General features: G+C 57.4%; 97 protein-coding genes and 2 pseudogenes. 63 read left to right on the top strand and 36 right to left on the bottom strand.

The window, feature by feature from the left end; all coding sequences use genetic code 11:
• The 6 genes from K0M74_RS01780 to K0M74_RS01755 form a co-directional block, all read left to right on the top strand.
• On the top strand, positions 1–938 hold a 938-nt coding region (locus K0M74_RS01780), incomplete at its 5' end, for a TonB-dependent receptor (protein ID WP_293967282.1).
• Entirely contained in the window at positions 938–2,401 is a 1,464-nt protein-coding gene (locus K0M74_RS01775) for a metallophosphoesterase family protein (RefSeq protein ID WP_293967280.1), read from the top strand. The genes K0M74_RS01780 and K0M74_RS01775, both read left to right, overlap by 1 nt.
• Before the next feature lie 16 nt (positions 2,402–2,417).
• Entirely contained in the window at positions 2,418–3,434 is a 1,017-nt protein-coding gene (locus K0M74_RS01770; protein ID WP_366932623.1) for a phytase, read from the top strand.
• A 252-nt stretch (positions 3,435–3,686) separates the two neighbouring features.
• Positions 3,687–5,279: a bifunctional phosphoribosylaminoimidazolecarboxamide formyltransferase/IMP cyclohydrolase gene (gene purH, locus K0M74_RS01765; RefSeq protein WP_293967276.1), complete on the top strand. Its 1,593-nt coding sequence runs from the start codon at positions 3,687–3,689 to the stop codon at positions 5,277–5,279.
• A 55-nt stretch (positions 5,280–5,334) separates the two neighbouring features.
• Positions 5,335–5,979, top strand: a complete 645-nt coding sequence (locus K0M74_RS01760; protein ID WP_293967294.1) for a YqaA family protein — start codon at positions 5,335–5,337, stop codon at positions 5,977–5,979.
• A gap of 75 nt (positions 5,980–6,054) precedes the next feature.
• Entirely contained in the window at positions 6,055–7,308 is a 1,254-nt protein-coding gene (locus K0M74_RS01755) for an FAD-binding oxidoreductase (protein WP_293967274.1), read from the top strand.
• Between the two features lie 6 nt (positions 7,309–7,314).
• Here the strand turns inward: K0M74_RS01755 and K0M74_RS01750 are convergent, their stop codons facing one another.
• From K0M74_RS01750 to K0M74_RS01740, 3 genes are all read right to left on the bottom strand, one after another.
• Complete coding sequence (locus K0M74_RS01750; protein ID WP_293967272.1) at positions 7,315–7,860, bottom strand: VOC family protein; 546 nt, start codon at positions 7,858–7,860, stop codon at positions 7,315–7,317.
• The gene (gene hppD, locus K0M74_RS01745; RefSeq protein ID WP_293967270.1) at positions 7,857–8,945 is read right to left on the bottom strand and encodes a 4-hydroxyphenylpyruvate dioxygenase; all 1,089 of its coding nucleotides are present in this window, start codon (positions 8,943–8,945) and stop codon (positions 7,857–7,859) included. Before hppD ends, K0M74_RS01750 begins: the two co-directional genes overlap by 4 nt.
• Before the next feature lie 183 nt (positions 8,946–9,128).
• On the bottom strand, positions 9,129–11,003 hold the full coding sequence (locus tag K0M74_RS01740) for an ABC-F family ATP-binding cassette domain-containing protein (protein ID WP_293967268.1): 1,875 nt from the start codon (positions 11,001–11,003) through the stop codon (positions 9,129–9,131).
• Positions 11,004–11,083: 80 nt separating this feature from the next.
• Between K0M74_RS01740 and K0M74_RS01735 the strand changes: the two genes are divergently transcribed.
• From K0M74_RS01735 to K0M74_RS01725, 3 genes are all read left to right on the top strand, one after another.
• Positions 11,084–11,506 (top strand): VOC family protein, encoded by a 423-nt coding sequence (locus K0M74_RS01735; RefSeq protein ID WP_293967266.1) that lies wholly within the window; start codon positions 11,084–11,086, stop codon positions 11,504–11,506.
• A gap of 406 nt (positions 11,507–11,912) precedes the next feature.
• Positions 11,913–12,686, top strand: a complete 774-nt coding sequence (locus K0M74_RS01730; protein ID WP_293967264.1) for a DUF6088 family protein — start codon at positions 11,913–11,915, stop codon at positions 12,684–12,686.
• The gene (locus tag K0M74_RS01725) at positions 12,683–13,741 is read left to right on the top strand and encodes a nucleotidyl transferase AbiEii/AbiGii toxin family protein (RefSeq protein ID WP_293967262.1); all 1,059 of its coding nucleotides are present in this window, start codon (positions 12,683–12,685) and stop codon (positions 13,739–13,741) included. Before K0M74_RS01730 ends, K0M74_RS01725 begins: the two co-directional genes overlap by 4 nt.
• A gap of 38 nt (positions 13,742–13,779) precedes the next feature.
• On the opposite strand, the gene K0M74_RS01720 is transcribed toward K0M74_RS01725, so the two are convergent.
• Positions 13,780–14,241, bottom strand: coding sequence for an Lrp/AsnC family transcriptional regulator (locus K0M74_RS01720; RefSeq protein ID WP_293967261.1), 462 nt, complete (start codon positions 14,239–14,241; stop codon positions 13,780–13,782).
• 353 nt (positions 14,242–14,594) lie between these two features.
• On the opposite strand from K0M74_RS01720, the gene K0M74_RS01715 reads away from it, so the two are divergent.
• The 5 genes from K0M74_RS01715 to K0M74_RS01695 all read left to right on the top strand — a co-directional run bounded on the left by K0M74_RS01715 (position 14,595) and on the right by K0M74_RS01695 (position 19,106).
• On the top strand, positions 14,595–15,272 hold the full coding sequence (locus tag K0M74_RS01715) for a lytic transglycosylase domain-containing protein (RefSeq protein ID WP_293967259.1): 678 nt from the start codon (positions 14,595–14,597) through the stop codon (positions 15,270–15,272).
• Positions 15,273–15,382: 110 nt separating this feature from the next.
• Entirely contained in the window at positions 15,383–15,634 is a 252-nt protein-coding gene (locus tag K0M74_RS01710; protein ID WP_293967257.1) for a TrbC/VirB2 family protein, read from the top strand.
• A gap of 4 nt (positions 15,635–15,638) precedes the next feature.
• A complete protein-coding gene (locus K0M74_RS01705) occupies positions 15,639–15,983 on the top strand; it encodes a type IV secretion system protein VirB3 (RefSeq protein ID WP_293967255.1) in 345 nt (114 codons plus the stop codon).
• Positions 15,976–18,381 (top strand): VirB4 family type IV secretion/conjugal transfer ATPase, encoded by a 2,406-nt coding sequence (locus K0M74_RS01700; RefSeq protein WP_293967253.1) that lies wholly within the window; start codon positions 15,976–15,978, stop codon positions 18,379–18,381. The genes K0M74_RS01705 and K0M74_RS01700 overlap by 8 nt, the downstream gene beginning before the upstream one ends.
• 20 nt (positions 18,382–18,401) lie before the next feature.
• Positions 18,402–19,106: a type IV secretion system protein gene (locus K0M74_RS01695; protein ID WP_293967251.1), complete on the top strand. Its 705-nt coding sequence runs from the start codon at positions 18,402–18,404 to the stop codon at positions 19,104–19,106.
• Between the two features lie 94 nt (positions 19,107–19,200).
• On the opposite strand, the gene K0M74_RS01690 is transcribed toward K0M74_RS01695, so the two are convergent.
• The gene (locus K0M74_RS01690; protein ID WP_293967249.1) at positions 19,201–19,329 is read right to left on the bottom strand and encodes a hypothetical protein; all 129 of its coding nucleotides are present in this window, start codon (positions 19,327–19,329) and stop codon (positions 19,201–19,203) included.
• Between the two features lie 54 nt (positions 19,330–19,383).
• Between K0M74_RS01690 and K0M74_RS01685 the strand changes: the two genes are divergently transcribed.
• From K0M74_RS01685 to K0M74_RS01620, 14 genes are all read left to right on the top strand, one after another.
• Positions 19,384–20,379 carry a type IV secretion system protein gene (locus K0M74_RS01685; protein WP_293967247.1) on the top strand — a complete coding sequence of 332 codons (996 nt, stop codon included), beginning with the start codon at positions 19,384–19,386 and terminating at the stop codon, positions 20,377–20,379.
• Between the two features lie 12 nt (positions 20,380–20,391).
• Positions 20,392–20,721, top strand: coding sequence for a hypothetical protein (locus K0M74_RS01680; protein WP_293967245.1), 330 nt, complete (start codon positions 20,392–20,394; stop codon positions 20,719–20,721).
• 5 nt (positions 20,722–20,726) lie between these two features.
• Positions 20,727–21,413, top strand: coding sequence for a VirB8/TrbF family protein (locus tag K0M74_RS01675; protein WP_293967243.1), 687 nt, complete (start codon positions 20,727–20,729; stop codon positions 21,411–21,413).
• On the top strand, positions 21,410–22,279 hold the full coding sequence (virB9, locus tag K0M74_RS01670) for a P-type conjugative transfer protein VirB9 (protein ID WP_293967241.1): 870 nt from the start codon (positions 21,410–21,412) through the stop codon (positions 22,277–22,279). The genes K0M74_RS01675 and virB9 overlap by 4 nt, the downstream gene beginning before the upstream one ends.
• A complete protein-coding gene (gene virB10, locus K0M74_RS01665) occupies positions 22,279–23,457 on the top strand; it encodes a type IV secretion system protein VirB10 (protein WP_293967240.1) in 1,179 nt (392 codons plus the stop codon). The genes virB9 and virB10 overlap by 1 nt, the downstream gene beginning before the upstream one ends.
• A complete protein-coding gene (virB11, locus tag K0M74_RS01660) occupies positions 23,457–24,467 on the top strand; it encodes a P-type DNA transfer ATPase VirB11 (protein WP_293967238.1) in 1,011 nt (336 codons plus the stop codon). Before virB10 ends, virB11 begins: the two co-directional genes overlap by 1 nt.
• A gap of 67 nt (positions 24,468–24,534) precedes the next feature.
• Positions 24,535–26,274 carry a type IV secretory system conjugative DNA transfer family protein gene (locus K0M74_RS01655; protein ID WP_293967292.1) on the top strand — a complete coding sequence of 580 codons (1,740 nt, stop codon included), beginning with the start codon at positions 24,535–24,537 and terminating at the stop codon, positions 26,272–26,274.
• On the top strand, positions 26,267–27,067 hold the full coding sequence (locus K0M74_RS01650; protein WP_293967236.1) for an LPD7 domain-containing protein: 801 nt from the start codon (positions 26,267–26,269) through the stop codon (positions 27,065–27,067). The genes K0M74_RS01655 and K0M74_RS01650 overlap by 8 nt, the downstream gene beginning before the upstream one ends.
• A gap of 46 nt (positions 27,068–27,113) precedes the next feature.
• Positions 27,114–27,569 (top strand): GSU2403 family nucleotidyltransferase fold protein, encoded by a 456-nt coding sequence (locus K0M74_RS01645; RefSeq protein WP_293967290.1) that lies wholly within the window; start codon positions 27,114–27,116, stop codon positions 27,567–27,569.
• 27 nt (positions 27,570–27,596) lie between these two features.
• Positions 27,597–28,193 (top strand): TetR/AcrR family transcriptional regulator, encoded by a 597-nt coding sequence (locus tag K0M74_RS01640; protein ID WP_293967234.1) that lies wholly within the window; start codon positions 27,597–27,599, stop codon positions 28,191–28,193.
• Positions 28,190–29,371, top strand: a complete 1,182-nt coding sequence (locus K0M74_RS01635; RefSeq protein WP_293967233.1) for an efflux RND transporter periplasmic adaptor subunit — start codon at positions 28,190–28,192, stop codon at positions 29,369–29,371. The genes K0M74_RS01640 and K0M74_RS01635 overlap by 4 nt, the downstream gene beginning before the upstream one ends.
• A complete protein-coding gene (locus K0M74_RS01630; RefSeq protein ID WP_293967232.1) occupies positions 29,368–30,570 on the top strand; it encodes an ABC transporter permease in 1,203 nt (400 codons plus the stop codon). Before K0M74_RS01635 ends, K0M74_RS01630 begins: the two co-directional genes overlap by 4 nt.
• Positions 30,563–31,306 (top strand): ABC transporter ATP-binding protein, encoded by a 744-nt coding sequence (locus K0M74_RS01625; protein WP_366932622.1) that lies wholly within the window; start codon positions 30,563–30,565, stop codon positions 31,304–31,306. Before K0M74_RS01630 ends, K0M74_RS01625 begins: the two co-directional genes overlap by 8 nt.
• 53 nt (positions 31,307–31,359) lie before the next feature.
• The gene (locus K0M74_RS01620) at positions 31,360–31,755 is read left to right on the top strand and encodes a cupin domain-containing protein (protein ID WP_293967228.1); all 396 of its coding nucleotides are present in this window, start codon (positions 31,360–31,362) and stop codon (positions 31,753–31,755) included.
• 226 nt (positions 31,756–31,981) lie between these two features.
• Here the strand turns inward: K0M74_RS01620 and K0M74_RS01615 are convergent, their stop codons facing one another.
• The 6 genes from K0M74_RS01615 to K0M74_RS01590 all read right to left on the bottom strand — a co-directional run bounded on the left by K0M74_RS01615 (position 31,982) and on the right by K0M74_RS01590 (position 39,208).
• Positions 31,982–32,617: an SCO family protein gene (locus K0M74_RS01615; protein ID WP_293967226.1), complete on the bottom strand. Its 636-nt coding sequence runs from the start codon at positions 32,615–32,617 to the stop codon at positions 31,982–31,984.
• Positions 32,604–33,101: a copper chaperone PCu(A)C gene (locus tag K0M74_RS01610; protein WP_293967224.1), complete on the bottom strand. Its 498-nt coding sequence runs from the start codon at positions 33,099–33,101 to the stop codon at positions 32,604–32,606. Before K0M74_RS01610 ends, K0M74_RS01615 begins: the two co-directional genes overlap by 14 nt.
• A gap of 203 nt (positions 33,102–33,304) precedes the next feature.
• The gene (locus K0M74_RS01605) at positions 33,305–33,655 is read right to left on the bottom strand and encodes a hypothetical protein (protein ID WP_293967222.1); all 351 of its coding nucleotides are present in this window, start codon (positions 33,653–33,655) and stop codon (positions 33,305–33,307) included.
• Positions 33,656–33,764: 109 nt separating this feature from the next.
• The gene (locus tag K0M74_RS01600; protein WP_293967220.1) at positions 33,765–34,991 is read right to left on the bottom strand and encodes a TolC family protein; all 1,227 of its coding nucleotides are present in this window, start codon (positions 34,989–34,991) and stop codon (positions 33,765–33,767) included.
• Positions 34,988–38,098 (bottom strand): CusA/CzcA family heavy metal efflux RND transporter, encoded by a 3,111-nt coding sequence (locus tag K0M74_RS01595; RefSeq protein WP_293967219.1) that lies wholly within the window; start codon positions 38,096–38,098, stop codon positions 34,988–34,990. The genes K0M74_RS01600 and K0M74_RS01595 overlap by 4 nt, the downstream gene beginning before the upstream one ends.
• A 3-nt stretch (positions 38,099–38,101) precedes the next feature.
• Complete coding sequence (locus tag K0M74_RS01590) at positions 38,102–39,208, bottom strand: efflux RND transporter periplasmic adaptor subunit (RefSeq protein WP_293967217.1); 1,107 nt, start codon at positions 39,206–39,208, stop codon at positions 38,102–38,104.
• 100 nt (positions 39,209–39,308) lie between these two features.
• On the opposite strand from K0M74_RS01590, the gene K0M74_RS01585 reads away from it, so the two are divergent.
• Together K0M74_RS01585 and K0M74_RS01580 are read left to right on the top strand one after the other, a co-directional pair.
• The gene (locus tag K0M74_RS01585) at positions 39,309–39,965 is read left to right on the top strand and encodes a response regulator transcription factor (protein WP_293967215.1); all 657 of its coding nucleotides are present in this window, start codon (positions 39,309–39,311) and stop codon (positions 39,963–39,965) included.
• Between the two features lie 8 nt (positions 39,966–39,973).
• Complete coding sequence (locus K0M74_RS01580; RefSeq protein WP_293967213.1) at positions 39,974–41,320, top strand: HAMP domain-containing sensor histidine kinase; 1,347 nt, start codon at positions 39,974–39,976, stop codon at positions 41,318–41,320.
• Between the two features lie 76 nt (positions 41,321–41,396).
• On the opposite strand, the gene K0M74_RS01575 is transcribed toward K0M74_RS01580, so the two are convergent.
• Positions 41,397–41,861: an Rrf2 family transcriptional regulator gene (locus K0M74_RS01575; RefSeq protein WP_293967288.1), complete on the bottom strand. Its 465-nt coding sequence runs from the start codon at positions 41,859–41,861 to the stop codon at positions 41,397–41,399.
• 26 nt (positions 41,862–41,887) lie between these two features.
• Between K0M74_RS01575 and K0M74_RS01570 the strand changes: the two genes are divergently transcribed.
• The 8 genes from K0M74_RS01570 (at position 41,888) to K0M74_RS01535 (ending at position 49,504) form a co-directional block, all read left to right on the top strand.
• Positions 41,888–42,178, top strand: a complete 291-nt coding sequence (locus K0M74_RS01570) for a hypothetical protein (protein WP_293967211.1) — start codon at positions 41,888–41,890, stop codon at positions 42,176–42,178.
• A gap of 34 nt (positions 42,179–42,212) precedes the next feature.
• Positions 42,213–42,803 carry a DUF2202 domain-containing protein gene (locus tag K0M74_RS01565; protein ID WP_293967209.1) on the top strand — a complete coding sequence of 197 codons (591 nt, stop codon included), beginning with the start codon at positions 42,213–42,215 and terminating at the stop codon, positions 42,801–42,803.
• Positions 42,804–42,940: 137 nt separating this feature from the next.
• Positions 42,941–43,321, top strand: a complete 381-nt coding sequence (locus tag K0M74_RS01560; RefSeq protein ID WP_293967208.1) for a DsrE family protein — start codon at positions 42,941–42,943, stop codon at positions 43,319–43,321.
• Positions 43,322–43,349: 28 nt separating this feature from the next.
• A complete protein-coding gene (locus K0M74_RS01555) occupies positions 43,350–43,838 on the top strand; it encodes a hypothetical protein (protein ID WP_293967206.1) in 489 nt (162 codons plus the stop codon).
• A 205-nt stretch (positions 43,839–44,043) separates the two neighbouring features.
• The gene (locus K0M74_RS01550) at positions 44,044–44,673 is read left to right on the top strand and encodes a peroxiredoxin (RefSeq protein WP_293967205.1); all 630 of its coding nucleotides are present in this window, start codon (positions 44,044–44,046) and stop codon (positions 44,671–44,673) included.
• Between the two features lie 380 nt (positions 44,674–45,053).
• Positions 45,054–47,270, top strand: coding sequence for a catalase/peroxidase HPI (gene katG / locus K0M74_RS01545; protein ID WP_293967204.1), 2,217 nt, complete (start codon positions 45,054–45,056; stop codon positions 47,268–47,270).
• 173 nt (positions 47,271–47,443) lie between these two features.
• Positions 47,444–48,658, top strand: a complete 1,215-nt coding sequence (gene hemA / locus K0M74_RS01540) for a 5-aminolevulinate synthase (RefSeq protein WP_293967202.1) — start codon at positions 47,444–47,446, stop codon at positions 48,656–48,658.
• An 84-nt stretch (positions 48,659–48,742) separates the two neighbouring features.
• Complete coding sequence (locus K0M74_RS01535; RefSeq protein WP_293967201.1) at positions 48,743–49,504, top strand: carbonic anhydrase; 762 nt, start codon at positions 48,743–48,745, stop codon at positions 49,502–49,504.
• Between the two features lie 218 nt (positions 49,505–49,722).
• Here K0M74_RS01535 and K0M74_RS01530 read toward each other — a convergent pair whose 3' ends face one another.
• From K0M74_RS01530 to K0M74_RS01520, 3 genes are all read right to left on the bottom strand, one after another.
• On the bottom strand, positions 49,723–51,027 hold the full coding sequence (locus K0M74_RS01530) for an acetyl-CoA hydrolase/transferase C-terminal domain-containing protein (RefSeq protein WP_293967200.1): 1,305 nt from the start codon (positions 51,025–51,027) through the stop codon (positions 49,723–49,725).
• 167 nt (positions 51,028–51,194) lie between these two features.
• A complete protein-coding gene (locus K0M74_RS01525; RefSeq protein WP_293967199.1) occupies positions 51,195–51,599 on the bottom strand; it encodes a DUF302 domain-containing protein in 405 nt (134 codons plus the stop codon).
• A 104-nt stretch (positions 51,600–51,703) separates the two neighbouring features.
• Positions 51,704–52,456 (bottom strand): cytochrome b/b6 domain-containing protein, encoded by a 753-nt coding sequence (locus K0M74_RS01520; RefSeq protein WP_293967197.1) that lies wholly within the window; start codon positions 52,454–52,456, stop codon positions 51,704–51,706.
• A gap of 293 nt (positions 52,457–52,749) precedes the next feature.
• On the opposite strand from K0M74_RS01520, the gene K0M74_RS19785 reads away from it, so the two are divergent.
• From K0M74_RS19785 to trxC, 4 genes are all read left to right on the top strand, one after another.
• Positions 52,750–53,334, top strand: a complete 585-nt coding sequence (locus K0M74_RS19785) for a hypothetical protein (RefSeq protein ID WP_366932621.1) — start codon at positions 52,750–52,752, stop codon at positions 53,332–53,334.
• A 42-nt stretch (positions 53,335–53,376) separates the two neighbouring features.
• Positions 53,377–53,898 carry an RcnB family protein gene (locus tag K0M74_RS01510; protein ID WP_293967193.1) on the top strand — a complete coding sequence of 174 codons (522 nt, stop codon included), beginning with the start codon at positions 53,377–53,379 and terminating at the stop codon, positions 53,896–53,898.
• Positions 53,899–54,106: 208 nt separating this feature from the next.
• Complete coding sequence (locus tag K0M74_RS01505; protein WP_366932620.1) at positions 54,107–55,150, top strand: FAD-dependent oxidoreductase; 1,044 nt, start codon at positions 54,107–54,109, stop codon at positions 55,148–55,150.
• A gap of 396 nt (positions 55,151–55,546) precedes the next feature.
• Positions 55,547–55,993 carry a thioredoxin TrxC gene (gene trxC, locus K0M74_RS01500; protein ID WP_293967191.1) on the top strand — a complete coding sequence of 149 codons (447 nt, stop codon included), beginning with the start codon at positions 55,547–55,549 and terminating at the stop codon, positions 55,991–55,993.
• A 161-nt stretch (positions 55,994–56,154) separates the two neighbouring features.
• Here the strand turns inward: trxC and fixJ are convergent, their stop codons facing one another.
• The 6 genes and pseudogenes from fixJ to K0M74_RS01470 all read right to left on the bottom strand — a co-directional run bounded on the left by fixJ (position 56,155) and on the right by K0M74_RS01470 (position 61,676).
• On the bottom strand, positions 56,155–56,805 hold the full coding sequence (gene fixJ / locus K0M74_RS01495; RefSeq protein ID WP_293967189.1) for a response regulator FixJ: 651 nt from the start codon (positions 56,803–56,805) through the stop codon (positions 56,155–56,157).
• Positions 56,795–58,309 (bottom strand): PAS domain S-box protein, encoded by a 1,515-nt coding sequence (locus K0M74_RS01490; RefSeq protein WP_293967188.1) that lies wholly within the window; start codon positions 58,307–58,309, stop codon positions 56,795–56,797. The genes fixJ and K0M74_RS01490 overlap by 11 nt, the downstream gene beginning before the upstream one ends.
• A gap of 208 nt (positions 58,310–58,517) precedes the next feature.
• Positions 58,518–58,991, bottom strand: a complete 474-nt coding sequence (locus K0M74_RS19780; protein WP_366932625.1) for a BON domain-containing protein — start codon at positions 58,989–58,991, stop codon at positions 58,518–58,520.
• Positions 58,971–59,063, bottom strand: a pseudogene (locus K0M74_RS19775) (ornithine aminotransferase); the annotation flags it as partial. The pseudogene K0M74_RS19775 and the gene K0M74_RS19780, both read right to left, overlap by 21 nt.
• 211 nt (positions 59,064–59,274) lie before the next feature.
• Positions 59,275–60,891 carry an MBL fold metallo-hydrolase gene (locus K0M74_RS01475; RefSeq protein ID WP_293967186.1) on the bottom strand — a complete coding sequence of 539 codons (1,617 nt, stop codon included), beginning with the start codon at positions 60,889–60,891 and terminating at the stop codon, positions 59,275–59,277.
• A complete protein-coding gene (locus tag K0M74_RS01470) occupies positions 60,861–61,676 on the bottom strand; it encodes a universal stress protein (protein WP_293967184.1) in 816 nt (271 codons plus the stop codon). Before K0M74_RS01470 ends, K0M74_RS01475 begins: the two co-directional genes overlap by 31 nt.
• Before the next feature lie 91 nt (positions 61,677–61,767).
• Here K0M74_RS01470 and K0M74_RS01465 point away from each other — a divergent pair, with 91 nt between their 5' ends.
• The 5 genes from K0M74_RS01465 (at position 61,768) to K0M74_RS01445 (ending at position 63,911) form a co-directional block, all read left to right on the top strand.
• Complete coding sequence (locus K0M74_RS01465) at positions 61,768–61,929, top strand: DUF2892 domain-containing protein (RefSeq protein ID WP_366932624.1); 162 nt, start codon at positions 61,768–61,770, stop codon at positions 61,927–61,929.
• 6 nt (positions 61,930–61,935) lie between these two features.
• Positions 61,936–62,256, top strand: coding sequence for a hypothetical protein (locus K0M74_RS01460; RefSeq protein WP_293967182.1), 321 nt, complete (start codon positions 61,936–61,938; stop codon positions 62,254–62,256).
• Between the two features lie 428 nt (positions 62,257–62,684).
• Positions 62,685–62,978 (top strand): hypothetical protein, encoded by a 294-nt coding sequence (locus K0M74_RS01455; RefSeq protein WP_293967180.1) that lies wholly within the window; start codon positions 62,685–62,687, stop codon positions 62,976–62,978.
• 48 nt (positions 62,979–63,026) lie between these two features.
• Positions 63,027–63,317 (top strand): hypothetical protein, encoded by a 291-nt coding sequence (locus tag K0M74_RS01450; protein WP_293967178.1) that lies wholly within the window; start codon positions 63,027–63,029, stop codon positions 63,315–63,317.
• A 150-nt stretch (positions 63,318–63,467) separates the two neighbouring features.
• Positions 63,468–63,911, top strand: a complete 444-nt coding sequence (locus K0M74_RS01445) for a hypothetical protein (RefSeq protein ID WP_293967176.1) — start codon at positions 63,468–63,470, stop codon at positions 63,909–63,911.
• A 26-nt stretch (positions 63,912–63,937) separates the two neighbouring features.
• Here the strand turns inward: K0M74_RS01445 and K0M74_RS01440 are convergent, their stop codons facing one another.
• The gene (locus tag K0M74_RS01440; RefSeq protein WP_293967175.1) at positions 63,938–64,486 is read right to left on the bottom strand and encodes a DsrE family protein; all 549 of its coding nucleotides are present in this window, start codon (positions 64,484–64,486) and stop codon (positions 63,938–63,940) included.
• A gap of 133 nt (positions 64,487–64,619) precedes the next feature.
• Here K0M74_RS01440 and K0M74_RS01435 point away from each other — a divergent pair, with 133 nt between their 5' ends.
• Complete coding sequence (locus K0M74_RS01435; RefSeq protein ID WP_293967173.1) at positions 64,620–65,486, top strand: class I SAM-dependent methyltransferase; 867 nt, start codon at positions 64,620–64,622, stop codon at positions 65,484–65,486.
• On the opposite strand, the gene K0M74_RS01430 is transcribed toward K0M74_RS01435, so the two are convergent.
• On the bottom strand, positions 65,483–66,730 hold the full coding sequence (locus K0M74_RS01430; protein ID WP_293967172.1) for an MFS transporter: 1,248 nt from the start codon (positions 66,728–66,730) through the stop codon (positions 65,483–65,485). The two genes, K0M74_RS01435 and K0M74_RS01430, sit on opposite strands and share 4 nt — an antisense overlap.
• Positions 66,731–67,014: 284 nt before the next feature.
• Between K0M74_RS01430 and K0M74_RS01425 the strand changes: the two genes are divergently transcribed.
• Complete coding sequence (locus tag K0M74_RS01425) at positions 67,015–67,362, top strand: rhodanese-like domain-containing protein (RefSeq protein ID WP_293967170.1); 348 nt, start codon at positions 67,015–67,017, stop codon at positions 67,360–67,362.
• 65 nt (positions 67,363–67,427) lie between these two features.
• Here the strand turns inward: K0M74_RS01425 and K0M74_RS01420 are convergent, their stop codons facing one another.
• The 5 genes from K0M74_RS01420 to K0M74_RS01400 are packed head-to-tail and all read right to left on the bottom strand — an operon-like array spanning position 67,428 to position 71,210.
• Positions 67,428–68,123, bottom strand: a complete 696-nt coding sequence (locus K0M74_RS01420) for a DUF202 domain-containing protein (RefSeq protein ID WP_293967168.1) — start codon at positions 68,121–68,123, stop codon at positions 67,428–67,430.
• On the bottom strand, positions 68,120–69,376 hold the full coding sequence (locus K0M74_RS01415; protein WP_293967167.1) for a DUF3422 domain-containing protein: 1,257 nt from the start codon (positions 69,374–69,376) through the stop codon (positions 68,120–68,122). The genes K0M74_RS01420 and K0M74_RS01415 overlap by 4 nt, the downstream gene beginning before the upstream one ends.
• 55 nt (positions 69,377–69,431) lie before the next feature.
• Entirely contained in the window at positions 69,432–70,169 is a 738-nt protein-coding gene (locus K0M74_RS01410; RefSeq protein WP_293967165.1) for a DUF2490 domain-containing protein, read from the bottom strand.
• A gap of 13 nt (positions 70,170–70,182) precedes the next feature.
• Positions 70,183–70,581 (bottom strand): metalloregulator ArsR/SmtB family transcription factor, encoded by a 399-nt coding sequence (locus tag K0M74_RS01405; RefSeq protein WP_293967163.1) that lies wholly within the window; start codon positions 70,579–70,581, stop codon positions 70,183–70,185.
• Complete coding sequence (locus K0M74_RS01400) at positions 70,578–71,210, bottom strand: peroxiredoxin (RefSeq protein ID WP_293967161.1); 633 nt, start codon at positions 71,208–71,210, stop codon at positions 70,578–70,580. Before K0M74_RS01400 ends, K0M74_RS01405 begins: the two co-directional genes overlap by 4 nt.
• A 105-nt stretch (positions 71,211–71,315) precedes the next feature.
• Here K0M74_RS01400 and K0M74_RS01395 point away from each other — a divergent pair, with 105 nt between their 5' ends.
• The 12 genes from K0M74_RS01395 to K0M74_RS01340 are packed head-to-tail and all read left to right on the top strand — an operon-like array spanning position 71,316 to position 80,746.
• Positions 71,316–72,233, top strand: coding sequence for an MBL fold metallo-hydrolase (locus K0M74_RS01395; protein ID WP_293967159.1), 918 nt, complete (start codon positions 71,316–71,318; stop codon positions 72,231–72,233).
• Positions 72,233–72,673, top strand: coding sequence for a YeeE/YedE thiosulfate transporter family protein (locus tag K0M74_RS01390; protein WP_293967157.1), 441 nt, complete (start codon positions 72,233–72,235; stop codon positions 72,671–72,673). The genes K0M74_RS01395 and K0M74_RS01390 overlap by 1 nt, the downstream gene beginning before the upstream one ends.
• A 42-nt stretch (positions 72,674–72,715) precedes the next feature.
• Positions 72,716–72,916, top strand: coding sequence for a DUF2892 domain-containing protein (locus K0M74_RS01385; protein WP_293967155.1), 201 nt, complete (start codon positions 72,716–72,718; stop codon positions 72,914–72,916).
• Position 72,917: 1 nt separating this feature from the next.
• Positions 72,918–73,328: a DUF6691 family protein gene (locus K0M74_RS01380; RefSeq protein ID WP_293967154.1), complete on the top strand. Its 411-nt coding sequence runs from the start codon at positions 72,918–72,920 to the stop codon at positions 73,326–73,328.
• Positions 73,329–73,350: 22 nt separating this feature from the next.
• Complete coding sequence (locus K0M74_RS01375; RefSeq protein ID WP_293967152.1) at positions 73,351–74,931, top strand: bifunctional protein tyrosine phosphatase family protein/NAD(P)/FAD-dependent oxidoreductase; 1,581 nt, start codon at positions 73,351–73,353, stop codon at positions 74,929–74,931.
• 6 nt (positions 74,932–74,937) lie between these two features.
• The gene (gene sulP / locus K0M74_RS01370) at positions 74,938–76,704 is read left to right on the top strand and encodes a SulP family inorganic anion transporter (RefSeq protein WP_293967150.1); all 1,767 of its coding nucleotides are present in this window, start codon (positions 74,938–74,940) and stop codon (positions 76,702–76,704) included.
• Positions 76,701–77,144 carry a DoxX family protein gene (locus tag K0M74_RS01365; protein ID WP_293967148.1) on the top strand — a complete coding sequence of 148 codons (444 nt, stop codon included), beginning with the start codon at positions 76,701–76,703 and terminating at the stop codon, positions 77,142–77,144. The genes sulP and K0M74_RS01365 overlap by 4 nt, the downstream gene beginning before the upstream one ends.
• Positions 77,145–77,153: 9 nt before the next feature.
• Positions 77,154–78,560 carry a cytochrome ubiquinol oxidase subunit I gene (locus tag K0M74_RS01360; RefSeq protein WP_293967147.1) on the top strand — a complete coding sequence of 469 codons (1,407 nt, stop codon included), beginning with the start codon at positions 77,154–77,156 and terminating at the stop codon, positions 78,558–78,560.
• Entirely contained in the window at positions 78,557–79,561 is a 1,005-nt protein-coding gene (gene cydB, locus K0M74_RS01355; RefSeq protein WP_293967145.1) for a cytochrome d ubiquinol oxidase subunit II, read from the top strand. Before K0M74_RS01360 ends, cydB begins: the two co-directional genes overlap by 4 nt.
• The gene (locus K0M74_RS01350; RefSeq protein ID WP_293967144.1) at positions 79,561–79,665 is read left to right on the top strand and encodes a DUF2474 family protein; all 105 of its coding nucleotides are present in this window, start codon (positions 79,561–79,563) and stop codon (positions 79,663–79,665) included. The genes cydB and K0M74_RS01350 overlap by 1 nt, the downstream gene beginning before the upstream one ends.
• 23 nt (positions 79,666–79,688) lie before the next feature.
• The gene (locus K0M74_RS01345) at positions 79,689–80,453 is read left to right on the top strand and encodes a hypothetical protein (RefSeq protein WP_293967142.1); all 765 of its coding nucleotides are present in this window, start codon (positions 79,689–79,691) and stop codon (positions 80,451–80,453) included.
• A gap of 50 nt (positions 80,454–80,503) precedes the next feature.
• Positions 80,504–80,746 (top strand): hypothetical protein, encoded by a 243-nt coding sequence (locus K0M74_RS01340; protein ID WP_293967140.1) that lies wholly within the window; start codon positions 80,504–80,506, stop codon positions 80,744–80,746.
• Here the strand turns inward: K0M74_RS01340 and K0M74_RS01335 are convergent.
• Positions 80,743–81,075, bottom strand: coding sequence for an EthD family reductase (locus tag K0M74_RS01335; protein WP_293967139.1), 333 nt, complete (start codon positions 81,073–81,075; stop codon positions 80,743–80,745). The two genes, K0M74_RS01340 and K0M74_RS01335, sit on opposite strands and share 4 nt — an antisense overlap.
• A 254-nt stretch (positions 81,076–81,329) precedes the next feature.
• Here K0M74_RS01335 and K0M74_RS01330 point away from each other — a divergent pair.
• A pseudogene (locus K0M74_RS01330) lies at positions 81,330–81,515 on the top strand (glutaredoxin); the annotation flags it as partial.
• 26 nt (positions 81,516–81,541) lie between these two features.
• On the opposite strand, the gene K0M74_RS01325 reads toward K0M74_RS01330, so the two are convergent.
• The 5 genes from K0M74_RS01325 to K0M74_RS01305 form a co-directional block, all read right to left on the bottom strand.
• Positions 81,542–82,594, bottom strand: a complete 1,053-nt coding sequence (locus K0M74_RS01325; protein ID WP_293967138.1) for a relaxase/mobilization nuclease domain-containing protein — start codon at positions 82,592–82,594, stop codon at positions 81,542–81,544.
• Positions 82,594–83,148 (bottom strand): hypothetical protein, encoded by a 555-nt coding sequence (locus K0M74_RS01320; RefSeq protein ID WP_293967136.1) that lies wholly within the window; start codon positions 83,146–83,148, stop codon positions 82,594–82,596. Before K0M74_RS01320 ends, K0M74_RS01325 begins: the two co-directional genes overlap by 1 nt.
• 227 nt (positions 83,149–83,375) lie before the next feature.
• Positions 83,376–83,510 carry a DUF1289 domain-containing protein gene (locus K0M74_RS01315; protein ID WP_293967135.1) on the bottom strand — a complete coding sequence of 45 codons (135 nt, stop codon included), beginning with the start codon at positions 83,508–83,510 and terminating at the stop codon, positions 83,376–83,378.
• Positions 83,511–83,516: 6 nt separating this feature from the next.
• The gene (locus K0M74_RS01310) at positions 83,517–83,861 is read right to left on the bottom strand and encodes an antibiotic biosynthesis monooxygenase (protein WP_293967133.1); all 345 of its coding nucleotides are present in this window, start codon (positions 83,859–83,861) and stop codon (positions 83,517–83,519) included.
• Positions 83,858–84,187: an NIPSNAP family protein gene (locus K0M74_RS01305; RefSeq protein WP_293967131.1), complete on the bottom strand. Its 330-nt coding sequence runs from the start codon at positions 84,185–84,187 to the stop codon at positions 83,858–83,860. Before K0M74_RS01305 ends, K0M74_RS01310 begins: the two co-directional genes overlap by 4 nt.
• Positions 84,188–84,261: 74 nt before the next feature.
• On the opposite strand from K0M74_RS01305, the gene K0M74_RS01300 reads away from it, so the two are divergent.
• Entirely contained in the window at positions 84,262–84,945 is a 684-nt protein-coding gene (locus K0M74_RS01300) for a helix-turn-helix transcriptional regulator (protein WP_293967129.1), read from the top strand.
• Between the two features lie 95 nt (positions 84,946–85,040).
• Here K0M74_RS01300 and K0M74_RS01295 read toward each other — a convergent pair whose 3' ends face one another.
• Positions 85,041–85,367 (bottom strand): DUF736 domain-containing protein, encoded by a 327-nt coding sequence (locus K0M74_RS01295; protein ID WP_293967127.1) that lies wholly within the window; start codon positions 85,365–85,367, stop codon positions 85,041–85,043.
• 668 nt (positions 85,368–86,035) lie between these two features.
• Positions 86,036–87,865: a ParB/RepB/Spo0J family partition protein gene (locus K0M74_RS01290; RefSeq protein WP_293967125.1), complete on the bottom strand. Its 1,830-nt coding sequence runs from the start codon at positions 87,863–87,865 to the stop codon at positions 86,036–86,038.
• Positions 87,866–88,001 lie beyond the last annotated feature (136 nt).

The raw sequence follows: 88,001 nt of genomic DNA, 5'->3' as shown, positions 1-88,001 counted from the left end.
GGGGGGGGGGGCGGCGCCCCCCCCCCCGCAACGACATTCGCGCCTTTGTCACCCAGACCGACGGCGACGATGTGTTCGTCACCCCCAACCGCGTCACGCGCAGCTACACCGACTGGCTGCCCAGCCTGACGCTGCGTTACGAACCGGCGCAAAATACCGTGCTGCGTCTGGCGGGTTATAAGAGCCTGGTGCGTCCCAAACTGTCCAACCTGGCGCCGCGCGTGCTGGTCAACGAAGATGACGAAGCCGAATTCGGCAACCCCAACCTGCGCCCCTACAGCGCGTGGAACATCGATGCCTCGGCCGAATGGTATTTCGGCAATAATTCGGCGCTGACCGCCGGGGTGTTCTGGAAGTCGATCAAGGATTTCATCGTCACGTTGAACGACCCCGATCCGGGCAGCGTGTTCGGTGTCGATTATGAAGAAGCGACCACCTTCGTGAACGGCGAAACCGCGAAGGTGAAGGGCCTAGAGCTGTCCTTCTCGCACAGGTTTGCGTCGCTGCCGTCACCCTTCGACGGCCTGCTGATCAACGCCAACTATACCTATACCGATGCCAAGGGGACGGTGTTCGACGGCGACAACCTAACCGATCCGCGCCGCATTACGCTGCCCTCGGCATCGAAGCACACGTTCAATGCGGTGCTGGGCTATGAAAAGGGGCCGCTGTCGCTGCGCGCCGCAGGCACGTACCGCGATAAATATCTCGACGAGCTGGGCGGCAGCGCCGAAGAGGATCGCATCGTCGATCAGCATTTCCAGCTCGACCTGTCTGCCAAGGTGCGCGTGACCAAGGGCGTCCGCCTGTTTGCCGAATGGGTCAATGTCACCGACGCGCCCTATTTCGCCTATCAGGACTTCGCTGGTGCCAAGCGCATCCTGCAATATGAAAAATACAGCTGGACGGCGAAGTTCGGCGTCACTGCCAGCTTCTGATGATGATTATCGACTTTCCGGGTCGAGCATCGGCCGCGATGCTGTCGCTGGCGGCTTCCCTGTTGGTAGCGGTACCAGCGGCGGCAGCGCCGCCAACAACGGGGTTCGCCATCGTCACGCAGACGGAGGATGGTCAGCCCATCCCCCGCTCCGCCGGTCTTCCCTACGCGCCCAAAAATCTTCCCGACCGCATCGTCCTGACGCCGGGTGCCGACCCGGCGCGGGACATGGCGGTCGCCTATCGCACCGACACCGCGCAGGCCGAGTCCCAGGCCCAGATCGCGGTGTCGGTCGACGGGCCAACACTGGAAGAAAAGGCGGTATTGATCACCGGCACATCGATGCCGGTGGACAGCAGCTATGGTCCAGCGCTGTACCATCAGGTCCGGTTCACCGGCCTCACCCCCGACACCGTCTATGCCTATCGCCTCAAGGGCGCCGCGGGCTGGAGCGAATGGCATCAATTCCGCACCGCCGCCGCGGAGGCAAAGCCCTTTCGCTTCCTCTATCTGGGCGACATCCAGAACGGGATATTGACCTACGCCAGCCGGGTGATCCGGCAGGCCTTTCACGCCAATGGCGACATCCGCCTTGTGGTCCATGCGGGGGATCTGGTCGGCCAGCGCGATGACCTGGACCATGACGACGAATGGGGCGAATGGAATGAAGCAGGCGGTTATAACTACGCGATCGTCCCGCAGGTGCCGGCGACCGGCAACCATGAATATGCCGACCATATCCTGCCCGATGGAACCGAGAGCCGCCGGCTTGGCCCCTATTGGCCCGCACAGTTCGCGCTGCCCGCCAATGGCGTCGATCCGGTGAAGGCGACGACCTATTATGTTGATTATCAGGGGGTGCGCTTCATTATCCTCGACGGTACCGCGGCGATCGACCTGGGTTCGATGAAACAGCAGACCGACTGGCTCGACGCGACGCTGGCATCGAGCAAGGCGAACTGGAATGTCGTCCTGTTCCATCAGCCGGTCTTCACCTGCGCACGGCCCAATGACACCGCCGAAATCAAGGCGGCGTGGAAGCCGGTGCTCGACAAGCGCAAGGTCGATCTGGTGCTCCAGGGCCATGATCATTGCTACAGCCGCCTGACGTCCGAAGCCGGGCGCGAGGCAGGTGCCAGGGCGCGTGCCGACGGCAGCGTGCAGGGGCCGGTCTATCTGGTGTCGGTAACGGGGTCGAAAATGTACCGGCTCAACGACCGTGCGGGCAGCCAGCCCGACAAGATTGCCGAGGCGACCGAGCTCTACCAGATCGTCGATGTCGAACCGCGACGGCTGAAATTTCGCACCTTTACCGCGACGGGCAGCTTATACGATGGCTTCGCCCTTGAGCGCACCGCTGCGGGCAATCGGTTGAGCGAGATCAGCGAGCCGACGATCGCAGCCCGCACTTGTCAGGACGAGGTCGGCCCCGACGGCGGCCGCTGCGTCGCGACGGGCAAATAGAATAAGGGAAATGGCGATGATCCGGATGTCGAAATGGCTGGGAACCTGCGTCGCCGCCGCGGCGCTCGCCGGGTGCGCCGCGAGCGAACCGATGATCACTGGCCTGCCGCCGGTGCAGGTGGCGGCAAACGGCGAAACTCAGCCGGTCGGCACCAACCGCGCCGACGCCGCCGACGATCCGGCAATTTGGGTCGATCCCGCCAATCCGGGCCGCGCACTGATCGTCGCGACCGACAAGAAAGCCGGGCTGCACGTCTATGACCTGAAAGGCAAGGATCTGGCGTTTCTGAAGAGCGGGCTGGTTAACAATGTCGACATCTTTGGCGATATCGTCGTCGCGAGCGACCGTAACGATGAGCTGAACGCGCATCTGGCCGTCTATCGCCTCGACGGCGCCAAACCCGCGCTCACCGCGCTCGGCCGCGCGGCGGCGGGCAGCGGCGAGGCCTATGGCCTGTGCCTGAAAAAGAACGCCCCGGGGGCGCCGATCACCGCGGCGCTGATCGTCAAGGACGGCACGGTGCGCGTCGGCACGCTGGCGATCGATGGAACTCCTAGCTTCACCGTCCAATGGGAGCATAAGATTGCGACCCAGTCCGAAGGCTGCGTCTTCGACGGCGACACGCTGTATGTTGGCGAAGAAATCGGCGGGCTCTGGGAATTGAAGCAGAACGGCAAGGGCGCCGCGGTGCGGCTGGTCGCGCCGATCGACAACCAGCGGCTTGTCGCCGACCTCGAAGGGCTGGCGACGATCGATCACAAGGGTCAACGGTACCTGATCGCATCGAGCCAGGGTGACAATGCCTACGCCGTGTTCCGGTTGCCGTCGGTCGAATATGTCGGACGCTTTGCGGTGACCGCGGGCGCGTTCGGCGCGACGAGTGAAACCGACGGGATCGAAGCCGTCGCGGGAAATTTCGGTCCGGCCTATCCCGATGGCATGTTTCTGGCGCAGGATGGCGACAACGCGCCCAAGGCGCAGAATTTCAAGCTGGTGCGCTGGGATATGATCGCGGCGGCGCTGGGGCTTTAGTCTTCGGCGATGTAAAAACCGCGTACTTCCGCGACGGCGAGAGCCGTTCTCCGGTCGGCACCGTATTGAACGGGCGGATGTTGGATCAATATCGGGTTGAACATGCCCGCATGTTCAAGGATTGTCTGGGAGACAATCCGCCCCGATGCTCCTTCGCGGGGACACGGCATTTTTATGGCGCAACGCTTGCGATAACTGGCCTACCCGCCTAGGGGGACCGCGTCTTTCCTGTCTTCAAAGGCCGCCCTCCCCATGACCGATCTTGTCCCCGTCCGCCGCGCGCTTTTGTCCGTCAGCGACAAGGCGGGGCTCGCCGATCTCGCGGCCGCGCTTGTCCGCCATGGTGTCGAACTCGTATCGACTGGCGGGACCGCGAAGGCGCTGCGCGATGCGGGACACACGGTGCTCGACGTCGCCGACCTGACCGGCTTTCCCGAGATGATGGACGGGCGCGTCAAGACTTTGCACCCCACCGTCCATGGCGGCATCCTGGCAGTGCGCGACGACGCGGCGCATGTCGCTTCGATGGACGAACATGGTATCGGGGTGATCGACCTGGTCGTGGTCAACCTTTACCCCTTTTTGCAGACGATGCTGTCGGGCGCCGATCGCGATACGATCATCGAAAATATCGACATCGGCGGCCCGGCGATGGTGCGCTCGGCGGCGAAGAACCATGCCTTTGTGAACATTGTCACCGAGCCCGAGGATTATGCGGCGGTGATGGCCGAAATGGACGCGAACGGCGGCGCGACGACATTGGCGCTGCGCAAGCGCCTTGCCGCGACGGCCTTTGCCCACACCGCGACCTATGACGGGATGATCGCAAGCTGGTTCGCCTTTGCCGATCAAGGCAAGCTGTTCCCCGACACGTTGCCGCTGACCGCAAAGCTGGCGAACGAACTGCGCTATGGCGAGAATCCGCACCAGCAAGCAGCACTGTACTTGCCCGCCGGTCCGGCCTCGCGCGGCATCGCGCAGGCCGAACAGGTGCAGGGCAAGGAGCTGAGCTACAACAATATCAACGACGCCGACGCCGCGCTCGAACTCGTCGCCGAATTTCGCGAGGCCGATCCGACCTGCGTCATCGTCAAGCACGCCAATCCGTGCGGCGTCGCCACCGCGGCGACGATCGCCGAGGCCTATGACGCGGCGCTCAAGTGCGACGATGTTTCGGCATTTGGCGGCATCATCGCGGTCAACCGGCCGCTCGATGGCGCCACCGCCGAGGCGATCAGCGGCATCTTTACCGAGGTCGTCTGCGCCCCCGACGCCGACGCCGATGCGCGCGCGGTGTTTGCGAAGAAGAAGAATTTGCGCCTGCTGCTGACCGGCGAACTGCCCGATCCGACGCGGGGCGGACTGATGATGAAGACGATCGCCGGGGGCTGGCTCGCGCAGAGCCGCGACAATGGCCGCATCACGCGCGCCGACCTGAAGATCGTGACCGACCGCGCGCCGACCGAGGAGGAGCTGGCCGACGCGCTATTCGCGTGGACGATCGCCAAGCATGTGAAGTCGAACGCGATCGTTTATGCCAAGGGCGGCTCCACCGCGGGCATCGGCGCGGGGCAGATGAACCGCCGCGACAGCGCACGTATCGCCGCGGTGAAGGCGAGCGAAGCGGCCGAATCGCATGGCTGGGCGCAGCCGCGCACGGTCGGCAGTGCGGTGGCGAGCGACGCTTTCTTCCCCTTCGCCGACGGGCTGCTGGCGGCGGTCGAGGCGGGCGCGACGTGCGTCATCCAGCCGGGCGGATCGATCCGCGACGATGAAGTGATCGCGGCCGCGAACGATGCGGGACTGGCGATGGTGTTCACCGGCATGCGCCACTTCCGTCACTGATCGGCAGCACATGGCCATCCATATCGATCCGACCGCGCGCCCGACGGCAAAAAGCCTGCTCGCGCGCCTGTATAACTGGACGATCGCCAAGGCGGCGCATCGCCATGCGCAGTGGTGGCTATTTGCGATCGCCTTTGTCGAATCGAGCTTTTTCCCGATTCCCCCGCACCCGGTGCTGGGGCTGATGTGCCTCGCCGAACCGAAGCGTGCGGTGCGCTTTGCTGCCATTTGCACCCTTGGGTCGGTGCTCGGCGGGCTGTTCGGCTATGCGATCGGCTATTTCCTGTACGAGAGCATCGGCCTCTGGCTGCTCGGCGCGCTGGGGCTGGTCGAAAAATTCCCGGTCGCGGTATGTTACCTCAACCAATATGACGCCGAGGCGATCATCATTGCCGGAGCGACCCCGATCCCCTTCAAGCTGATGACGCTGACCGCGGGCTTCACCGGCATGGATCTGGCGACCTTCGTCGGCGCGAGCATCATTGGCCGCGGGATGATCTTCATGGCGGTCGGCGTGCTGTTCCGCCTGTTCGGCGCGCCAATCAAGGCGTTTATCGAGAAATATCTCGGGATGGTGACGACCGCCTTTGTCGCGCTGGTCATCGGCGGATTCCTCGTCCTGGGCCTGCTGTCGGGTGACGGCGAAAAGACTGCCGATGCCTGCAGCTCCGCGACGATGGAGAGCATTCAGCGCCGCTAAAGCGAGGCGCCGTGCAACCTGACAGCAGGTGGGGAATTAGGAGCGTGTCGCGTCGGCTGCGGCACGGAGCACCCCATGACGAAGCCCCCCCCGCGCGCGAACCAGGCGTCGCTCACCCACCACCGCGATCTGCGTGGTGGCCAGTCGATCTGGTCGGCGCGGCGGCGCCCGACCGTTCCGACCCAGCCCCTGACCCGTAATATCAGCTGCGATGTCGCCATCATCGGCGCCGGGATCTCGGGGGGGCTCATCGCCGAAACGTTGTCGGAGGCGGGCTTGCAGGTCGTCGTCGTCGATCGCCGCGGCCCGCTCGACGGATCGACCGCGGCCTCGACCGCGATGCTGCAATATGAAATCGACACCCCCCTCTCGCTGCTGTCCGAGCAGATCGGCCGCGACCGCGCCGAGCGCTTGTGGCGACGGTCGCGCCAGTCGGTCGACGCGCTGCGCGAGCGGACCGAACGTCTGGGGCTGAAGGTCGACGCTGCGACGCGCGGGTCGATCTATCTCCACGGCAATGTGCTGGATGCCGAGGGTCTGGCGCGCGAGGCCGATGCACGGCGGCGCGCAGGGTTCGAGATCGAGCTGTTGAAACCCGCGGCGGTGCTCGATCGCTATGGCATCAAGGGGCGGCACGCGATCATCGGATTCGGCAATTATTCGGCCGATCCGCGCCAGCTCGCCGCGGGCTATCTGAATGTCGCGATCGGGCGCGGGGCGCGGGTCTATAGCCCGGTCGATATTTGCGAGGTGGCGCCCGGCGAGAGCGGCGTGACGCTCCAGAGCGTCGACGGCCGCGAAATCAAGGCGCGGTATCTGGTCGTCGCGACGGGCTATGAGATGATGAAGGGGGTGCCGCGCATGGGGAACAGGATCATTTCCAGCTGGTCGATCGCGACCAAGCCGCAGCCGCGCGCGATCTGGCCGACGGCGGCGATGATCTGGGAGGCTGCCGATCCCTATCTGTACATCCGCACCACCCCGGCGGGCGAAGTGATCTGCGGCGGCGAGGATGAGGAGATCAGCGATGCGGACGAGCGCGACGCCAAGATCGCCGCCAAGACCGCGACCCTTTCGCGCAAGCTTGGCGCGCTGCTGCCGATGATCGACGCGACGCCGGTGCATGCGTGGGCGGGCAGCTTTGGCGACAGCAAAACGGGTACGCCGACGATCGGGCGGATCCCGCGCATGCCCAACTGCTATGCCGCGATGGGCTTTGGCGGCAACGGCATCACCTTTTCGATGATGGCGGCGCAGATGCTGCGCGGACTGATCTGCGGCGACGGCGATCCCGACGCCGATCTGGTCAGCTTTTCGCGGAAGTTCTGACCCGGCTTATTCGTTCGCGGCGGTGTGTAGCCAATCGGCGTGACGCGGCGCCTTTTTGGTCTGGCTCCATTCTTCGAGCATCAGCGGCGCGACGCGCTTGAGTTCGGCATATTGCTCAGCGGTGCCGATGTCGCACGCCAGTTCGACGCGGTGGCCGTTGGGGTCGAAGAAATAGATCGATTTGAAGATGCCGTGGTGCGTCGGGCCGAGCACGTCGACGCCTTCGCTTTCCAGATGTGCCTTTGCCGCGACCAGCTCGTCAGTGCTACCGACCTTGAACGCGAGATGCTGGACCCACGCCGGGGTATTCTCGTCGCGCCCCATGACGGGCTGTTTCGGCAGCTCGAAGAACGCCAGGATGTTACCGTTCCCCGCGTCGAGGAAGACGTGCATGTACGGGTCGTACTCGCCAGTCGACGGCACATGATCCTCTGCAAAGGCGGTGGTGTAGGTCATGCCGAGCATGCGCTCGTACCAGTCGACCGTCTGCTTCGCGTCCTTGCAGCGATAGGCGGCATGATGGACGCCGCCGAGCTTGATCGGGCTGGTCATTCGGCGGGTTCCGTGACGCTGAGCGCACCGCGGCGGATCTGGTCCATCTCCATCGATTTGAACAGCGCGGTGAAATTGCCCTCGCCGAACCCTTCATCCTTTTTGCGCTGGATGAATTCGAAGAAGACCGGACCGATCACCGTCTGGCCAAAGATCTGGAGCAGCAGGCGCGGGTCGCCATCTTCGGTCGAGCCGTCGAGCAGGATGCCGCGCGATTGCAGCGCCTCGACCGGCTCGCCATGGCCGGGCAGGCGATCGGCGAGCATTTCGTAATAGGTCGCGGGCGGTGCGGGGGCGAAGGGGTTGCCGAGCGCTTTGAGCTTGTCCCATGCAGCGTAAAGGTCGTCGCAGCTGAACGCGATATGCTGGATCCCCTCGCCATTATAGGCGCGCAGATATTCCTCGATCTGGCCGCCGCCGCCGGCGCCTTCTTCGTTGAGCGGAATACGGATTTTGCCGTCGGGGGCGGTCATCGCCTTCGACGTCAGGCCAGTATATTCGCCCTTGATGTCGAAATAGCGGATCTCGCGGAAGCCAGCGATGCGTTCGTAAAACGCCGCCCAATGCGCCATCCGGCCGCCATAGACATTGTGGGTGAGGTGATCGATCAGCTGCATCCCGGCGCCCACCGGGTGGCGATCGACGCCATCTTCATAGACGAAATCGATGTCGTAGATCGACAGGTCGTCGCCATAACGGTCAATCAGATAGATGATTGAGCCCCCAATGCCGCGGATCGCGGGCAAGCGCAGTTCCATGGGGCCGGGAGTCGTCTCGACCGGCTCGGCGCCGCGTTCGATCGCCTCTGCATAAGCCTTTGCCGCGTCGCGGACGCGCCAGCCCATGCCGCACGCCGACGGGCCATGCTCGGCGGCGAAATAGGCGGCAGGCGATTTGGGTTCGTAGTTGGCGATCAAGTTGATCCCGCCCTGGCGCCACAGCTGGACGTCTTTCGAGCGATGATGCGCGATCTGGGTGAAGCCCATCGCCTCGAAAACCGGTTCGAGAATACCCTTTTCGGGTGCGGAGAATTCGACGAATTCAAAACCGTCGAGGCCCAGCGGATTGTCGAACAGGTCGGCCATGATCAATTCCCATCTAGTTTCAATTGAAACTATTATGATGGATTGGGGTGGGTGAGTCAATGCAGGAGTCCGGTCGCCCCCGCGAAGGTGCGGGCCGTCGTCAACCTTTTCTGGCGTGGCTGCGTGAACTTCTAGCAGCCCCCGCCTTCGCGGGGGCGGCGGATGTTCGTACTCGGATCCTTGCTATGCCGCGGCCTCCTCGAACGCCTCCAGAGCCTCGCCCGCCGCCACCCAACGTGCTTCGGCGGCTTCCTGCGCGGCGACGATCTTGCCGCGGCGTTGCGACAGTTCGCTCATCGTCAGGCCTTTATATTCATTCGCGGCGCCCTGCGGGTCGAACATCGCGCGATCGATCGCCGACAGGATGACCTGATATTTGGCGAGGTCGGCCTCGGCGTCGGACACCTCCTTGCGAACCTTCGCCGCGGCCTCGCGCGCCGCCGCGGCGGCCTTGCGATCCTCTTTCTTGTCGGCTTTCGACACCCGGTCCTTTTGTGGGCCTTTGCCCAGGATCATGTCGACATAATCGTCCATGCTGCCATCATATTCGCGCGCGGTACCGTCATCGACGAGCACCAGCCGGTCGGCGGTGAGTTCGAGCATGTGGCGGTCGTGGCTGACCAGAACCACAGCGCCGTCGAACCCGTTGAGAGCCTGCACCAGTGCCTCACGCGCATCGACGTCGAGGTGGTTGGTCGGTTCGTCGAGGATCAGCAGGTGCGGCGCGTCGCGGGTGATCAGCGCGAGTGCCAGCCGCGCCTTTTCGCCGCCCGACAGCTTCGCAACCTCGGTCATCGCCTTGTTGCCCGAAAAGCCGAAGCGGCCGAGCTGGGCGCGGACCGCGCCCTGCGTCTTGCCCTCCATCACCCGCATCATATGCGCGAGCGGGGTGTCGCTGCCGTCGAGTTCCTCGACCTGATATTGGGTAAAATAGCCGACGCGCATCTTGCCCGATGCCGCCATCGCGCCGGCCATGGGGCTCAGCTGCGCGGCGAGCAGGCGTGCAAGCGTCGTCTTGCCGTTGCCGTTGCGGCCGAGCAGCGCGATGCGGTCGTCGGGATCGATCCGCAGGTTGAGCCGCTGGAGCACCGGCTTGTCGGCATAACCGACGCTCGCCAGATCTAGCGTGATCAGCGGCGGTTTCAGCTCATCGGGGCTCGGAAAATCGAACGCGAGCGTCTGATCCTCGGCGAGCGCCGCGATCGGCTGCATCCGCGCAAGCATCTTGGCGCGCGACTGCGCCTGCTTCGCCGTCGAGGCGCGCGCGCTGTTGCGCGCGACATAGTCCTGGAGCTTGGCGCGCTGGGCGTCCTGCGACGCCTTGGCCGCCGCAAGCTGCGCCGCGCGTTCGGCGCGCTGGCGCTCGAACGCGTCATAGCCGCCCGCGTAGAGCATCACCTTGCCGCCCTCGAGGTGGAGGATGTTGTCGACCACATTGTTGAGCAGATCGCGCTCGTGGCTGATCACCACCAGCTGTCCGGGATAGGCGCGGAGGAAATATTCGAGCCACAGGCTCGCTTGGAGGGGAATGTGGTTCGAGGCTTCGTCGAGCAGCAGCAGATCGGGCTCGGAGAAGAGAAGCGCCGCGAGCGCGACGCGCATCTTCCACCCGCCCGAGAAGCTGTCGAGCGGCTGGGCCTGCATATCCTCGTCGAAGCCGAGCCCGATCAGGATGCGCGCGGCGCGCGCGGGCGCGGTGTAGGCGTCGATCGCGATCAAGCGTTCGTGGATGTCGCCGAGCTTGTCGGGATCCTGCTCGGTTTCGGACGCCGCGAGCAGTTCGGCCCGCTCGGTATCGGCGGCGAGTACGGTGTCGAACGGCGTCGCGGTGCCGCTCGGCGCTTCCTGCGCGATATAGCCGACGCGCGTCTTGCGGGGCATATCGATGCTACCTTCGTCGGCCTCAAGCTGGCCGATCATCACTTTCATCAGCGTCGATTTTCCGGCGCCATTGCGCCCGATCAGCCCGACGCGGCTTTTGGCCGGCAGGCTCGCGGTGGCGCGTTCGAGGATGGCGCGCCCGCCAAGGCGTACAGTGATTCCGTTGATCGTCAGCATGGTCGCGCGCCTAGCATGTTGCGGCGCACAACCCAAGTCCCGGACTGGTATTCCGCGCGCGCCTGCGGCAAACAGTCGTCATGACCGACCTTGCCCCTTTTCACATCGCCTTTCCCGTCGACGACCTGGACGCCGCGCGCCATTTCTATGGTAGCGTGCTCGGCTGCCCCGAGGGGCGCAGCGATGCCGACTGGATCGATTTCAACCTCTATGGCCATCAGATCGTCGCGCACCGCGTCGATCGTCACGAGGCGGTGGCGGGGCATAATCCGGTCGATGGCCATGCGGTGCCGGTGCCGCATTTCGGCGTCGTCCTGCCCCCTTCCGAGTGGCAGGCGCTCGCCGACCGGCTGGTGGCGCACGGCGTCGCGTTCGTGATCGAACCGCAGACGCGCTTTGCCGGGCAGCCGGGCGAACAATCGACGATGTTCTTTCTCGACCCCGCGGGCAATGCGCTCGAGTTCAAGGCGTTCGTGGATATGGGGCAATTGTTCGCCAGATGAATACAGCTTGGCATCGTCCCTCTGATTGTACGCACCTTATCCGAAACGCGGACGGACATTCCGTCGATCGACTTACACGCAAAGCCCGTAACAAACAAAAAGCCCGCCATCCCATAGGGAAGGCGGGCTTTTGTTGGTTGCGGGAGTAGGATTTGAACCTACGACCTTCAGGTTATGAGACGGAACGCTGTATATATAAACACTTGATTTTGCATAATAATTTGTTACTTTTTTGTGCTATGTGTTAAATACTGTGTTGGCGTTTTGGCTATTTCGCTCTAAATCGCATTTTTTTGTGTTAGCTGGCTAGCACACATCGAGGTCAAGGCCAGAAAACACCTGATAATCGAGAGTTTCAGCATTAGCGACTGGACGCGATGGAATTGGATAACGAAGGCCGCTCGATATGACGGTCCGCTTTTTCATCGTTCGGGACTTGCGATTTTGTCAGAATTATGTATACACGTTCCTGACAAAAGGAAACGACATGCGCGGGCCAGGAATCGACCTGAAGGATAGTATAACAGTCCGAATGGCGACATGCTCGCCTTTTGGTGTGTGGGTGCCCGCCGACTTCGCCGATCTTGGACCGCGCGATGCGGTGGATCAAGTGCTTCACAGATTGGTGCGCGCGGGCAGGATACGCAGGATTACACGCGGCCTCTATGACAAGCCCAACCTCAACGCGCTGACCGGCAAATCAACTCATCCTGATCCTCGGTCGGTCATTGATGCACTGGCTCGCCGCGATTCTGCGAGAATGATTGTCGATGGCATTACGGCCGCCAATGACATTGGTTTGTCCGACGCGGTTCCGGCGCACATCGTTGTCCATACCGATGCGCGGCTCAAATCACTCGCGCTGGGCAACCTGACCATCCATTTCAAAAAGACCGCACCAAGCAAATTGTTCTGGGCAGGCCGGCCAGCGATGCGCATCGTGCAGGCGCTACACTGGCTTCGTGATACGCTCGACAGCGACGCACCCCGTGTCAGAAAACGGCTACAATCGATTTTCGCTGATCCGGTGCATGGTTCTGCCATAACCGCTGACTTGCGAGATGGACTGTCCACCTTGCCGATATGGATGCAATTCTTCCTGCGCGATCTAATTGCAGCGCCCGACGGTCTCCCCAATATGGATGCGGCCATATCAGCACCTCGAAGTGCTATCCGATGAGCGCGGGTTTCGATGGATTCCTCGCGGCATCTTCCAATGACAGACGCGATGCGTTCGTAGGCGCTAGCCAAAGGCTAGGAACCGCTGCGCAGAATATCGAGAAAGATTTCTGGGTCTGCTGGACACTCGACGCCCTCTTCAACCACCTTCCAACAGGCGGCCCGCGCCTACTGTTCAAAGGCGGCACCTCGCTTTCTAAAGCCTTTGGCCTAATTTCACGCTTCTCCGAGGACATAGATATTACCGTGTTCCGTGAGGATATTGGCGAAACGGCAAGCGTGGAAGCCTTGGAGGCATTGAGCGGCAAGAAGCGACAAGCCAAGCTTGATGCAATCAAGGATGCCTGTCAGACCTATATCGGCGGAGCGTTCATGGAACAGCTCGCCACTTATTTCCGGGACACCCTAGAACGCACACAAATCGACCAGCCGCCAAAGGTGGAACTCGATCTCGACGATGCAAGTCGGCAAAGTCTATTGCTTTGGTATCCGAGCGTACTTGCGAAAACCGATGGGTATATTCGTCCGGCGATCAAGATTGAGTCCGGGGCAAAGTCAGCGCTCGACCCGAACAGCAGCCAAGCCATTCGCCCTTATGTCGCGGATGATGTGTCTGCGCTTGACCTAACCGTTCCCAATATCGTGACTGTGGATGCCGAACGGACATTCTGGGATAAAATCATCATCCTACACGGCCTGCGGAATTGGTTCGACCGGCGCGGCGCATTGCGCGGTGGCGGTCAGCGGGTTTCCCGCCATTATTATGACGTGTATCAGTTACTGAAATCAGGCACAGGGAAGGTCGCGCTGGCCAATCCCGAACTCGGACGCGATTGCGTCCGCCATGCCCGGATGTTTTTCAACAGCCCCGACCTTGGCTTGAGTACGGCCGACCCCGGCACGTTTGCTCTGACGCCTACGGAACCCATGATCGCTGATTTGCGTCGCGACTATACGGCGATGTCCGGCATGATATTCGGGGAGGTTCCATCCTTTGATGCAGTATTGGAAAGCATCAAGGAAGTTGAAATACAACTCAACGAGGGGAGTGATTGATCGCCTAGATTCAATACCCAAAGCCGAAACACAATGCCTTATAACTTGGGAAGGCGTCGAGCGACAATGTTGGATAGGATGATGGCCGTGTCAACGGACGCATATGGCTCGAAGCGAGCAGCTACCGCGTGAAGTTCCTCTGCGTTCCTGACCACGACCTTCACCTGAAAGCAATCTTTGCCAGTGACTTGGTCTGCTTCAACGATTTCGGGCGTGTCTCGTAGCAACTGCACCACCTTTTTCACTTCGCCGGGCATAGCATGAATACGCACATTTGCTGCAACGTTGAAGCCGAACGCCTTGGGATCGACCAAAGCTGTGTATCCTCTGATCGCTCCCGCATCTTTAAGCTTGTCAATGCGAGCTTTGATGCTGGGGCTCGACATACCAATCAAGTCCGCAACCTGCTTGATGGTCCTGCGGCCATCTTCGCAAAATGCGGCGATTATTGATCGATCGATATGATCAAGGCGCCGATTCAAATAACCGCTTCGGTTCATGGTCTACCCCTAGCTGGGTGACGCCAGCGGGGCCTTGTGATTGCGAAGGCAAATGTTCGATTTTGCCTTATTTGTGTGAACTCTCCGCAAAAATCTGTTGATCGCGAACCCACCCAGCAATGCGACGAGCATAGTCCGCAGGGTCAAGATTGAAGGTCAAAGGTCATTTCCGGTTTCGGTTAGAGAGTCGGAAAGCCCGAAACGCCTTCTTGAAACCATAGCTGACTGGCTGCTCCCACAGCTATCGTTAGTTCAATAGTCAAATGGAGCATTCTTGAACGAAATCAGCAAGTCGGGAGCAGTGCAATGATCTTCCAAGTGCAACCAAGATCAAATACGGGACAAGGGCTATAATGGCCTATTCTGCGACTGCCTTGCTCGCCTTGGCGTCGCAATGCGCTCCAAGTGTCGCACCCGAGACGGTGCTAGCCATTATCCAAACCGAAAGCAGCGGCGAGCAATTTGCCCTCAATGTCAATGGCGGGCGACAGCCCGCACGTCAAAGGAACGCCGTCGATGCTGCCACGACGGCCCGGCGATATGTCGCGGCAGGATATTCAGTCGATCTGGGGCTTGGCCAAATAAATTCGCGCAACATGCGCTGGCTTGGCCTGACCTGGGAAACTGTGTTCGACCCCTGCACCAATGTCGCAGCCTTGGCCCGCGTCCTCACCACGAATTACAATTCGGTGAAAGCCGGGCGTGATCCGCAAACCGCCCTTCGGGTCGCACTCTCGATGTATAACACAGGAAGCCAGACGCGCGGATTTCGGAACGGCTATGTTGCCAAGGTCGTTGGTAACGCGGGCATCGCTGACGCGGGCGTGATATATGCCATGAACCTTCCAGCCGTTGCATTTTCTGCGCCGGAAAGTGGCGACTTACGCGAACGCCTGACCTCTGAAAACGAGGCACCCCCGAAACCGATATTGCAAGCCCGCCCCGCGCCGCCAAAATGGAATGTCTTCGAGCGCGCCGCTTACGAACGGGACACGCAAATCCTCGCTGATAACGAAAGGGGCAGCATATGAACGTCATCCTAAAGGTTGGGCGCGGTGTCGGAGCGTGGCGCGCAAACATTGCTGCCAGATTCAACGCCATGCCTAAATCACGGCAAAGCGCCATTTTATGGGGCGCAGCATTGACTGCGGCGACCATGATTTCGTTGGCAATCCCCGATCCTGCCTACGCGCAAAATCTGGAGAGCTTTGCGAGTAAGGTGCGCGGTCTGCTCTCTTCGACGCTGCTCCGCACGCTCGCGGTGATCGCGGTGATCGTGACGGGCTTGCTCTGGTTCACCGGGCGCGCATCAACCGCCGTATTGGTCACGGTGATTATCGGGATCGCCATTGTCTTCTCTGCTGATTCCATCGTCGGCATCATCGCGGGATAATGCGATGTCGGACGAAACCGAAATCCTGACCAAGAATGAGCTGTTTCTTGCGGTGACGCGCCCGGCGTTGTGGGCGGGCATACCGATCGAGGCGGCGGTACTGCTGCTGATCTCCAGCGCGTCAGTGCTGATATGGAGCAACAGCCCGGTCTATGCCGCGGTGGTCGTCGCCTTCGGTTACTCAATTTCACGTCTGATCGTTCGCCACGATGTCAACGCCTTCCGCCTGTTGTTCCTTTGGGGCCGCACCAAAGCCGGCAACCGCAACCGTGCGTTCTGGGGCGGAAGCAGCTATTCGCCTCTTCCACTGGCCGGCCTTCGCCGCAAAGGTTTTGGCCGTCATGACTAGGCTGCTCGCCTCAAGCCTAAACGCTTCTGGGCAAGTGCCACTCAAGGTGGCGCAGCGCGAGACAGACCCCGCCAAATTCCTGCCCTATGCGCGGCATTTGAACGAAGACATGGTGGCGCTCGATTCCGGCGACATCATGCTGACATTCGAGTTGCAAGGCCGAGCGTTCGAGACCGCCGATGTGCGCGACCTCAACGACTGGCATACCAAGCTCAACGGCCTTCTCCGCAACTTGCACGATGAGCGGCTGTCGATCTGGACCCATCTGATCAGAATGCGGGTCGATCAATATCCCGGAGGCACGTTCAAATCAGGTTTCGCGTCCGATCTCGACCGCGCCTATTTCGGACGGATCAACCGCGAGCGGATGTTCATCAACCGCTTCTTTGTAACGCTGGTAATCCGCCCTGGTGCCACCGGCAGCGACAAGATCATCCAGTTGTTCAAGCGCCGCGTGTCCAAAGGCGTGCCGCAAGGTCCTCCGATCGACGAGGCGCTTGTCGAACTGCTTGATGACAAGGCCCGCGATTTCGAGAAACTGATGGCGCGTTGCGAGCCACGCCGCTGCGCCATCTACGAGCATCGCGGTCTGATGTTTTCGGAAACGATGGAAGTGGCCGACATGGTGATGACGGGCCGCCATCGCCGCGTCCCCGTCGTGCGCGGTCATCTCGGCGGCGCACTCTATCGCTCGCGCACTATCTTTGGAGCGGAAACCATCGAAGTGCGCGACGCCGATGCTTCGGCGTTCGGCGGGATCTTCGGTATCCGGGAATATCCCGCGCAAACCACGCCGCGCCAGTTCGAGGCTTTGCTGTCGGTCGATTTCGGGTTTGTGTTGACGCAGAGCTTTACTTTCCTCGGGCGTGCTGCTGCCACCGAGAAGTTCCGGCTGCGCATGACGCAGATGGAGAATGCGGGCGATCGAGCCGTAAGCCAGGCCGACGCGTTGATCGACGCTGGCGATGATTTGATGTCGAACCGCTTCGTGCTGGGCGATCATCATTTCACGCTCGCGGTCTATGCCGACAGCATGAAGGGTTTGCGCGATCATATGTCGGTCGCACGCGCCGCACTTGCCGATACCGGCATGGTGGCCGCGCGCGAAGGCGCGGCGCTTGAAGCGGCGTATTGGTCGCAGCTCGTCGGCAATTTTGCATGGCGCGCCCGTCCCGCACCAATCACCTCGCTCAACTTCGCGGCCTTCTCGCCGTTCCACACTTTCCCGGCAGGAAGTGCGAGAGGCAATCATTGGGGCGATGCAATCGCCTTGCTGAAAACTAACGCCCGCAGCCCCTATTTTTTCAATTTTCACAAAGGCGATCTCGGCCATACCCTCATCATCGGGCCGTCGGGCGGCGGCAAGACAGTGCTGCTTAATTTTCTGATGGCACAGACCGAGAAGACCGGCGCACGGCAAATATTCATCGACAAGGATCGCGGCGCACAAATCTTTGTGCAAGCAAGCGGTGGCACATATCTCGCGCTCCATAACGGCGTCCCAACCGGCTTCTCCCCTCTCAAGGCGCTGGCCAATCGCGCAGAAGACAAAAGTTTCTTGTCGCTGTTCATCCGCCAACTCGTCCGCGCTGACGGCAAGCCAATATCAGTTCAGGAAGAACGGCTGATCGAAGAGGGTTTGGGCGCCGTGATGAAACTCGACGTTGAAGACCGCTCACTGAGCGCGCTCCGCTCGATGCTTGGCATGAAGGATTCCAGCGGCGTCGGCGCACGATTGGAGAAATGGACGTCCGAAGGATCGCTTGGCTGGGTGTTCGATAATCCAGCAGACAGCATGACGCTCGACGCACGGTTCATCGGCTTCGACATGACCGATTTTCTCGACAATGCCGACATTCGCACACCGGTTATGTTGTATCTGTTCCACCGCATTGACTTGGCTTTAACCGGCGAGCGGATGGTGATCTGTATCGACGAATTCTGGAAGGCACTTGGCGACGAAGCGTTCCGTCACTTCGCCCAGGATGGCCTCAAAACCTACCGTAAACGAAACGCTGTGCTAGTGTTCGCCACCCAGTCGCCTGCCGACGCGCTCAAGAGCGACATCAGCCATTCGATCCTCGAACAAGTCGCCACCAAGATCCTGCTGCCCAATCCGTTCGGGGCGCGGCGCGATTATGTCGAAGGGTTAGCACTGTCCGAAGCCGAATTCAAACTGGTGCGCGAAGAGCTTGCGCCGGAGAGCCACAAGTTTCTGGTCAAGCAAGGCCATGACAGCGTGGTGGTGGAACTCGATCTTGCCGGTCTCGATGACGAACTGGCGGTCCTATCGGGCCGCGCGGAAACCACTGCCGTTGCCGACGAAGTAATTGCCGAGGTGGGGAACGATCCCGCCATCTGGCTCCCCCTCTTCCACCGTCGGAGGCGTCCTAGCTGAACTGAAAGAAAGGTAAGTCCATGAAGAATTTGACCAAAGCACTTAGCGCAACATTGCTGTTCGCAGCCCCGATGCCAGCATTCGCACAAGGAATGCCTGTCCATGACAGTGCCAGCCTGATCCAGCAAATCAACGCCGTCAGGCAAGCTCTTCAGGTCGTTGCCCAAGGCAAGCAGCAAATTGCCGAGGCGCAGAAACTCTATCAGGATTTGAACAAGCTCACCGACATTTCGGGGCTGGCACAGCAGCTCAAATCCGATGCCTTGCGCGAACTCGACATATCGGGCGGCTCGCTTGAAGGCTTTGGTAACGGCAATTTGGATGTTGTCGGCGCGGGCCGCGCCAAGGCCGACGCGGTGTATCGCGATCTCCTTGGGCAGTTGGGCCTTGCAGGTTCCGAACAATCCCGTGCGGCCTATGATCTCAATGCCCGCAACATCGGTATCAATGCCGCTCTCGCCGAGAATATGGGCGCTGCCGTCACGTCGCGGGCGCAAGGTCTCGACCAATTGCGCAGCCGGTTGGCAACCGCAGGAACGGCGAAGGAAGTGGCTGACTTGACGGCGCGGCTGCAACTTGAATCTGCTGCGATGCAGAACGATCAACTCCGTTTGCAGGCTATCGCCTTGCAGCAAGACGCGCAGGAACGCCAGCGCGCAGCTGAGGGCCAAGCCGCGCTCGCCCAAAAGCTCGATGCCGCAAGTCGCTATTATCGCGGGCAATGACGATGCGGTCAGCGATCATCTGCATAGGGCTTCTGCTGGCGGGGTGTGGCAAGTCCACACCCCAGGCCGACACTCAGCCAAGGGATTGGCGATATTATGTCGCCAATTCAGGCGAGATCGAACCGATGCAGAAGATTTGCCGCGAATGGACGGGTTCGACTGCGCCTGCGGACACCGAACCCGCCGTCGTCACGACCAACTGCCGCGCGGCAGCTTTCGCCAAGTCGCAACTTCAAATCAGCAATTGACCCAACTGCAAAAGGAATGAGTGCCGGATATGGATTTCAGCGATCATGTTTTTACGACAATGTTCGAGGCGCTCAGCAACGCGCTTGCGGCCATCGTCGGTAAATATGCGGCCGTGATCGGTATCGTTTCTCCGGCGCTGCGCATCGGGATCGTGATCTATATTTCGCTGCTCGGCTACGCGATCATGCGCGGCGCGGTGCAATATCCATTCCGTGAATATGCCTATCGCGGTTGTCAGCTCGCATTTCTCTATTTTGCCGTCACTTCGCTCTACGGAACCCAAATCGGCATGTTTGCGCTAGGCGGACTGCCGAGTCAGTTCGCCGGCGCGCTAGGCGGCTCCGACGTCGGCGGTTTGGGCGGCTTCTACGACAAGCTGGCGGGAACCGGCTTTGAAACCGCCAATACCATGCGCAAAATCGCCGCCGATTATCAGCAAACCCAAGGCACTCTGCCCGACATAGGTTATGCGGTCTTTTCCGGCTTTCTCGTGGTAATGGTGATTGTTGCCACTTTGCTCTGCGCGGCGATCGGTTTCGTTATCAGCGCCTTCGGACTGTTTGCGCTTGCGCTGTTGTCGGTGGTCGGGCCGCTGTTTGTCGCGGCCCTCCTGTTTGAATCCACACGCGGCTATTTCTTTTCCTGGCTGGGTGCCTGCATCAATTATCTAATGCTGATCGTGTTCGCGCTCGTTTTGACATTGTTCCTGACCCAGACCGGCGATGCGATCATCGCCACCATCTCCGAAAATGACGAAATCGGCATGGCCGCGATCAAGGCGCTAGCCTTCTACGCGCTCGGCTTCTTTTTCTTCCTGCAAATCCCAATGCTCGCCGCCTCGCTTGGTGGCGGGGGGCCTGCTTTGGCCAACCAGTTTGCATCGGCCATTGCAGCGGCAGGCGGCTTTGTCGCCGGACGCGGCGCGACGGCTACGCAGGCGACCAGCCGCGCCATCGAACGCGGTTTTGCGCGCGGCATCGCGCGGATGCGGACATCTGGCTCGGTCAGCCGTGGAACAACATAAAAGGACAGGCTCATGGGTATGCGTATCATAGGCATCTTGGCGGCACTGGCGCTGATCGTTCCGGTCAATCCTGGCATTGCCGCATCGAAATCGCCGAAACTGGCCAAGTGCGATGGCAAGCAGCGCCGCCCGGCCAATCCCTATGGTTCGATCCTACCAAGCGTCGATCCTTTGGGCGGAACTTCGACACCGGCAGTCCAGCCGCCAGAACGCAAGGGCGTTGAGGTGTTCCCCGGCAACGCCCCCGAGGCACCAAAGTCCGCAAAACCGGATGGCAGGCCGGAGCGCCAAGTGCCTCCGATCAGTAGCCTGTCCCCATCAACCTCCAACCAGAGCTGCTAAGCGTCATGGCGGGCGGCGTTACCGATCACGATGATCTCAAAGCCTATTTTGCGGAAGCCGCAAGCTGGGATCACGACCGGCTGATCGCGGCCAATCGCTCGAAGAGGCTGGCGTGGCTGACTGCGGGGGTCGCAAGCGGCCTTGCCATCACCGGGGTTGCTGCTGTGGCGATGCTCACGCCGCTCAAGACTGTCGCGCCCTATGTCATCACTGTCGATAAGGCGACCGGCGCGAGCGAAATTACCTCTCCGATGTCAGGCGATAAACAAATCACCTACAACGAAGCCGTCGCCAAATATTTCCTCGCCGATTATGTCCGCAACCGCGAAGGCTGGGTTCCGCAGGCACGCCAAGAATTCTTCGAGGGCGTGCTGGCGATGTCGTCACGCGACGAGCAAGCGCGGTGGACAGCGTTCTACAGCAAGGACAATCCTAAATCCCCGCAATCGGTTTTCACCGATCTCGATACGGTGTTCATCGCGGTCAAGTCCGTCACCTTCGTTTCTGCGAAGGTTGCGCAGATACGCTTCACCAAAACCCTTCAGCGCGGCTCCGTCGTGACTGACACCCCCGCCATTGCGACCGTGACTTACGACACCACTGATACGCCGACGACTGAGCAGCAGCGATTCAAAAACCCCTTGGGACTGGAGGTGCAGACCTACCGCGCCGATCTGGAGGTAACACAATGAAACCACTAAGCTGTCTCACGGCGATAGCGTTCCTGTCGACCAGCGCACCGGCGCTACCGAGCGAAACCCCGCACCCGACGGCGCAGGACAATCGCATCCGCGAAGTGATCTACAGCGACACCCAAGTTTTTCGCATCGTTGGCGTGTTCCGCTCCGCAACCCAGATCGTGTTTTCGCCCGGAGAGCGCGTCGAGCATGTCGCACTTGGCGACACCGTATCATGGGAAGTCGCCCCGGCAGAAAACTCGCTGTTCATCAAACCACGCGAGTTGGCAGGGGCTACCAACCTGATCGTGATCACCCGGTCCAACACGGGCAACCGCACCTATACATTCGAGCTATCAGCGCGGCGCGGCGCCATCGGTGCGCGCTCGGCTGACACCTTCTTCAAGGTCGTGTTCCGCTATCCGCGCGAAGAAGCCGCCGCCGCACAAGCGGCAGCGACGCAGGCCGCCTACACCCGGGCCGTTGCGCTGCAATCAGGCGCGATCCGCTCGGCGCTCGATCTCGCCGTTCTCGAAGGCAAGCGGAACTTGAGCTACTCGGTGCAAGGGTCGCCCGCGATCCAGCCTTCCGAAATTACCGACAATGGCCAGTTTACCGCGCTACGCTTCCCCAACCAGCGCGAGCTTCCGGCATTCTTCGCGGTCAACCCGGATGGCAGCGAAAGCATCGTGCCTTTCGATGTCCGCGACGAATTTGTCGTGATCCACGGCGTGTTCGCGCAGCTTCGCTTGCGGCGCGGCAAAGAGGTGCTGTGCATTTTCAACGAAGCGCGTGATTTTTACGGACGCGACCCAAAGACCGGCACCGCATCAAGCATCGTCGAACGAACGCCAAATCAAGGTAATGGGGAGACGAAATGATGACCGAGAAAGCCAGCGGCGAACGCGCAACGGTCGATCAAACCCCCGACCCGCAGGACATTGACCGCGCTCCGGCCACCGAGCGTGCCAGCAAAATGCCGTCGATCCCCGGCACAGCAATGGACCCGAAAAAGATGATCGGATTTGCGGCTGCTGCCGGAGCCATCATGTTCACGGTGCTGGCGCTTGGGACCGGCCTGACGGGCAACTCCACGCTTCCTCCGGTCAAGCCCAAACCGGCGCTCGAACCCGCGCAATATGATCCGGCAAGCGTCATCGCACCGACCCTAGCGGGTGCAGCGACTGATCCCAATGCACCAATTGCCTTGGGAGAACCAATAGTCCCCGCAATTGGTGCCGGACCTGGGCCGTCGCAGATTCCTCCGCCTGCCGCACAGCAAGCCCGCCAGCCATCGCAAGCTGAAGCGCTACGCGAAGCGGCGCGGCGATCATCGCTGATTGCATATGGCGGCGAACGTGAAAGTGGCAATGCGGGCGTTCGATACAGCGATAATGGCGGTGCGGCGAATACAGGACGTCAACCTTCGCAGCCTTCAACCAATCTTGATGCGCTTCGTCAGGCATCGGCAATTGGGCAGGCGCAGGCCCGCCCGCTCCCCGATCGCAATTTCCTGATAACGGCGGGCAGCTTCATCCCCTGCGTCCTGCAATCCGCGATGGACTCAAGCCAGCCCGGCTATGTGAGCTGCATCGTCCCGCGCAATATCTACTCCGACAATGGCCGGGTCGTGCTGATGGAAAAAGGCACGAAGATCGTTGGCGAATATCAGGGTGGTCTTAATCGCGGCCAATACCGGCTGTTCGTGCTGTGGACCCGCGCCGTTACCCCGCGCGGTATCGCGATTGATGTCGCTTCACCTGCTACCGACGCGCTTGGGCGCGGCGGCATGGACGGGCGCGTCTACAATTTCTTCTGGCAGCGTTTCGGCACAGCCCTGCTGTTCAGTCTCGTGGAAGATGCGGCAACCGTGGGATCAGAAGCCGTTGGCAACAGCGCCTCCAACACTACGCGCGTTCCGTCCGATGCGGCTTCAACGATCCTGCAACAAAATTCGCAGATCAAACCCGTGCTGCGCAAAAACCAGGGTGAAGATGTCGGCATCACCGTGGCGCAGGATTTCGACTTCTCGACCGTTTACGGTCTTGCGCTGAAATAATGGCCGCGCCGGGCAAAAATACCGCTGTCCTCGACAGCGTGACTGCGCCTTTGCGCAAATATCTCGGTGACGAGCGAGTAACAGAACTCGTTATCAACCGCCCCGGCGAAGTCGGGATTGAACGGCGCGGCGGATGGACATGGGAAAGTGAACCCAGTCTTGATTTCAAGAATTTGATGGCGCTGGCAACGGCGGCCGCAGCCTTCACCAGTCAAGATATTACCCGTGAAAACCCCATCGTCTCGACGATCTTTCCGACCGGTGAAAGGGTGCAAATCATCGTGCCGCCGGTCGTCCCCGATGAAACGGTGTCGATCACCGTGCGCAAACCTTCAACCGTCACGATGACGCTGGAGGATTTTGAAGCGGCGGGCTTGTTCAAGGACACGCGCATTGCCGAAAAGCAGGTGTCGGCTCAGGAACTGGGCTTACTCGCTTTGCTCAAAGCAGGCCGCCATGTTGAATTCTTCGACGGCGCAGTGAAGGCGCGGCTCAACATCCTCATCTCGGGTGCAACCGCATCGGGAAAGACCACGCTGTCCAAGGGCTTGATCCAGCTCATCCCGCCAGAGGAACGGTTACTGACGATTGAGGATACGCGCGAACTGATCGTCCCGCACAAGAATGTCGTTCACATGCTTTATGCCAAGGACGGTCAAGGCACCGCGAATGTCACGGCAAAGCATTTGCTCGAAAGCGCTCTCCGAATGCGACCTGACCGTATTTTGCTTCAGGAGCTGCGCGACGGGACGGCATTCTTCTACCTGCGCAATGTGAACTCGGGCCATCCCGGCTCGATCACGACCATCCATGCAGACTCGGCGGAACTTGCGTTCGAGCAACTGACCTTGCTGGTCAAGGAAAGCGACGGCGGTTCCGATCTGGCGCGCGGCGATATTCGCGCGCTGCTCAAAATGCTCGTCGATGTCGTTGTCCAGACCAAGAAAACCGACGGCGAATTTCGCGTAACGGAGATCTATTATGACCCAGAGAGCAGGCACCTCGCCTGACGGCGGGGCAGCACGATATTTAATCGCCATCCCGCTCGGCAGCCTAATCGCGCTTGTGATTGCCAGCATGATCGGATGGCTGATCCTCGGCCTGCCCGTCGCCGCCTATGACCCACTCAAAATACCGCAATTTTTCTGGTATTATCGTGGCGACCCGCATGTAGTACAGGCGATGGCCGGTGGTTTGGCAGGCGGTCTCACGCTGCTTGTCGGGCTGGTTTATGCCCTTTGGGCGCGTGGCGCACCACTCCACGGGGCGGCACGTTTTGCCAATGAACGCGAACTCAAACGGCATGGTTTCCGTTCGGCTTCGGGCATACTCGTTGGACGCAAGGGTAGGCGCTTCCTGAATTTTGGTGGAAGCGAGCATGTCCTTGTCGAAGCGCCGACCCGTTCGGGCAAAGGCGTTGGCATCGTCATTCCCAATTTGCTGACATGGGCTGGCTCCGTCGTCGTTCTCGACGTCAAACGCGAGAATTTCGATGCGAGCGCCGGATTCCGCGCGCACTACGGCCAGCAAGTTTTTCTGTTCAACCCGACTGACCGGCAGGGGCGCACCGCGCGCTATAATCCTCTCGCCTATATTGACCGCAGCGACCCCGATGATGTGATAATTGAGCTGCAAAAGATCGCCACAATGCTGTTCATCGCGCCCGAACGCGGCGAAGCCTTTTGGGCAAATGGCGCGCGCACCGGCTTTGCCGGTGTCGGCGCGTGGCTCGCTGAAACCAGCGACGAACCGCTAACGATGGGTGCAATCTATCGCTATTTGACCGAAGGCGATGCGCGCAGCTTCTTCAAAAAGGAGCTGCTCAATCCCAAACTCAGCCTGTCCACAGGATGCCGAACGGCACTGTCCGATTTTGCCGGTGGTTCCGACAACAGCTTTGCTGACATCAAGAAGACCATCACCAACGTCCTTGGTCTATGGCTCAACCCTCTCGTGGACGCTGCAACGTCCGCGAGCGATTTTGATCTGCGCGATCTGCGCAAGCGTCACATTTCAATCTATCTCGGTGTTTCACCTGACGAACTCGACCGCATAGCCCCGCTCTACAATCTGCTTTTCCAGCAGCTCATTGACCTGAATGTGCGGGAATTGCCGAGCGATGCGACGCCAGTTCCCGTGCTGGTCATCCTCGACGAATTTGCCCGGCTTGGCCGCGCATCGGTGCTCGCCAGCGCCTTTTCGTATGTCGCGGGCTACGGCATCCGCTTGTTACCCGTGATCCAGTCGCGGTCGCAATTGCGCGGTGTTTACGGCGAGCATGTAGCCGATGAAATCGTCGCCAATTGCGGGGTCGAAGTGGCCTTCACACCCAAGGAACTGCGGGTCGCCAACGAGCTGTCGGATCGCATCGGCTATGTTGGGCAGGAGAGCGTCACCCGATCCCTCACGATAAACGGCCTGCTTGCCAACCGCTCGAAATCCATTTCGGAACAGCGCCGCGCGCTGATGCTTCCGCAGGAGCTGATGCAATTCCCGTCGACCAAGCTGATTTTGCTGCGCGGCGGCATCCCGCCGATTGTCGGCAGCAAGATTTTCTATTTCAAAAACCGCTTCTTCAAGAATCGAGCGTTTCCGGCACCCATCGTTCAGCCCATCGAAAAACAGGCCGTCGTAACAATTGCGCCCCCGCCATTCCGCGACATGACCCCTGAAGAACTCGAAGGAAACCCGGCGCATCCGATAAGGCCGGAAGACATCCGCACCGAAGATTATCCAAGCTTCAATCCCGATCTAGTGACTCTGGATCGCAACGGTAATGCAAGTTTAATCGTAGAGGAAGGTGATGAAAATGGCTGATGAACTTGAAGGAAGCGCGCCTTCGGGGCGCAGCCGAGCAATGCCTACAAAACAGGTGAAGCCCAAGCCGATCACTCCCAAGGCTGCGCCAGAAAAGCCCAAGCGCAAATCCGAGCCCCCCACCATCACCGATGATCTCACGGGCAAATTTTTGCGCGTCGGCAATAAACTCTATCGCACCTCGGACGATAAAACCCCGATTGTGCGGATTGCGGGCGACCGGCTCAAAACCAGCAATATCGACGCCCTGCCCGACATCGTTCGGATTGCCAAGGCGAATGGCTGGGCGTCGATCAAGGTGGGTGGCGGCGACAAGTTCAAAAAAGCTGCATATCTCGCCGCCACGGCGCAGGGGCTGGCCGTCGAGAACTATACCCCATCCAAGTTAGTTCAAGCGGAAGCTGACCGTCTCCGCGAAAGGCTCGCCGAACGCGAGAAGCGCCGCGAGGGGAAGAAAGCTGGGATAAAGGCACCGCAGACCGAAGAGGGCCTGAGCAAGCTCAAAGCCCTCTCCGATCGGTTCTTGAGCCAGTCCCACGCGGAGAATGCGCGTGACCCTGACCTGCGCCGCGCGCAAAGTCTGGTTGCCCAGACCATTTCGATCGCCCGCGTGAAATACCCTGATGATCCGGTTAAGGCGTCAAAGGAGGTTGAGGCCAGACGACAGGAGGTTGCTATTCGTATCGCAAAGGGTGAGAACATCGCGGTCGTTCAAGTGCGGAACAGCCAAACCCAGCGGGTGCGCGACATCACGCGGGAACAGGTGTTGCAGCGCGATGGGCGATCGCGGTAGCCTGAGCTTCCCACTATGCTCAAAGCCGTCGAGCTGACCTTATGCCATCAACACAGAGCGCGATTTTCACGCGCGCAGTGCCAAAGCCTATGAGGTTGAGTTGTTGGTCGCGCCGTCACGCTCCGGCACGCTCAACGTCCAGGACCAGCCGCGTCCCCTCGTTTTGCCTGAACAGGGATGGCTCCTCCTTGGCCAAACCGTTGATCATGTCGTCGGTTGCCGTGACGGATCCCCTGCCCGCATCATCGCAGCCGATCCCCGCTGGTTTGCCCTGCACAAACTCTGGATGTCGGATAAGCCCAAGCAGAACCCGCTCAAACACACCAAAGACCGCAAACAGGGCATCGCATTGCTCAGTGTCGTCGCGGAGGCGATGCTACGCATTACTCTAGACGCGGCATTTCAAGCCCAGCTTCCGACAGAGCTTGGCCTCTATTTTGAAGACGGGAAGCCTCAAGGCCGCTTTGTGGGTCTCATCCCTTACAAGAAAGCTAGTGACTAATTACTATCTTTCTTGTAAGGGATCCCCATGCCTCGCAAACATCTCTCTGCGGACGAACGGCGCGCGGCCACAGTGCAGGCAGTCATAGCGCTAGCGGCTGATCAAAACCCTGCTGATATCACGACTGCGCAGATCGCTGCTCATATGGGCGTTACACAAGGCGCGCTTTTTCGGCACTTTGCTGACAAGGATGCAATTTGGTCAGCCGTGATGGGGTGGACATCGCAAGAACGACTTCGCCGCTTTGAAGGTCAAGGCAGCGACAATCCTATTCAAACTTTGCGGATCATCTTCGACGCGCATATCGCCTTTGTCGTTGCCTATCCTGGGGTTCCCCGGATCGTTTTTGGTGAATTGCAGCGCAGGAACGATTCTCCTGCCAAGACGCAGGTTAAAACGCTCATGGCCTGTTACCGGGACAAGATTGCTGAACAGATTGAAATTGCACGCAAATTAGGCTTGATTTCGGAGCATATCGACCTTGCGGCAGCGGCAACATTGTTGTTGGGGATGATCCAGGGAATGGTAATGCAGGCCATGGCGGCCGATGATTTTTCTTCAATGTCGGCGATGTCCCAGCGACTATTTCCGCTGTATCTGACCAGTCTCGGAGTCCGGATATGAAACTACCGTTTGCGATCAGCGGTCGTGCATTGTCCGTGCTTGTGGTCATCATTCCGTTGTTGCTGGTGTTTGTCTGGGTGGCGCTACGTTCCGGACCGCTGGCACCGATCAACGTCACTGTCGTGAAGGTTGAGGAGCGCAGCATTGCGCCTGCACTTTTTGGCATCGGCACGGTCGAAGCGCGTTACACACATAGAATCGGTCCAACGACCTCCGGCAGGGTAACGATGCTCGCGGTTGACGTCGGAGACATGGTCAAAGCGGGCCAATTGCTGGCACAAATTGACCCAATCGATCTTGATGAGCGAATTGCGGGAGCCGAAAGCGGTGTGGCTCGGTCAGCGGCGCTGGAGCAGGCAGCCACAGCACAAATCGCCGACGCTGCGGCGCGCGTAACGCTGGCGCGCGCGCAGGCATCACGGACCGAGCAACTTAAGTTAGGCGGCTGGGTCACCGACGCCCAGGTCGACCAGCGGCGACAAGAGCTTGCGGCCGCACAAGCAGCGTTGGCCGCAGCCCAGTCGAACCGCTCGGCGGCGACCCAGGATCGCGGCCGTTTGGGTTCTGAGAGGGCAGCGCTCATCGAGCAAAAGGCAAATCTACGCCTCATCGCCCCCCGTGGGGGATTGGTCGTGCGGCGCGCGGCAGAACCTGGAACGACGGTTGTGGCAGGCCAGCCCGTAGTTGAAATTGTCGATCCCGCGGAACTATGGATCAATGCGCGTTTCGACCAGACCCAATCCGGTGGTATCGCAGCCGGATTGTCGGCCTTGACTATATTGCGCTCTCGTCCCGATCAGCCAAGTGCTGGACGCATCGAACGGGTCGAGCCGCTCGCAGACGCGGTGACCGAAGAAGTGCTCGCCAAGGTGAGTCTGGGCGGCGCTCTTCCCCTGCCCTCGATCGGTGAACTTGCTGAAGTCACCGTCACCTTACCTCGCCGCGCAAAAACTCTCGCTGTCCCCAATGCAGCCGTCCACCGTGTCGATGGCCGGAACGGAGTATGGGCAATCCATAACGGCAACCTGCAATTTGTCCCGGTCAGACTGGGTGTCCAGAGCCTCGATGGCTGGGTACAGGTGCTGGACGGATTGGCAAAGGGCGACGAAATCATCATGCACAGCGCAATTGCCTTGTCTGCCAACAGCCGGTTCACCGTCGTTGACAAGTTGCCATGATCAACCTTGCCAGCCGCGATGTCCTGCACGGATGGGGTAAGTTCATTTTTACAGGCGTCGGATTGGGACTGTTGATCGGCGTTACATTGACGATGGCCGGTGTTTATCGCGGTATGGTCGACGACGCACAGGCTTTGCTAGACAACAGCCGCGCCGATCTCTGGGTCGTCCAGCGCGATACACTGGGTCCCTATGCCGAGCCCTCTAGTCTGCCCGAAGACAGCGAACGCCCGATCCGCGCGATGCGCGGCGTGGCTCAAGCCGCAGGCATCACTTATTTGACGATGCAGATCTCGCATCGCAACAAAGATGTCAGGGTGATGGTGGTTGGTATGGAAATGGCGACTCCGGGGGAACCCGGGCAGCCGACCCATCTCGTCGCTGGGCGACACATTGTCCGCGGCCATTATGAAGCCGTCGCCGACAAGAAGACTGGGTTTGCGATCGGCGATCAAGTCCAGGTCAGACGCAACAGATACCGAATTGTTGGGATCACGAGCCGGATGGTTTCATCGGGTGGTGACCCGATGTTATTCCTGTCTCTGAAAGATGCGCAGCAAGCACAATATCAGCGCGATAGCGATGCAATCGTGCGCCAACGTGCGCGAACGGCAGCAAGCCCAGTGTTGAACCCGCCCGGCAATCCTGCGGTTGCAGAGGCCGTCAACAACGCGCAGTCGACCAACAATAATGTCAACGCCGTTCTCGTCACAGTAAACGCGGACGCAGATCCCGACACGGTCGCAGCCGCGATCCGTCGGTGGCAGCGTTTGACGGTTTATACCCGTGCCGAGATGGAGGAGATTCTCGTCCAGAAACTAATCGCCAATTCGGCGAGGCAGATCGGTATGTTTTTGGTTATATTGGCCATTGTAAGCGCGGCAATTGTCGCCTTCATAATCTACACAATGACGATCGGCAAGATCCGCGAAATTGCCGTACTCAAGCTGATCGGGACGCGTAATAGCACAATTTCAGGCATGATCTTGCAGCAGGCATTGGGTCTTGGGGTGATCGGTTTCGTGGTCGGTAAAGTGGCAGCGACGTTCTGGGCGCCTTTTTTCCCGAAATATGTCCTTTTGCTCTCATCGGATGCCCTTCAGGGATTTGCCGCAGTCATGCTAGTGTGCACGCTCGCCAGCATTCTTGCCATCTATGCCGCGCTGAAGATTGATCCTGCGGAGGCAATCGGTGGCTAACGGCATATTGATCGAAAATGTTGTCAAAACATATGGCGAGGGTAACACAGCTGTATATGCGCTGCGGGGTGCCAACATGGAGGTGGCCCAAGGCGAGGTGATCGGACTGATTGGACCATCGGGCTCTGGTAAGAGCACGTTGCTCAAATGTCTGGGAGCCGTGATCGAACCAACGTCTGGCCGGATGACAATCGGCGATCGGCTGATTTACGATGATGGCTGGAAAGTGAAGGATTTGCGGGCGTTACGACGCGACCTGATCGGTTTCATCTTTCAGGCCCCCTATTTGATCCCCTTCCTTGATGTGACGGACAATGTTGCCCTGCTGCCCATGTTGGCGGGCAAGTCGAATGCGGTTGCGCGCAAGGAAGCACGTGATTTGCTCGATGCGCTTGATGTTGGTCACCGCGCAAAGGCGATGCCGTCACAGCTGTCCGGGGGCGAGCAGCAGCGTGTTTCGATCGCCCGGGCGCTCGTCAACCAACCACCGGTCATTCTCGCCGATGAACCAACCGCTCCGCTTGACGGCGAACGGGCGCTTGCGGTCATCAAATTACTCAATGCGATGGCCCAGCAATTTCAAACTGCGATCATCGTCGTGACCCATGATGAAAAAATTATCCCGACCTTTAAGCGGCTCTATAATATTCGGGATGGGGTAACGATCGAAGAGCTGGCAGCGCCCCGGGCGGCGGCATCACATAAGCAGGCTGGCACGGCTGCCATAAAAGCCTAGGCTTATACACTTCGGGGCAAGATTGCCCGATAGAGCGCGAAAGGAACAATATTATGAAGGGCCTAGTCGACAATATCGAGCGTCTGACCGAAGAGAATGATGACTTTAGACGGGTGCTCTATACGGGACACAATCTCCAGCTTGTCGTGATGGCGATTCTGCCCGGCGACGAGATCGGCGATGAAATCCATGATAATCGCGATCAGTTCTTTCGCATCGAAGGCGGTGAGGGTGAAATCTGGATTGATGGCGTCTGTAACCGTGTAAAGGCTGAAGACGGGATAATCGTGCCTCAGGGCGCTCGACATAATGTCGTGAGCACCGGCAAGGAACCGCTACGGCTCTATACGATTTATGGCCCGCCCGAGCATCTTGATGGCACTGTCCACAAGACCTGCGCCGACGCCAATGCAGATCATGAACATTTTGATGGCAAGACGACAGAGTAAGGGTTTGTGGCGCTAAACGGGAGACTGCGCCAAATGCTGAGTCTACGCGCAAATGCCCATAGTTGGAAAATGCGCGGCGATCGGCATGCCCGCCGTCGATGGTCCCCATCAAATATTGCGGGACCTGCGTGCAGCAATGTGTTTGCATAGTCTGCCCGACCAGCGTCTGATACCGTCGACGTCAGACCCCACTTGGCTCATTCGACGACAGTATCAGGCAGGGATTCTACGCGATCAGCCGCCGCAATTTGTCGAGGGCGACGCTGTCAGCTTCATGATAATCGATCGTGGAGACAAACTCGCCCTTGGCACCGATTAAGTAAATCGCCGCAGTATGGTCGATGGTGTAGTCGCCTTGCGGTTGCGCCGGATTGATTGGCACCTGCTTTGCATATACACCATAGCCCTTCTTGATCTGGGCGAGTTGGGTATCATCACCCGTCAAGCCGATGATTGGCGTCCCGAACAGTTCCACATAGCTGCCGATGTCGCTTGGCTTGTCTTGCTCAGGATCCACCGACACGAAGACGATGTTGAATTTCATGCCTTCGTCGCCAAGCTGCTGCCTGAGCCTTGCCATGCGTGCGAGGCTCGTGGGGCAGACATCGGGACAGCGGGTAAAGCCGAAAAATATGGCATAAGGCTTTCCCGCCAGAGTTTTATCCGTAACCTTGGATCCGTCTGCGGCGGTCAGCTCGAACGGACCACCAAAGGCCGATGCATAGTCGCTTGCCGGGATGTTTTTTTGCGCGCTTCCAGCATAGAGAAGCAAGCCAATAACCGCCGCCAGACCGGCTACAATCCAAAGAAGCACGCGCAGATTTTTGAGGCTGGTGGTCGCTGCAGGATCAATCTCCGTCATGATGCGTACCTTTCGCCCCAGTCGCTCCAGTTGCGCCGACCGGCTTCACGGCGAGCCGGACGATCCGAGAACCTGCGCGTTCAAACTGCAACGTGATCGGTACGGTCATGCCGCGCTGTAAGGGTCGTTTTAGTCCCATCAACATGATGTGAAAGCTACCTGGCTTGAGCGTGACTGCGCCATTGGCTGGAATGGTAAGTCCATCCCTAAGTTGGCGCATTCGCATCACACCGCCATCCATCGAGACCGTGTGGATTTGAACTTCTGCGGCCGCAGTTGAGCTCCCAGTCATCAGCCGGTCTGCGCGTGCGGATTGATTGGTGATTACCATGAAACCGCCACCGGCGGTCTGCCCCTGTGCCGTTTCGCGGGTCCATCCATCTTTGATAACAAGGGTATTTGCGCGATTGGTTTCAGCAGGCGCAGCGCCTGCCAGAATGACCGCAGCAGCAGCGGCCAATGTGATTGAACTCAATATCTTCATGAAATAGTATCCTGTGTAGAGCAACACCCGATACGAAAATTCGCTCCGCTGTGGGTGTTAGGAATTAATGTTGCCGAATGCACCGCGATGTTGCCCGTCCGAAAGCTGGCATATCGAGCGTCCGCGCCGGGAGATCATTCGTGATTGCGTCCTTGCACAGCGCCGCGCGGTATCAGCGGATTCCGAAAAATCTGCTTGAATATTCAAATGGCCGACGGGGGTCCGCGCAAAGGTGGGCGGAGATAAGCTATGCGCCTGAATATGGATGCAAAGCCGGGGGCAAATCCTAACGCAAGGACAAAAGCGAGTTCCAGCGCCAGTAAGGTTGCGTAAGCGCCAAACAGCGATGCCATCGAGAGAGCGGAATAGGCGCAAGGACTATCGGCTTTGCCAGTTTTTCCATGTTCATTCTGCGGTAAGTTATTGAGCGGAACCTCGATGGTCGTGGTCATGGCTTTGCCTGACCCATCAGCGCAAATCTGCAGCGTCAGCAATTTGGACGCGCCTGTAACCATGAAGCCCGGTGGCACGAGCGCCTTGATGCAAAGAGCCATTGCCACCAACAAGAGGGCAAGCATCCGATATTTAAAAATTAGTGAGCGCAACGATAACATCTGATCGGCTACCTAGTCGCACCGATCGTCGTTGTCAGCACAAGTTCTCTCATTCGTCGCCAATCCAAAGGTTGTGACTGTCAATTCTGAGGCGCGTTATGGCACGCATGGCTTCGGTTCGCGTGATCGCCTCTGAACGAAAGGCATCATGCGTCTGGCGTTCAGCGAGCAATAGATCCGCCAGATCGATCGCGCCAAGCTGATAGCCGCGCCGCATTTTGAGCACAGCCGCCACTTGCGCGTCGAGACCTTCACGGCTCCGGCGCCATGCTGACAGCCCCGCTTCGGCTCGTGAGAGATCGCCATCAGCCATTTCCTGGACGTCGAAACGGACAGCAGCCAGCTCGGCAAGCGCTGCACTTGCTTCTGCCGAGCTCTTGTCCGCTTGCGCACGGCGTTGACCGCCGCCGATCGGCATCGACAAGACCAGCCCTGCCCCGCGTTCAGCGCCGTTGCGCTCACTAAACACCCTGAGGCCAACGCTTGGGTCGGCGATCCGGTCCCGGCGAACACGCTCAGAAACAACGCCGAGGCGCGCCGCCTCGGCTTCTGCAGCGCCAATTTCATGGCTGCGGGCGATGACTTGATCGCGAAGCAGCGCAAATCCGCCTGGTGGCTGTTGGGGCAAAGACAGCTCAACTGCTAAATCGGGCAGCGCCAAGCTGGGAAATTGTGCAATCAAACGCGTGCGTGCGAAGTCGGCCCGGCCTTTTGACTGTGCAGCGGCGAGCCTGGCTGTGCCCAATGCTGCTTCTGCCTGGTCCGCTTCCAAGGGTGCTGCATCGCGCAGGGTGACACGCCGCTTCACGCCGTCCAAAGACTGCTGCAAATTTGATACACTTTGCAGATCGACAGCGGTTTCAGCCGATGCACCGAGCCAGTCCCACCACAGTTCGTTAAGCAATAGTGCTGTTTGGTGTCGGGCGTCTTCAAAGCGGTTTTCCGAAGCGGCAACGCCAAATGCACCTGCCTTGCGATCGAGCCGTGCCTTACCCGGCAGGCGGACAGCGCGGCTGAGCGTCGCATCATATTCGTCATACTCGCCTTCACGATCGACCGAACGACGGATATAACTGCCCGATACGGTAACTTCGTGCGGGCCCGCTTTCAGAGCGCGCTCTTCTGCTTTCGCAACACCAATCCGCGCCTTGGCGGCTTCGACGCTGGGGTGCGCATCAAGAGCCTCCCGCACCGCCGGTTCGGGCAGCAAGCCGGGTTCGGCAAGTACCGGGGCAGAAGCTACTAACAACATAGCGATAAGGTGATGCATCTTCATTCTTCTGCTCCTGCTGGATGCGCGAGATCGCCGGCCTCGCGTTCAGCCAAGCTCTCGCCGAAGCGTTCATACAATATAGGCAGCAGGATGAGCGTGAGCAGCGTGGCGGTAACCAATCCGCCAATCACTACAATGGCAAGCGGCCGCTGGATTTCAGAGCCTGGACCGCTTGCAAACAGGAGGGGTACCAGTCCGAAAGCTGCAATACTTGCGGTCATTAGGACAGGCCGCAAGCGCCGCGCCGCGCCGATCCTGACCGCTTGCGCCAGGGCCATGCCTTCCTGGCGGAGTTGCCGAAAATAGGAGACCATCACCAGTCCGTTGAGAACCGCGATACCCAATAGGGCGATGAACCCAACCGATGCCGGTACCGAGAGATATTCCCCCGACACGGCCAACGCAACCATCCCGCCAACCATGGCAAAGGGGATGTTGACAAGGATGAGCAGCGAGGCACGAACCGATCCAAGCGTTGCATAGAGGACGATGAAAATCAGGATGAGCGCCAGTGGCAAGACCACCATCAACCGAGCCGATGCGCGTTGTTGATTTTCAAACTGCCCACCCCAAACAATCCGGTAGCCAGGTGGCAGTTTTACGTTGACGCCAATGTCAGCCTTGGCTTCTTCGACATAGCCGACAAGGTCACGGCCTGAAACAAATGCCTGCACCATCGCAAAGCGCGAGCCGTTTTCATGTTCGAGTTTCACCGGACCGGCAACCTGTGCGACGGTGGCGACGTCGCTTGCGCGCACCAGCTGGCCGGTTGGCGAACGATACATTTGATCGACAAAGGTCGTGGGATCCACTCCCTCGCCGCCAGCACCCCGGATCAGTATCGGCACGCGGCGATTGCCATCTGCAACAACACCAGCTCGCACGCCTTCGACATCGGCCCGCATCATGTCCTGCAACATGTCGATTGGCATGCCCGCGCGGCCAGCAGCCATACGGTCAATGTCGATCTGCAGATAATCAACAGTATCATTGGCGACCGTCATTGCTTCGGTTGTTCCATCGATTTTTTGTAAGCGCGTTTGGATTTGGCCCGCGAGCCGTGACAGTTCGTTCAGATCGGGGCCGAATAATTTGATCGCTAAGTCGCCGCGCGCGCCCGTCAACATCTCAGAGATGCGCATTTCGATGGGCTGGGTGAAACTCGGCTCGATGCCCGGCAGTTCATCCATGACCTTGCGGATTTCTTCGTTCAGCCAGTCCTTATCGGCCACGCGCCATTCTTCACGTGGCTTCAATTTCATGAAACTGTCGGTCTCGTTGGGACTCATGGGATCAAGTCCCAGCTCGTCGCTGCCGACGCGGGCGATAATATCCGTAACCTCGGGCACTTTGGCCAATATTGCCTGTTGTACCTTTAAATCACCTGCAGCACTGTGCTCGATGCTGACGCTCGGGAGCTTCGTCAACTGAACCAGTGTGGAGCCTTCATCCATTGTGGGGAGAAACGTCTTGCCGGTCACCGAATAGGCAAAGCCGGCCACCAGAAGCGATCCAGCCGCGATGCTTGCGACCAGTTTACGGTTGCCGAAAGCCTTGTTCAAAACGCTTTCATAGCGCGGAGAAATTTGGCGCATCAGCCAAGGCTCATGATGCCCTTTGGTCGGCTTCAAACCAAAATAGGCGAGCACGGGGATAAGCGTGAGTGACAGCGCGAGCGCGGACATCAAGGCGAGGACAATGGTGAGTGCAACCGGCGCGAACAGCTTTCCTTCGAGACCTTCCAGCGTGAGCAGCGGAAGAAAAACCAAAGCAATGATGGCCATGCCCGAGGCCACAGGCGTCGCAACTTCAGCTGCTGCGATAAACACATTATGGAGCTTGCCCTGGGCATGGTGCTTGGGGTCGGACAGCCGCTCGACCACATTCTCCACGATTACCACCGCGCCGTCGACAAGGATGCCGACGGCAATAGCGAGCCCGCCAAGGCTCATCAGATTAGCAGTGAGGCCAATCGAGCGCATGAAGATGAAGGTGAGTAACGCCGCCATGGGCAATGCGACGGCAACGATGATCGATGCGCGCACGTCGCCGAGGAACAGCAAGAGCAAAATAACGACCAACACCGTGGCTTCAAGCAGCGCCCGTTCGACCGTACCCACGGCGCGCCCGATCAAGTCGGACCGGTCGTAAAAAACGTCGACCTTCATATTTTTCGGCATAGCGGACTTGATCTCGTCAAGCCGGGTTTTGACCCCTGCGACGACTTTGCTTGCATCGGCACCGCGCAAACCGATTACAAGGCCTTGGACCGCTTCACCTTTGCCGTTTTTCGTGACAACCCCGTAGCGCGTCAGGCTGCCGGTGCGGACCGCGGCGACGTCTCCTACCCGCACGACTGCGCCGGCGGTTGTGCGGACGATGACGCTCGACAGATCCTCAAGCGAACGCACCGCGCCAACGGCTCGGACGATGAGCGATTCCTCTCCGACCTTCAAACGGCCCGCGCCGTCATTGCGGTTGCTGCTCTCGATTGCATCGCGCAGATCCTCGATCGTTAAGCCGGCGGCAGCGAGCGCGGCATTATCGGGCCGCACTTCAAAGGTCTCGACAAAACCACCCAGCGCGTTGACGTCAGCGACGCCTGGTACCGTGCGCAGCGCAGGCCTTATAACCCAGTCGAGCACCCGCCTCTTTTCGGCGAGCGTCTGCGGTCCCTCCAAAGTGAACATGAACATGTCGGAGAGCGGCGTTGAGATCGGAGCAAGGCCGCCTTCAACCGTGACCGGAAGATCGCCCGACACGTTGGATAGACGTTCTGCGACCTGGCTGCGCGCCCAGTAGATATCCGTGCCGTCTTTGAAATCTATCGTGATGTCGGCAATCGCGTATTTTGCAACCGAGCGCAAAGTTGCTTGATCGGGAATACCAAGCATTTCCATCTCGATCGGCGTGATAACCCGGCTTTCTACCTCTTCGGGCGTCATGCCAGGGGCCTTGAGAATGATTTTGACTTGGGTGGAACTGATGTCTGGAAAGGCATCAATCGGCAAATTGATGAAAGACCAAGCGCCCCAGGCGGCCAATGCCAATGCAATGCCGATTACAGCCAGTCGAAAGGCCAGAGCTTGCTCAACCAGACGCCGCAGCATGGGTTAACCCTCACTCAGAATGACTTTGAGTTCCGAAATTCCAGAGGTCGCCACATGCTCGCCAGGCTTGATACCGCCGGAAATCAAAACCTGCTCACCGATTCGGCCCGACACCGTGACGACGCGCTTTACGAAGCCTGTCCTGGTTTTTACGAAAACCATATCCTTGTCACCAATCCGTGTGACTGCGGCCGCCGGAACGGTCGTGCCGGGGATCTGGCTCTTACCCTTGAGGACCGCCATCACGCTCTTTCCGCTGACCAGCATCGGCGCAGCGCCGATCCGGGCTTTGGCGAGGACTGACCGGGTTGCAGGATCGATCGAACTTCCCACCGAAACCACGCTGCCGATGATTGGTGCGCCCCCGGGTACCGGAACCTCAACCTGCATACCCGGGAAGACACTGTTGGCCATCCGTTCGGGCAGTTGTAGATCAAGCATGAACGACGCATCGTTTTCGACAACGAAGGGTGCTGTCATTCCGTCGACGGGGCCACCGGTTTGAACATTGATCAGTGCCAATCGGCCCGTAATGGGCGCGCGCAACACAATCTCGCCATTGGCGCCAGCGCCCGATTGAGCAAGAACGCGGTTGTTTTCGCTAACGTCTACCTGCGCCTGGCGGAGCGATGCCTGTGCTTCATCTGCTCTTGCCCCGGCTACAATGCCTTCCCGGGCGAGTTGCCCCGTGCGTGCTGCACTTGCCTGTGCAAGCCCTAAACGGGCCTGTGCACGAGCAAGCTCGGCACCGTATTGCAGTGGTTCGCGGCTGCGCAATACGGCAAGCGGTTGTCCGCGCCTGACCGCTTGTCCAACCACAACGTAAAGCCTGATGACCGAGCCTGTGAACGGGGCTGTTACCGCGACCCGCGCCTCCGGCGGGAGGGTGACGATTGCGGGAACTGAGCCCAAAGATGTGGCATCGGTCTCGATCGCGACCGCAGTCTTAATACCGAGACGACTGATCTGGCTGGCTGTCAATACGCCTGGAGCCACCTTGGTTTGCGCTGAGGTCGCCGCGTTGTCTTCGCCGCGATCACGTGCCCACCAGCCCCATGCGCCTGCAATAACGAGGAGGGCGAGGACGATAAGGTAGCGTTTTGAGTTCATGAAGATGCCCTTCGCAGGTCAAACTGACAAAAGACTGACAAATGTCAGTGTGCCGTCAGCTTATCGTGTAAGTTAATGCTGCCTTTAGAGTGAGAATGATATGCGGGTACTGCTGGTTGAGGATGGCGCGGAATTGCGCCGGCGCCTGTCGGAACGGCTGACGACAGCTGGATTTGCCGTTGATACCGTCGGAACGGCGCAAGATGCCAGGTCTTGGCCCGATATTTTACAGATCAGCGCTATCATTCTCGATCTCGGATTACCCGATGGCGATGGCCTCGAGCTCTTGCGTTTTTGGCGTGCGAGGGGAGACAGGGTTCCAATCCTCATTTTAACCGCTCGCGGAAACTGGCGTGACAAGGTCGAAGGTCTCAACGCCGGGGCAGATGATTTCATGGTCAAACCGGTGCGTTTTGAAGAATTACTGGCGCGCCTTCATGCGCTGTGGCGGCGCGGCGATGGGCGCAGTCCGATGATTCTCGACATTGCCGGGATTGCTCTCGATCCGGTCGCCCGCAGCGTGTCGATCAATGGCACGATGATCGAACTCAGCCGGAAGGAATTTGGTTTGCTGCATCTGTTCATGCGCCGCGCTGGCCATATTCTCTCGCAAACCGACATATTGGAGGACCTCTACGCCTTGGAGGCGGAACGCGACCATAATGCGATTGAGGCGCATATCAGCCGACTGCGCCGAAAGATTGGCAAGGACCGGATTAGAACATTGCGCGGCCTTGGTTATAGGTTCGAGAAATGAGAATTTCGTTGACCAGCCTGCGCGGGCGTTTCCTGCTGTCTATCCTGCTTTGGGTCACAATTGGAATAGGCGCTATTTGGTATTCTGCGATCAGTCTTTTCACAGCACATGTGGAGGATTTATATCATGAAGAGCTTGAAGTTCACGTCCGCGAGCTTGCCGGACTAACGCAACTGGACGTACGCGGAAATCCCCGCCTTTCCCGGCCATTGTCCGACCCTCGCTACGCTGTGCCATTGTCTGGCTTTTATTGGCAGGTGACGCGAGAGGGCTATGTTACCCTGAAATCAGGGTCGATGACGCGCGGATCGCTCGATGATGGTATTGCGCGGTCACCGGAAATTCTGCATCGAATCGAGGCTGGTCCCTCCGGCCCGACAATTGCTTATGGCGCGATCAAGAAAACCGCTGGTGCCGCCCCGCTCCAGTTTATCATTGCGACAGATCAACGCCATTTGCAGCGGATCATATCGAACTTTACCCAGGAACTATCCATCTGGCTGATGCTGCTGGCTTGCGCCCTTATCGGCAGCGGTTTGGCGATAATCACTTTTGGACTGAAACCCTTTGCCCGCTTGGCGCGCGCCATTACTGATCTTCATAGCGGGAAGACCGGACAGCTCGAAGGAGTGTTTCCTGATGAAATCCAACTCGTGGTGGCCAATTTGAATGCCTATGCCAACGGCAACGCCGCTATCGTTGAACGCGGCCGCGTCCAGGCAGGGAATTTGGCGCACTCGCTACGGACGCCACTTGCGGTGACAACCGATGAAGCAGAACGGATGCTCGAGAATGATGCTGCGTCAAAATCCGCGAGGGTATTTCTGGCCGAAAGCGAGAGGATGCAGCGTCAGATCGACTATCATCTTGCGCGCACGCGGTCGGGCGGTTCGCGCCACGGCGTCGGCTTATCGGCAAAACTGATGGACGCTGTGCCCCCGCTGATCGCGGCAATGAAGCGGCTCCATCCGTCCGTTGATTTTCACGTCAAAGGCAATGCGTCGCATGCTCCGCAGATTGCCTGCGATCCAGAAGATCTCAGCGAGATACTCTCTAACCTGCTCGACAATGCTGGAAAATGGGCCAACGCGGTGGTCGAGATCGGGTACGAACTCCACGGTGATGCCGTGGATCTGACGGTGACCGATGATGGCCCGGGCATCGCGCCCAGCCAATATGAGTCGGTATTTGCTATTGGTGCGACGCTGGACGACCCCCGGTGCGGGTCGGGCCTGGGTCTCGCCATTGCTCGCGATATTGCCCGCGATTACGGCGGTGATTTAACCTTGGCGGCAGCGCGTGATGGCGGGCTGCTAGCAAGAGTCACTATTCCTACACCTGTAGGGCGGACGTAGCAAGTTTCGCTGCTGGCTGATTAAAATCCGCGCGGTGCGATGAGAAACCGCAAGCGCGCCGCGCGACGGCGAATGCTCAAATGTCCGGCAGCCGATATTTGGCGGACTCTCGCGAACCGCCGGACAGTCTGGCTCGCAAAGCGGGCGCGGGTCCGATGAGATCGGACAATTTCACTTGGTCAAGTTCATACAAAAATGCGCGTAAGCCGCGCTGGAACACACCTGTCAGCATACAAACTCCGATAAGTGGGCATTGATTTGTGGCTGGTGCAAAGCATTCAACCAGAGCCAAATCACCCTCGGTGTGCCGAACGACTTCACCGATGATAATCTTGTCTGGCGTCATGCCGAGACGAACACCGCCGGTGCGCCCGCGAATATTCTCGAGATAGCCAAGTTGCCCCAATTGCCGCGTTGCCTTCATCAAATGGGCTTTGGAGATGCGGTAGGCGGCTGACACGTCTTCAATGCGGACCACCTGGTCCGGGTGTAACGCACAGTACATGAGGATACGCAGGGCATAGTTTGTGTACGAGGTCAGGCGAATGATCAGAACTCCGATGGCAGATGAAAAGTGATAAAATATATATTGCTTTTAGAACGGCAGCCTGTAAAGAGATATTTGAAATAGCACTTTTAGGCGCCGCCAAGCCCGCGAGCGAGGAAAGGCAATATTCGAAGGACATGCCTGCGATGTCAGAGACAAGGAAACCAGGCCTGCTGCAAAAACTGGCTATGCTTAAAGACCATAAGAAAGAGCTTTTCTGGGTCTGGGTTGCCTATCAGACGGTCAAGGGCATGATGACCACGTCGCTGATTTGGATTCCGCTTCTCTACGCGCTGAAGAATTTTGGTTGATCGCTGATCAACGTCACATTTTCGAGAATATGACATGAACGCGGAACTCGCAAAACAGAAAGGCTGTAAGATGATTTTCAGATCAATCATTGGCGGATTTTTAATGGCTACCGCTGCCTGCACTTCAGCAGCGACAGGAGACAAGAACATGAAACTTCCTGACAAGGTAATCACAGCGATGGGCCGGGCGATGGCGGATGAACAAGCTGCATTCGCCACTTATACCGCAATTTTAGATCGGTTTGGAGCGGTACGTCCCTTTTCAAATATTGTGAACGCGGAAAAGCGCCACATGGAAATGCTCACTGGCCTTTATACCAAATATGGCGTGCCAGTCCCCGTAAATACGGCACTTGCGCCACCGGATGTTGCAAAACTTGATCTGCAGGCGCTGTGCCAGGTCGGGGTCGAGGCCGAAGTTGAAAATGTTCGGCTCTATGATGAAGAGTTGCTGCCTATCGTCGCTGACTTCCCGGAAATTCGCATCGTGCTGCAAAACCTGCGGGATGCTTCTGCAGAACGGCATCTACCGGCCTTCCAGCGTTGCGTTGCGCGCGGTGGAGAAATCGGCAGTGGCTCCGGCAGGGGTCAAGGCAAAGGACGCAATCGAGGAGAATCAATGTGATTGGAGTCATGTGTCAACCCACGTCTACAGGACGGAACGTTTCACTCTCGCGTTGGGCATTCACCGCCTTCGCATTCAGCCTGATCACTTTCGGGACATCGGCACATGCCAACACTGCGGCGACCAAGGAGCCCATCATGCACGAAAGCCCCTCTCAGCCACTTTTGACGATTGTGACAAGCAAAGACCCGCAGACGCAATTGATGGCACTCATTCTGACCAATGCGGCGATGCAGAAAGGCGCGAAGCCTCGTATCTTATTGTGCAGCGCTGCCGGAGACCTTGCCCTCAAGGCGCCGCCAGCAAGTGCCACCGCACCGCTCGCGCCCAAAGGAATGAGTCCGCAGAAGTTGCTGCAAAATCTGATGGCAAACGGTGTCGCGGTTGAAGTCTGCGCTATCTATCTGCCCAATCGCAGCCTCGACAAGGCGGCATTGCTCGACGGGATCGGCGTCGCCATGCCCGATGCCGTTGCGGAATATATCTTGCTCGAGAATCAGAAGTTCCTGAACTTTTGATGACGATTAACGATTGAGGAGTAGTAATTTGGCAAGAAACGGTTTTTGGTATGCACTTCCGCTCGGTGTAGCCGCCGGCATTCTCGGCATGATCCAATTTGGAGAAAATCGAGTAATAGAAAACGCGCCTGCTTCAGAGCAAATTGCTGACGATGGACGGACGGCTGTTGAATTTACGGGTGCCGAACGGCAGCATATCCGTGGCGAAATGCTTGGATTTCTAAACGGCAGCCAGTCCATTCTGGACGCCAGCCTCACAGCCGACCGACAAACGATAAAGACAGTGGCGAGCGGCCTTGCAAAGGGAAAGGCCAGTCCGCTTGGGCAGGCCGTGAAGCAAAAATCCCCGCCTGAATTCACACAGCTGTCTCAAGGATTGCGCCAATCCTTTGGCGCCATTGCGCTGACAGCTGACACTGCGTCGATGGCTGAAATTCAAGGCAAACTAAACAGTGGGATGCAGAAATGTGCGGCTTGTCATAGCGGCTTCAAGGCCATTGAAAGGAATCCGAAGTGATCTGTCCATCGCCTGTATCGTTTAGTATTGGCGTAGCGAGTGGCAAAAACGATTACAGATAATCAGAAATCCCGCTTGATAAGTGTTAAATAAAATGACACTTATCCGGTGCGAGGAACGGCCCCCCCCCCTTTCCCTCAGTTCCGTTCCTCGCACCATTTGGTCCCTGCTCAGCCACAAATGAGCCCTTCAAAAGGATTTCAGAATGACGATTCATATAGGTGACACCGCGCCGAATTTTTCGGCTGACACGACAAAAGGCCCGATCGACTTGCACGAATGGGCCAAGGGCAGCTGGGTATTTTTCTTCAGCCATCCAGCCGATTTTACCCCAGTGTGCACTACCGAAATGGGTAGAACCGCACAACTTGCAGAACAGTTTGCTGCGCGCAATACCAAGCCACTCGGCCTGTCTACTGATACCGCTGAAGAGCATCTGAAATGGATAGCGGACGTCAACGACACGCAGAACACCGACCTGCAGTTTCCTATTGTCGCCGATCCCGATTTGGCGATCGCGACGCTTTATGACATGATTCATCCTCAGCAGAGCGACACTCAGGCGGTGCGATCTGTGTTCATCATCGATCCAGCCTTGAAGATCCGGCTGACGATGACCTATCCAATGAGTGTGGGCCGCAACTTTGACGAAATTCTGCGCGTCATCGATGCATTGCAAACAGGCGATGCCAACCGCATTGCGACTCCAGCGGATTGGAACAAGGGCGATAAGGTCATTATCCCTCCCTCTATTTCGAACGACGAAGCCAAAAGCCTGTTCCCGAACGGATGGGAAGAGCTTCGTCCCTATCTGCGTATGACAAACGTCAACTAATGGTCAATGGGCGGCTCGCAGAGGTTGAGCCGCCCTTTTCCATGCGTGATATGCAAGGCCCGTCGAACCAGCACGTGCTCTCAGCGGTGAACGATGGAGTAAATGCGAGTTTATCGAACGTTTTTAGGCGCGGTTCAAAATATAGATCTCGGCGACCAAATAAGTAATTCGTGCCGCTCAACATCGTTGAGTCAGATTATCCACGGAAAACTGGATCGAGAATTGCCGCGCAAATGACCGACTGCAACCTAGGGCTAATACGTATCGCAGTCCGGCTTTGTTTGCGCAATAGCGCGTGCTGTGGTGTATTCCCGGTTGCGCATAAGCAAAGGCTATCACCTGCGTTTGGCAACAAGGCTCATCCATAGGAAACAATCCCAATGCTTAAGAACAGTATATCGCTCATCGCACTTTTGGCCGCAGTTATGTCGCCGATCGCGATGTCTCGCCCGGCCCTTGCTCAAGACAAGCCAATGACGAACCAAGATTGGTGGCCGGACAAGCTCGACCTCAGGCCTCTTCGCCAGCACGCAGCAGAGTCCAACCCTATGGGGGACGATTATAACTATGCTGAAGAGTTCAAGACGCTTGATCTTGATGCCGTCAAGAAGGACATCAGCGCGGTGATGACCCAGTCTCAGCCTTGGTGGCCTGCGGATTATGGTCACTATGGGCCATTTTTCATTCGTATGGCTTGGCATGCCGCTGGAACATACCGAGTGTCTGACGGACGCGGCGGCGCCGGTGGCGCGCAACAACGCTTCGAGCCTCTCAACAGCTGGCCAGACAATGTAAGCCTCGACAAAGCGCGCCGCCTGCTTTGGCCGATCAAACAGAAATATGGCAGGAAGATTTCATGGGCTGACCTGATGGCCCTTACGGGAACCGTCGCTATGGAATCGATGGGCTTCAAGACCTTCGGATTTGCCGGTGGACGCACAGACGACTGGGAAGCCGACATGGTCTATTGGGGTCCTGAGAGCAAATGGCTCGACGACAAACGGTACAGCGGTGATCGCAAGCTGGAGAACCCGCTTGCTGCCGTGCAAATGGGTCTCATTTACGTAAATCCCGAAGGTCCGAACGGCAACCCGGACCCGGTCGCGGCAGCCCGCGACGTCCGTGAAACATTCGGTCGCATGGCCATGAACGATGAGGAAACCGTGGCCCTCATCGCAGGCGGGCATACCTTCGGCAAGGCGCACGGTGCGCACAAGCCAAATGATTGTCTGGGAAAGGACCCCGCCAGCGCAGGGCTTGAACAACAAGGTCTTGGCTGGGAAAACAAATGTGGCACCGGTGCCGGAGCTGATACCATTACCAGCGGCTTGGAAGGTGCATGGTCGACCAACCCAATCGCCTTCACAACGCAGTTTCTAGACAATTTATTCGCCTTTGATTGGGTGCAGACGAAGAGTCCTGCCGGGGCGATCCAGTGGGTCCCGAGCGACAAGAAAGCAGCCGGTTTGGTAATGGATGCGCACGATCCGTCGAAGCGACATGCGCCGATCATGTTCACCACCGATCTCGCGCTAAAAATGGATCCAGCCTATCGCAAGATTGCCGAGCGCTTCCACAAGAACCCGGATGCGTTCGCTGACGCCTTTTCGCGTGCATGGTTCAAACTGACGCACCGCGACATGGGTCCGCGCTCGCGCTATCTTGGTACGGCAGTGCCAGCGGAACAGTTGATTTGGCAAGATCCGGTCCCGGGTACCGATCATGCGTTGATTGATGCAGGGGATGTTGTGCAGTTGAAGTCGCGGATTCTCGCCACCGGGTTGACGGTTCCTGAACTGGTTAGAGCGGCCTGGGCGTCCGCCGCGAGCTTCCGTGGCACTGACTTGCGTGGCGGGACTAATGGGGCACGTCTTCGACTCGATCCGCAGCGCGGTTGGGCGGTGAACAATCCGGCTGAACTCGCGAAAGTGCTGACACGCCTGGAGGGCGTTCAGAAGGACTTCAACCGCACCCAAAAGGGCGGAAAGCAGGTTTCGCTCGCCGATCTGATTGTTCTGGGCGGCGCGGCTGCGATAGAGCAGGGCGCCAAGCAGGCCGGTCAAGACGTCCAGGTGCCGTTCACGCCGGGTCGCGAGGACGCGTCGCAAACACAAACCGATGTGAGTTCCTTTGCCGTACTTGAACCGACCGCAGACGGTTTCCGCAACTATTACGCGAATGGAAACCGCATGTCGCCGGCGGAAGGACTCATCGAACGCGCGAACCTTTTAACGTTGACGGTGCCGGAAATGACAGTGCTGGTCGGCGGCATGCGCGCGCTGAATGCCAATGCCGGACAAGTACCGCACGGCGTGTTTACCGACCGTCCGGGCACACTCAGCAACGACTTCTTCGTCAACCTGCTCGACATGTCCACCAAATGGTCGAAATCTTCGCAGTCTGCGGGGCTGTACGAAGGGCGCGACCGTGAGACAGACAAGCTCAAATGGACGGCTACGCCTGTCGATCTGGTGATCGGGTCGAATTCTGAATTGCGCGCTGTTGCAGAAGTTTATGCCGCAGACGATGCGCGCGACAAGTTTGCGCAAGACTTTGTCAAAGCATGGACGAAGGTCATGAACCTCGACCGCCGGTGATCCTCGCCGGTTTGCATCCAAAACGACGAAGACTAGTGAGCCGCCCAAATTCGATCTCAATCAATTGGTCGCGCCCGTCACTGGTCGAAAACTGATCTCGACCGAAAATGGGGTTAAGAAGCCGCAGCAAAGTTTGAGTGCTGCAGCCGACATAACCTTAAAGGAATGACGATGTGAATTACGATAAGATATTCTCGCAAGCGATTGATAAGCTTCACGGAGAAGGGCGCTACCGCGTTTTTATCGACATTTTGCGCAACAAGGGCAGCTATCCCAATGCACGCTGTTTTGCCGGGCATAACGGGCCAAAACCAATTACCGTCTGGTGCTCGAACGACTATCTTGCGATGGGCCAGCACCCCAAGGTGATTGCGGCGATGGAAGCAGCGCTGCATGATGTTGGCGCAGGCTCGGGCGGTACGCGCAACATTGGCGGAAATACGCACTACCATATCGATCTTGAAGCTGAACTCGCCGATCTTCACTGCAAGAACGGCGCGTTGCTCTTCACTTCGGGCTATATTTCAAACGAGGCGACGCTCGCGACGCTCGGCAAAATCTTGCCTGGATGCATCATTTATTCAGACGAACTCAACCATGCGAGTATGATCGCGGGCATTCGCAATTCTGGCTGTGAGAAGCGCGTGTGGCGGCACAATGATCTGGCGCATCTCGAAGAGCTGCTGTGCGCAGACGATCCCGACTCGCCGAAATTGATCGCGTTTGAAAGCGTCTATTCGATGGACGGAGACGTCGCGCCAATTGCCGAGATATGCGACCTTGCCGACACCTATAATGCGCTGACCTATTGCGACGAAGTCCATGCCGTCGGCATGTACGGTGAACGCGGCGGCGGGATTACCGAGCGTGATGGCGTTGCCGACCGCGTGACAATTATTGAAGGTACGCTGGGCAAAGCGTTCGGCGTCATGGGCGGCTATATCGCCGCCGATAAAGTGATCGTCGATGTGATCCGCAGCTACGCGCCTGGGTTCATTTTCACGACCAGCTTGTCGCCGGTGCTAGTCGCAGGCGTATTGGCGAGTGTCCGGCATCTCAAGGCTTCGAGCGAGGAACGCGAGGCACAACAGGCGGCCGCAGCCTATCTCAAGCAATGCTTCGCCGATGCGGGCCTTCCCGTCATGAACTCTTCAACACATATCGTGCCGCTGATGGTCGGCGATCCCGTCGAGGCCAAACGGATCAGCGACATATTGCTCGCCGAATACGGCGTCTACGTCCAGCCGATCAACTACCCTACCGTCCCGCGGGGCACCGAACGCCTCCGCTTCACCCCGGGCCCAGCGCATAGCAAAGCGATGATGCGGGCGTTGACGGATGCGTTGGTTGAGATTTGGAGCCGATGCGAGCTGCGTATGGTTGCGTAATGAATGGCGCCCTGAGCATGTGTTCGCATTCCCTCCAGGGCAGAATTTAGCGACCGACTATCACTGTAATTTAGGAGACATGCCATGGAAATGACGCGACGGAATATGGTATCGGCCGCTTCATTTGCTGCCGTCGGCAGCGCATTTGCGCTCGGAACAAGCCCTGCCTCAGCGACCGGATCAAACCCGCGCGCTTTGCTGCCGCCAATGGCGTCAGTCCCTCAGGCAGATGGAAAGACCCTGCTGACCCCCAATCAGGCACTTGAACGGTTGCAAGAAGGAAATCGCCGATTCGCGGCAGACCAACCAACCCAACCGGACATTTCCGTCAAACGACGCGCTGCGATTGCGGCTTCTCAGGCACCCTTCGCCGTGATTTTATGTTGTTCAGATTCGCGAGTTGGCCCCGAACAATTGTTCGGAGCAGGATTAGGCGAATTGTTCGTTGTGCGTACAGCCGGAAATTATCTGGATACAGCGGGAATAGGCTCGGTGGAATTCGGTGTATCGGTGTTAGGCGCACCATTGGTTGTTGTACTCGGTCATGAGCGGTGTGGGGCTGTGAAGGCTGCAGCAGCCGTCCTCAAGGACAATGTCGCCCTGCCGGGTTCACTTGGTCCCTTGGTAGAACCAATCATACCCTCCGTGATTGACGCAAAGGCGAACCTCAAGCCAGGCGATGATCTGATTGAAACGGCGGCTAGAATTCATGCAAAACGCGTCGCGAAGAGATTGAAAAACACGCCGGACCCTGCATTCGCGGCCCCTAGCAGCGCGGGCAAGCTGAATGTCGTAGCGGCCTATTATGATCTTGATACCGGCCTTGTGGAAATTCTTGATGTCTAAGGGCCGGACCTAAAACCGAATGACAGACCGGTTGACGCCGGTAGGTTCAGGCGATGGGGGTGAAGCATTATTTGCGTATGCCGGTCGTGACAATTGCGGTTGATCAAGCCCATCTTGGCGCAGGCCTGCCACTTCGAGCGTGTTTGCGATCGCCGGATTCAGCGTCTTTAGCTGTGCCAGCAACAAGCACTCCGGCGCGTCTTGTGGACATATGAACGCTATCGCACGCTGTTGGCTAACCCATCGCGGAACCCGGGATGAGCCAAACTAATCAGCGCATCGGCACGTTGGCTCATCGATTTGCCTTTAAGGTCGGCCCAACCATATTCGGTGACGATGATATGCGTATCGTTGCGTGGCGTGGTGACCGGTCCGTCGAGAATCGGGATGATGCGCGATACGGTGCCGCCTAGCGCGGTCGACTGGCAGGCGATGATCGACTTCCCGCCTTTCGATGCAGTTGCACCCCTGACGAAATCGAGCTGCCCTCCCGAGCCGCTGTACTGCCGTCCCAAAAGATGTTCCGAATTGCAGGCACCGCCTAGGTCGATCTGAAGTGTGCCGTTCACCGAAACGACGTTGTCGTTCTTCGAGATATGCCTCGGATCATTGACGATGTTCACCGGCAGGGAATAAACTGCGGGATTGTCGTGAATGAAGTCGTAGAAGGATGCATCGCCCATCGCGAACGTGAATACGCTCCGGCCCCTGTAGGTGGCCTTTGCCTTGTTGCTAACCGCGCCGCACTGGATCAGTTTTGCCAATGCTGGCGTCAGCAGTTCGGTATGGATGCCTAGATTCTTACGGCCTTCCAATAGGGTGCAGACCGCTGCGGGAAGCGTGCCAATTCCCATTTGCAGGCAGGCTCCGTCATCGATCATGCCTGCGATGATTTTGGCGATCGACAACTCTGCTTTGCTTGGTGTGCCGTTTGTAATCTCCGGGAGCGGGGTATTGTTTTCGACGATTGCATCAACTTCGGAAACGTGGAGAAGCGAGTCCCCGAATACTCGGGGCATGGCTGGGTTAACCTCTACAACGAGCCTCCGTGCACTGCGCGCGGCTGTGGACGTATAGTCGTTGCTGGTCCCGAACGTGAACCACCCGTGGCGGTCCATCGGCGAGACGGTGGTGATGCAGGCGTCAATGTCCACGCGCTCGGACAGGAGTTGTGGCGACGCACTAAACGCCACCGGCACAAATTCGACCGGTCCATAAGAGCCAAGCAACGGATCATCCTTGATCAGCGCCCTCTCAATTCTGCTAAGAAACATGCAGTGCGGGCGCAGCCGATCGAGAAGCTCTCGCCGCAATACTGTATTGCCAGCGGCATCCAGAGAGTGGAAGTACCATAATTTGAGATCGCCGATCCCTGCATCCTCGATCCGGCGTGCCAAGGCTTCAAGTAGTGCAGGCGGCTCCGCGACGGCCATTCCCATTGCTAGGTTCATGCCGGAGCTGACGCACTCCATTGCCTCATCAGCCGTGGTTAGCTTTGCGCGATAAAAATTCTGTGGCGTCATTGGACTTCCTTTGGGCTGCAGAAGTCCAAATCGCTCAAGCGATCAAGAGTTGCGGCGTGCCTGGTCATCAGCGTCGAGGTGATCAAGCTGTATCGCAAATTAAAAAAAGCAAAGAACGCGAGCCGCAGCTCGTGGTTTGAAAGGATGTAGAACAATGCCGTAAACTCTTATTGCTCGGCAAAAGCTGTTGTCTGATCGGTCGCTAATCTGTCGATTACGCGTGCCAACTTTGCGCGAACCTCAGCAGCAGCCTTAGTCAATTCCGGGTTCTCAATGGCTTGCATTGCGGCGACCGGGTCAATCGCGGCGACTTCGATCTCGCCGTCCTTCACTTGCTGTACGATCACATTGCAGGGGAGCATCAACCCTACTTTGCTTTCCAGCTGCAGCGCTTCATGCGCCAATGCAGGATTGCAGGCACCGAGAATGACATAAGGTCTAAAATCAACACTGATCTTTGCCTTGAGCGTTTGTTGGATATCAATGCGGCTTATCACGCCGAACCCTTCAGCCTTGAGTGCGGCCTCAGTGAGATTGATGGCCTCATCAAACTCTTTATGCAGCGTTGTCATTATATAATAACACATATGTATTCCTCTCAAACCTCGCCGCTTTAGAACCGAACTGGTCATGATTTCTCGTCAAAATGATGAAAAGACACAATTTATCTTGATCCTTACTTGTCTACTTCCTCAACAGACGATTCTTCTCTGAGCATTTCTACTTCATCAGTCTCACCACTTTCAATCTCAGCCATTTCCGTTGTGCGCGGCATGAATGCCTGTGGATCAATTGTGATGACACCCCAAATTGCACTCGCAATCGCTGCCAGCCCGGCCATATAGGCGAAAAGTGATGGTGCGCGTGCGCTTTTAAATGCACTATGGCGCGCGCCTGACTTTGAACCGACAATCATCGCGCGTACCAGATTATCGCGCGTCAGAACTGACATCAAAGCAACCGCTGCGACATGGAGCGCGACGAGAGCCAGCAGGCTCCATCCGACAAGTTCGTGGAGATCTTCACTGGCCATCGCTCCGCCTGTCACAAGCTGAGCCCCCGTTGCGATTGTAATCCCGCTTACGACGATCAGAAGGAATGACGCAATCCAGCCCACCGGGTTGTGACCAAGCGTTGCCTCCGGCTTTAAGCGGAACATCTCCTTGATATGGACGGCAAGCCCGCCACCTTTGAACGCGCCTGAAAAACGGGCGTGCTCGCCTCCAACAAAGCCCCATACAAGGCGAAAAGCAATCAAAACGGCAGCGACCCATCCAGACGCGATGTGCCACTGATTAAGCACGCTACCCTCTTCCGCTGAGAGAAATGCCACAGCAATGGCTGCCACAAGAAACCAATGAAAGAGCCGCAGTGGCAAATCCCAAACAAGAATGCGTCCGGCCTGAGGGATGTGGTCGCTGTGGGACATTAGAAACTCCAATCGCGCTGGATGGCAAAGAATATCACTCCAGATGCCACATAATTCGTGGGCCAAAACTACGTATGTAACCTTATATATTATGATTTGGGCTCAGCTAAAAGCGGCGGTGTCTTGCTGGGGCGGTTGTTTACCTCCCCCCCCCTCGAACTCTGCTCCAGTGAGACGAAGTTTAGGAATTCGATCAAGCGCAGCAATGGCTCAGATCGATTAAGTCCGAAATTACAAATTCCGGCTCCTTCGCGCGGTCTGCAGTTTGTGATGCCCTTAAATGGAGAAAACAGATGATTTCAGTTCGTAAAAAAAGAGCTGTTGTGAGCTTTGCCGCTGTAATGGGATTTGCGCTGACTGCCCCGGCATGGAGCCAAGGCGGCGGTCGGTCTGCGCCTTCTCGCCCGACCCCTCCGGCAGGGCAAGTCGACCGTGTGCAGGATCGCATGCAGACGCCTGATCAAGATCGCCTGCGGGACCTGGACAATGTTTATCTTGGAACACAGGATCGCGTCCGTGTCTTTGATCGTGATCGTGATGGCAGCCTCAGCCGGCCAGAGTTTCAACAATGGCATGACTCCTCGTTCAAAGCGCTTGATTCGAATGGCGATGGCGAATTCAGGCTTGAAGAATTTCAGGCGGTTCGACTCGGCCCGGGTCCCAGAAGCAGTGGGCAGAGTCCCCAACGGCAGCGCGCCGAAGAGCGAGCCCAATCCCGCAAAGCTGAGAGATTCAGGCTGATGGACGGTGATGGCAATGGCGCTGTATCGCGCACCGAATATATGAACTTCGGCGAAATGAACTATCTCGACGCCGACGGAAATGATGACGGCCAGATAACCGTGCGAGAATTGCAGCAGTTCCATCGGGGCTGGTAAATTCGAACCCAATCTCATTCCACAACGCACTAAGGAAAAGCTATGAAACCTGTTACAACTTCACTTGCTGTTCTGGCAATTGCTGCTCTATTGTCGGCGCAAGCCCAAGCGCAACCGTCAGGACAGCAAAAGTCGCGTGGCAACGCGCCAGCGTTGCCGCGCAGTAGCGCCCCGCCAGCTCATGCCCAGCGTCATCGCGATACTCCGCCGGTGACGCGTGACCGAACGCCACCCACATACCGGACAGGGGTGCGCCCCCCCAATCTTGAACAGCGCCGACGCGAAGCTGATCCAAAGACGTATCGCCACAACTACCAGTCGGCCCAACGCTATCGTTGGAACACCTATGTCCGGCCGCAGGGCTGGTACTCTCACCGCTGGATTTACGGCGACATCCTTCCGACGCTTTTTTGGACCCGGACCTATTGGATAAGCGACTTCTGGCTCTTCAATTTGCGTATCCCGCCGCTGGGTTATGTTTGGGTGCGCTATGGCGATGACGCCCTGCTCGTCAATACGACCACCGGCGAGATTCTTCAGGTCGTCTATAGTGTCTACTATTAGAGACAGATGCAAGAATTGCGGGCCGTAACGCCTCCTCCGAGTCCGCACATTCCTAGAAAAGGGGCTGTCATTGTACTTGTTTCCTGCGCTAGGGTTCGACAGCTAGCTGCCATTAGGGGTGCGGACATCCGGTGGCCTACAGGGGGCACGCCGTTGGCGCAGGCCAGACAATCATCGCCACTGCGGCGAACAATCAAGGCAATGAACGATGTCAAACCAATCTGCACTGCCGCGTATTGTCATCTTGGGCGCAGGCCTTGGCGGCACGATTGCGGCCTTTGAAATAATGGAAGCGGTTCAAGGCAAGGCGCATGTGTCGGTGATCTCCGATAGTGAACGCTTCTCCTTCCTGCTTTCCAATCCCTGGGTTGCGATCGGCTGGCGCACGTCCGACGCCGTGCAAGTCAAACTCTCCCCTGTCTTCGAGAAACAAAAGATCGCGTTTACAACCCCTAGCGGAAAACGACTGCATTCAGCGGAGAACCGCGTTAAACTCAACGATGGTCAATCAGTCGCCTATGACTATCTCGTGATTGCGACTGGTTCTGACCTTGCCTTTGACGAAATTACCGGCCTTGGCCTGGATGGCGGCTACACGGTATCTGTTTGCAAGACGGCGCATGCCGAAGACACAGCAAAGGCGTTTGAGAGCTTCTGCAAGGATCCCGGCCCGATCATCGTTGGCGCGGCACCGGGCGCATCCTGTTTTGGTCCGGTCTATGAATTTGTGATGATCCTCGACACTGAGCTGCGCCGCCGCGAAATCCGCGACCGCGTGCCGATCACCTTGGTGACGCCCGAACCCTATGTCGGGCGTCTCGGGTTGGACGGTGTCGGTGATACCAAATCCGTGCTCGAAAGCGAACTCCGTGAACGCCACATAAAGTGGACAACCAATGCGAAAACTACGTCGGTCGAACCCAACATGCTGCATGCCGATGAGATCGGACCCGATGGCGCGGTTTGTAAGACCCATGACGTGCCTTTCAAATATGCCATGATGCTCCCCGCCTTTCGCGGCATCCCGGCAATATTCGGCATTGAAGGCCTGACCAGCCCTCGCGGCTTTGTGCTGGTTGACGAGTATCAGCGCAGCAAGACCTTCCCCAACATCTTCGCGCTTGGCGTCTGTGTTGCAATACCGCCAACGGGACCAACACCCGTTCCAGTCGGCGTCCCCAAGACCTGCTTCATGATCGAAAGCATGGCGACTGCCATAGCCCATAATCTGGAGTCGCTGGTCAACGGGTAAGAGCCAAGTGCACAGGCGACTTGGAACGCATTGTGCCTGGCCGATTTTGGCGACAATGGGGTCGCTTTTATCGCTGAGCCCCAGATACCGCCCCCACAATCGAAACTGGTCAGGTCACGGCCGATGGGTGCATCTTGGAAAGATTGGGTTCGAGAAGTATTTTCTGCGCAAGATTCGAAAGGGTGAAAGCGAGCCCTTTTATGAGAGTTTGGCGCTCAAACTGATCGGGCTTGAAAAGTTGAAAACCGACGAGAGCAGCTCAATGTTGGCGCGTTGAACTGTCGACGCGCTACTCCACTTCAGAAACGAGGCATTGTTGACAATGGTATCCCGCTTTCATTTTGTGATTTTAACTTGGCTTCCTGCGTGCCCGGTTGACATATAAGAGTTGTATCCATGACACAAACCAACGCGACAAATATTGCCTGCCCAGCGTGCGGAACGCTCAACCGGGTTCCACGCGAGAAGCTCAATGCAGGGGGTAAATGTGGCCGCTGTGGATCGATGCTTTTTGGCAAGCAGCCTGTTGTCTTGGCGCCCACAAACTTCGATGCCCATGCCTCCAAGAGCGACATACCACTTCTCGTCGATTTCTGGGCAGGCTGGTGCGGCCCCTGTCGGCACATGGCGCCCGCTTTCGCTGAGGCTGCAGCGCAGCTTGAGCCCTTTATGCGTCTGGGCAAGCTCGACACAGAGGCCGAACAAACAATCGCTGCTCGTTTTGCCATTCGCTCTCTTCCCACACTGATCCTGTTCTCCAAGGGCAAGGAAATTGTACGCCAGTCCGGTGTGATGTCGACCGCATCAATTGTGAGCTGGGCAAGACAAAATAGCGCGCGATAGCTTGTGTCAAGAAACAGGTATTTCGGTTCCGTGAAGTGGATTGCGAAAGCCGAATAGCCGATTCAATCGGTTGAACAGTGATTGGCGCAACAGCGCGATTTATTCACATCGTTGTGTGCCATTGCGTCGCTACTGCGTTTCCATCCCAAGCCTGCGCTAAACTAGGTCGCAGAGACGCTTGGGATATGCAGAACCGGTTCCGAACCATCTTCAGCGGCAAAAGCAATACGGAGCGCTTCGGACAGACTGCGCGCGCGGAGCTTCTCCATCATATTTGCTCGGTAGATCTCGACCGTACGTGGTGAAATCCCGAGATCAAAGGCGATGGTTTTGTTCGGATATCCTGCGACTAGCCCGTCGAGCACATCATGTTCACGCCCGGTAAGGCTTGCCAGACGCACCCTGGCTTCACCAGCCTTCAAATCCTTGTCATGATTTCGGTCAAGCCGACTAATGGCCTCCTCAATCGCATAGAGCAAAGTTTCCTTTTCATAGGGCTTCTCGATAAAGTTGACCGCCCCGGCACGCATCGCTTTGACCGCGACGTCGACATCGCCGTGACCGGTGAGGATCACGATTGGCATATCGATCCCGATCGTGTTCATTTCCTGCAAAACTTCCAGTCCGTCCATTTCCGGCATGCGAACGTCAAGCAGTACGCAGCCGCGCTCGGCATGCTTTGCGTCCTTCAGGAATGCGACGCCCGAAATGTAGGATGCCACGCGGTAGCCGGCGTGCTTCAGCATAAACGCTGCTGACCGGCGGACAGCATGATCATCATCGACAATGTGTATTAGTTTTTCAGTCGTCATTTTGGCTCTCCCTTGAAACGCGCGTTAGCGTAAAACGGAATATGGTGCCGCCGTCGGGATTGGGCGCGACCGACAGTTTCCCGCCATGCGCTTCTACGATAGTGCGGCAGATCGACAGGCCCAGGCCCATGCCCTGTGCCTTAGAACTGACAAAGGGTTGGAACAATTGCCCTGCCATTTCATCAGAGAGGCCATGCCCGGTATCCGATACCGAAATATCAACCTGATTTTGTTTATGTCCGCGCGCTCTCACGGTCAGATGTTTGGTCGTAGATTTGTGCATGGCCTCGATCGCATTGCGCATCAAATTGACCATCACTTGTTGTATTTGCACGCGGTCAGCCAGAACATTGTCGATGTCGGGATCAATGTCGATCCACCATTCGACTCCTTGTTCACGTGCACCGACCAGACCTAGCGTGGTCGCGTCGTTGATCAGCTTGCCGAGCGACAAATTTTGCATATCGAGTTCCCCTTTGGACACAAAATCGCGCAGGCGGCGCACAATCTGCCCCGCACGGATTGCCTCCTTCGCCGCCTCATCCAAGGCCTCGCGTAGCGTTTCTTGAGTTTCAGGCTTGTCCCCGCCGACCATATCGCGCCCAGCGGAAACATAATTGGCGACGGCTGTGAGCGGCTGGTTAAGCTCATGGGCGAGGGCCGAGGCGAGCGTGCCGACCGCGCTGAGGCGTGACGCGTGGATCAGTTCGGATTGAACCTTGTTCAGCTGCGCCTCGGTCGCATGGCGCTCGGTCAGATCACGGATGAAACCAGTAAAAGCACGGTGCTCACCCGTGCGCGCTTCGCCAACGGATAGCTCCATCGGGAAAACCGTCCCGTCGCGGCGTTGCCCTTCGACCGTGCGCCCGATGCCAATGATCCGTTTTTCGCTGGTTTGAAGATAGCGCTGGATATAGCCATCATGTATGGTCTTGTGTGGCTCAGGCATCAGCATGTTGACATTGAGCCCCAGAACCTCGGCTTCGGCGAAACCAAACAGCTTTTCTGCGGCGGCGCTAAAGGAAGTAATCAGGCAATGCTCGTCAATCACGACCATCGCATCGGGAACCGTTGCGAGTATGGCTTGTAATAGTGCAGCGCCATCGGCCGCCGCTTTCAGCGCCTCCTCTCGGCGGCTCACGTCGCGGGCTGTTGCGATAACCGCGATGATGTCACCTTCAGAGCTTTTGAGGGGAGCCATGCGGCATTCAATCTGCTTGGTACCGCCGTTGAGCGTGTTCAGTTCCATTAAAAGCGGTGCGCCAATGCCCGATGTGTCATTGCCGAGAATTGCCAGAAAATGATTGCGAAATTTGGGAAGGCTACGAATAGCGATGATCGACAGTGGCGAGCGATTAGGGATATCGTCAACTGAGGTGGCGCCAAGCATCGCGAGGCAGGCCGGGTTCACATCGACAATTTGGTGATCAGGGCTGACCACAACCATCGCCTCGGGCAGCGTGGCGACCATCGCGCTTAGATAGTCCGCGTGGCTAAATCCCATTTCGCTTCCAACCAATAGACTCGACCTCCTGCTTTGACGCTACACGGCTATCGTGCTGATATCTACGGCTGTGATCCCAATATGGGCGAAAGCCGCAATCCCGCTCTCGATCGCCCCACCGGAACCCCCATAGATATATATGGGCCCGCACGCGTTGATGAGTGCGGCCCGCCCCTTCCCCTCGTATCGAATGAAGAAAAATCGGAAGTTAGATAACGGTGATGTTGTCTTCAATGCGATTAACGCCTGGAGCAGCCCAAGCCGCACGCTCTGCAATCTGGCGCTCGTACCAAGCGTGGACTTGGCCACCGAGCCTGACGGTACTGCCATCGGTCATAACGGTGATCGTGCTCGCGTCCAGATCGGCATTGCGCTTGAACGCGGCCACAATCCGATCCTTCACATCGCTCGGCGACGGACGCGTCTTGACTTCGACAAGGTTGGTCACGCCTTTGACGCCGGTGATGCGTGACGCAAGATCTTTGGCTGACTGGCGGTGGAAGTGATAATCTACCGTGCCGCTCAGTGTAACCCAACGATGCTCAACCTTCACCGCGATCATGTCCCGATGGATTGTTACACTCCAGTCGAACATGTCAGCAATGCGTTTGGCAATTTCTGGGTCAGATGCCTTGGGGTCACTCGGTAAGCGAACCTCGATTTCTTCAGTAAGGCCGCGCACACCCTTGACGCGACGCGCGGCCTTTTCGGCGGCAATTTTGGAGGTATATCTGGCGACAAAGCCGGACAGCGTTACAACGCCATCCTAGGCGGCAACACCGATATTGGCGTGGTCGACGCGCGGTTCCCATTGCAGTTCATCCACCACGTCCTGTTGCAATTGACTGTCGGTCTTCATGACTATTCTCCTTGATCTTGAGGGCGATCTGGTTTCAACCTAATCGTGCGTGTCTGACCAAGTTTCTGGCCCTGCAAAATCGGGAACCATCCCTATGTGAAACCCTTTATTGTCCCTCAACGCGTTCGAGCGCGCGCTGGATCGACGCGACAGCGCGTTCGCGAGCAGCATCGGAGGGCAAAGCACGCAGCCTGTCTCCAAGGCCGGATTCAATGTCGGCGAGACCAGAAACCCAATCCTGCGGGGCGATTAGAGCTTTGGCATCAGCGCGTGGTGCTCCGACATTTTGAGCGACCCGCCCAGGCCTTAGTTCCCAAGCGCTGCCAAGCTCAGGGATGATCACCGCACCAAAACCAGTCGTCGCCCTGACATCATTTGCCAAGGTTGAGAGTGACTCATTTTCGCCGTGGACAAGAAAAATAGAACCGGAAACTGGCGCGCGTGCTATCAGCCACTCAAGCAGTGCCGAACGATCTGCATGTGTCGAATAGGACTCAAGTGCCTTGACCTCGGCACGAACCGGAACGTCATTTCCAGAAATCCGAACATGATGGGCGCCATCTCGCAAGACAGCACCAAGCGTCCCATGAGCGAGAAAGCCAACAAACAACACCCGTGCCTTGGGATGAGGCAAATTGTGAAGCAAATGGTGCCGGATGCGCCCGCCTTGGCACATTCCCGACCCGGCTATGATCACTGCGCCGGTTATGCTGTTCAACTTCTTCGATTCTGCGGTATCATGCACGAACCTGATATTGGGATGATCGATCAGATCAAAACCACCGTGTCGATGCCGCAACGTTGCACGTGTGATACGCTCGGCAAGCGGGGAGTCGACGAAGACACTAATCGAGCCCAGTCGCTTCGCTTCAAACAGCGAAGCAAGGTCCTCCAGAATAACCTGTGTCCGTTCAACCGCGAAGGCCGGGATCAAAAGATTACCCCCGCGCTTCAGCACGTCCTCGACATGTACAGCAAGCTGTTCGCGGCGGTCGCTAATCAAAACGGGCGCGCGGTGGCGGTTGCCATAAGTGGATTCACAAATGATATGGTCATAACCACCCAGTTCGACCGATGGACACGGTATAGCAGACCCACCGCCAATATCGCCCGAGAACAATATCCGCACGCCGGACAGTCTAAGTTCAACCGATGCCGATCCAACAATGTGTCGGGCATCCCAAAGCCGGAAGCCATCACCATCGCCAAGGTCGTTCCAAGTACGATACATGGCTTCACGAGTCTGACCGAGACATGTGGCTACATCGTCAGCAGTGTAAAGCGGCACAAAGGGAGCAAACCCCAACCGATCCGGTCTCTGGTTGCGACGCTCTGCATCGGCCACTTGGAGTTTTGCTGAGTCCAGCAACAGGGGCTCAATGATGTCGGCGGTTGGTTCAGTGGTCCAGATAGGGGCCCTACATCCGCTTGCGACCAGATAGGGCAATCGTCCGCTATGGTCGAGATGGGCATGGGTCAGGATAACTGCAGTGACTGCCGACACGTCAAAGGGTAGCTTCTCATGGTTGAGCGCCTCCAGCGTGCGCGTGCCCTGAAACATCCCGCAGTCGATAATGATGACTTTGCTTTCACTTCGAATTTCAAAACACGAGCCGGTGACGGTTCCTGCTGCCCCGTGAAAGAGGACTTCCAATGGTTTCATGCCGATGGCCTCTGAACTGATTGTTTGCTCTAGCGCGACAGGATAAGCGGAACCGGACATTCAACAAGCGTGCTTCGCGTTACACCCCCGAACCAGTATTCGCGTGCGCGGCTATGACCGTAAGCCCCCATGACCAGATAGCTGGCATCGAGTGTCTGAGCCGTCGCGACAAGTTTCTCGGCAACCGTATACGAACCCTTGCTGTCACTAATCACTTCCGACGAAATATTGTGACGAGAAAGATATTCAGACGCATCGAGCGACGGAAAATCGAGATCTTTTGCTTCGTCGATTGCGACAATATGTACAGCGGACGCCTGCTGCAAAAGCGGTAGTGCAGCGCGCAGAGCGTTACCGGCTTCGAAACTGCCGTTCCACGCGACAACCGCCGTGCCAACCGGGTCCAAGCCTTTGTTTCCTTCAGGTTGCACCAAGATGGGTGTGCGTGACGCCTTCAATAAGTCACCAAACATGGCCAAGGCGGGATAGGCTGCGATTTGGCTGTGGCGCGACCTTCCGACGATGATGATATCAGCGAGTGCTCCGTGACTGACCAGCGCGTGGGTAGCGTCCGAAGTTGTCTGATCATAGGACCAAGCAACGTCCTCATGGGTCAGATGCGCTTCAATCTTGGACCTCATTCTGGCTTCTTGCTCTTCAAGCGCCTTCATGATGTCATTCATCACGAACGTACCGCCGAAATTATCAAAAGCGACATAGGCGTTGATCGGGGTAACATGCAGACATGAAAGATGCCCGTTTGAAGATCGGACAATTGACAATGCTGTTTGTAAACGCGATTCCATGCCATCATCGTCTTGAACGTGAAGAAGTACCGATTTCAATTTCTGTCTCCTAGCAAGCCGACCTTGGAGAGGTGGCTGTTGAATAGGATTGAAGTCTAGTCGGACCAAAGAGTGAGCTACATCAGGGACAATACGGATACAGGATGCGCTGTTCCACTCGTCGATTGCGCTGGTCTTCATTGGCCCGCAGACCCAGCTTGGCTGGATCGGACTCATTCCCCTGGTGACCGGCTTGGTCGGGCGATGTCCGGCTTACTCCATTTTCGGAATGAACAGTTGCGCGAAACCATAGCGCTGGATGTTTGATCAGCTGGCCCTTGCAACGGTGATGGTGGTGCTCACCGTACTGATGCATGGCGCTGGCATTGCCATGCTTGCCAGAGTTTTGCGGTTCGATCCGAGCAAAACCGAAGCACATCACCATTTCTCGCTTCGACATGCTGTTCTCATTCTCGCAATCGTATTGGCGCTGTTCACGCTTCACGGCATCGAGAATTGGCTTTACGGCGCTGTCTATCTGCTGCTCGGGGCGGTCGCTGATCTTGAGGCTGCGGCGTATTACTCAACGATCACCTATGCCGGGATCGGTTTCGACGATGCCGACATGGTTAAACGTTGACGCGTTGTCGGGGCGATTGAAGGAGTCAACGGCGTTCTGCTACTCGGCTGGTCAGCGGCCTTCTTTGTCACTGTGGTCGCCCGGCTACGGCGCTGAGCCAATGGACGTGATGCGGGCAACCCAGAACAAGGCATGTTGAAGCATGCATGGCTCGACGCTAGCAAATACGTGCCAATACGGATTGTGGGCGAACGACCTCGCTATCAGGAATGGTTGGGTTGGCTGCAAAAGGCCAAGGCGAAAGGTAGCAAAACCGCAATTCTTCGAACGACTAGCCAATGAAAACTACGCCGCCTGCTCAGGAACCTAGACTAGCATTCGAAATCTCTGTTCCAGACCGCAATCGCGTAAGGCATATCGCGTTGATCGGCAACCATCTCCCGCGGCGGTGTGGCATCGCGACTTATACCACTGATGTCTCCCAAGCGATGGCACTGCGCTATCCCGACATTAAGGTCGATATCTGGGCGCTGAACGATCCGGGCAAACATTATGCTTACCCAGATCGCATCAGTGGGTTGATAAACCAAGATGAGTTGGCGTCCTATGCACGCGCCGCCCGCGGCATTACGGCGAGCGGCGCTGATATGATCTGGATTCAGCACGAGTTCGGCATATTTGGCGGCAGAGCAGGTGATTATATCCTGTCCCTGATAGGCCGGATGAAGGTGCCAGTAGCAGTCGCGCTTCATACCGTTCTGGCCGAGCCTGATCCTGACTAGAGGCGTGTAACGCTGGCGCTGATGGACGGTTGCGAGACGATCATCGTCATGGCTGATGCCGCGCGGATGATTCTACTCGAACCCTATGGAGCAGACCCGGATCAAGTCGTGGTCGTTCCTCACGGGATACCGGACAGGCCATTCACATCTACTACATCGATGAAGGTGAAGCTGGGCCTTGAAACTTGCGATGTGATCCTGACCTTCGCCTTGCTTTCGCTCGGGAAAGGAATCGAGACGATGATCGCTGCGATGCCGGATATTATCGCGCGAAATCCCGGCGCACTTTATCTTGTCCTTGGTACGTCGCATCCGCATTGCATCGCGCAAAATGGCTAGTCCTATCGAGAGTCCCTGATTGCGCTCGCCGAAGACCTGAGCATGACAAACTATGTTCGCTTCATCGATGCCTTTTTCAATACCGAAGACGTGCTCGATTATTTTGCCGCCGCCGATGTTTACGTGACGCCGTAACTCAACTGGGCGCAGGTGACATCAGGCACGCTCGCTTATGCGGTGGGATTGGGCAAGCCAATAGTCTCGACGCCCTATGTTCAAGCCCGCAAATTGCTTGCTAGCGGGCTGGGACGCCTGGTCGGTTTCGGAGATAGTGCAGGGTTCAGCTCCGCCATCAACAGTCTGTTTGCCGACCCCAATTCCTTGCTGGCATGGTGCAGACGCACTTATACGCTTGGCCGGACGATGATTTGGTCGCGCCTTGCTGAAGCCTCGCTTGCGCGTTTTGAGGATGTAGTAGGAACGACAATATCCCTACCCTTGCCAATCGGTCCGCCGCTGTTTCCCAAACGACCTGGCACCAGCGCTCTTCAACGGATGGAGACGGTGCTGACAATAGGAATGGGCGATACCAATAAAATTCAGGTCTCGGCCAAGCGAGGAAGTGATGGAATTTATAACTGCCCGGTCGGCTAGCCTTTGACCAGATGCACCATATTCGCTCAAAACGGGTTTAGCGTATATCCTTGCTGCTGTAACACAGCATGCGCCGTCATTGCTGACAACGAAATTTCCACACCGGGTAGGAGATCGGACTTTGCAATACCATGTGCGGCTGCACTCTGACCGCAAAGGTAGAGCTTGACCCCGTGTGCTTGGAGCTGGCGTATCGCTTCGATATTTCCGTTTTGAGCACCGTCCTTTTTCGCGGAATAAAAATTAGCCGTCGTCAAGTCGAGCGCGGCACCGCCATGCACTACAATGGCCAGATCGATATTTTTTTCGTCGATGCCGGCCGCTACATGCATATTGATAAAGCGTGCAGCGCTTTCAATTGTCCGATTGAGCTTCCCAGCGTCTGCTGGTGCGGCGACATCAAACGCCACTTTGAACGCAGTTGTGGATGGAACGGTCAATGCGCCTTCCACGGGTGCGACGGGTCCGAATTCGGTGAATACTGGTCCCTTTTTAAAGCTACCCTCAGATGCAGTGAGCGGTGCGGCCGAAACCGCAGCAATGGAGGCAAGGATAAGAAAAGCTCGCGATTTCATTTTGAAGGCTCCTTAATGTTACATTTTGGATTGATCGTAGGCGTTCCCTCGATTGTCTCAATGCAAATTACCTTGCTAACTCACTTTTTATAGCAGATTCGTAACATAGGTTTAACTTTGAGGTTCCATTCAAATGCAACAATCCGATCTACATGCGCCTGATGAACTAAAGGCTGAAGATTGGGCCGGTGAAATGGGGGTCAAATGGCTTGCCAATCTGGACCGGTTCGAGAGCATGATTGCACCGATTGGAACAGCGCTTCTTGATCATGCGGCATTCAAGCCCGGCGAACACGTCCTTGACGTCGGGTGCGGAGGAGGCGGAACGACAATTGCGATCGCGCAAGAAGTCGGATCAAGTGGATTCGTAACAGGCCTCGATATCTCGCCGGTCCTGATTCAAGCATCGCGCACGCGCGCGGAAAAGGTCCACGCCAACAACACGAGCTTTATCTGCGCGGATGCAGCGACAGCAAAACTCGAGCAAGCACCATTTGACCGCCTGTTCTCGCGGTTTGGAAGCATGTTTTTTGGCGAACCAAAGGCTGCCTTTTTCAATCTTCATGAGATGGTCAAGCTGGGCGGCAAAATCGATCTCGCCGTCTGGGCGCTCCCCAAGGAAAACGCCTGGATGATGGAGATGATAGGCGTGGTGCGATCGCATATTGATCTTCCCCCAACCGAGCCACGTGCCCCAGGTCCATTTGCCTATGGAGAGCGTGATTATTTGAGGGAGATATTGCTTTCCGGTGGATTCGAAGATGCTGAGATCATCGAATGGATTGGGCTACTTCCCATCGGTGGCGCAAACGCCTCCCCCGACGATGCTGTTCGGTTTGTTATGTCATCGATGGCATTTGCAAGCCACCTTGCTGAGGAGGATGTTGGGTTGCGCTTGCGGATCGAGAAGGAACTGCTGGCGCTGTTTGCTCAATACTACAAGCCAACTTCGGGTGTCATGATGCCCGCCAAGGCCTTGCTGGTGCCGGCCAAAGCCTAATGCGCTGGCGTGCGCAGCGTCTCGCTCATCCGGATTGCCACAATGCAACCAGACAGGAAGGTAAGACTGGCAACGACGATGGCAGCCATCGATAGCCCGAAATAGTCGGCAACAACGCCTGCAATCACCGCACCGAAGGCGTAACCAAGGTCGCGCCATAGCCGGTATACGCCAACCGCAGACCCGCGCCACGACGGGTGGGCGATATCGCCGATGCTGGCAAGCAAAGTCGGATAGACCATCGCAGTCCCGAGACCCAAGAGTACTGCACCAACAGCAAATAGCCCAAAACCAGCCGATAGCGCCGTGACCAAGATGCCACCAGCCTGGACCCACATGCCTGCAGCAATAAGCCATTTGCGGCCAATACGATCAGATAGGCTTCCAGTAATCAATTGAGCGACGCCCCAAACCCCCGGATAGATTGAAGCGAGGATGCCAATTTGCGACAGATTCAGCCCAGCTGCCACAAAAATGAGCGGGAACAGACCCCAAGCCATGCCATCGTTCAGATTGTTGACTAACCCCGCTTGCGTAGCCGAGGAGAGATTTCGGTCACGCCAAGTCGTCTGTTTGAATATCTCGGCTTCGCTATATTGGCCATCCGTATCCGCAACATGCGACGCAACTTCGACTGCGATATGCGACCGGGTCTCGCGAACCGCGAGGATCGACAGTAGCAGGCCTGCGGCGACGAAGCCGACGCCGAGATAAAAGGGTTCGGGCCGCAGGCCATATCGAACGGCGATATAGCCCGTAGCCCAAGCCGAGGCAGCGACTGCGAAATATCCCGCAAATTCATTGAGTCCCATTGCAAGGCCGCGATTTTTTGGGCCCGCAAGATCGATCTTCATGATGACTGCGGTGGACCAAGTAAGACCTTGACTGACGCCCAAGAAAACATTTGCTACAATAATCCAGGTCCAGGTGGGACCCCACATCAGCAGAAACGGCACAGGTGCAGCAATGATCCAGCCAGCGATCAGAACTGGCTTGCGGCCCCATCTGTCCCCTAGCCGCCCGGCGACGTAATTGGAGAAGGCCTTGGTGACGCCAAATACTGCGATGAACGACAAGATCGCGGTTCGCTCGGCTAAGCCAAACTCGACTTCGGCGAGCGTTGGTAGGATTGATCGTTCGATACCGATCATCCCCCCGACAAATGCGTTTATAACGACGAGCAAAGCAAATTGAGGAAGATTCTCTACTATCCCGAGTTTGATCGTTGCCTGTTGAAGAGCCATTGCGTGTGCCTTTTAACTATTTTCATATCCTTTATGCCATGCGGCGGATAAAACGAGGCAATATTGATCAGCAAAGGCAAACCAAAGTCGTCTGATAATCCCCGGCCTAAAGGATGAAAGGTGTGACTGAGGGGCGCAACATTCGTGCTTCAATTGCAGTATTTGGCTAATTCGGCCACACTCGCATATATCGATCCCTAATCCGCGTTGTGCAGTTGACGTTGGGAGTTCGGTTCAGTCTAATAGCGCGCACTTTCCACGACACGAACGAAGACGGAGCAATAATGGCCTACACTCAAAAATTTCAGGATCTCGCTGATGCAGCGCAGGCTCGTGTGTCGGGCGTTGCAGCCGAGGATGTCAGCGATCTTGTCGCTCACGGAGCTGTGCTCGTCGATATCAGAGACAGCGAGGAGCACCAAGCTGATCATATCGCAGGTTCAGTCAACGTGAGCCGGGGTAAACTTGAAATGAACATTGAAGGCGTAGTGCCCGATCTTGATACGACCATCCTGTGCTACTGCAATGCCAACAATCGCGGCGCGCTGTCCGCTGACACCCTGCGAGCAATGGGATATAAAAATGCGAAATATATAGCTGGTGGCCTCAAGGCCTATCGCGCACAAAGTTAATCGGTTTATTCCATGTGGCACCAGACCTACAGAACGCCACGAGATAGGGCGCCACCCTCTATCGATTATAAATAGACTGTTGTGAGTACAAGATAGCCAATGATGGCGACCGATAGCAGGACGATCCCGGCTGACGTCCCAATGACCATTTGCCGGTTGGATTTAAAGTCGCCGCGCTCGATTGCCCTCTCGATCAAAAAGAAATGGCACGCAGCCAATATGGCAATTAGACTACCAAAAACCATCATGCTGACCCCGATGGGTAGTGATGCTCCTGTTCCCGACGTTTTAAGGTCTGGGTCAAATCGGCTCGCAAGCTCATGCAGCCACAAGCCGAATTTGGCTACTACAAAGCCAAGGCTGATGATCGCTACCGATGTCCTTATCCATGCGAGAAAAGTGCGCTCGGCGGCGAGATGTTCCGTTATCTTCTGGTGAACCGGCAGCATTGGGGCGGGTTCTTCAGCCACATGTTCGGGTTTGAAATCACCCACAGCTGTTACTCCCCAAACACCGAGGCGCGGAGACGTTTTGGTGACATGGGCGGTGGCAAAGCGTTTTGGATCATTCAAACAGCTGGTTTGGTGGAGACACGCAAAAGCTGAAGCTGGGCTGCGTTCCGTATTTTCTAAAAATGCGGTATCGCGACCTGTTTTTTTACCAATGACGGAAAAATCCCGGCGTGGGGCTTGGATGCTTCGGTACTGATCGCTGAAAACGTCTAAATGGTGTCCCGTTACCGCCGCTTTTCTAACCATCATCGCGTCCTGTTCATGCGGCGACGCAGATAGAACCACGCAACCATAATAACTGCGGGCGTCGCGTATGCTACGATATGGTTGGAATCAATACCCACTAACACTGGGTCAACAGCTTTGACCATATAGGCGATGAGCCCCACCACATAATAGCTTACACCAACCACCGACAGGCCTTCCACCAGATGCTGAAGTTTCAACTGGCGCGCAGAGCTCTCGTTCATCGACGCAAGCATCTCGCTATTTTGATTTTGAATGCGCATTTCTATTCGCGTTCTGAGCTGCGCAGTTGCTCGTTCAATACGCTGTGCCAATGATTCAAGCCTGATCCCAAACGAGCGGCATGTCTTTACAGCGGGGAGCAGCCGCCTTTCGGTAAAGCCCGCCAGCGTTTGATAACCCGCTATGGGTTCGGCCTGCAGTGCGTGCAATCGGTGCAGCGCGACTTCGCTATATGCCTCTGTGGCACTCATCCTGTACGCTGTTTGCGCATTCAGAGCAGTCGTGCGCGCGGCAAGATCGATGAGTGCGTCAAGGAGCAGGTCGTCGTGGTCGGCGACCACGATCTTTTCGCTAATCTCAAGCAACTTAGCCTCACGGACGGCTAGTTCAGGGCTGTTCGTCTGCGTTACTTTTAACCCCAGCAGAGCCAGGTTGCGATAATTCCCCAATTCCTGAAAGCGTTGCACAGCCCTGCCCAGATCGAAGGCTGACATACCGTTGGCGGCGACCAGCAAACGGCCGAATCCATCTTGGCCGAGTTTGAAGTCCGACCAGAAGCGCGCTCCGCCAGGTACGCGGCAACTCACCAGATTGTCCCGCTCGAAAATGTCTTCGTTTATTATGGCGTCCGCTATTAGGTCATCTTCGACAATCTCGATACGAATGGCGCGAAGCACTTCACCGGGCGCTTCATATAGCCAGTTCATCGCAGCATTTTCATGCTCTGCTACAACAAATGGGTGTATGCCGGCACCCGGAAGAATGATTGTTGCTGTGCTTGCTTCGCTTTGCTGCTCCCAAAGAAATTCGATACCCTCGTTGCTGCAACCATCAACATGGCGGTCACTTTGTCTGATATGTGTTTGCGCGATCGGCATGGCCGCGACATGCAAGGCCTCAACCGCCCGATCATCAGATGCTACAACCCGCAATATCTGAATCATCCGCAACGGCGCTGCCAACGCAGGCATTCGGCGCAGATGCAGTTCGGAAACAACCCCTTCCCGGTCTTTGTGGTTGGTGAATGGCATCATCACTCTCCTTTCCAGGGCCGCCTTGCTATGCCCATCACGTTCTTCGCAATGGCCATCAAAAGCGATACGAAAGAGTGACGGGGAAAATGTGGTCGACCCGGTTCGGCGCGTTGCGGCGTTTGATGTACCGATTGAGATATCCAGCTTCGAGCGCTACGCTTTTCGTCACGGGGACATTGACGCCGATGAAATTTCTCCATTGCTCTAACCCGCTATTGCTGCCTGAGATATTTGTACGGAGCGTAAAATATGGCTCTGTCGATATGATGAAGCTAGCCCGGTCAGACTGAAGAGGCATCGCCAGCCTGAGTTGCTGCCGGATACGCCAAGCAGTGCCATGAACCTTCTCATAAGACCGTTGCTCGATCCGCGTTCTCGCAGAAAAATGAGCATTGCCAATTTTCCCCAAGTTCAAACTCACCTGTTGGGACAACCGATTTTCCGCAATCTGCGAACCGTTGTCAGGATGCTGCTCAACTCTGGTATAGCCTATCCACACACTTGCATTCTTATGCAATTGATAGCCAATCATTGGCCGGAGAACGGTCGTGGGTTGCCGCATCTGCGCATCATCAGAACGGACCGATATTTCTGCCGAGCCAAGCCAGTGACCGCCTATCGAACCCGAAGCGGACACACCCGCCCAATATTCGGTATCAGGTTCAGAAGCGGACGCATGTGCTGGAAATGCGCTGATCAGCAAAGGGGCCAAAAGCTTCCTGCGCCACCCTCCATTGGGCACGTGTTGCACGTGAATGCAGCGCTTGCTCATTTGCGGCATCAACAGCTTCAAGCCGAGCGCTCGATCAGAGAATTTTGACAAAACTGGCTGCTCCAGCCGGACGTTTGATGTCCTTTTTCAAAGGAGGGGAAGTGATTACCTCACCCAATGCGACTTCGAGATCGTGGTTATCGCCCAGTATGACTTCCATGCTGCGCACGCAGAGACGCACTTTGTCATCAGCAAGATCATACCAAATCTGTTTCGACACCCGACGCGTTCTAACAAGTTCGTTTCGGCGCAGTTCGGCCAGTTGCTGACTAAGCGCGGGTTGACCTATGCCCGTTACAGCATCAATCTCACTCACCGTATGCTCGCCGCGCAGAAGGCAGGATAGGATCATTAGCCTTTGCGGCTGTGCATAGACTTTAAGTTTGTCTGCAGCGACCACGGCATGGGCACGGCTCTCAAAGAGCGCCTTCATTTGGTTTCGACTTTCTGACAAAACCAGCCCTGCCCAGGGAGCATCTCTGAGAGCGTAGCTGCCGGAAGAGCAAGCAATGGGTCACCGTTTTGCCAACCTTCAGGTGTAAGCCCCTTGCCGTCGGAAACGGCTTGCAATGCGCAGAGCAGTCGCAGCATTTCAGCAACCGAGCGGCCAACATTGTGCGGATAGCATGTTGATGCCCGCACAACGCCTTCGGGGTCGATAAAATAGCTTGAGCGGATCGCTGTACTATCAACGGCTGTCTCATCGATCATGCCATAGGCGCGGCCCACTGCCATGCTCGGGTCTTCAACTATGGGAAACGGTATTTTTATCCCATGCTGATCTTCAATCGCGCGGACCCAAGCCAGATGGGAATAGAGGCTGTCCACAGAGAGGCCGAGTAGTGCACATCCCGCCGCTTCAAACCGATCCACGGCCCTTGCCAAAGCCAGAAACTCAGTAGTGCAGACCGGAGTGAAATCGGCTGGGTGCGAAAAAAAAATGAGCCACTGCCCACGAAAATCAGCGAGCGATTTCTCTCCCATCGTCGTTCGCGCCCGAAAATCGGGAGCTTTATCCCCCATCCTTATCGGCGAAATCGACTGCACAATTGCCTCGGTCATAATGTCATCCTGCTTTTTCGATTTGCTGTCATCGCGATCCTATTGACGCAGCGTAGATAGTATATTACATAGTTTATGTAAACATGAATTAATCAGGAGATACTGGTGACCGACTCGGTAATTCAGCAAGCATCAGCGCAGATTGCGGCAACGCCGTCGGATAGCGTCGTTATCAAATCATTTTTCGACGAGCCGACCAATACGGTCAGCTATGTCGTCCACGATCCCGAGAGCAAGCGGGCTGCTATCATCGATAGCGTGCTCGACTATGACGCCGCTTCGGGTCGCACGTCCTTCTCTTCGGCAGACGCAATCATTGCCTATGCTGGGGAGAAGGACCTTGCGGTTGATTGGCTTCTCGAAACGCACGCGCACGCCGATCACCTGTCCGCTGCCCCCTATTTAAAGAACAAGCTCGGCGGCAAAATCGCCATCGGTCGTGAGATTATCCACGTTCAAAGTGTGTTCGGAAAAATTTTCAACGAGGGCACAGAGTTCGCACGAGACGGCTCTGAATTTGACCATCTTTTTGAAGACGGAGACCAGTTTCATATTGGTGAGATCAAAGCGACCGTTCTTCACCTTCCCGGCCATACTCCCGCCGACCTTGCTTATGTCGTTGGCGACGCAGTGTTTACGGGTGACACCTTATTCATGCCGGATTACGGGACCGCGCGCGCTGACTTTCCTGGTGGTGACTCGCGGATGCTTTTTCGTTCGATCCGCCGCCTAATGGAGCTACCCGACCAGACAAGGCTGTTCCATTGCCATGACTACAAAGCGGTCGGTCGTGACAATTTTGCCTGGGAAACAACCGTTGGCGCACAGCGGGTCGGTAATGTTCATGTCCACGAAGGCGTAAGCGAGGACGACTTTGTGACGATGCGCGATGCTCGCGACGCAACCCTGTCAATGCCCAAGCTGATCCTGCCATCGATCCAGGTCAACATACGCGCGGGCCATTTGCCTGAGCCGGAAGCCAACGGAACGCGCTTCCTCAAAATCCCGTTGGATGTTCTCTGATGCTGCCCGGCTTTCCTCAAGCGATGCCTGTTGAGGGGCTGATCGGCGGAATCCTGATAGGCGTGTCTGCGGCGATCATGCTTTTGGGCTTGGGCCGCATTGCCGGGGTAAGCGGCATGGCGGCGCGGGCGACAGGAATAGCGGATACCGGCGCGCCGCGCGGGATCGCAATCGCCTTCATTATCGGCTTGCCGCTTGGTGCCGCGCTCGTCGCGTTCTTCAACGGCCCAGTCGCCGTCAGCTTTCCGGCATCACCGCTACCGCTTGTGATTGGAGGTTTGCTGGTGGGTTTCGGAACGCGGATGGGCTCCGGGTGCACAAGCGGTCACGGTGTGTGCGGTTTGTCGCGGCTTTCCAGACGATCGTTAGCCGCAACCGCAATGTTCATGGGAAGCGGCTTGGCAACGGTGGGCGTGATGCGCGCCGCCGGAATACTGTGATTAAGATGTTTGAATGTACTCCAAAATTGAGAGGACACGGCGATGAATAATATGGGCCGCTTAGACCGTCTGCTCCGTCTGGTTGTTGTCGCTGCGATCGCTGCGGCATGGTTCATGGGCCTTCTTTCTGGAACCTTGGCGATCGTGCTCGGGATTGGCGCCGTCGCTTTTGCGCTAACCAGCCTTTTCGGAACCTGCCCGCTATATTTGCCATTCGGCCTTTCGACGCGTGGGAAATCATAATATGGCGCGCCACGTCATTGCCTTGATGTCTGGCCTGCTATTCGGTGCGGGGCTTGCTTATTCCGGTATGTCAGATCCTGCCCGCGTCCAGGCGTTTCTCGACATTGCAGGAAACTGGGACCCAACACTCGCCTTTGTCATGGGCGGAGCCATCCTCCCGATGGCGATCGCTTGGGTCTTCCAGAAACGCATGGCGCAGCCGGTTGCCTGCGATACATTTGATCTACCGGGAACGAGCAAGATTGACAGCAAGCTTGCAATCGGTGCTGTCCTCTTTGGCGCAGGCTGGGGAATTGGTGGGCTATGTCCCGGTCCAGCAATTGCCGATCTGGCGCTCGCGACAGGTCCTGCGCTTGTCTTTGTGGTTGCCATGCTGGCCGGAATGATCGTGCACAGATTTGCGAAAATATAATAACTAGGATTGAGGAATCGTGATGGACATCAAAACATTATCGGCAGATTTCAGCGTCTCGCCTCAAATTTTACCTGCTGAACTTGCCATAGCAGCCGCGCAGGGCTTCAAATCGATAATCTGCAATCGCCCCGATGGCGAAGCAGACGACCAACCCGATGCAGCTGTAGTCAGGGCAGCTGCACAAAAGGAAGGCCTTGCCTTTGCTTATGTGCCGGTCATGTCGACTGGCGTGACACCGGCAGATGCAGTTTTGATGGCAGACAAACTGGCGGAATTGCCAAAACCCATACTGGCCTATTGCCGCTCAGGCGCGCGCAGTGGCAAAATTTGGGAAATGGCGAAAACGACCGCGCCCGTGGCAGTGCCGAGCATAATCTATGATGTGGTCATCGTTGGCGGCGGCAGCGCCGGCATCGCGACAGCGGCCAGCCTCCTCAATCGTAATCGCAAATTGAAGATCGCTGTTATCGAGCCATCAGAAGAGCATTATTATCAGCCTGGATGGACGTTGGTTGGTGCGGGCATTTTCTCGGCTGAATTCACCAAGCGTACTGAAAAGTCAGTCATGCCCAAGGGTGTCGACTGGATCAAAAAGGCGGCTTCTGGTTTTGCGCCCGAGGATAACCAGGTGCTCCTCGCCGATGGTAGCGCCCTGTCCTACCGGGTGCTGGTAGCCTGTCCTGGCGTCAAGCTCGATTGGGACGCCATTTCGGGTTTGAGCGAAGCACTCGGCAAGAACGGCGTAACGTCAAACTACCGTTATGACTTGGCACCTTATACCAACCGCCTGGTTAAGGATTTGAAGCGCGGTCGCGCGCTGTTCACCCAGCCCCCCATGCCGATTAAATGTGCGGGTGCCCCGCAAAAATCAATGTATCTGTCGTGCAGTGCGTGGGAACGCGCAGGCGTGCTTGGTGACATCGATGTGCAATTCCACAACACGGGCGCAGTTTTGTTCGGCGTCGCTGCCTATGTCCCCGCGCTCATGGAATATGTAGAACGCTACAAAGCGCATTTGAACTTTGAGTCCAAGCTGGTTGCAATCGACGGCACCGCCAAAATCGCTACATTCGAACAGAAAAATGGAGACACTGTCACGCGGGTCGAGGAAAAGTTCGACATGATCCATGTCGTCCCTCCGCAAGTCGCGCCAGACTTTGTGCGCAACAGCCCTCTTGCCGCCGCCAGCGGTTTTATCGAGGTCAATGAGGCGACATTACAGCATGTACGTTACCCCAATGTCTTCGCCTTGGGCGATGCCTGCTCGGCGTCAAATGCGAAAACAATGGCGGCCGCGCGCAAACAAGCCCCCGTAGTCGCGGTCAATGTTTTGGCCGCACTCGAAGGTAAACCACCCGTCGCCGACTATGACGGATACGGTAGCTGCCCTTTGACTGTTGAGCGCGGCAAGATCATCCTTGCTGAATTTGGCTATGGCGGCAAGCTGCTGCCCAGCTTCCCGAATTGGTTGATCGACGGCACAAGGCCCTCGCGGCTTTCGTGGCTTCTGAAGGACACAATTTTACCGCCGATATATTGGCACGGGATGCTCAAAGGACGTGAGTGGATGGTAAATCCGCACATGATAGCAACGGCGTAACGCGCGATGCAATTGAAGCAATATCTTCCAATCCTTGAATGGGGGCGTGGCTATGGCGGCGTAACGCTGACTAACGATCTCGTGGCAGCGGCGATCGTCACGATCATGTTGATTCCGCAAAGTCTGGCGTATGCCATGCTGGCCGGGCTGCCGCCGGAGATTGGCCTCTACGCTTCGATTCTTCCTATTATTGCTTATGCGTTGTTCGGAACCAGCCGCGCGCTCGCGGTCGGGCCAGTAGCGGTGATATCACTGATGACGCTTACCGCGGCGAGCGCTGTTGCCCCGCCGGGAAGCCCTGACTTTATTGCTGCAACCCTTATACTGGCATTACTTTCAGGTGTGATCCTGATGGTCATGGGCGTGCTGCGACTTGGCTTTCTGGCGAACCTTTTATCTCATCCTGTGGTGTCCGGCTTCATCACTGCGAGCGGCATTATCATCGCCACCAGCCAGCTAAAATCTGTTCTTGGTATCAAGGCATCGGGTGAGGCTATGCCTGAGCTTGTCACAACATTGATCGAGAACGCAAAGGATACAAATCCCTACACGCTTGCCATTGGTGTCATTGCCACCGCTTTCCTGTTCTGGGTAAGAAAAGGTCTCAAACCTTTATTGGTTCATATGGGGCTTGCGGCACGTCCAGCCGACCTAGTGGCCAAGGCAGGACCAATCGTCGCTGTTGGTCTATCGATTCTCGCGGTCATCGCGTTTGATTTGGAAGCCAAGGGTGTCAAAGTAGTGGGCGCTATCCCGCAAAGCCTTCCGCCATTTACCATGCCGTTGTTCAATGCAGAACTCTGGCAGCAGTTGGCGATACCTGCCCTGCTGCTCAGTATCATCGGCTTTGTCGAATCCGTTTCGGTTGCCCAAACTTTAGCCGCCAAAAAGCGCCAGCGAATCCGCCCCGATCAGGAATTGATTGGGCTCGGGGCAGCCAATGTCGCTGCGGCGTTTTCAGGGGGATATCCGGTAACTGGAGGGTTTGCGCGTTCGGTCGTCAATTTCGATGCAGGTGCCGAAACACCGGCAGCAGGCGCGTTCACCGCTATTGGCATTTTGCTGGCGGCGCTCTTCTTGACGCCATTGCTCGCCTCGCTGCCGATTGCCACACTGGCGGGCACAATCATTGTCGCGGTGTTGAGCCTCGTCGATTATAAAACACCGCGGGCCATTTGGCGATATTCCAAGCCGGACTTTGCTGCAATGGCCACAACCATCGCGGTGACGTTGCTTATAGGCGTTGAGCCTGGCGTTATTGCAGGTGTGGGCCTTAGTTTAGCGCTCTTCTTGTGGCGAGCCTCACGTCCACATGCAGCGATTGTCGGTCGGGTTCCTGACACCGAGCATTTCCGCAATGTGAAACGCCACCAGGTGCAAACCGTTCCGCATATTCTTACGATCCGCATCGACGAAGGACTGAGCTATCTCAATGCCCGCTGGCTTGAAGAATTTGTTCTGGAGGAGGTCTCCGAGCACCCCAAGTTACGGCACCTCATTCTGATGTGCTCGGCGGTCAATGCGATTGACGCATCGGCGCTCGAAAGTCTGGAGGCGATCAATCACCGTCTCGCCGACGCTGGCGTCAAGCTTCATTTGTCCGAGGTGAAGGGTCCTGTGATGGATGCGCTGCAGCGTTCGCACCTGCTCCATGATCTGAGTGGCAAGGTGTATTTGTCGCAAAACGAAGCTTTTAGTGCATTGATCCTCGATGATGGAACTGGCGATGAGCCTCTGGTCTGTGGTCCTTGGGCCGAAAGGGGCATTATGTGATACGTAAAATTGAGAGGCTGTTAGCACCCGGGTCAAAAACGGCCGCCATTGTGGACCTTGTGTTCCGTGTGTTGACCAGTCTAATTTTTATCATCGGCGGGTTGGGACATTTTGGGCAGCACCAGATGATGCTCGACAGGATGGTAGAGTCACCTTGGGCTGGCACTGTCGCAATGATCGGCGACCCGTCTCTATTGCTCTGGTTGTCTGGAATCGCTTTTGTTGCGGCAGGGTTGACGCTGGCACTGGGATGGATGACCCGCATTTCGGCGTTAGTGCTGTTTGTGACCCTTGTCCCCGTCACCATCGCCATTCACGTCGTGCCCGACACATCACATGTTGGCCCGTTGTTTAAGAATATCGCCATTCTTGGCGCGCTGCTGTTCTTTTGGGCGCGCGGGCCTGGCGCTTATGCGCTCGATAAGGTTATAGAAAGATAAGGTGACTCTATGTTTGACAATTTAGACGCAATTGTTCTTGCCCGCATCCAGTTTGCTTTCACGATAAGCTTCCACTTCCTGTTCCCCGCATTCTCCATTGGGCTTGCCAGCTATCTTGCGGTGTTGGAGGGATTGTGGCTCAAAACCGGCAAGGGTGTTTACGCGAACCTCTTCCGTTACTGGTTGAAGATATTTGCGATCGTCTTTGGCATGGGCGTGGTTTCGGGCATCGTCATGTCCTATCAATTTGGCACAAACTGGGCGGTGTTTTCCGATAAAGCAGGTCCGGTGATCGGGCCACTTATGGCTTATGAGGTACTGACCGCATTTTTCCTTGAAGCAGGTTTCCTCGGCGTGATGCTGTTCGGGATCAACAAGGTAGGGCGTAAGCTGCATTTCATGGCGACCTGCGCGGTCGCACTCGGCACTTTCATTTCAGCGTTCTGGATTCTCTCCGTCAACAGCTGGATGCAAACGCCCGTCGGCCACACAATCAATGATGTCGGCCAGTTTGTCCCGCTCGCCGGATGGTGGGACATCATCTGGAATCCCAGCTTCCCGTATCGCCTGCTTCACACTGTGACTGCTGCCTATCTGACCGTCGCCTTTGCGGTCGGCGCGGTCGGTGCGTGGCATTTGCTGAAGGACCGCGCCAATCCCGGCGCACGCACAATGTTTTCGATGGCAATGTGGATGGCGGCAATTGTTGCCCCTGTTCAAATATTCCTTGGCGATATGCACGGGCTGAATACGCTTGAACATCAACCCGCCAAGGTCATGGCGATGGAAGGACATTTTGAAAGCCACCCCGAAGGTGCGCCGTTGATTTTGTTCGGCATTCCCAACAGCAAAGAAAAACGCGTTGATTATGCCATCGAGATTCCCAAGGCTTCGTCGTTGATCCTCAAACATGATCTCAACGCGCCGATGAAGGGTCTCGACACTATTCCCGACGCCGATGAACCGCCGGTCGGCATCGTTTTCTGGTCGTTCCGCGTGATGGTCGGTTTGGGCTTTGCCATGCTAGGGCTTGGGGCGTGGAGCTTGCTCGCTCGGATGCGCAAGAAGCTCTATGACTGGCCGCTGATGCACAAGGCGGCGGTTGCGATGGGGCCGTCTGGGTTCATTGCCGTACTCGCCGGGTGGATTACGACCGAAGTGGGCCGTCAACCTTGGACCATTTACGGTTTGCTGCGCACCAGTGATTCAGCCTCGCCACTTGACGCACCCGCTGTGGCTTTTTCACTGCTTGCCTTTGTGATTGTCTATTTTGCGGTATTCGGCGCTGGTGTCTGGTATCTGTTCAAACTGATGGCCAAACCACCCGAGGCGCATGAGACCGGTCTTGACGGCACCCCGACGCGCGCCGCCGGGATTACGCCTGCGCCTGCGGTCATCGAAGGACAACCCGCATGATGAGCTTTGATCTTACCGTCATCTGGGCGGGCATAATCGGCTTTGCGATCATGTTCTATGTCATCATGGACGGATTTGATCTGGGCATTGGCATCCTTTTTCCCTTCTTCAAAGTTGGCCCCGACCGCGACCAGGCAATGAATAGCATTGCGCCTGTTTGGGACGGCAACGAAACCTGGTTGGTCTTGGGCGGCGGCGGACTTCTTGCAGCCTTTCCGCTCGCCTATGCCATCATCTTGCCCGCGCTTTATGCGCCAATGATTGCCATGCTTTTAGGGCTTGTCTTGCGCGGTGTGGCGTTCGAATTCCGCTGGCGAGACCCAAACCACCGCGAAATCTGGGACCGCGCCTTTACCGCTGGCTCATCAATTGCAACATTCGCGCAAGGGGTCGCGCTTGGTGCCCTCCTGCAAGGGATCACGATCAAGGGCCGCGGTTATGCCGGGGGCTGGTGGGAATGGCTGTCGCCCTTCAGCATTCTCACTGGCGTCGGCTTGATGGTCGGCTACGCACTGCTCGGTGCGTGCTGGCTTAACTGGAAAACGGAAGGCGGTCTGCAGCGGCAAGCGGTCACTTATGCCGGGCGGCTCTGCATTGTTCTGCTTTTGACCATTGGCGTAATTAGCATGGCAACGCTGACGCTGGAGGCACAATATTACACACGTTGGCTCACCTTCCCGAGCGTGCTCGCAACCGCCCAGATCCCGTTGGCGACGCTTATCGTTACCTTTCTGTTTTATCGGAGTTTGGCGAAACAAAAAGATGCGCAGCCATTTTTCTGGGCGCTCGCTCTTTTCGGTCTGTGCCTGATCGGGCTTGGCATTTCGATCTGGCCCAATGTTATTCCGGCACGCCTGTCAATCTGGGATGCGGCAGCCCCCTACGAAAGCCAATTGTTCATGCTGGTGGGGGCAGGCCTGCTTGTGCCGGTTATCCTCGCCTATACCGCCTGGTCCTACTGGGTCTTTCGCGGTAAAGTTGGAAGTGACGGGTATCATTGATGCCCAAGTCTGCGAAACAGCTGCTGTGGTTGATCACGATTTGGGTGATGAGCGTCGGCGCGCTCGGTATCGTCGCGAGTATCATCCGCTATTGGATCAAATAGAGCACCCCTGAAAGGTACAATAGATGCGCATGGCGATCAGAACTCTCCTTATTCTTTCGGCAGCGGTATTTTCCGCCACGCTGCGCGCCGAGCCGACCGAGGTCGTCGTGCGCGTGATCAGCCAGGACGCTAAATTCATCGGGGATTCAATGGGCGGAGCCGAGATTGTTCTGCGCGATGCCAACACGCGTCGGATACTCGCGCGCGGCATTACGAAAGGCGGAACGGGCGACACCAAGCTCATCATGCAAGCCAGTGGTCGCAGCCCGTTGCGCTCGACCTCGGACGCAGCTGCTTTCGTCACACGGGTCGACATAAGCAAGCCCACATTGGTCGATCTGGAGGTTAGCGGACCCAAATCAAAGCCCGGCTCGACAATCCGCATTGTCTCGCAACGATGGGTCATGCCAGGCCAGCCTATCAACATTGGTGACGGATGGGTAGTGGAACTGCCGGGCCTCGCGATCAGCCCGACAGCGAGACTGGTTGAGTTGGACAAGGGAGATGGCGTCAAAAGCATCGCCGTCACCGCCAAAGTCGAGCTGATGTGCGGCTGCCCAATCACGCCTGGAGGCCTGTGGGATGCCAAGGATTATTATGTTGAGGTCTCTGCCTGGCAGCGCGGCAGCAGCATTGCTGTCGCCCCGCTTGCTTTTGTTGAAGCTCCCGGTAGCTATGCTGGGCAGATAACTGCTCCGATGAAGGGCCGTTATATCCTCTACGTCACCGCCCGGAATCTAAAGACCGGCAATTCAGGCGTTACCCAAATATCGTCTTTTGCAAAATAGGTCCGAAGGATTTTCACAGCCGACACGTTACCGATTAGCTGGAGACTATTATGAAGAAACTGGTTTATTTTATCGTTGTTGGCGCCGCCACATTAGGGGCCTCTGCGCCTGCAAACGCTCAGTTCGCAGTTCGCATGGCCTGCTATTCTGACATGCAGAAGCTTTGCCCTACCGAATTTTCAGCGCGCGATCAGGACAAGATGCGCGTTTGCCTGCGCGCTAACCTTTCGAAAGCTTCGGAATCGTGCCAGAAGGCCGTCAGGGCGCAGATGGCAGCGGACAAGCGTGATTAAGACTGAGCAGGAATCACTAACCTCACCTCTGAGACCTGAATGATCGGTTTGATGTCGGTGTAGTTCGCCACATCGGCCTGCAATTCAGCTGCATGGGGCAGATATGCCGCCATGAACTCTTCTGCGGATGCGCACAGATAATGTCCTGCCGCTACGAACAGTGGCTCGGACATCGGCGGGGCATGAATGCCGACATCGACGGTGAAGCTCTCAACGGCGCCACCCAGTCGCGAAAGTGCCCGCGGCGCATGGACGCCAAGATAATAGTCCATGTCGAACCGCGCCCCCACCGAGGCGGGGTAGAGTATCGTAATCCTGATCATTTCCATGCGATCTTCCTATCGTTGGGCCATCAGCCAGAGTCCTGAACAGCAAAGAACCAGACCGGCGCCAATTACCCAGGACAGGCTCTCGCGAATGGTGAACCAGCCGATCGGCAGAGACAGGACCGCTGGAGCGATCGTGACTATAGTCGCGGTTGTGTTGATCGACCAGCCCAGTCCGAAAGCGGAGACAAAGCCAAACTCCAGGCCGACTACTGCCACCCCAAAGAAAGCGGCTACCGCGACGTCGCGCAGTTCAACCGGTTGCGCTATTTATCGGCACGATTGGTGCTGTGTCGGTGTTCAAAGCGGTATATATCGACAAACGCGAACTCAAATGCGCTTGCGTCGGCGGTGACAGCAACGTGCCGCTGGGCTTAATCTCGCTAACTGAGAATCTGATGATGATCGCGATGGCCGTTTGGATGCTGGTCGGGCATAGTTAAATCCAGCAGCGAGCCACCTAATCCTCTCACCGTTCGCGCCCTCGGTCGTTGGGAGGTCGATCAGGTGCAGGTATTGCGGCCTTGCTTTGGTCAGCGGCGATTATCCGTGCATATTGTGCCGCAAAAACTTCGGGCGTCGCATTCATACCCTGATGCTTGTCGAGGAAGGTGCGAACATCCTTGGCGAGCTCCCTGTCTTCGGTCTGCCCGGTAGCGTCTAGCGCAGCGGCAGTTTGTTCATAGGCACGGCGTATCTCCTGCCATCGGAATGTGCCGGCTGCGATGAACGGCGGTAATTGATCCTGGCCCTTAGCGACGGCAATTGCCTGCTCGTTGGTGCGGCGGTCGGATTGGGTAATCTGGCGAGTCCCCTCGGTTCGCAGCCGCGCCCGCAATTTGACCAACGCCATGCTCGATCCGGCAATCCCTTGCCCTCTCGCGCGCCTCGGCGTTGCCTCGGCGGCAACACCGCGTGCGCGCAACTCGCGGGCAAAGCGTTCGCGGAAGCGATTGAGCTGAATCGGACGGGGATTGAACCGAGTGCGATCCAGCCCCTCGGCCTGCACCGTCAGATGGACATGCGGGCGCGGTGTGTCGGTATGGAGCGCCAGGACATAATCATGGTTGTCGCTCAGTTCTGAATGGGCCAGCGCACGGACAGCTCCAAGCACTTTGTCGGGGTCGGTGCCTTCGGGCATTGAGAAGATAAGTGACACCGATGACACCGTAGGCCGCGACCGCCATTGAAGCGTATCGCTCCACTCCGCCGCGCGCTCGGCAACCTCTTCCTTGGTTGTCAGGATTTCGCCATCGCGGGTTTCGATGCCCACTTCGCCCTTGCGCCCGATATACTCAAGATGGGCTTTGACGTGGACACCACCCCGTTGCCGACCTGTAACCTTGACCACGACCTCGGATGCCTTGCGCACAATCCGTGCCAGCTTGGCCCGCGCGGTCAGGGCGGTGGCAAAACCATAACTGGCATAGAGCGGAACGCGCGGCGTGCTGGCGGGATCATGGATATAACGCACCCGAAACGCTGGACGGGTAGCTTCCCACAAGGCGGATTCCAGGCCCATCAATCCGCGACCGTCCAGTAGCTCGCATCGCCGCGCATGGCATCGCCAACGGCTGTCACCTGCTCGGAGATTTCCATTCGCATGTCAGCGATCCGCCGCAGCTCGGGTTCGATCTGCTTGTCGCCAGTTTCGAGCATGGACGCATTGGCGGCCTTCATCGCCTGATTGAGATTGCGGCCAATACGCAGCAACTGCATTCTGATCGGCGCCAGTTCGGCAAGCAGGCCGTCATCAACCCGCGACTTCAACGCGAGGTGACGGCGCACCAATGCCTTGATCCACCCGGCGCGATCGGTCGAACGCTGCGATGCGCGGTGCGCGATCACCGCAATCTCGACATCGGTAAACCGCACCGAAACACGATTGCTCGCTGCGCCTTCGGGGCGGTCAATGAAGGGACGACCGGCTGTCTCTTGCACCGTCTGTTCGATCATCTGCCGCAACACTGCGCTTCGTCCGCCACGACCGACCGCGAAGCTGTCGAACGCCACAAGCGCATCGGCGTCGAGCCGAATGGTGAGCGTCGCGGTGTTCGGTAATGGATTTGTCGCCATCAATCATGCCCGGTGAAACGTCAGTGAAACAAGGGCAATGTAAGACAACACGCGCCGCTAGGCATATCCTGCATTAAAGACAAATCAGACAAACCCCCTAAGACAAACGCACCCAAAGCGGCTTTGTACTTCTGACAATAAGGGGCTTTGGATGCGCTTGAAGGTTTGACGTTTCAGGCTGGATGCGAACCCGTGCTTCCCATGCGGGCCGAAGATCGCCGCACTATTTAATGCGGGCGGCTGGCGGTCGCGCTCCCCCATTCGGCGATCTCGCCAAGTGTGCGACCGCAGCCGGTGCAGACGTTAGCGCTGGTATCTAGTGCGCAAATTTCTCTGCACGGGGACGATGGGATAGGTTTCATTCTGTTTCAACCATGCGCGGCACGGCTGTCATCGGGGGCTTGCGCTCGATCGGTCAGACCATAGTCCCGCAGAACATGCGTGACCCTGAGCCGGTAATCGGAGAAAACGCCGCCTCGTCCCTTGGACTGGGTTGCGCGGTGCCAGGCAGAGTTCCGCCATTGCGCAACAGCCTCCTCGTCGCGGAAAAAGGATAACGAGAGAAGTTTGCCCGGCTCCGACAAGCTTTCGAAGCGCTCAATCGACACAAAACCATCCAACTGTATCAGTTCCTCTTTCAACGCAGCAGCCAGATCGAGATAATGCCGCGTCTTGCCCTCGGCAGGCCACACTTCGAACAATACCGCGATCATGGCTTGATCAACTGGCCATGCGGCGCGGAGGCCAGTTTGCAGAATATACGGTCTTCACGCCGGATGAACTGCTCAGCTTTGGCAAATTCATAATTGGACCGGCCAAGCGGATCATTGCGAAGGCGTTCGCGGTATGCCTCATAGGCGGCAAGACTCTCGATGCTGTAGACGCCAAACGCGGTCGTCGCCGAGCCTTCATGCGGCGCGAAATAGCCGACAAGGTCGGCACCGCAGCGCGGGATGGCCTCACCCCAGTTGCGGGCATATTCTTTGAACGCCTCGACTTTGAACGGGTCGATCTCATATCTGATGAAGCAGGTAATCATGTGAAGTCCTTTATGGCTGATGACACTCCGTCTAGCAGATTGCCTCGCACCTATGCTTCGCCTATGGCCGAACTATGAAAGAAGGACCTGCCATTGCAAATGTTGCTGCGCTCATAGGCGACCCAGCCCGCGCCAACATTCTGACCGCGCTTATGGCGGGAAAGGCGTTGACCGTTTCAGAGCTGGCCCAGGAAGCGGGGGTCACGCTACAAACAACCAGTGCGCATCTGTCAAAGTTGCTCGGCGCAGGCATGGTCGCAGCGCGCAAGCAGGGGCGGCACAAATATTTTGAGCTGGCTTCATCGAAGGTAGCAGAAGCTATCGAAGTCCTTATGGGCCTTGCCGCAGACAGTGGCCACCTGCGCACCCGCACGGGGCCACGCGATGAAGCGCTTCGGGCGGCACGGCGATGCTACAATCATCTGGCAGGTTCTGCAGGTGTACAGTTGTACGAAAGCCTGATCCGGCGAGGGTATCTGAACATTAAGGCTTCGGGATTGTCGCTATCATTGCAAGGCCGCGAGTTTGCCGAAGGCCTTGGAATAGATTTGGGGCAGCTCTCAGCAAGCCGCACGCCACTTTGCCGGGAGTGTCTGGACTGGAGCGAACGCAAAACGCATCTTGCCGGCAGTCTTGGACGGGCGTTGCTTGATCATATGATCGAAGACAAATGGGTCCGTCACAACACCAACTCGCGGGTGATTACTTTCACATCACGCGGCCACCAGTGCTTCGCCGCTGCATTTCCCCTCGCTTAGTCAGCGTCAAATTATTGTTGCATGGGACGGTATTTAAATACTTGAACACCACAAAGCCTCGCCAGGCAGAACCGGGCGAGGCTTTAGTGCGGTGGTCAGTTGCCGTTCGAGGTGCGGGCGCGTGACCAGATCAGGTTATATGCCTTGCCATCTTCATCGGCGAACAGGCTGGCGAAGATCGGGGCGTTGAAGCTGGGATCGTCGAGCTTGATTGAAAGATAGTCGCGGCCTTCCTTGGAGGTTTTCTGCCAGCAGGCGCCGATTTCGGCCTTGGCGACGAACACCCGGTGCGAAGGAGCGTTTTCGTTGTCGCTTGCTTCCTCGGCGACGATGGTGACGTTCTTCTTCTGCAAGCTCATCGTGACGATTTCGCCGGTGTAGTTGGTGTCGCCGGACTTTTTGAATGTGCCGATATTTGCCATGATACTTCTCCTTATGTTGGTCGAACCCCGCGCTCATTCGCGGTCTCGATGGCTGGTTAAAGGCAGGGGTTTGCGCTGCTGCACCCGCAGGGCCGCAACGCAGTGGAGGACGGTGCAGAACGAAGATTCTTGGTTCCGCGAGGAATGGGCGGAACGCCCAGGGGAAGAAACTTTGGGCTGCACCGTTGCAGCAAGGGGCAAGAGGCGTAGCCGTCCCCTGCCAACCAAAGCCATTGACGAGGCCGTGGGTGAGCGCGGTTCTGGCCGTTACCCATTAGGAGATTTGGCGAGGGTCGGTTGTTGCGTTCAATGTCGGGCTGACGCACTCGTCCTGCGAAACCGACAGCTTGGACTTGCTGGGAACGGGCACGGCGTTCTGCCAACGGCGGCGTAACTGAAAACGCCCCGTCGCGCCGGATTCGGTGCCTGCCTATTGCGGCCTGCTGGTCACAACCGCCGGACAGACGCGACAGGTTCCGTCAGCACTGCATCCCGCCATACGCCGATCCGCTTTTATGGTTGTGGGTGAAGATTGGCATCTGCATCATCCGATAGGCTCCTGCCGCTCCGCCTGACCTATGACACAGCACTCAAGCCCCATCCGGTTTTGCCGGACGGGGCTTGGTCGCGCTCAAGGTGCGGGCGGCGTTGTTACGCCCGCACTTCCGTCACGCAGCAAGGCGTTGCTCTTCGACCTCTTCAAGTGCGTCGGCGGTTTCGGCTTCGCTGCTTTCTGCCACCTCCGCCGCTCCGGCAGCGGCGGGGTCGGGGTCGAGCGGCACTTCGGGTTCGGCCAGCCATGCGGCACGACTGGCGGCGGCAACCGTCGCCACGCCGCCGCGCTGCGTGTAAGCCGATGGCGGAAACGCCATCCAGCGCGGCACCCATTGCTCGACCTTGATACGATCATTGCTGCCGGTCAGATAATCATTGATGACTGACTTGATCGTCTTGCCCTTCTCGGCGGCATGGGCCTGCGCCACGGTATCGCCGCCAACCTCGCGCAACACTTCGGTCAACACCTCGCGGTCACGGACAAGTCCATAAAAGGCATCATCGGCCACCCAATAGTCGGCCATCTTGACGCCAAGGTGAAGGCCGATGGTTTCGATAAGGCCGGTTCCGCTGGCCAGCGTCTCGGCCATAACGACGCCAAGCACCTCCATGACAACCGCGTCTGGCAATTCCAGCAATCGCTGGAACAGTCCACTCACGCCATTCCTCGGTTCATGGCCCAGAGTGACGCTCGGCTCATCGGGGTCAAATCCCAACACGCCAAGCACTGCGCGGCGGCGCTCGTCGAAGCGGGCTTCGGCAACGCTGCCCTCAATGCTCTCGGTAATGGCATCGTTGCGCGACCGCTGGCTTTGCACGTCCACCCGCCATAAGGGCGAACCGCAAATGGCATGGGCAACCATGACGCGCAGCGCCGTGCCGGTATTGGCGGCAAGCGCCGACCGCACCGCCGCATGGCGGTGCAGGTCGATATAGCTGGTCATGGCTGCGGTGATTTCGGGGCGGCTGGCCTTGGTCGTTGCATCGGGCGATTCGCCCTTGGCGATGCGCTTCGCTTCGCGCTCGGTCAGATAACCTTCTTGAAACGCCACCTCGCCATTATGGGCAATCGCCACATAGACCCGCCCGCCTTTGCGCTTCGGCGTGGCGGCAAACTCGTAGCGGTGGAAATATTGTCCATCGGGCAAGATAACAACATCGCTCCACCCGTCCGCGATATAGGCCGCCTTGCGTTCCTCGATTGCCGCGCGCTGCGCGTCCTCGAACTCGCGCACATCGCCGAAATAGCCGCCCTTCTCGAACAGGTCTTTGACGATACGGCCCTGATAGGTTTCAAGGTCGAACAGCGCGACGCTGGTTGATATGGATGCACCGCCGAACAGCCATGCCTTCAACTGGTGGCCCTTGGGGATGGACGCATTCGGGTCGTCATAGAGCGCCAGCCATGTTTTCTGTTGGGCTTTGGTCGCCATCGTCAAATGGCGAACGCTGGTCGCGTCGATTTCTTCGGCGCGGTATAGCTGGCGGATGCGCGGCACCAAATTGCCAAGCGCCAAGATGCGCTTGACCGTCAGTTCGGGCATCCCGAACGTCATGGAAATTTCGTCCACGCTGCGGCCTTCTTTGACCAACCGCGTGAACGACTCCCACTGCGTCACCTCGTCGGGCGCAAGCCGCGCAAGGTTCTCGATCAACGAGGCTTCGAGCGCGGCGGCATCGTCGCCCGCCTCCATGATCGCGCACGGCAACGGCTCGGCAACGCCGTTTTCGTTCGCCACGGTTTGTGCGGCGAGAAAGCGGCGGCTTCCGGCCACAATCTCGAATGTCGTATCGCTACCGTTGGGCCGCACTAATAGCGGCATGATAATGCCGCGCGCGCGAATGGATGGCAGAATGCCGCTAATGTCGGGTGGCTTCTTGCCGCTCCGCATATTGGCGGGAGAGATTGAAAGCCGGTCAAGGGCGATATGGTCAAGTTTCATGTCATTTACTCCGTTGGGTGGCCCCATCCTCGGGGCATCTTGGGGGGCGGTGAGGATGGGGCCGGTTGTGGGGGGGGGGGGGGGGGTGGGGGGGGGGGGGGGGGGGGGGGCGGGGGGGGGGGGGGGGGGGGGGGGG

Origin of the sequence: Sphingopyxis sp. (assembly GCF_019459305.1) — a bacterium.
In the GTDB taxonomy this organism is placed as follows: Bacteria; Pseudomonadota; Alphaproteobacteria; order Sphingomonadales; family Sphingomonadaceae; genus Sphingopyxis.
This window is presented reverse-complemented; position numbering and strand designations above follow the sequence as displayed.

What these genes read in the sequence shown, in the direction of transcription:
- K0M74_RS01655 (WP_293967292.1), top strand. Translation starts at nt 24,535, where the DNA reads ATGATCGGATGGCTGATCCTCGGCCTGCCCGTCGCCGCCTATGACCCA.
- K0M74_RS01725 (WP_293967262.1), top strand. Translation starts at nt 12,683, where the DNA reads ATGAGCGCGGGTTTCGATGGATTCCTCGCGGCATCTTCCAATGACAGA.
- purH (WP_293967276.1), top strand. Translation starts at nt 3,687, where the DNA reads ATGACCGATCTTGTCCCCGTCCGCCGCGCGCTTTTGTCCGTCAGCGAC.
- K0M74_RS01630 (WP_293967232.1), top strand. Translation starts at nt 29,368, where the DNA reads ATGATCAACCTTGCCAGCCGCGATGTCCTGCACGGATGGGGTAAGTTC.
- K0M74_RS01680 (WP_293967245.1), top strand. Translation starts at nt 20,392, where the DNA reads ATGGGTATGCGTATCATAGGCATCTTGGCGGCACTGGCGCTGATCGTT.
- K0M74_RS01595 (WP_293967219.1), bottom strand. Translation starts at nt 38,098, where the DNA reads ATGCTGCGGCGTCTGGTTGAGCAAGCTCTGGCCTTTCGACTGGCTGTA.
- K0M74_RS01505 (WP_366932620.1), top strand. Translation starts at nt 54,107, where the DNA reads ATGTCAAACCAATCTGCACTGCCGCGTATTGTCATCTTGGGCGCAGGC.
- K0M74_RS01650 (WP_293967236.1), top strand. Translation starts at nt 26,267, where the DNA reads ATGGCTGATGAACTTGAAGGAAGCGCGCCTTCGGGGCGCAGCCGAGCA.
- K0M74_RS01635 (WP_293967233.1), top strand. Translation starts at nt 28,190, where the DNA reads ATGAAACTACCGTTTGCGATCAGCGGTCGTGCATTGTCCGTGCTTGTG.
- K0M74_RS01755 (WP_293967274.1), top strand. Translation starts at nt 6,055, where the DNA reads ATGACGAAGCCCCCCCCGCGCGCGAACCAGGCGTCGCTCACCCACCAC.
- trxC (WP_293967191.1), top strand. Translation starts at nt 55,547, where the DNA reads ATGACACAAACCAACGCGACAAATATTGCCTGCCCAGCGTGCGGAACG.
- K0M74_RS01740 (WP_293967268.1), bottom strand. Translation starts at nt 11,003, where the DNA reads ATGCTGACGATCAACGGAATCACTGTACGCCTTGGCGGGCGCGCCATC.
- K0M74_RS01350 (WP_293967144.1), top strand. Translation starts at nt 79,561, where the DNA reads ATGCCCAAGTCTGCGAAACAGCTGCTGTGGTTGATCACGATTTGGGTG.
- K0M74_RS01340 (WP_293967140.1), top strand. Translation starts at nt 80,504, where the DNA reads ATGAAGAAACTGGTTTATTTTATCGTTGTTGGCGCCGCCACATTAGGG.
- K0M74_RS01455 (WP_293967180.1), top strand. Translation starts at nt 62,685, where the DNA reads ATGGCACTGCGCTATCCCGACATTAAGGTCGATATCTGGGCGCTGAAC.
- K0M74_RS01440 (WP_293967175.1), bottom strand. Translation starts at nt 64,486, where the DNA reads ATGAAATCGCGAGCTTTTCTTATCCTTGCCTCCATTGCTGCGGTTTCG.
- K0M74_RS01565 (WP_293967209.1), top strand. Translation starts at nt 42,213, where the DNA reads ATGAACGCGGAACTCGCAAAACAGAAAGGCTGTAAGATGATTTTCAGA.
- K0M74_RS01310 (WP_293967133.1), bottom strand. Translation starts at nt 83,861, where the DNA reads ATGATCGCGGTATTGTTCGAAGTGTGGCCTGCCGAGGGCAAGACGCGG.
- K0M74_RS01620 (WP_293967228.1), top strand. Translation starts at nt 31,360, where the DNA reads ATGAAGGGCCTAGTCGACAATATCGAGCGTCTGACCGAAGAGAATGAT.
- K0M74_RS01585 (WP_293967215.1), top strand. Translation starts at nt 39,309, where the DNA reads ATGCGGGTACTGCTGGTTGAGGATGGCGCGGAATTGCGCCGGCGCCTG.
- K0M74_RS01400 (WP_293967161.1), bottom strand. Translation starts at nt 71,210, where the DNA reads ATGACCGAGGCAATTGTGCAGTCGATTTCGCCGATAAGGATGGGGGAT.
- K0M74_RS01490 (WP_293967188.1), bottom strand. Translation starts at nt 58,309, where the DNA reads ATGGGATTTAGCCACGCGGACTATCTAAGCGCGATGGTCGCCACGCTG.
- K0M74_RS01715 (WP_293967259.1), top strand. Translation starts at nt 14,595, where the DNA reads ATGGCCTATTCTGCGACTGCCTTGCTCGCCTTGGCGTCGCAATGCGCT.
- K0M74_RS01570 (WP_293967211.1), top strand. Translation starts at nt 41,888, where the DNA reads ATGAAAAGTGATAAAATATATATTGCTTTTAGAACGGCAGCCTGTAAA.
- K0M74_RS01525 (WP_293967199.1), bottom strand. Translation starts at nt 51,599, where the DNA reads ATGACAACGCTGCATAAAGAGTTTGATGAGGCCATCAATCTCACTGAG.
- K0M74_RS01685 (WP_293967247.1), top strand. Translation starts at nt 19,384, where the DNA reads ATGGATTTCAGCGATCATGTTTTTACGACAATGTTCGAGGCGCTCAGC.
- K0M74_RS01405 (WP_293967163.1), bottom strand. Translation starts at nt 70,581, where the DNA reads ATGAAGGCGCTCTTTGAGAGCCGTGCCCATGCCGTGGTCGCTGCAGAC.
- K0M74_RS01290 (WP_293967125.1), bottom strand. Translation starts at nt 87,865, where the DNA reads ATGAAACTTGACCATATCGCCCTTGACCGGCTTTCAATCTCTCCCGCC.
- K0M74_RS01435 (WP_293967173.1), top strand. Translation starts at nt 64,620, where the DNA reads ATGCAACAATCCGATCTACATGCGCCTGATGAACTAAAGGCTGAAGAT.
- K0M74_RS19785 (WP_366932621.1), top strand. Translation starts at nt 52,750, where the DNA reads ATGATTTCAGTTCGTAAAAAAAGAGCTGTTGTGAGCTTTGCCGCTGTA.
- K0M74_RS01425 (WP_293967170.1), top strand. Translation starts at nt 67,015, where the DNA reads ATGGCCTACACTCAAAAATTTCAGGATCTCGCTGATGCAGCGCAGGCT.
- virB9 (WP_293967241.1), top strand. Translation starts at nt 21,410, where the DNA reads ATGAAACCACTAAGCTGTCTCACGGCGATAGCGTTCCTGTCGACCAGC.
- K0M74_RS01430 (WP_293967172.1), bottom strand. Translation starts at nt 66,730, where the DNA reads ATGGCTCTTCAACAGGCAACGATCAAACTCGGGATAGTAGAGAATCTT.
- katG (WP_293967204.1), top strand. Translation starts at nt 45,054, where the DNA reads ATGCTTAAGAACAGTATATCGCTCATCGCACTTTTGGCCGCAGTTATG.
- K0M74_RS01730 (WP_293967264.1), top strand. Translation starts at nt 11,913, where the DNA reads ATGACGGTCCGCTTTTTCATCGTTCGGGACTTGCGATTTTGTCAGAAT.
- virB10 (WP_293967240.1), top strand. Translation starts at nt 22,279, where the DNA reads ATGACCGAGAAAGCCAGCGGCGAACGCGCAACGGTCGATCAAACCCCC.
- K0M74_RS01605 (WP_293967222.1), bottom strand. Translation starts at nt 33,655, where the DNA reads ATGGCTCTTTGCATCAAGGCGCTCGTGCCACCGGGCTTCATGGTTACA.
- K0M74_RS01335 (WP_293967139.1), bottom strand. Translation starts at nt 81,075, where the DNA reads ATGGAAATGATCAGGATTACGATACTCTACCCCGCCTCGGTGGGGGCG.
- K0M74_RS01610 (WP_293967224.1), bottom strand. Translation starts at nt 33,101, where the DNA reads ATGAAGATATTGAGTTCAATCACATTGGCCGCTGCTGCTGCGGTCATT.
- K0M74_RS01390 (WP_293967157.1), top strand. Translation starts at nt 72,233, where the DNA reads ATGCTGCCCGGCTTTCCTCAAGCGATGCCTGTTGAGGGGCTGATCGGC.
- K0M74_RS01695 (WP_293967251.1), top strand. Translation starts at nt 18,402, where the DNA reads ATGAAGAATTTGACCAAAGCACTTAGCGCAACATTGCTGTTCGCAGCC.
- K0M74_RS01550 (WP_293967205.1), top strand. Translation starts at nt 44,044, where the DNA reads ATGACGATTCATATAGGTGACACCGCGCCGAATTTTTCGGCTGACACG.
- K0M74_RS01420 (WP_293967168.1), bottom strand. Translation starts at nt 68,123, where the DNA reads ATGATGGTTAGAAAAGCGGCGGTAACGGGACACCATTTAGACGTTTTC.
- K0M74_RS01305 (WP_293967131.1), bottom strand. Translation starts at nt 84,187, where the DNA reads ATGATTACCTGCTTCATCAGATATGAGATCGACCCGTTCAAAGTCGAG.
- K0M74_RS01520 (WP_293967197.1), bottom strand. Translation starts at nt 52,456, where the DNA reads ATGTCCCACAGCGACCACATCCCTCAGGCCGGACGCATTCTTGTTTGG.
- K0M74_RS01775 (WP_293967280.1), top strand. Translation starts at nt 938, where the DNA reads ATGATGATTATCGACTTTCCGGGTCGAGCATCGGCCGCGATGCTGTCG.
- K0M74_RS01380 (WP_293967154.1), top strand. Translation starts at nt 72,918, where the DNA reads ATGGCGCGCCACGTCATTGCCTTGATGTCTGGCCTGCTATTCGGTGCG.
- K0M74_RS01300 (WP_293967129.1), top strand. Translation starts at nt 84,262, where the DNA reads ATGAAAGAAGGACCTGCCATTGCAAATGTTGCTGCGCTCATAGGCGAC.
- K0M74_RS01535 (WP_293967201.1), top strand. Translation starts at nt 48,743, where the DNA reads ATGGAAATGACGCGACGGAATATGGTATCGGCCGCTTCATTTGCTGCC.
- K0M74_RS01385 (WP_293967155.1), top strand. Translation starts at nt 72,716, where the DNA reads ATGAATAATATGGGCCGCTTAGACCGTCTGCTCCGTCTGGTTGTTGTC.
- K0M74_RS01615 (WP_293967226.1), bottom strand. Translation starts at nt 32,617, where the DNA reads ATGACGGAGATTGATCCTGCAGCGACCACCAGCCTCAAAAATCTGCGC.
- K0M74_RS01360 (WP_293967147.1), top strand. Translation starts at nt 77,154, where the DNA reads ATGTTTGACAATTTAGACGCAATTGTTCTTGCCCGCATCCAGTTTGCT.
- K0M74_RS01705 (WP_293967255.1), top strand. Translation starts at nt 15,639, where the DNA reads ATGTCGGACGAAACCGAAATCCTGACCAAGAATGAGCTGTTTCTTGCG.
- K0M74_RS01475 (WP_293967186.1), bottom strand. Translation starts at nt 60,891, where the DNA reads ATGTCCGGTTCCGCTTATCCTGTCGCGCTAGAGCAAACAATCAGTTCA.
- K0M74_RS01510 (WP_293967193.1), top strand. Translation starts at nt 53,377, where the DNA reads ATGAAACCTGTTACAACTTCACTTGCTGTTCTGGCAATTGCTGCTCTA.
- K0M74_RS01600 (WP_293967220.1), bottom strand. Translation starts at nt 34,991, where the DNA reads ATGAAGATGCATCACCTTATCGCTATGTTGTTAGTAGCTTCTGCCCCG.
- K0M74_RS01320 (WP_293967136.1), bottom strand. Translation starts at nt 83,148, where the DNA reads ATGGCGACAAATCCATTACCGAACACCGCGACGCTCACCATTCGGCTC.
- K0M74_RS01560 (WP_293967208.1), top strand. Translation starts at nt 42,941, where the DNA reads ATGCACGAAAGCCCCTCTCAGCCACTTTTGACGATTGTGACAAGCAAA.
- virB11 (WP_293967238.1), top strand. Translation starts at nt 23,457, where the DNA reads ATGGCCGCGCCGGGCAAAAATACCGCTGTCCTCGACAGCGTGACTGCG.
- K0M74_RS01375 (WP_293967152.1), top strand. Translation starts at nt 73,351, where the DNA reads ATGGACATCAAAACATTATCGGCAGATTTCAGCGTCTCGCCTCAAATT.
- K0M74_RS01590 (WP_293967217.1), bottom strand. Translation starts at nt 39,208, where the DNA reads ATGAACTCAAAACGCTACCTTATCGTCCTCGCCCTCCTCGTTATTGCA.
- K0M74_RS01315 (WP_293967135.1), bottom strand. Translation starts at nt 83,510, where the DNA reads ATGAAACCTATCCCATCGTCCCCGTGCAGAGAAATTTGCGCACTAGAT.
- K0M74_RS01460 (WP_293967182.1), top strand. Translation starts at nt 61,936, where the DNA reads ATGTTTGATCAGCTGGCCCTTGCAACGGTGATGGTGGTGCTCACCGTA.
- hppD (WP_293967270.1), bottom strand. Translation starts at nt 8,945, where the DNA reads ATGGCCGACCTGTTCGACAATCCGCTGGGCCTCGACGGTTTTGAATTC.
- K0M74_RS01345 (WP_293967142.1), top strand. Translation starts at nt 79,689, where the DNA reads ATGCGCATGGCGATCAGAACTCTCCTTATTCTTTCGGCAGCGGTATTT.
- K0M74_RS01450 (WP_293967178.1), top strand. Translation starts at nt 63,027, where the DNA reads ATGGCTGATGCCGCGCGGATGATTCTACTCGAACCCTATGGAGCAGAC.
- K0M74_RS01530 (WP_293967200.1), bottom strand. Translation starts at nt 51,027, where the DNA reads ATGACGCCACAGAATTTTTATCGCGCAAAGCTAACCACGGCTGATGAG.
- sulP (WP_293967150.1), top strand. Translation starts at nt 74,938, where the DNA reads ATGCAATTGAAGCAATATCTTCCAATCCTTGAATGGGGGCGTGGCTAT.
- K0M74_RS01700 (WP_293967253.1), top strand. Translation starts at nt 15,976, where the DNA reads ATGACTAGGCTGCTCGCCTCAAGCCTAAACGCTTCTGGGCAAGTGCCA.
- K0M74_RS01770 (WP_366932623.1), top strand. Translation starts at nt 2,418, where the DNA reads ATGATCCGGATGTCGAAATGGCTGGGAACCTGCGTCGCCGCCGCGGCG.
- K0M74_RS01720 (WP_293967261.1), bottom strand. Translation starts at nt 14,241, where the DNA reads ATGAACCGAAGCGGTTATTTGAATCGGCGCCTTGATCATATCGATCGA.
- fixJ (WP_293967189.1), bottom strand. Translation starts at nt 56,805, where the DNA reads ATGACGACTGAAAAACTAATACACATTGTCGATGATGATCATGCTGTC.
- K0M74_RS01415 (WP_293967167.1), bottom strand. Translation starts at nt 69,376, where the DNA reads ATGATGCCATTCACCAACCACAAAGACCGGGAAGGGGTTGTTTCCGAA.
- K0M74_RS01325 (WP_293967138.1), bottom strand. Translation starts at nt 82,594, where the DNA reads ATGGGCCTGGAATCCGCCTTGTGGGAAGCTACCCGTCCAGCGTTTCGG.
- K0M74_RS01640 (WP_293967234.1), top strand. Translation starts at nt 27,597, where the DNA reads ATGCCTCGCAAACATCTCTCTGCGGACGAACGGCGCGCGGCCACAGTG.
- K0M74_RS01750 (WP_293967272.1), bottom strand. Translation starts at nt 7,860, where the DNA reads ATGACCAGCCCGATCAAGCTCGGCGGCGTCCATCATGCCGCCTATCGC.
- cydB (WP_293967145.1), top strand. Translation starts at nt 78,557, where the DNA reads ATGATGAGCTTTGATCTTACCGTCATCTGGGCGGGCATAATCGGCTTT.
- K0M74_RS01675 (WP_293967243.1), top strand. Translation starts at nt 20,727, where the DNA reads ATGGCGGGCGGCGTTACCGATCACGATGATCTCAAAGCCTATTTTGCG.
- K0M74_RS01295 (WP_293967127.1), bottom strand. Translation starts at nt 85,367, where the DNA reads ATGGCAAATATCGGCACATTCAAAAAGTCCGGCGACACCAACTACACC.
- K0M74_RS01735 (WP_293967266.1), top strand. Translation starts at nt 11,084, where the DNA reads ATGACCGACCTTGCCCCTTTTCACATCGCCTTTCCCGTCGACGACCTG.